Below are 115343 nucleotides of genomic sequence, written 5' to 3'. Positions count from 1 at the left end.
CGAGAACGCCACCAACGACACCGCCAACGCCGCGCACCAGCAGGCCGAGGCCATGGAGAAGCTCGGCAAGGTCTTCCTCGGCGTCGGCGCGGCCGCGGCCGGGTTCGTCGTCCTCGCCGTGAAGTCGTTCGCCGACTTCGACGCGCAGATGTCGCAGGTGAAGTCCCTCTCCCACGCGACCGCGTACGAGATGGACCAGCTCCGCAACGCCGCCCTCACCATGGGGCAGGGCATCGGCTTCTCGGCCACCGAGGTCGCGGAGGCTGAGACCGAGCTCGTCAAGGCCGGCGTCAGCGTCAAGGACATCCTCGGCGGTGGCCTCAAGGGTGCGCTCAACCTCGCCGCCGCCGGCCAGCTCGACGTCGCGAAGGCAACCGAGATCGCCGCGATCGCGATGACCCAGTTCGGCCTCAAGGGCTCCGAGGTGCCGCACATCGCCGACCTCCTCGCCGCCGGCGCGGACAAGGCGCTCGGTTCCGTCGAAGACCTCGGCATGGCCCTGAACCAGTCCGGCCTCGTCGCCGCGCAGTTCGGCCTCTCGGTCGACGACACCGTCGGCACCCTGTCCGCCTTCGCGCAGGCAGGTCTCCTCGGCTCCGACGCCGGTACCTCGTTCAAGACGATGCTCACCCAGCTCGCGAACCCCTCCCAGCAGTCCGCCGAGCTCATGCAGAAGCTCGGCATCGTCACGAACGACGCGAACGGCCAGTTCATCGGCATCACGAAGCTCGCCGGCGTCCTGCACGACCAGCTCGGGTCCCTCACCCAGGCGCAGCGGAACCAGGCGCTCGCGCAGATCTTCGGCAACGACGCGATCCGCGCCGCCAACGTCCTGTACCAGAACGGCGCGTCCGGGATCCAGGGGTGGATCACCAGCGTCGACGACACCGGCTTCGCCGCCGTGCAGGCGTCCGGCAAGATGGACAACCTCAACGGCGACGTCAAGAAGCTCGGGTCCGCCTTCGAGGCCGGCCTGATCAAGTCGGGCTCCGCGGCCAACGTGCAGCTCCGCGGCATGGTGCAGGGCCTCTCCGACCTGATCAACGCGTTCGTGAACGCGCCCGGCTGGGTGCAGGCGACCGTCCTCGCCATCGCGGCGCTCACCGCCGGGATCGGCCTCCTTGGCGGCGGCATCCTCACCATCGTCCCGAAGGTCGCCGCCGCTCGAGCGGCCATGGCCGCGATGCAGCTCTCCGCGGGCAACCTAGCGCTCACCATCGGCAAGGGTGGCGCGGTCCTCATCGGGATCGCCGCGATCGTCAGCGGCCTCACGAACCTCGGCAGCCAGACCGACCTGACCGTCGACCAGCTCGCGAGCCTGAACGCCGCCCTCAAGACGAGCTCGCCGGCCGCCATCGACAAGGAGTTCACCGGCGGCGGCGGTGCGTTCGACGCGATCGGCGTGAAGGCCAACGGGCTCAAGGACGCCCTCGCCGCGCTGAACGGCGGCGCGAACCAGACCAGCATCGGCATGGGGAAGTTCCTCGACGGGGCGACATTCGGTCTCGCTCACGTGTCCGACACCGCGAAGCGATTCGAGGCGTCCTTCCGCGCGATCGGCCAGGGCCTCGCGCAGATGGCGGACTCCGACCTCAAGGGGGCCACGGCCCAGTTCCGTGAGTTCGTGAAGGAAGCTGGCGGCGGGAAGGACGCCGTCGAGCAGCTGCTCGAGCAGATGCCCGACTACAAGGCGAAGCTCATCGACCTCGCCGGCGCGCAGGGGAAGAACCTCTCCGACCAGGAGCTCTACAACCTCGCCCAGGGCAAGGGCGCGCTCGCGACGAAGCTGATGTCCGAAGCAACCGACGAGCAGCAGAAGAAGCTCGCCGAGCTCTCCGGCAAGGCGCAGCAGGGCACGCAGGACATCGGCTCCCTCGCCGACGCGATCCGCAACTTCGGCAAGGGGCAGCTCGACGTCAACGACGCCGAGCGGCAGTTCCAGCAGGCGATCGACGACGCGACTGCCTCCGTGAAGGAGAACACGGGCGCGGTCGACGCGGCGAGGACCAGCTTCGACCTCGGCTCCGAGGCCGGCCGCAACGCGTCCGGAGCGATCGACGGCATCGCCTCCGCCGCGAAGACCTCCGCCGCGGCCCTCTTCGAGCAGTCCGGCTCGCAGGACGTCGCGACCGCCAAGCTCGCCGAGGGGCGTCAGGCTCTGATCAACGCGCTCGGCGCGTACGGCATCACCGGGCAGGCAGCCGAGGACTACGCGAACAAGGTGATGGGCACCCCGCAGCAGTGGGCGACCAACTTCACCAACTCCGCGCCGCAGGCGGGCCAGAAGGTCACCGAGTACCAGGCGAAGCTCAACGCGCTCCCGGCCGACAGGCAGACCCAGGTCAACGCAGCCACCGACGTCGCTCGCCGCGGTGTGCAGTCGGTCCTCGACACCCTGAACGCGATCCCGAACGAGAAGCGGATCACGATCACCACGAACCGGGTGAACGTCGGAGACGGCACGCCCGGCAACGGCCTCGGCGTCATGAAGGCTGCCGGCGGCGCGATCCACGGTCCCGGCACCGGCACGTCGGACTCGATCCCGGCGTGGCTGTCGAACGGCGAGCACGTCCTCACCGCGAGCGACGTGCAGAAGCTCGGCGGCCAGGCGGCGGTCTACGGCCTCCGTGCGGCGATCCAGCGCGGGCAGGCTCCCCGCTACGCCGTCGGCGGGGCCGTCTCGTACGCACCGCAGGTGCAGCGGTTCGCCGCGCCCCCGCAGGCCACGGAGGTGGGGCCCCGCATCGGGACCGTGCAGAACAACATCGTCAGCCCTGACCCCACCGCCGCGGCCATGTCCGTCGTGCGCCGCCTCAACGCACTAGGAGCGTGACCATGCCGATCCTTCCCGATCAGGTGACCGCGAGTCTCAACGGCATCGTGTTCGGCGGGGTCGACCAGTTCGGGGTCGACTGGTCGCTGCAGGAGCTCGACGGGTGGTCGGCGACGTCGTCGACCACCCGGGCGACCCAGCGAGCCCGCCGGTCGGGCTCGCTGCTCGGGACCCCGTTCGCGACCGGGCGCTCGGTGTCGCTGTCCGGCCGCATCTTCGCTCCCACGGCGGATCTCCTCTCCGACGCGATCGACCGCCTGAACGCCGCGGTGACGCTCTCCGACTCGAAGCTGTTCGTCACCGAGGCGAGCCGCACCCGGTACGCGTGGATGCGACAGAGCGACGACGTCATCGTCAAGCACCTGATGCCGACGATCGCGACGTACTCGATCCAGCTGATCAGCGCGGACTGGCGAAAGTTCGGGGCCGACGTCTCGGACCGGACTCGGCTCCCGTCGACGTCCGGCGGTCTCCTAATCAACACGACGAACTACGCGTGGACGGGGGCACCGAACGCCTCACCGTCGACGATGTCGTTCGGCGGAGTGGTTCAGCGCACGAACCTCGCCAGCGACCCGCGCGCCACCTCCCTCGCCATTCCCTCCGGTCGCCTGGGTTGGGCGTCGCGTTGGTTCGGCAATGGCAGCACCGGCACGAACAGCACCGTGCAGAATGCAGCCGACGGGCCGTTCGGCGTCACCTCCTACGCACGCAAGACGTGGACGGGCATGTCCAACGCGCAGGACGTCGGGTGGCAGCACACGGTCAACGGCACGAACGCCTACCCCGTCACCGCCGGGCTGCAGTACTCGGTCTCGTGCTGGATCCGAGGATCGAAGACCCAGCCGAGCCGAGACGGCAACAACGGCATGGTCGTCCAGTGGTACGACGCGTCCGGAACCATGATCGGCACCGGGGCGTTCGGAGCGTCAGACAAGGCGATCACCGCGGGCGAGTGGGTCCGCTACTCCGTGACTGCTACTGCCCCGGCAGGGGCGGCGTTCATGGCCCCCTACAACCAGGTCTACCTCTCGGCATCCGCGTGGGCAGTGGGAGACACGCTCGACGGCACCGCCCTCCTGGTGGAGCAGTCGAGCACTGTCGGCAGCTACTTCGACGGCTTCTTCGCGAGCTTCGGCGGCCTCACCGTCGCTGCTGTCGGCGGGCTCGTAATCAACGCGGTCACCGTCACCGGCCAGGTGTCGCTCACCAACCCGGGCAACGACACCGGCCCGCTCCGGCTCCGGATCGACGGGCCCTGCACCGGGCCCGTCGTCACGCACGTCGGTACCGGCGATCGGCTCGTGTTCTCGAGCTCGCTCGTGCTGGCCGCCGGCGAGTGGCTCGACATCGACATGGAGAAGCGGCAGGTCTACGCCAACGGCCAGTCCTCCCGTGCCGGCTACATCACCTCCCGCGGATGGTTCGGCTTCGACCCCGGGCCCAACACCTTCGCCTTCACCGCCGCGCAGTACGACGCGGCGTCCCAACTGACCGTCGCCGGCACTCCGGCGTGGAGATAGGAGCGCCTCGTGGCGATCACCATCTGGCCCGCGAACGCGACCAACGGCGTCCCGGCGGTCGCGGGTCGTGGGCTCCGGCAGACGAGCGTCGGCGTGCCCCTCGGCGGCGCGACAGCCGCACGCCCGCTCGGGCTGTACTCCGGCGTCCGCCCCGGCACCCCGGCCGCGACGGTGACCGTCGCGAACAACACGGTCACCGTCGCCCCGCACGCGGGCGCGATCGACGCGCAGACGGCCGCCGAGGCCGGCGGGTACGAGTACTCGTCCGACTCGGCCGTCGCGGTGAAGACCAGCCTCACCCAGGACCAGTCGAACCCGCGCGTCGACCTGGTCTCGGTGCAGGTATCTGACCCCTCCGAGAGCGACGGCTCCGCGGTGCCGCAGGTGCAGTTCGTCTACACCCAGGGCAGCCCGGCGGCGACCCCGCTCGCCCCCGGCGACAGCGGGTCCTCCGTCGCCGCCCCGGGGCGCTCGTTCCCCCTCGCGCGCGTCAACGTCCCGAAGTCCGGCGGTGGCAACCCGACCGTGACGTGGGTCGCCCCGTACTGCCTGGCCGCCGGCGGCACGCTCCTCGTGAACCAGGTCGCCGAGCTGACCGACGCTCTCGCCGCGCTGTTCCCGCCGAGGCAGCGCGCCGTCGCCCTCGCGACCGAGCAGACCTTCGAGGTGCGCACCGTGTCAGGGACGAAGAAGTGGGTCGCCGGCGCTGGTGAGTCCCGAGCCGCGACCTACACGACGCTCGCCGCCGGTGTCCCGGACGGTGGACCCTTCGGCATCGGCACGATCACCCCCGTCGCTGCGCAGACGGTGAACAACGACTTCGCGACCGTCTCGGGGTCGACGTTCACCCTCACCAGTGGCACCTACGTCGTCTCCGCATCGGGCGGCCACTCGCCGACGTCGACGCCGGGGTCCGGTCGTGACTCGTTCATCCAGCTGAACCTCACGCTCTCCGGCGCGGGCGGTGTCAGCATCGGCCGGAACTCGTTCGGCCCGGGGGAGGACTCCGGCAACACCGCGGCGACGTTCAACGTTCCCCCGGGCGCGACCGCGACGCTCGCGCCCGTGTTCTTCAAGCAGGGCGGCGGCATCCCGGACTTCAAGGGTCTCATCACGATCACGAAGACCGGCGTCTGATGGCGTACACGTGGGTCGCCTGCGAGGCGCGCACGGGCCTCGTCATCGCGGACCTGCCGGACCTGAGCTGCGGGAAGGTGTCCGCGTCGATCGGCGCGTTCACCACCACCTCCGCGGTCCTGCCGTACCCGGGCCCGGACAACGCGACGCCGGAGAACTGGGAGCGGGCCACCCAGGGCGGCGCGTCCTACCTCGTGCTCCTCGACGACGTCACCGACCAGCCCGTGCAGGGGTACCTCATCGGCAAGCGCGTCGCCGACGAGACGCCGATGCTCTCCCTGCAGAACCTCGTCTCCCTCGAGGCGTACTTCGACCGACGGTTCATCGGCGACAAGAGCTTCACCCAGACCGGGCAGAACGCGATCGTCGCCGCGATCGTCGCCGCGTACGTCGCCGCTGGCAGCAACGGCGGGATCCCATTCCGGGTGCTGAACCTCGACGGGGGCCCCGGTGCGCTGCGCGACCGGACCTACACCGACATCAGCGACAAGACGGTCTACTCGGTCCTGACCGAGCTCATGGGCGTCATCGGCGGTCCGGAGTGGACGGTGACCTGGGAGTCGAAGTACGTCGGCGGCCAGCGGTTCATCACGCCCGTCCTGCAGGTCGGTGCCCGGATCGGCGTCGACCCGCTCGCCGGGCTCGCCCCGGCCGCCACGTTCGACATGCCGGGCAACCTCACCGAGTTCACCTACTCGGAGGACTGGACCTCCCAGGGTGGCGCGACCGACATCCTCGCCACCTCCACCGCCAGCGCGGACAGCCGACCCCAGTCGACGCACGTCGTCGTCGCGGACTCGTCCCGGCCGACGCTCGAGTGGCGGTTCACGCCCTCCACGTCGATCACCGACGTCGCGACGCTGCAGCAGCACGCGGCCAGCGAGGCGGCGATCATCGGCGGCGGCGTGAACGCGCTGACCCTCACCGCCGACGTCGAGGACGCCCCCCGGCTCGGCGTCGACTGGTCGATCGGCGACACGATCGGGTGGGACATCACCACCCCCCGGTTCCCGAACGGCTTCCGCGGCACCGCCCGCGCCGTCGGCTGGGAGCTCACCCTCGCCGACGTCGACCTCATCGCGCCGATCATCGCGCAGTAAGGAGCCCGCATGCCGTTCCGGTCCCCGCAGTCCGACGAGCAGAACCTCGGGAACACGCTCAATGCCCCGCTGCGCGCCGCGATCCGCGAGTTCGTCGCCAGCATCGTCCCGACCGTCATCCCGATCGTGCAAGGCTCCGCGGACCGCATCAAGGCGCTCCTCGACTCGTACCTGCTCAAGGCTGACGCGACGAAGACGTACTCGACCCTCGGGCACCAGCACGCCGGCGGCGACGTGTCGTCCGGCACGCTCGGCATCCCGGTCAACACCACCGGAGCAGTGCAGGGCGGCACGGTGAGCTCGACGAGCACCGTGTCCGCCGGCACGGACCTCCGCGGGGCGAACCTCTACGCCACGGCCGCGCCGAACTACAACATCTCGAACACCCGCGTCGCAGCGTGGCTCGAGTCCTCGACCGGCCGCCTCGGCACTGCGTCGTCGTCCGAGCGGTACAAGCAGGACATCATCCCCGCGGACATCGACACGGACGCGATCCTCGCGATGCAGGTCGTGCACTTCCACTACCGGGCCGAGATCGCCAAGCGCGACGACCCGTCCAGCCCGGACTACGTCGGCCCCGACTACAAGGTCAGCACCGAGGTCGGTCTCATCGCCGAACGACTCCACGAGCTCGGCCTCTGGCAGTTCGTCGTCTACCAGCGCGAGAACTACACCGAGGTTCGGACCCGACCAGTGACGCGCACGCGCGCGCTGGTGAACGCGGACACGAACGAGCCGATCCTCGACGACGCTGGCCAGCCGGTGATGCAGGCGTTCGAGGACGAGGAGGAGTACACGCTCTACCTCGACCGGCTGCGCCTCGACGAGCACGGCAACCCCATCCCCGACGGCGTGCACTACGAGCTGCTCTCGCTGGCGCTCCTACCCGTCATCCAGGCCCAAGAAGCGCGCCTGTCCACCATCGAGCAGCACCTCGGCCTGCCGGGGAAGGAGCAGCCATGAGCGCCAACGGTCAACTGACCAGCGCCGAGCTCGTCGTCGTCCCGAACACGACGGACATCACCACGATCGGGGTGCAGCGCGTCGCGGTCGCGGTGCTGCCGTACCTGCTCGCCGCGGCGGCGGAGTTCCGGCAGGAGACCGGGCAGAAGCTCGTCCTCGCCGAGGGCTACCGGCCGCTCGCGACGCAGATCGACTACTTCAACGCCCGCTACCACGTCGTCGCATCCGGCGGCGTCCGGTGGAACGGCAAGCGGTGGGCGAAGAACGCCGGAGCCGCGACGGCTGCGGTGCCGTCGACGAGCCCGCACGGGAACGGCGGCGCGGTCGACCTGTGGTCCGGCGTCGACACGTCGTTCACCTCGAGCAACCACGAGGTGTGGGTCCGCGTGTCCGCCAAGTACGGGTGGACGAACACCGGCACCGGCTTCGGAGAGCCCTGGCACCAGGAGTGGTCCGCCACCCGCGTCACGAAGCGCGTCACCCTCACCGCGGCGCTCGTGCGCCCGGCCGCCTCGTCCGGGGCGATCACGAACACCATCACCGGCCGCCCGGCGGCCTCGAGCGTCCAGGAGGACGACATGCCCAGCATCGAGCTCGTCAAGCAGGACGGGGACACGTCCGGCACCGTGTGGATGTCCCGCGACCGGATGGAGCGCCGCCCCCTGACGGCGGCCGACTTCGCGGACGTCGCCTACTGGGTCGGGAAGCAGTTCGGCGAGGACGCGGCGAAGGTGCAGGTCGTTCGCAGCCTCACCGCGTTCGGCGTCGACATCTCAGCCCGCCCCGACACCTACGAGCTCGTCAAGGACGCGCACGGCGACGGCACCGTCTACCTCTCGTTCAACCGGGTGCTCCTCGTCCCTCTGACGGCCGAGTCGCTGCCGGCGCAGGTGTGGAAGCTCGGCAAGCGCGGCTACGACACCACCGTCTCCCTCACCGACAACCTGGCCGCGTTCGGCGCGGCCCTGCACGCCTAGGAGGCCTGCCATGTTCCAGCGCTACACCACCGCCCTGCTCCCGCTCGGCATCGCGATCCTCGGCGTACTCGACGCCGCCCGCGCCTCCGGAGCCGCCCTGCTCGGCTGGCAGACCATCCTGCAGCTCGTCATCCTCATCGCGACGACCGGGGCAGCGTTCTGGCTGCCGCTCGTCCCCGGCCGGTGGGCGGGCCGGTGGAAGACCGGAGCCGCGATCGTCGGCGCGATCGCCTCCGCGCTGATCGCGACGATCCCCGACGGGCGCTTCACCACGGCGACGCTGATCCTGTTCCTCACCGCCGCGCTCAAGGCCGTCGCGACGGAGGTCGGCGTGCAGATCCGTGTCGACGCCGCGAAGACCATCGACGCTGACTCGACGGCCGGACCGCGCGTCGTGGCGAACGTCTTCGTGTCGGATCCGCAGAAGGTCTCCGACGGCGACCCCGCGATCGTCGGCTCGGAGATCGCGCCGACCCCGGCATCCTGATCGGCTCGACCCCCACCCTCGGAAGGAAACAGCATGCCGCCTGACGACAACGAGGTGTGGGGCCCCGGGGAGATGACCCGGGCGCTCAAGCGCATCGAGACGAAGGTCGACGAGGGCAACCGCACCGCCATCACCCGTGAGCTCTACGAGCGCGATCGGGAGAACGACGGCGAGCGGTTCGACCGGATCGAGGCCACCCAGACCGCGGACCGCGCCGACGTCGCCCGCCGCTTCACCGAGCTCACGGAACGCTCCCGCTGGTCGACGGGCAACTGGCTCGCGATCGGGCTCGCCGTGTTCTCCGGCGCGATCGCGCTCTACACCGCCTTCGGGCATGGAGGTGGCTGATGCGGCACCGTGCACACCTCGCGACGCGCGTCATCGTCGCGACGCTCCGCGCCCGAGCGGTCCCGATCCTCACCGGCGGGCTGTTCCTCGCCGCCGCGCTCGTCGTAGCGCTCATCCTGTTCCAGAACCAGGCCAGCATCGACACGCTCCGCGGCCGGACCGGACAGCTCACCCAGCAGAACCGGGACCTCACCGAGCAGCTCGGTCAGGCGTCAGGGCGCTACGACCGGCTCTTCGACGAGTACCGGGCGCTCTTCGACGAGTCCACACAGCAGGGCGTCACCCCATCGACCGTCGACCCGTCCGACGTCCCATCGAAGGCTGTCGCTGGGTCGCCCGGAGCCGCAGGCGCGACCGGCGCTTCTGGCACGGACGGCGACGACGGCCGGGACGGGCGCGACGGGAAGGACGGCGAGCAGGGCGCTACCGGCCCCACAGGAGCGACGGGAGCAACCGGCGCGTCCGGAGAGACCGGAGCAACGGGAACGGCTGGCACAGACGGCGCGACAGGGCCGCAGGGACCCGCCGGACCAGCAGGCGCGAACGGCGCGGACGGGAAGGACGGCCGCGGCGTCGCCTCGATCGACTGCATCGCGACCAACGCCGGCACCGCGTTCCGGTTCACCTACACCGACGGCACCACCACCGACGTCCCAGGCAGCTGCACCCCAGCCCCCACCGAAAGCTCGACCGGCTGACCGCGGCGAGCGCCGCCACAATGCACGAAGCCCCCTCCCATCACATGGGCGGGGGCTTCGTCGGCGTCTTGGCTATGCGATGCGCAGCACGTCTGCGTACCGGTCACCGGCGCTGCCATCGAAGTAGTTGGCATGGGTGATCTTGACCGTGTCGATTGAGTCCGAGCCGATGAGGACGATGTCCATGCTCGGGTCGTCTCGGTACTGTTCCTCGATCTCGGCGTACCGAGAGACGGCGGCAGCACCGTGCTGTCCGAACGAGATCTGGTCGAGTAGGCGGCCTTCGTGTCGGTCGAAGACGAGGATGAAGTGCTGGATAGCGCTCATCGATTGCTCTCTCTCAAGTGCTTGGAAGCTTCGAGTCTACGCTCGGAGTGGAGCTGGACCATATCATCCGGCACTGGTTCACCGTACTCCTGCATCGCCATGATGTCCGACGCTGTACGCAGGAACAGTTGGACCGGATGGTCTCCGTCCTGCTTGAGGTTCTCGCCAACGAAGGCCGAGTAATACTCAGTCGCGAGTGCCCAGTTGTGCATGACCTTCGTACGGAGCTGCACCTCGACTGCGCGTTCTTCGTAGCTGACGACGACATGCACACCCCGGTAGCCTGACTCGCGCGGTGACTGAACGTAGTCCGAGTAGCGAATCACCGGGAGCCTGCCGTTCCGGATGCGATCCTCGAGTCGCCGTAGGTCATCGATCGTGGGTACCACGGCCCGGCATCCACCGATGTCCTGCATCCTGGACAGGTCCAGGTTGGGCTCGCGGCCGAGCTTGTCGAGGATGGTCTGCCGACGCTTCAGCCGCTGCGATACCTCCGCCTCGACACCGATCGTCCTCGCCCGTGATCGCAGGCCGTTGTTCGCTGAGACCAGAGGTGTGTAGTGCGCCGCGCGCCATCGTTCCATCGTCTCGACGGCGTCGTAGAAGTGACCAGGATCGGGATCGTCTCCACGCAAGAACTTGCGGATACGGCTGCCCGCCTTCTTCACCTGGCTCGTACTCGGAACATCGTGCGCCACGGTTCGAACCTTACCTTCCAGCCAAACGAGGAGACCCCCTTGAGCATCTGTGCTCGAGGGGGTCTTTCGTCGTTCGCAGCTACTGGCGGAGAGCGGATGCGACTGCGGCGGCGTCAGCTTCGCGGGAGCGCCGCCGGTCGGCACGCTCGACCGTGGTAACGCCGTCGACGATGAAGTAGCCGGCGGCGACGATAAGGAGCAGCCCGACGGCGAGGACCGCATTGGTGTTCGCGAAGCCTGCCCAGACGGTGAGGCCGATGGCGGCGAGGAGCACGAACACGGCGGCGGCGAGCTGCAGCAGCGCCGGAATCTTCCAGCGAGTACGAATCATCCACGTCATGAGGGAGACTGTACCCCGGGGGGCGCAGGGTGAACAGCCCTCTTCATCGGCTCAGTACCGCGGATGACCGCTGCCGGAGCCTGCGGTTAGAGGAGACCGCCGCGGATGTCCCTGACTTCGTCGGTGAGCGTGCGGATGGCGTCCCGGATGAGCTTTAGCGCCTCGTCGCTCGCGGTGCCGGTTCCGATCATCCCGTCAAGCTCGTCGAGCCCGATGAGGACGCGGTCGAGGCGGTCGCCGCGATCGTTCCCACTGACGCCAAAACCTTGCACAATCTCGCCTGCCATGCGTTGAACGCTAGCCGACGGAAGCTCTCGGTGTCGAGAGAGATTCAGCAGTCGGCAGAGGCCGCACAACGTCGCGCCGGACCCACGCGCGCTGCAGACGGCCCTGCCAGAGCCCTGTCAGTGGCCGGCGAGATCCGACCGTGCGCCGGCGAGCGCCTTCACGCCGAGCGCCTGCTGTGATCTCAGGTGAGCGCTGAGACGTCTCGCTTCTGCCCAGCGGCAGTGCGCAGGATGTTCGCGTGCCTCACTCCCCCAACTACCTGAATGACCGACAGCTGCAGGTTCTCACCTGGGCCGTAGCCGGATCTGCCGACGGATCTTTCGCACTGGGCGACTACGCCCACCGCATCACGGCGCGCGCGCTCGAGAGTCGCGGCCTACTGAAAGTCACCGGTCGTGGCACTACTTGGTCGGCTGTGGCGACAGAAAGCGGCGTGGCCCGACTGGCTGCAGAGCAATCGGTCGATCGAGTTCAAGAGCAGGCGCTGACCGCAGGAGCGCAGTTGATCGCGGACGTCATCTCGGCAGGCGGTTCTCTGGACGTCACTGGAACGGGGGACCTGCGGACCGACTGGGATGCCCTGGTGCGCAACGCCAACCAGTCAAAGGCGCGCCCCCCTGGACAGCATCTTACGCGAGCGGCCCGCGCCGGCTCTGGACGCACCGTCTTGCGTTTCAAGCCGAACTACTGGGAACTGACGGACAAGCCAGACGTCCCAGTGCCCTCGCGCCTGCGAACGATGCACGCGGCGGTTCAGAAGTATGCCGATGATGCCGACTGGCAGTACGTCTCGAGGGCGCATGCCTCGCGCGCGGCTCGCGTTCTGGAAGCGCTGGCTCGTGCGAGCGAACAGCTTGGCATGGAGGTTCACGCAGGCAAGCCGTGGTGGAACCCCCCGAGGACATGGCAGCAGAGCAGGCAGGACGCATCACATCTCGTTGTCTTGCGAGAGCCGCACTCCTTCCGGATCACAGTTCGTGAGTTGAAGGGCGAGGGGTCCGAGCGTCGCGACCACACTCGCCCCTCGAGCTCGCGCCTCCCGCGGTGGCAAGAGATGCAGCACTACACGTTCGTTTCGACGGGGCGGCTCGAGGTGGAGACCAGTGGACCAGGCCTGTCTTCTTTCATGGTCCGTGACACCAGATCTCAGACGCTTGAATCGCAGCTAGGACGCGTCTTGCAGGCAATCGAGGTCGGATCGCTCGAAGCGCGCGACCTTGCGGACCTGGTTGCAGAACGCGAGAGGCTTGCCCGCGAGCAATGGGAGTCCGCGATGACTCAGGCGCAGGCGGAGTGGGAACTTGAGCAGCGGGTGGAGCTATTGAATCGACGCGCGGAAGAGTGGGAGCGACGCGATCGCGTCGCCCGGTACGTCGCAGCCCTCGAAGTCATACCTGACCTTCAAGCCGAGGACGTTCGGTGGCTTGTCTGGGCTCGGGACTGGCTCGCATCGACCCCCACGCCTCTGCCGGCTCGGACCTTCGAGCTTCCAGCGCCTCGACGCGAAGAACTCCAACGATACCTCCACGGGTGGAGCGCATACGGCCGGAAGGCGGCACCACCGCGGACCGGGTTCCCGGAGCAAAGCGGTGAATAAACGGTGAATCGGCCCCGCTCGCGCTGGGCCAACCCCCGTCATTGCGTACCCCCGGTGAGATTCGAACTCACAACTCGGCGATTTTAAGTCGCATGCCTCTGCCAGTTGGGCCACGGGGGCGGGCCGCAACAGCCTACCGACGCCGCAGGGCGGCCACCCCGTCCGGGGTGACCGCCCTGCGTGTCGAGCTGGTGCTACTTGGCGTCGGCCGTGGCCTCGACGGGCGCGGCGTCCTTCGAGACGTCCTCGGCCGGGGTGGCGTACGCCGGGCCAGCGGCGTCGGCGGGCTTGCCCTCCTCCGGAGCCGGCGCGGCGGCGGGCGCCTCGACGGCGGCCTTCGGACGCGACGCGAACGTCTCGAACGCGGTGCGCGGGGTCTCGCGGTCGTCGAGCGACGCGATGTCGCGGCCGAGGAAGAAGCCACCCACCCAGTCGCCGATGACGCGCCACTTGCGCTCCCACGACGGCATCGCCAGGCCGTGGTAGCCGCGGTGGGCGCCCCAGGCGAGGAAGCCCTTCATCGCGAACTTGCCGGACTGGAACACGCCGGTCCCGAGGCCGAGGCCCGCGACCGCACCGAGGTTCGCGTGCTTGTAGTCGACCGTCGCCTCGCCGCGGATGACCGCGACCAGGTTCTTGGCCAGCTGCTTCGCCTGACGGACCGCGTGCTGGGCGTTCGGGACGCAGAAGCCGCCCACGCCGCCGCCAGTGAGGTCCGGCACGGCCGCGACGTCGCCGCAGGCCCACGCGTCGGCGACCACACCGTTGTCGTCCACGACCCGGAGGTCCGGCTGGACGCGGATGCGACCACGCTGCTCGAGCGGGAAGTCGGTGCCCTTGACCATCGGGTTCGCCATGACGCCCGCGGTCCAGATGATGAGGTCGGACTCGATGGTCTCGATCGAGTCGTCCTTGGCCTTGAGCTGGCAGACGCCGCCCTCGGCCGAGGCGAGCTGCGTGTCGAGGTGCACGACGGCACCGCGCGACGCGAGGTTCTCGAGCACCCAGTGCGACGTCTCGAGCGAGACCTCGGGCATGATGCGGCCCATCGCCTCGACGAGGTGGAAGTGCGTGTCGTCGAAGGACAGCTCGGGGTAGCTCTTCAGCAGGTCCGAGGCGAACGAGCGGAGCTCGGCGAACACCTCGATGCCGGCGAAGCCACCGCCGACGACGACGACCGTGAGCAGACGGTCGCGCTCGGGACCGGCCGGCAGGGTCGCTGCCTTGTGGAAGTTCGTGAGGATCTTGTCGCGGATGGCCGCGGCCTCCTCGATGGTCTTCAGACCGATGGCCTCGTCCGCGACGCCCGGGATCGGGAAGGTGCGCGAGACGGCACCGGCGGTCATGACGATCTGGTCGTACGACTCCTGCCACGGCTCACCGACGGCGGGCGTGATGGTCGCGGTCTTGGTGGCGTGGTCGACCGCGGTGACCTTCGCCGTGACGACGCGGGTCTTCTTGAGGTGACGGCGGTGCGAGACGATCGCGTGGCGCGGCTCGATGGAACCGGCGGCGACCTCGGGCAGGAACGGCTGGTACGTCATGTACGGCAGCGGGTCCACCATGACGACCTCGGCTTCGCCCTGGCGAAGGTGCTTCTCGAGCTTCCAGGCGGTGTAGAAACCGGCGTAACCGCCGCCGACGACGAGGATCTTGGGCACGGGGGATGATCTCCTTGGATGGGGGTTTGCCGAGAGTCAGGTCAGACTTCGCCGCCACCCGCCCCGACTCCAGCGTCTGCCAGGCCATCATACGCCCGGCACTCACACCGGGAGGGCGACCAGGCGACTCGTTCGAGTGCGCGGTCGCCGATGGGGTTGACGCCGGGTCCGGCGGCGAGTGCGTGTCCGACGAGCGCGTGCAGGCACTTCACGCGGGTGGGCATGCCACCTGCGCTGATGCCGTCGATCTCGTCGACGTGCTCGATGGACTCACGGTCGGCCAGGTAGGACTCGTGCGCGGCCCGGTACTGCGCCGCCACGGTCTCGTCCTCGAGCAGGGCAGCCAGTTCGGGCATCACCTGGTTCGCCTCGAGGGTGCTGACCGCGGCGGTGGCCGCGGGGTGGCACAGGTAGTACAGGGTCGGGAACGGGGTGCCGTTGCCGAGCCGGGGCTTCGTCGACACGACGGTCGGGTTGCCGCAGACGCAGCGTGCCGCGATGCCGATGACGTCACGCGCCGGTCGTCCTAGCTGCGCCGAGACGACCTGGATGTCGCGTTCGGAGGGCGGGTCGAAGGGAGGTGTCGTCACGGGCACGTGAGCCTAGCGGAGTCCCGGCCGGGGGCCTACTCGGTGACGGCGCACCCCTTCCGGCGGTCGAGCCCGGTTCCCTGCTCGGGTCGGGCCCGGCTCACTTCCCGGTGGAGGACCCCGTCGGCTCGCCGGTCCCCGAGACGTCGGGCGCCACGAGCTGCTCGGTGGTCTTCTTGGTCAGGCCGGACTCGAGCACCGACGACAGCATCGCCTGCACCCAGTCGACCTTCGGCGTCTGCACCTTCGTGCTCACCGGGCTGCCGGAGTCGGTGGTCGTCCGGTCGTCACCGCGACCCTGGTCGGCGCCCATGACGAGGTAGCTCTCCTCGCCCGGGTAGACGTAGAGCAGCCGGTCGCGCGCCTGCGCCTCGATGTACGCGGGGTCGTCCCACCGCGCGACGTCCTGCTTCTTCTGCGCGACGTCGGCCTTCTGCGCGGCGACCTCGCGCTGCTGCTGGGCGATCTGCTCCTGCTGCTGCACGAGCGTCCGCAGCGAGGGCGCGAGCACCACAACGAACAGCACGATGATCGCGAGCATGAGCAGGCTGAACCCGGAGAACCGGATCGAGCGGTACCAGGGCTGCTCGCCCGTGCCGGTCGCCGGCATGGCCACGGGGACGCGGCGGACGCGGGGCTTCTGACTGGGCACGGTCCGACGATAACCCGGGCCGGGCGGTCCCGTGGCCCGGCACGCGGACCGTCGTGCGTCGCTCGGCACCCTCCCAGCGGCCGGGAGGCGCGGCCCACCTCCGCCGCGAGGGGCGCGTCACCACACGGCTGGCCGGGCCCCCCGAGCGGGCAGGACGTACCGCTCACGTCCGCCGCGCGGGCCGGATCGGTCGGGCGGCGGCGCCCGTCGTGACGGATCGGGCCCGCTCGGCGACGGTGACGGGCGCGCCGCCGAGCGGGCCGGACGTGCCGGGAACGGCGAGACGCCGCCCTCCCGGAGGAGGACGGCGTCCGACGTGTGACGGTGTGCCGACTACAGGGCAGCGGCGCGCGGGAACGCGGTGCGGCCGGCGTAGACCGCGGCGTCGCCGAGCTCCTCCTCGATGCGGAGCAGCTGGTTGTACTTCGCGACGCGGTCCGAGCGGGCCGGGGCACCGGTCTTGATCTGGCCGCCGTCGACCGCCACCGCGATGTCGGCGATGGTGGTGTCCTCGGTCTCACCGGAGCGGTGCGACAGGATCGCGGTCATGCCGTGGCGCTGCGCGAGGGAGACGGCGTCGAGGGTCTCGGTCAGGGTGCCGATCTGGTTCACCTTGACGAGGATCGAGTTGCCGGCCTGCTCGTCGATGCCCCGCTGCAGACGCTTCGGGTTCGTGACGTACAGGTCGTCGCCGACGAGCTGGAGCTTCGAGCCGAGCTCGGAGGTGAGGTGCTTCCAGCCCTCCCAGTCGTCCTCGGCGAGGGCGTCCTCGATGGTGACGAGCGGATAGTTCGCGACGAGGTCCGAGAAGTACCCGGTGAACTCCTCGCTCGAGAGCTGCTTGCCCTCGAACGTGTACTTGCCGTCGTGGAAGAACTCGGTGGCGGCGACGTCGAGGCCGAGCGCGATGTCCTTGCCGGGCGTGAAGCCGGCCTTCTCGATCGCGGCGAGCAGGAAGTCGAGCGCGGCGCGGTTCGACGCGAGCTCCGGCGCGAAGCCGCCCTCGTCGCCGAGGCCGGTCGCCAGGCCCTGCTTCTTCAGCTCGCCCTTGAGGGCGTGGTACGTCTCGACACCCCAGCGGAGCGCCTCGGAGAAGCTCTCGGCGCCGTAGGGCACGAGGAAGAACTCCTGGATGTCGACGTTGGTGTCGGCGTGCGCGCCACCGTTGACGACGTTCATCAGCGGGACGGGCAGCGTGTGCGCGTTCGGGCCACCGAGGTAGCGGAACAGCGGCAGGTCGGCCGAGTCGGCGGCGGCGCGGGCCACGGCGAGCGAGGCGCCGAGGATCGCGTTCGCACCGAGGCGCGACTTGTTCTCGGTGCCGTCGAGCTCGATGAGCGCGGCGTCGACGAGGCGCTGGTCGGTGGCATCGAAGCCCTCGAGCGCCGGGCCGATCTCGTCGAGGACGGCGTCGACGGCCTTCAGGACGCCCTTGCCGCCGTAGCGGTTCGCGTCGCCGTCGCGGAGCTCGTACGCCTCGAAGGCGCCGGTGGATGCACCGGACGGCACGAGTGCGCGCGAGACCACGCCGTCGTCGAGGAGGACCTCGACCTCGACCGTCGGGTTGCCTCGGGAATCGAGGACTTCGCGTGCTCCTACGGCATCGATCACGGCCACGGGGTACTCCCTACACGTTCGGTTGGTGATTGCGGGGTCGATCCTAGCGACGCCGGGTGGACGGCAGTCGCCCGTGACGTCCCGCGGACGGACTCAGGCGAGCGGTCGGAACTCCACGCCCTCGAGCGTCTCCGTGTCGGCGCGCACGCTCGCGAAGGCGTCGAACCCCTGCTCGGCCAGTCCCGCGAGCAGGTTCTTCGTGTTCTTCGTCCGTCGCTCGAGTCGGACGCGTCGGTGTGTCGCGAGCGCCTCGGACTTCAGCGCCGCGAGCCGGACCGGGTCGACGTCCTTGTCGTACACGAGCACGACGGCGTCGGACTCGGCCGACTCGGGCAGCGTCACGAGGTCGACGAGCCGCTCGAACCCGAGCGAGAAGCCGACGGCCGGGACGTCCTGGCCGAGGAACCGCCCGATCATGCCGTCGTAGCGTCCGCCCCCACCCAGGCTGTAGCCGAAGTCGGGGTGCGCGACCTCGAAGATCGTCCCCGTGTAGTAGCCCATGCCGCGCACGAGCGTGGGGTCGAAGCGCAGGTCGACACCGGGCAGCGCCGAGCGCAGACGCTCCAGGTCGGCGAACGCCTCGGCGTCGAGCCAGTCGGCACCGCGGGCGGTGTCCCAGTCGGCGGCCTCGAGCGCGCGGATGGTGTCCTCGAGCCCGGGCAGGTCCGCGCCGATGACGTCACGGAGCTCGGCGGCCACGCCGTCCGCGCCGATCTTGTCGAGCTTGTCGACGGTGATGAGCGCGCGGTCCGCCGTCGCCGGCTCGGCGATGCCCCACGAGGCGAGCAGGGCCAGCAGGATGCGGCGGTCGTTGATGCGGATCGTCGTGCCGGCGATGCCGAGGGCGTCGAGCGCCGCGGTCGTCGCGCGGATGAGCTCGATCTCCGCCAGCTGGCCGGGCTCGCCGAGCACGTCGATGTCGCACTGCACGAACTGGCGGTAGCGCCCCTTCTGCGGGCGCTCCGCACGCCACACGGGAGCGATCTGCACCGATCGGAACACCGACGGCAGCTCTGCCCGGTGCGAGGCGTAGAAGCGGGCCAGCGGGACGGTGAGGTCGAACCGGAGCCCGAGGTCGGCGAGGTCGAGCGGCGCCTCGGCCCGCTGCAGGTCTTCGACGCCCAGCCCGCGCTTCATCACGGCGAACGCGAGCTTCTCGTTGTCGCCGCCCAGGCCGGAGTGCAGGCGGGCGGCGTCCTCGACCACGGGGGTCTCGATCTCGTCGAACCCGTGGCGGGCGTACACGTCGCGGACGACGCCGAGCACGTGCTCGCGCCGGGCCTTGTCCGCGGGGAGGAAGTCACGCATGCCACGGGGTGCCGTCACGGTCGTCGCCATGCCTCGATCCTGCCAGAACGGGTACCGCCGGTTGCGCACCCGACTGGCCGGTGATACGCTACATCCAGAACCTCGGTTCGGTGACTGCCTGATCCGGTCACCGGGCCGTTCGCGGGGACGAAGTGCTGCAACGTCGCCCCGCGGTTCGAGCGGGTGTCCCTGGCGATGCGTTCCCTGGCGCGTCGCGACCCGCTCGCGGGCGTCCTCCTTTTTCGGGTTGGGAGGGCGCCCGCTTCTCGTTGTCCGGCGGTCGGCCACACCGGTCAGCCGCATCGGTCGGCCACACCGGCGGTGCACGCCGGCCAGCCCCACCGGCCAGCCGCAGCGGTCGGCCTCGCAGGTCGCCCTCGCCGGTCGGCCACGCCGACCAGCCCCGCCGGTCAGCCGCGTCCCACCTCCGCCTCGTCTGCGTCACGCCCCCGGGCCTCGAGCATCCCGACCGCCGCCCGGAGCCCGGCGACCGGGTCGATCCCGGCCGCCCGTGCCGCGGCCACCTGCTCGAGCACGGCGATCCCCCACCGGGCGTCCGCACCGGGGTCGCTCGACCCGTCGGCCTGCGACTCGTCCGCACGCCCCGCACCTGCCGACGCCACTCCGTGTCCCGCGCCGGACGCACCGGCACCGGCACCGGGTGCGGCAGCGGTACCGGCACCGGCACCGGGTGCGGCAGCAGTGCCGGATCCGGCACCGGTCACCGCCGCCAGCACCGCGTCCGCGTCGCCCCGCTCCTCGAGCCGCTCGAGCAGCTTCACGGCTCGCTCCAGCGGCGGCATCGCCCGCGGCACCCCGTCGAACACGCTCCGCCGCCCGGCCTTCTCCGCCGCCTTCGCCGCGCGCCACACGCGGACGACCTCGTCCTCGGTGTCGGCGCGCTCGTCACCGAACACGTGCGGGTGCCGGCGGACCATCTTGTCCCGGACGCCGGCGGCGACGTCCTCGAGGTCGAACCCACCCGCGGCCGCGGAGACCCCCGCGTGCAGCACCACCTGGTAGAGCACGTCGCCGAGTTCCTCACGGAGGTCGTCGTCGTCCCCCTCGTCGATCGCGTCGACGAGTTCGTACGCCTCCTCGACCGCGTAGTGCGCGAGCGAGGCGTGGGTCTGCGCACGGTTCCAGACGCACCCGCCCTCGGGAGCGAGCAGGCGGTCGACGACGGCGACGAGGTCCGGGACGGCGGTCATGCGGCCACGCTCGCACGCGGGGCCCGGTACGATGGGCCCAGGTGTGTCGGGAAGTCTGGTCGACGGTCCGTTGCCCGACCCCACACCCCGGAGGACCATGTCGGCACTCGTCCGCTCCCCCCGCTTCAGCGCGATCGCGCTCCTCACCGCCGCCGTCCTCGGACTCGTCGTGGCGAACTCGCCGCTCGGCCCCGGGCTCGAACGCGCGCTCGACGCGCACTCGCCGTGGGGTGCGGTCGGCCTCGACCTGTCGGTGTCGCACTGGATCAGCGACGGGCTGCTCGCGGTGTTCTTCCTGCTCGTCGCGATCGAGCTCAAGCAGGAGCTCGTCGACGGGGAGCTGTCGAACCCGAAGACCGCGGTGGTCCCCGCCATCGCAGCGGTCGGCGGCGTGGTCGTCCCCGCGGGCATCTACCTCGCCGTCACCGCGGGCACGGCGTACCAGCACGGCTGGCCGATCCCGACCGCGACGGACATCGCCTTCGCGCTCGGCGTCCTCGCGGTGTTCGGCCGCGGACTGCCCTCGACCCTGCGCGTGTTCCTGCTCGCACTCGCGGTGCTCGACGACCTCATCGCGATCGTCATCATCGCGGTGGTGTTCGCGCGCGGGACGGACTTCCTCGCCCTCGGCGGTGCCGTCGTCGCGCTGCTCGTCTTCGCGGTGCTCGGTCGACTGCTCCGTCCCGGTCGCAGCGCGCAGACGTGGATCGTCGTCGCGATGGTCCTCGTCGGGCTCGTGACCTGGTGGCTCGTGTACCACTCGGGGGTCCACGCCACGATCGCGGGCGTCGCGCTCGGGCTCGTGCTCCCGCGCCGGCCCGCACACACGCTGCACGAGCACGTCGAGCCGTGGTCGAACGCGGTCGTGCTGCCGGTGTTCGCCTTCGCCTCGGCTGCGGTCGTCGTCCCCGCCGTGGGCATCGGGGACCTCTCCCCGACGTTCTGGGCGGTGGTGCTCGCGCTCCCCGTCGGCAAGGTGCTCGGCATCACGCTGTTCGGCGTCGTCGCGACGAGGGTGTTCCGCGCCCCGGGCCGGTCGCGCCTGTCCTTCGGCTCGATCGTCACCGTCGGCGTGCTCGGGGGCATCGGCTTCACGGTGTCCCTGCTCATGAACGAGCTCGCGTTCGCCCGGAACGAGGAGATCCTCGACGAGGGCGTCCTCGCCGTCCTCGTCGGATCCGGCATCGCGATCGTCGCCTCGGCGGTCGTGGTCAGCGCGAAGGCGCGGCACCACCGCGCCCGCCGGGCGCTGTCCGAGGCCGAGGTGACCGAGTAGGTCGACGCGCTGCGGCAACACCGCCGTCGGACGACAACGGCGACGTCGCGCCGAGGCCGCATCCGCGACGGGGCGCGACGAGCGGTCTGCCGCGACCCCGGGGCGGACGGGAGGCGCGGTACCAGCCCGCCACGTGCCTCCCGTCGGACCACGGGACGGAGGGGAGGCGCGGTACCGGCCCGCCACGTGCCTCCCGTCCGACGACGGGACGGGCCGGAGGCGCGCTGCCGGCCGGCCACGCGCCTCCGGTCCGAGAGGACGACCCGACGGGCCGAGCCGGTCAGGCGACGCGCGTCAGGCGGCGGTCGACTCCGCGGGTGTCTTCGACGCCCCGTAGACCGCCGTCAGGATGCCCTCCACCCAGTCGATGAGCGCGTCGTCGGGCAGGGTCTCGCCGTGCGGCTTCGGCAGCGGGATGCTCGACGCGTCCTGCTGCGGGAACCAGCGCGCCCCCGGGTACATCCGCGCGAGCCGGACCTGCGCCGAGTCGGGCAGCTCCTTGCCGGCGACCCGCAGGTTGGAGCCCATCACGACGACGTCGGACAGGCCGACCTGCTGCGCCATCCGCCGGAGTCGGGAGACCTCGACGAGCGTGCGCACCGCCTGCGGGGGCTGGCCGTAGCGGTCGGTGAGCTCGTCGAGCACCATGTCGATCGCCTCGGGCTGCGCCGCCGGGGCCGACGCCGCCGAGAGCTTCTGGTACGCCTCGAGGCGCAGGCGCTCCGACTCGACGTAGTCCTCGGGGATGTGCGCGTCGACCGGGATCTCGAGCCGGAGCTCGGTCTGCCCCTCGGCGACGTCACCGCGGAACTGCGACACCGCCTCGCCGATCATCCGGAGGTACAGGTCGAAGCCGACCCCGGCGATGTGGCCGGACTGCTCGCCGCCGAGCAGGTTGCCCGCACCGCGGATCTCGAGGTCCTTCATGGCGACCTGCATGCCCGCGCCGAGCTCGTTGTTCGCCGCGATGGTCTCGAGGCGGTCCTGCGCGGTCTCGGACAGCGGCTTGTCCGGGTCGTACAGGAAGTACGCGTAGCCGCGCTCCCGGCCACGGCCGACGCGACCGCGCAACTGGTGCAGCTGCGAGAGTCCGTACTTGTCGGCCTTGTCGATGATGAGCGTGTTCGCGTTCGCGATGTCGAGGCCGGTCTCGATGATGGTCGTCGAGACGAGCACGTCGAACTTCCGCTCCCAGAAGTCGACCATGACCTGCTCGAGGGCGCCCTCGGACATCTGGCCGTGCGCGACCTGGATCCGGGCGTCGGGGACGATCTCGGCGAGGTGCGATGCGACCGACTGGATGTCCTTGACGCGGTTGTGCACGTAGAAAACCTGGCCCTCGCGGAGCAGCTCGCGCCGGATCGCCGCGGCAACCTGCAGGTCGGACTGCGGTCCGACGAACGTGAGGATCGGGTGGCGGTCCTCGGGCGGGGTGGCGAGCGTCGACATCTCGCGGATGCCGGTGACCGCCATCTCGAGCGACCGCGGGATCGGGGTCGCCGACATCGCGAGCACGTCGACGTTGGTCTTGAGCTTCTTGAGCTGGTCCTTGTGCTCGACGCCGAACCGCTGCTCCTCGTCGATGATGACGAGTCCGACGTCCTTGAACTGGATGTTCTGCGACAGGATCCGGTGCGTGCCGATGACGATGTCGACGGTGCCGTCCGCGAGGCCCGCGATCGTCTCCTTCGACTCCTTCTCGGACTGGAAGCGGCTCAACGCGCGCAGGTGCACCGGGAAGCCGGCGAACCGCTCCTGGAACGTCTCCATGTGCTGGCGGACGAGCAGCGTGGTGGGCACGAGGACCGCGACCTGCTTGCCGTCCTGCACGGCCTTGAACGCGGCACGGATCGCGACCTCGGTCTTGCCGTAGCCGACGTCACCGGACAGCAGCCGGTCCATCGGTATCGGGCTCTCCATGTCGCGCTTGATCTCGTCGATCGTGGTGAGCTGGTCGGCGGTCTCGGCGAACGGGAAGGCTTCCTCGAGCTCTCGCTGCCACGGGGTGTCCGGGCCGAACGCGTGGCCCTTCGACGCCATGCGCGCCGAGTAGAGCTTCACGAGGTCGACCGCGATGTCACGGACCGCCTTGCGCGCCTTCGACTTGGCGGCCGACCAGTCCGAGCCGCCCATCTTCGACAGCGTCGGGTTCTCGCCGCCGACGTAGCGGGACAGCTGGTCGAGCTGGTCGGTCGGGACGAAGAGCTTGTCACCGGGGTAGTTCCGCTTCGACGGTGCGTACTCGAGCACGAGGTACTCGCGCTGCGTCTTCACGGCGTTCCGGCCGCCGGAGCTCACCTCGCGCGAGACGAGCTCGACGAACCGGGCGATGCCGTGCGTCGCGTGCACGACGACGTCGCCCGGCTTGAGCTGCAGCGGGTCGACGACGTTCTTGCGACGACCCGCGAGCTTCTTGACGGTCCGGGCGCCCTGCTGGACGCTGCGGCCGTAGAACTCGGCCTCGCTCAGGACGGCGATGCGCGGATCGGGGGTGGCGAAGCCCGCCTCGACCGACGCGGTGGTCACGACCGCGACGCCGGGCTCTGGCGGTGCGGTGAGGTCGCCGGCGCGGGCGGCGACACCGGCGTCGGCGAGCACCTGGACGGCGCGCTCGACGAGGCCCTTGCCCTGCGCCGTCACGACGACCGCCCACCCGTCGTCGACGAGCTGCTTGACGTGCCCGACGGCACCGTCCGCGCTGCCGGCGAAGCTCGGGATCGACTCGGCCCGCACGCGGATGTACTCGCCGGCCTCGCTCGCGGCCTCGGCGTCGGTGAGCACGCGGTCGCGGTCGCCCTCGTCGAGCCCGGAGTCGAACGGCGTCACGGTCCACCAGGTGCGCTGCCCACGGCCGTTCTTGAGCTGCTGCACGGTCAGGAAGTTGCCGGCGTCGAGGTCGATCGGTGCCTGCGCACCGGCGACGGCGGCGCTCCACGCGGCCTGCAGGAACTCGGTGTTCGTCTCGGCCAGGCTGTGCGCACGGCCGCTCACCCGCTCCGGGGACAGCACGGCGATCGTCGCGGCCTCGGGCAGGTACGAGGTGATCGGCACGAGGTCCTGCACGAGCGCGGGGGCGAGGGACTCCATGCCCTCGACCGGGATGCCCTCGGCGATCTTGGCGAGCATCTGCGACAGGTTCGGGAACTCGTGCAGCATCTCGCGCGCCCGCTGCCGGACGTCGTCGCTCAGCAGCAGTTCACGCGAGGCGGTGAGCTCGACCACGCCGAGGTCGTCCTCGGTGGTGCGCTGGTCGGCGACCGAGAACGCCTTGATGGCCTCGATCTCGTCGCCGAAGAAGTCGACGCGCACCGGGTGGTCGGCGCCCGGCGGGAAGACGTCGAGGATGCCACCGCGGACGGCGAACTCACCACGACGCGTGACGAGGTCGACGCGGGCGTACGCGAGGTCGACCAGCTGCGCCGCGATCCCCGCGAGGTCGTTGCCGCGCGAGTCGGTGCGGAGGACGACCGGCGCGAGCGAGGTCAGGTTGCCCGCGATCGGCTGCAGCGCCGCACGGACGCTCGCCACGACGACGACGGGACGGCGATCGGCCGGGTCGGCGTCATGCCACGCGGCGAGCGTGCGGAGCGTCGCGATGCGGGTGCCGACCGTCTGCGCGCTCGGGCTCAGGCGCTCGTGCGGCAGGGTCTCCCACGCGGGGAACTCGAGGACCTCGGCATCGGGCACCGTGCACGTGAAGGCGCTGCGGACCGCCTCGGCCTCGCGCCCGGTGGCGGTCACCACGAAGAGGCACTGCGGGCCGGAGCGCTCGGCCAGGAGGGCGGCGAGCAACGGCACGCGCAGGCCGTCGACGACGGAGAAGTCAGCGTCACGCCCGGCGGCGCGGAGGACGCGATCGAACGCGGAGGCGCGCGAGAGCGCAGGAATGATGCCCGAGATCGTCACTCAGGAGATGGTACCGGCGCCCTCCGACAGCGGGCGCGGCGTGCGCGACGGGCGAACACACCGCCCCGTGCTGCTCCGGTGTCAGGCCCGACGTCGTCGGGCGACGCTCCCCGCCGTCCCGAGCAGCACGAGGGACCCGGCGAGCACGAGGACGGGGACGACCGGCCCGCTGCCGGTCCAGGCGAGGTCGCGCGCGTGGTGCGGACCGTCGGCCGGTCCCGACGCCACCGGGCCACGGCCGGGAGGCACGGTGCCGGTCGTGCCGCTCGCTGCGGTCGGCAGGGCGGTCGCCGGGGCGGTCGAATCGGCGGCGCGGGTCGCCGACGGGCCCGGCGACGCCGCGGCGGTCGGGGCGGGCGTCGGGTCGGCGCTGGGCGTTGCGGACGGGACCGGCACCGGCCGCCCGGAGGACGTCGCCGTGACGATGCGCTGCCGGTTGTAGTCCGCGACCACGAGGGAGCGGTCCGCGCCGACGGACACGCCCGTGGGGTTCACCAGCGCCGTCCCGTCGGGCGCGGTGGAGAACGCCACCGACCAGGAACCGCCCGTCCGCGCCCAGACCCGGCCCGCGCCGTTGTCCACGACGAAGACGTCGCCGCCGTCGACGGCCACGCCCCGCAGCACGCTGCCCGCGTGCCGGGGGAACCCGAGGGACACGACCGCCCCCGTCGCGCGGTCGAGCCGCCAGACGTCGTCCGTCCGGGCATCGGTGACCGTGAGGACGGTGCCGTCGGCGGAGCGTGCGACGCCGGCCGGGTCCTGCCAGGGGCCGGCGACCGTCGTCCAGGTGTCGGAGCCGAGCTGCGCCGTCCAGAGGCGTCCGCTGCCCGGCACCGCGGCGAACACGGTCGTGCCGTCCACGGCGAGTCCGGCGACCTGACCCTGCACCGGCGGGGCGGCCTGCCGCGTCACGGCCCCCGATCCCGGGTCGACCGTCGCGAGGGCCGGGCGACCGGCCTCGGCGACCAGGACCCGGCCGTCCGGAGTGGTGGTCACGGCGGACGGGTTCCACATGTCCCGCTGTCCGGTGCCGAACGGGGCGACGACGCTCCACACCCCGGTGGTGGCCCGCCGGAGGACGCCGTTCCCGGCGAGGTCGGCGACGAGCACCGACCCGTCGGCGTCGACGTGGACGTCGTTCGGCGCCGTGAAGGACGAGGCGACGGGCGGAGCGGACACGTCCGCACGCGTCGGCGTCCACGTCTCGCTCGTCGAGGAACCGGCCCCGTCGGCCAGCGCGGCACCCGCGCCGGCCAGGACGACCGCGAGCACCGCTGCGCCGGCGACCAGGACGGTGCGGGACACCGCCCGCCCGACGCTCGGACCGCTCCGGCCCGGTGTCGTCGGTCGTCCGGTCGCGACGTGTCGCGGCGTCCGGGTGCTTCGCCCCATGGTGGTCCCCCTCGTGGAGGACGCTCCTCCGCCGCAGACCGTACTGACGGGCGGGGGACGACGTGGTCCCCCAGTTCGGGGACCGTGGACGCGTCCTCCGGTCTGCCGGGCACCCGCGCCGTGTCCCCTGCGGTGCCGGTGGAGCGCCGGACCGCAGCCGACGGGACGGACACCGGGCGCGCCTCGGCACCGGCCACCACTGCCGGACCGCAGCCGACGGGACGGACGCGGGGTGCGCCTCCCGGCCGGTCCGACGCGCGTGCGGAGCCCGGTCCGCCGACGCCGATCAGGAGGGGGCGTGGACGCGCTGCTGCGCGGCGAGGAGCCCGAGCTCCGCGATCGCCTCGACCGCGTCCGCCCCGTCGGCGAGGAGGTTCGGCAGCGTCTTCTTCTCGGTCGGCGAGAAGTCGCGGAGGACGTAGTCGGCGGGGTCCTGTCGACCCGGGGGACGGCCGATGCCGATCCGCACCCGGGAGAACTCGTTCGTGCCGGTCGCCTTGATGATGTCGCGCAGGCCGTTGTGCCCGCCGTGACCGCCGCTGCCCTTGAGACGGACGGTGTCGAACGGCAGGTCGAGCTCGTCGTGCACGACCACGAGCTCGGCGGGGGTGGCGCTGTAGAACCCGAGGACGCTCGAGACGGGTCCGCCGGAGGTGTTCATGAACGACCCCGGCTTCGCGAGGACGATCCTGGTGCCGCCGGGGACCAGACGCCCCTCGGCGACCTGGTTCGGCGTCTTGTGCTTCTTGAACGTCGCACCCATGCGGGCGGCGAGTTCGTCGAGGACCATCTGGCCGACGTTGTGGCGGTTGCCCGCGTAGCCGGGCCCGGGGTTCCCGAGCCCGACCACGACGAGCGTGTCCACTGCCATCAGCGTCGGCCAGACGTCCGCGAGGGTGTGCTTACTCGGAGTCGACCGGGGCGGAGCCGCCCTCGGCACCCGCCTCGGCGCCGGCCTCGGCAGCTGCCTCGTCGGCGGCGTCGTCGTCGGCGGTGCCACGCGGGGTGACGATCTGGACGACGAGCGCCTCGCCGTCGGTCTCGAGCTCGGCGCCGGCGGGCAGCTCGAGCTGCGACGCCAGGACCTGCGTGCCGTCCTCGAGGCCCTCGACGTCGACCGTCACGTGCTCGGGGATGTTGGTCGCCTCGACCAGGAGCGAGACCGAGGAGAGGTCCTGCACGTGGATGGTGCCGGAGAAGGACTCACCGGTCACGACGACGGGCACGTCGACCGTGACCTTCTCGCCACGACGCACGACGACGAGGTCGATGTGCTCGATGATCTGGCGCACCGGGTCACGCTGGACGTCCTTGACGAGGGCGAGCTGCGAGGTGCCCTCGATGTCGAGGTCCACGACCGCGTTCGCGGTGCGGACGAGGAGCATCGTCTCGTGGCCCGGCAGCGACACGTGCTGCGGCTCGGTGCCGTGGCCGTAGATGACGGCGGGGATCTTGTCGGCGGCGCGGAGCTTGCGGGCCGCACCCTTGCCGAACTTGGTGCGGATCTCGACTGCGAGCGTGGTGTAGTCGGCCATGGTGCCTCCTGGTCTCGTGGGCGACACCGGGGTGCCGGCATCGTGGGGTCTGTGGTGTTGCAACTCGAACGCGTGCACGCGTGAGGAACGTTCCCAGAGCTTGCCGGGCATCCGCCGCGTCGATCACGGCCGCGCGAACGCGACCCTCGCCGAAGTCGTGCGCCACTCTACCAGTACCGTCCCGGGCGTGTCGTACCGCGGGGGCGGTGGTGCTGGTGCTGGTGCTGGTGCTGGTGCTGGTGCTGGTGCTGGTGCTGGTGCTGCGTGGTACTCCGTCAGCGTCCGACGTCGCGTCGGTGGTGCTGGGCGGCGCGCAGGAGGTCGCGGGCGCGGTCGCTCGCCTCGGCCGCGGCGTCCCGGGCCCGCTCGGCGCGCTCGACCGCGGTGGCCGCGTCGGCGAGCCGGCGTTCGAGGTCGGCCCGGCGTTCCTCCGCCCGCTCGAGGTCGGACTCCGCGGCGTCGAGGGCGGCGTCGGCGGTGCGGGACTCGGCGCGGGCGGTGGCCTCGGCCTCGCGGGCGGCGTGCTCCTGCTGTGCCCGCTCGTGCTCCTGCTGCTCGCGCTCGCGCTCGCGCTGGTGGTGCTGTTGCCGGCGCTCGTCCTGGTGGTGCTGCGGCTGCTGGTGCGTCGTGGTGGCGGCGCGACCCGCTTGCCGGGACCGGCGCGCGCTCTCGATCGGGATGGGTTCCGCGTCCGAGCCGGACCACGCCTCCGGCACGGCGTCGGGGTCGGCGAGCGCACCGTCGAGGTCGACCGCATCGAACCCGGCGCTCTCCAGGGCACGGACGAGCAGCCCCGAGCGGACGGCGGCACCGGCGTGCGGGTCGACCATCGCGGCCTCGACGGTCGCGCGGACCTGGTCGAGGACCGCCGGGGTCACCGGGTGCCCGGCGTCGGCCGCGCGGTCGGCCCCGGCGCGCACGACGGCGTCGACGACCACGGACCGCTGCCGTCGGAGCTGCCGGATGGCGTCCGGGTCGGCGTCCGCCTGGGCCTGCCGGATCGACGGCCCGAGACCCACGGCCTCGTCGAGCGCGCCGTCGTGCGCGAGCAGGTCGACGACCCAGGCCGCGGGTGCGGGTTTCCGGAGCCCGCCGATCCGGGTCGCGAGGGGACGGTCGTCCGCGCGGACGGCCCGCTGCCGGGCGGTGCGCTCACGGACGAAGTCGGCGGGCGCGACGAGGAGCAGTTCCCTCGCCACGTCCGCGAACTCCATCGCCCCAGCATGCCCCGGGTGCCACGGTGCGCTACCAGTCGTGGACGGTGCCGTCGGCCAGGCGGTTGAACGGCAGGTACGCCTGCTCGTAGGGGTACTTCCCCGCCTCGTCGACGTCGAGGGACACCCCCAGGCCGGGCTCGTCGCCGGGGTGCAGGTAGCCGTCGGTGAAGGTGGACGTCTGCCGGAACACCTGGTTCGTGCGCGGCCCGTGCTGCATGTACTCCTGGATGCCGAAGTTGTGGATCGCGAGCCCGAGGTGCATCTGCGCCGCGAGCCCTACCGGTGAGATGTCGGTCGGGCCGTGGAACCCGGACTTCACCTGGTACAACGCCGCGTAGTCCATCGTCTTGCGGAGCGGCGTCACCCCGCCCATGTGCGTCACGGCACCGCGGACGTAGTCGATGAGCTGGTCGCGGATGACGTCCTTGAAGTCCCAGATCGTGTTGAACACCTCGCCGATCGCGAGCGGCGTCGTGGTGTGCTGCCGGACGAGCTTGAGTGCCTCCTGGTTCTCGGCCGGAGTGCAGTCCTCGAGCCAGAACAGGTCGTACGGCTCGAGGGACTTGCCGAGCTTCGCGGCCTGCAACGGGGTCATCCGGTGGTGACCGTCGTGCAGCAGGGGCAGTTCGGGGCCGAACTCGTTGCGGACCGCCTCGAACACGGTCGGCACGTGCCGGAGGTAGGCGCGGGTGTCCCAGTCCTCCATCGCCGGGTACGCCCCGCGCTGCGCCGGCTCGAAGTCGTACCGGACACCCGCGTTGCCCTCGGTCGTGCGGTTCGACGCGATGCCGTAGATGCTCTCGAGCCCGGGGACGCCGGTCTGGACGCGGATGGACCGGTAGCCCTCCGCCTGGTGCTCCCGGATCGAGTCGAACAGCTCCGGGAGCTCCTTGCCCGAGGCGTGCCCGTACGCCATGAGGCCGGTCCGCGACGCCCCGCCGAGCAGCTGGTACAGCGGCATCCCCGCGACCTTGGCCTTGACGTCCCAGAGCGCCATGTCGACGGCGGCGATCGCGGCCATCGTGACCGGGCCGCGGCGCCAGTACGACGAGCGGTACAGGAACTGCCAGGCGTCCTCGATCCGGCTGGCGTCGCGCCCGACGAGCAGGGGGACGACGTGCTCGGCCAGGTAGGCCGCCACGGCGAGCTCGCGACCGTTCAGCGTCGCGTCACCGAGTCCGGTGACGCCGTCGACGGTGGTGATCTTCAGCGTCACGAAGTTGCGGTCGGGGCTCGTGACGACGACCTCGGCGCGGTCGATGAGCTGCCCGCGGTCGGTCGACGCCCAGGTGTCGGGCCGCCCGGCCGTCGGGTCGGTCGCGGCACCGCCGTCGGTCGCGCCGGGGACCGGTGCTGCGGGGTTCGTGGTGCCGGTCGTGCTCGCGTCGGTCATGCGTGGACTCCTTCGTCGGTGCGTGGGCTGCCGGCGGCGCTGCCGGTGTCGTGCGCCGCGGCTCGGATGCGGTCGGCGGCCGCCGTCACGGCGGCGACCACGGGCGTGGTGTCGAGGTCGGGTGCGATCACGGCGAGCACGGCGTGCAGGTCCGAGTCTGGCCCGGGCGCACCGGGGTCGGTCACGAGCGCGGGCTGCTCGGTGCAGTGCAGCCACCAGGCGGCGATCGCGGTCGCGGCACCCGGGCCGATGCCGGCGTCCGGGTCGCGGTCGCGTCGTCGGCGCACGACGTCGACGACCCGGACGGGCAGCTTCTCGGAACCCCCGGCGGCGATCTGGCGGAGGGTGTGCCGGATGCGCGGGTTCGCGAACCGTCCGAGGAGCGCTGCCCGGGCCGCGGTGGTCTCGTCGGCCGGCAGCGTGAGCTCCGCCGAGGCCTCGTCCCACAGCTGGTCGACGGCGGCACGGCAGCGCGGATCGCCCACCGCCTCGGCCACCGTCTCGTGCCCGAGGAGCATCCCGAGGTACGCGAGCACCGAGTGCGCGCCGTTGAGCAGCCAGAGCTTGCGCTGCTCGAAGGGCGTGACGTCGCCGACGAGTCGGACCCCGGCGGTCTCCCACGCCGGTCGGTCGACCCCGGTGAAGGCGTCCTCGAGCACCCACTCGGCGAACGGCTCGGTGACCACGGGCACCCGGTCGCCGGGCAGCGCCCCCGGCAGGTCGGCGAGGCCCGCGACGTCCGCGTCGGTCGTCGCCGGGGTGATCCGGTCGACCATCGACGACGGGAACGCCACGTGCTCGTCGATCCAGGTGCGCAGCGCCGCGTCGTCGACCGCCGATGCCACCGCCCGCCGGAGCACCTCGCCGTTGTGCGTCAGGTTGTCGAGGCTGACGAGCGCGATCCGCCCACCGCCGGCGTCCCGTCGCGCCGCGAGCCCGTCGACCAGGCGGGCCGGGACGTCGGAGTCCGCGCGGTAGCCGGCCTCGGTGACCGTCAGCGTCACGATGCTCGTGTCGGCGGACGCGACCGCGCGCCTCCAGGCCTCGTCGTCGCTGCCGGGGTGCGCGGCGACGATCGCGTCGACGACCTCGGCGGTGTCCCCGGCCGCGGCCCGGGTGACGAGCGTGTACCGGCAGTCCTGCGCGGTGAGCGCCTCGGCCGCGTGCGCCGAACGACCGGTGAACGCGGTGATGCCCCACGGCGCGCCCGCCGCCCGCTGCGTGTACCAGACGAGGTGCGCGCGGGCGAAGGCACCCACGCCGAGGTGCACGATGCCCGGCCGTCGGGTGGTCACGCCGTCACCGGGACCAGGGACCGGAGGTACGCGAGGTTGTCCGCGGTGCGCTCGGCGAGCGGCAGGGCAGTGGAGAAGTCCTCGACCGTGACCCAGCCGTCGTAGCCCACCTGGCGGAGTGCGTCGAGGTACTCCCCCACCGACGCCTGGCCGTCGCGCAGCGGTGCCCACTCGTGCTGCCAGACGCGACTGCCGTCGGCACGGGTGTCGCCGGTGTCCACCCACCGGGCGTTCTTGACGTGGGCGTGGGCGAGGTACGGACCGAGGAGCTCGAAGGCCGCCAGGTGGTCCTCCTGCCCCTCGATGACGAGGTTGCCGAGGTCGTGGACGACGCCGACGTGCGAGGGATCGAGGCCGTCGAGGAGCCGCAGGGCCGCGGAGGCCGAGGGGGTGATCGTCGTGTGGTGCAGCTCGACGAGGGCCTTCACCCCGAGGTCCGCCGCGCGACCCGCCGCCCACTCGAGGTCGGCCCGCGTGCGGTCGAACAGTTCCCCGTAGGTCGCGCCCGTCCGCTCGCGCTCACGCCGGTACATCGGCATGGTGACCCGGACCTGGCGGGCACCGAGCTCGGCCGTCACGCGGAGCATCGTCTCGACGCCCTCGTGGTCGGCGACCGGCTGGTAGCCGCCGATGCCCGAGTACCCGAGCCCGGCGGCGTCGGTGGTGCGCGCGATCTCGCCGACCTGGTCGACGATGCCGGTGAACTGCCACGTCGACCGGTTGCCGACCCAGAACGCACGGTCCGCCGGCACCTGCTGCCCGTCGGCCGGACGGTCGTCGACGACGCGCCACTCGATGCCGTCCCAGCCCTGCTCGGCGAGGGTCTCGGCAGCCTGCGACGGCGTCCAGTCGGGGGTGGAGGCGGTGAACACGGAGAACTTCATCGGGTTGCTCCTTCGCGGGTGGTGACCGGGACGGTCGGGACGACGTCGTCGTACTTCCCGTGGATGACGTCGTCGATGCGCACGGGCTGCCCGAGCGTCGCGCTGACGTAGAGCCCGCGGACGGTCGCGAGCGAGACGAGGGCGGCCTCGACGGTGACGCCCGGATCGCGGCCCTCGCGGATCGCCGCCACGACGTCGGTGTACTGGCGTGCGTGCCCGGCGGCGAAGTGGTCCGGTTCGCCCGGCCCGCCGACGACGTGCTCGGGCGGGACGACGGCGTCCTTCTGGTCGGCGGCGTCCGCGACCGCCGTGGTGTTCGCGGTGGTCGACGCCGACTCGAGGGTGGCTGCGTCCGGGGCGACGTGGAAGTACGCGAGCCGGTCGTCGTCGACGATCGCGGAACCGTGCGTGCCGTACACGGCGTAGCGCGCCGAGAGGCCAGGGTAGGCGGCGGTCGTGCAGTGGATGACGCCGAGCGCACCACCTCGGAACCGGACGGTCGCGACCGCGGTGTCCTCGACCTCGATCCGGTCGTGCGCGAGGAGCCCGACCTGGGCGGAGATCTCCTCCGGACGACCGAGCGCCCAGACGAGCAGGTCGACCGTGTGGACGCCCTGGTTCATGACCGCGCCGCCACCGTCGAGCGCCCAGGTGCCGCGCCAGTCACCCGAGTCGTAGTAGCCCTGCGACCGGTACCACGCGACGCTCGCGACGCCGGAGGTCACGGTCCCGAAGGCGCCGCTGTGCGCCGCACCGGCGACGGCGACCGATGCCGGGTCGAACCGGTGCTGGCTGATGACGCTCGTGACGAGCCCGCGCGTGCGGGCCTCGGCTGCCAGCCGGGCGATCTCGCGTGCCCGCGGCATCGTCGTGTCGAGGGGCTTCTCGATGACGACGTGCTTGCCCGCGGCGAGCGCTGCCTCGGCCAGCTGCACGTGCATGCCGGACGGCGAGCAGATCGCGACGACGTCGATGTCGGTCGCGGCGATGGCCTGCTCGATGGTCGCGGTCGTGACGGGGCGGGGCACGCCGAGGGCCTGGAGTTCGTCGGCGGCGCTCGTGGCCGCCGCAGGGACGGCGTCGACGAGCGCGACGACCTGCAGGTCGGGGTGCTGGACGGCGACGCGGGCGTGGTGGCGGCCGATGACGCCGGCGCCGACGACTGCCAACTTGAGTGGTGAGGTCATCGCAGGGTGACTCCGATCTGGTCGGTGAGGGCGCGGAAGGCACGACCGGCGCGACCGAAGGCCGCGGGGCCGGAGAACCCGCCGAGATGGGTGAAGTCGCTGAGGTGCGGTTCGAGCGAGGCGTACCCGGAGTACCCGGCGTCACGCAGCGCGGTGAGGGTGTCGAGCAGTTCACCGTCGCCCTCGCCCGCGGGGACGACGGACGAGTCCGCCGCGAGGGCGTCCTTGACCTGCAGGTAGTCGACGTACGGGGCGAGCTGCGCCCATCCGTCGGTGAACGGGCGGACCCCGCACTGGACGTAGTTCGCGTTGTCCCAGGCGAGTCGGAGCGCGGGCGACCCGACGCTCTCGACGATGTCGAGCACGCGGTCGGGGACGTCGCCGTAGATGTCCTTCTCGTTCTCGTGCAGCAGGGTGACCCCCGCGCGCTCCGCACGGTCGGCGAGCGCCCGCATCCGGACGAGGACGTCGTCGCGGACGTCCTCGGCGCTCCGGCCCGGGAAGAAGAACGAGAAGATCCGGATGTTCGTGGTGCCGAGCGCGCGCGCCGCGGCGATCGCCCGGCCGAGCCGCCCCACCTCGTGCTCGACGGGCTCGTCGACGGGCACCTTGCCGATCGGCGACGCGATCGCGGACACGGTCTGGCCGCGTTCCCGGAGGACACGGTGCAGGCCGGCGAGCTGGTCGTCGTCGAGGTCGACGACGTTCACCCCCCAGGCGCTCCGCACCTCGATCGCGGAGGCGCCGAGCGCCTGCAGCACGGCGACCTGGACCGCCGGATCGGCGTCGATCTCGTCGCCGAAACCGGAGAGTTCCCAACTGGGCTGGGTCATGACGTTCCCTTCGTGGTGACCGGGGTACCAGCCTGGAGGCGCGGGGCGGGCCCGCACCGCGCCTCCAGGCTGTCCGTGGAGGAGTGCACGCTGTGCACAGCGGCCTACTTGACGGAGCCGGCCGTGAGGCCGCCGACCAGGTAGCGCTGGAAGACCAGGTAGAGCGCGACCACCGGGACGGCGCACACGATCGAGGCGGCCATCATCTGGCCGTAGATCGGGACGGCGCCGCCCTCCTGGGCGGTGCCGAGCACCTGCAGGACGACCGCGACGGTGCGGGTGTTCGGGGTCGTCATGATCGTGCTGAACAGCACGTCGTTCCAGCCCAGCAGGAAGGCGAAGATCGCCGACACGACGATGCCGGGCCAGGACAGCGGCAGGACGACGCTCCGCAGGATGCGCCCGCTCGAGGCGCCGTCGATGCGTGCGGCCTCCTCGAGTTCCTTCGGCAGACCGCGCAGGTACGTGACCATGACCCACGTGGAGAACGGCAGGGCGAAGGTCAGGTAGGTGACGAAGAGGCCCCACCGGGTACCGATCACCTGCACGCCCGTCGCACTCGCGATGTTCGCGAACACCACGAAGACCGGCAGGAGCAGGAGCGTCCCGGGGACGGACTGCAGGGCGAGGAGCCCCCGCAGCATCGTGAGGCGGCCGAGGAAGCGGAACCGGACGAGGACGTAGGCGGTGGACACGGCGAGCGTGGCGCTCGCGACCGCGACGGCCCCGGCGGTGAGGAGCGAGTTCACCAGCCCCTGGCCGAGGGCGACGGTGTCCCAGATCGCGACGTAGTTCGCGAGCGTGAACTCGGACGGGAAGTACTCGCCCCGGGCGACCGCGACGTCGGAGTTGACCGAGCCGAACAGGATGTAGAGCACCGGGGCCGCGATGAAGGCGGTGATCACCGCGATCACGAGGACGAGCAGCCACCGCGGCAGGAGCCGGGTGACGTCGGTGTCGTACGGGCGTCTGCCGGGTCGTCGTCCCGGCGCGGTGATGCTCTCGGTGAGCGTCGCGGTCGGACGGGTCCGGGTGGTCCCGGCGAACGGCGTGCCGTGGGCGCTCATGCGCGGGCTCCCTCGATGTCGGCCGCCGCGGGGGCGGCGAGCGTCGCGAGGTCGGCGCGGCGCTGCTTCCGGGTGGGTCCGGCGTCGTCGCCGGTGTCGAGCTTGACGGCCCGCAGGTACACGAACAGCGGGATCGCGACGATCACGAGCGAGCAGATCGCCATCGCCGCGGACAGCCCGAAGCGGAACGACTGGAAGCTCGCGATGTACGTCAGGACGGGCATGACCTCGACGCTCGAGGGCAGTGGGATGCCGAACAGGACGAACGGCAGCGTGAAGTTGTTGATGTTGTGCAGGATCGAGATGATCACCGCGAGGCTCAGCGGGCCCCGGAGGTACGGGAAGACGATGTACCGGAGCTTCGCCCACCAGGTGACGCCGTCGAGAGCCGCGGCCTCGTGCACCTCGCCGTCGACGGCCTGCAGCCCGGCGAGCGAGAGCAGGTAGACGAACGGCCAGCTCGTCCAGACCATGACGCCGGCGAGCGCCCAGTACGACGCCGAGCCGTTCAGCCAGAGGACGTCCGTGCCGAACACCGTGTTCACCACGCCCTGCGGCTGGAGCATCGTCCGGAAGAACGTGCCGACGACGAAGGCCGGGAGCACGTACGGGATGAGGTAGACCGAGCGGACGAGTCCGCGCCCGGGGAACCGGTTCTGCGTCGAGATCGCCGCGGCGACACCGATCGGCACGGACGCGGCGGTGACGAGCACCGACAGCGACACCGAGATCCACACCGAGTGCAGGAGCGGTGAGTCGGTGAACGCCTCGACGAAGTTGGCGAGTCCGACGAACGGGGCGCTGAACCACTGGCGGAGCGTGTACTGGTCGAGGTCGAGCATCGCGATGTACACGCCCACCAGGAGCGGCACGACGATGACGACGAGCATGAGCACGCCACCGGGCAGGAGCATCCACAGCGGACGTTCGCGCCGGTACAGCGGTGTCCGGCCGTGCGGACGGACACCGCGCGGCGGGCGCTCGGCGTCGCGTGGTGCCCGGGTCTGGACCTGCGTCATCACAGGCCTCCGTTCTTCTGTCGGTCCAGGGTCGCCTGGGCGTCGCGTTGGGCGGCGGCGAGCCGCTTCCGGAGCTGGTCGTCCGTCACCTCGCCGCTCTTCAGCGAGGGGATGGACTGCACGACGACGTCGACGAGCGAGAGCTGGATGTCGGACCACGCACCGGTGAAGGCGGTCGGCTTGGAGAGCTTGCCGGCCTGGACGATCGGGGCGAGGTCCGGGTTCTCCCGCGCGATCGTCTGCGCGGCCTCGGTGTTCGTCGGCAGCTGCCCGAAGAGCTCGAAGTAGCGCTCCTGGGCCGCGGGCGACGAGACCTGCTGCACGAAGTCGAACGACAGGTCCTGCTTGGTGCCGTAGTCGGCGACGACGAGGTTGTCGCCGGACAGGATGCTCGCCGCCTCGATGCCGTCGGCGGGACGCTCGGTCGCCCCCGGGGGCACGGTCGGCAGCAGCGCGTACTGGTACTTCCCGTCGACCGCCGACCCCTTCAGCGTGTTGAGCGAGGTCGTCGTCGTCATCGGGAAGAACGCGGCCTTGCCGTCGGCGAACTGTGCGAGCGCCTGGGCGTTGTTCCACCCGATCGCCGCCGGGTCGACGACGCCGTCCTTCGTCACCCAGTCGAAGTAGGTGCGGTAGGCGTTCTCGACGGCGTCGGCGGAGATCTCGGCCTTCGAGCCGTCGACGATGGTGTTGCCGGCGTTCTCGGCCATGCCCCAGACGAACTTCCACGGGTCGAAGCCGTCGGCGTAGGCGACCGCCATGCCGAAGTGACCGTCACGCGTCGTCGCCTCCGCGTCCGCGGTGAGCGCGTCCCAGGTCGTCGGCAGCTCGGTGATCCCGGCCTGGGCGAGGAGTTCCGTGTTCACCGCCATCACGAACGGGCGGCTGGCGAACGGGATCCCGATCTGCTTCGACGCGCTCGGCCCGGAGATGCCGAGCGACGCGGCGTCGAACTGGTCCTTCCCGCCGACGGCGCGCCACTGGTCGCTGCCCATCTCGACGAAGGCCCCGGTGGCGTAGGCGGTGGGGGTGAACGTCGTCCCGATCGCGTAGACGTCCGGCCCCTGCCCGGAGATGACGCTCGTCTGGATGGCGGTCAGCTCCTCCTGGGGCGAGGAGTACGTCTCCCACTGGATGTCCGCGCCCGTGGTGCGCTTGAACTCGGCAGCCGTCTCCTGCTGCCACTGCTTGCGTTCCTTCGGGTAGGTCGTGTCCGCGGCCATCATCACACGGAGGGTGTCCGGGTCGTCACCGCTGCCGTCCACGACTGCGCAGCCCTGGAGCGTGAGGGCGGCGACCGCGACGACGGCGGCACCGACGAGTGCGCGGGTCCTGCGTCTTCCTGTGCTCATGCGGGGGTTTCCTCCTCGAGACCTCCACCGGGCGGCGCTGCCCGGTCCCCGGCGGCGCTGCCGGTTGCGCACCACTGTCCCGCCGCTGGCAACAACCGGCAACCGGTTGCCAGTTGTTGCCAGCCCGTCCTACCGTCGGTCCACCGGCGCGACGAGGCGGCGGTGCCGACCCGTCGTCGCGACGGTGCGGATCCGCTCTCGCGACGGTGCGAGGCAGGACCTCGCGACGGTGCGAGGCAGGACGGAGGAGCGGTGCGCGAGACCGACACCACCCGGCGGGTGACCATCCGGGACATCGCCGACGCGACCGGCGTCGCCCCCTCGACCGTCTCGCGGGCGCTCGCACTGCCGGACCGCGTGAACCGGGTCACGCAGCAGCGCATCCAGGAGGCAGCGCGGTCACTCGGCTACGTGCCGAACCAGCAGGCGCGCGCCCTGACGTCGGGACGCACCCGGGCGGTCGCGGTGCTCGTGTCCGACATCACCAACCCGTTCTACTTCGACGTCATCCGCGGCACGCAGCACCAGCTGGCCGCCGCCGGGTGGACGCAGCTGCTCGTCGACACCGAGGAGTCCGCCGAGGCCGAGCTCGCCGCCCTCGGCGCGATCGCGACCAAGGCGGACGGCGCGGTGCTCACCGCCTCGCGACTGTCCGACGCGCAGATCGCACGGTTCGCCGAACGGACGCCGCTCGTGGTCGTGAACCGCCGGCCCGCGGGCGTCCCGTCGGTGCTCATCGACACGCCGGGCGGGGTCGAGCAGGCCGTGCAGCACCTCGTCTCCCTCGGCCACCGGGACGTCCTCTACGTCGCCGGACCGGACAGCTCGTGGTCGAACGAACGTCGGTGGCGGGCACTCGTGCGGGTCGCGAGGCGTCTGGGTGTGCGGGTCGCCCGCATCGGCCCGCACGCACCGTTCGTCGACTCGGGCGCAGCAGCCGCCGACGCCGCGGTGCACGCCGGGGCGACCGCGTGCATCGCCTTCAACGACCTCATCGCGATCGGCATGCTCGGGCGGTTCCGGGAACGCGGCGTCCGCGTACCCGAGGACGTGTCCGTGGTCGGCTGCGACGACATCTTCGGAGCGGACTTCTGCAACCCGCCCCTCACGACGATGACGTCACCCATCGAGCGTGCCGGGCAGGTCGCGATCCGGATGCTGCTCGGTCGACTCGGGGCACCCCCGGCGGACGGCGCGGGCGACGAGCACACGGCCTCGGCCGTCGCGCTCCCGACCCACCTGACCGTGCGGGAGTCGACCGGCCCCGCACCGGGTGGCGGACCCTGACCGGTCCCCCGACCGCCCCGTCCCGTCCGCTCGCCCCGCCACCCGCACCGAAGGAGCCGTCGATGCCCCGCACGACCACCGCCACCCCCCTCGCACCGCACCCGGACCGGCTGTTCCCCGCGGACCCCGGTGCCCGCGCCGTCGCCCGCACCGTGTACGAAGCGGTCCGCGACGCGCCGATCATCTCGCCCCACGGACACGTCGACGCCGCGCTGCTCGCGGACGACCAGCCGTTCCCCGACCCCGCCGCGTTGCTGGTCACGCCCGACCACTACGTCCTGCGGCTCCTGCACGCGAACGGTGTCGGACTGGAGGCGCTGGGACGCGAGGACCGTTCCGGGACGCACGCCGTGCCTCCCGGCCGCGCGATCTGGCGGACGCTGGCCGCACACTGGGAGGACTTCACCGCCACCCCCGTGCGCCACTGGTTCGAGACGGAGCTGCACGACGTGTTCGGGCTGACCGAGCAGCCGTCGGCCGCGAACGCGGACGACCAGTACGACCGGATGGCCGCGCTGCTCGCCGAGCCGCGCATGCGGCCGCGCGCCCTGTTCGACGCCTTCCGCATCGAGGTGCTCGCCACCACGGACGGTCCCGCCGACGACCTCGCCGCGCACGCGCGGCTCGCAGCGGACCCCACGTTCACCGGTCGCGTCCTCCCCACGTTCCGCGCGGACGCGGTCTTCGACCCCTCCGGGCCGGACTGGAGGCGCGTGGTCGCGTCGGTCGGGGAGGCCGCCGGCATCGACACGGGCACCCACGACGGCCTGCTGGCCGCGCTGCGCGCGCGGCGCCGGTACTTCCTCGAGCACGGCGCGACCGCGACCGACACGGGGGTCCTCGACGCCGGCTCCGCCCCGCTGTCCGCCGTCGAGCGCGCCCGCATCCACGCCGCCGCGGTGCAGGGGCCGGACCGCGTGACCGCCGCCGAGGCCGTCGCGTACCGCCACGACATGCTGTACCGCTGGGCCGAGATGAGCGTCGAGGACGGCCTCGTCATGCAGCTGCACCCCGGGGTGCTCCGCAACCACCACCGCCCGACCCTCGAACGCTTCGGCCCCGACACCGGACACGACCTGCCCACCGTCGGGGCGTTCACCGAGCCGCTCCGGCCGCTGCTCGAGGCCTTCGGCACCGAGCCCGGCTTCCACCTCGTGCTGTTCACCGTCGACGAGACCGTGTTCTCGCGCGAGATCGGGCCGCTCGCCGGCTTCTACCCCGCCGTGTACGCCGGTGCGCCGTGGTGGTTCATCGACACCCCCGCGGCGATCGGGCGCTACCGGGCAGCGGTCACCGACTCGGCGTCGTTCACGAAGACCTCGGGCTTCATCGACGACACCCGCGCGTACTGCTCCATCCCCGCACGGCACGACATGGCGCGACGTGCGGACGCGGCGTACCTGGCGTCGCTCGTCGTCACGCACCAGATCAGCGAGGAGGACGCGATGGTGACCGCGCGGCGGATCGTGTCGGACATCCCGCGGGCGACGTTCAAGCTCTGAGGCCTGCGGGGGTTCTCGTGCGCTGAGGCCTGCGGGGTTCTCGTGCGCTGCGGTTCTCGTGCGCTGAGGCCCGGCGAGCGGTTCTCGTGCGCTGCGGCCGGGAGCAGTGTGGGCGAGCGGACACCGACCGGGCGTCGCGGTCGGTACGGTCGTCGGGTGGACGACCGGTTGGACGAGCGGGTGCGGCAGGCCTACGACCGGCGGGCGGAGGAGTACGCGGCGGCGCTCGGATCGATGGCGGCCGTGCACCCGTCGGACCGCGCCCGGGTCGAGTCGTGGGCGGCCGCATGTGACGGTCTGCTCGTCGACGCCGGGTGCGGGCCGGGACACTGGACCGCACACCTTGCCGGACTCGGGCACCGGGTCGTCGGGCTCGACGTCGTGCCGCGGTTCGTCGACATCGCCCGACGGTCCGCGCCGGACGTGTCGTTCCGCGTCGCGACCCTCGAGGCGACCGGCCTCGGAGCCGGGAGTGCGGGTGGCGTGCTGTCCTGGTACTCGCTCGTCCACCACGACCCGGAGGCCGTGCCGGACGCCCTCGCGGAGTTCCGCCGCGTCACGGCCGACCACGGCGGGCTGCTCGTCGGGGCGTTCTCCGGCGCTGCCCTCGAGCCGTTCGACCACGCCGTGACCACGGCCTGGCGGTGGCCCGCCGATCGGCTCGCGGCGGTCATCGAGGAGGCCGGGTTCGCGGTCGTCGACGTCGAGGAGCGGGCCGACGCCGGTGTGCGGCCGCACCTGGCGATCAGCGCGGTGCGGGTGCGGTGACCTCGTCGCTCACCCTCCGACGACACGAGGGCCGAGCCCCGCGGCGCTCTCGGGGAGGTCTGCGAGGGCGGCGCGTGACGCGGACCTCGGGCGTGCTCGCCGATGTCGCTGCGGTTCGCACCTCCGCGGTCACGGCTGCCAGCCGGGTGTCGCCAGGCCCGTCTCGTAGGCGAAGACCACGAGCTGCGCCCGGTCGCGGGCACCGAGCTTGATCATCGCGCGGGACACGTGGGTCTTCGTGGTCATCGGGCTGACGAACAGGCGCTCGGCGATCTCGGCGTTCGTCAGGCCGAGCGCGACGAGCTGCATCACCTGTCGTTCCCGCTCGGTCAGCACGTCGAGCGCCGGCGCGAGGGCGGACGGCTTCGCGTGCGTCGCGTAGGCGGCGACGAGGGACCGTGTCGCCCCCGGGGACAGCAGCGACTCCCCCGCGTACACCGTCCGGATCGCCCGGAGGAGCTCGGCGGGCTCGGTGTCCTTCACGAGGAACCCCGCCGCCCCGCCGCGGATCGCCTCGAACACGTACGCGTCCTCCTCGAAGGTCGTCAGGATCACCACGTGCACCGCACCGAGGTCCGGGTCGGTTCCGATGCGTCGCGTGGCGTCGAGCCCGTCCGACCCCGGCATCCGGATGTCCATGAGCACCACGTCCGGGCGCTCCCGGCCAACGAGGTCGACCGCGGTGTCGCCGTCGCCCGCTTCGCCGACCACGGTCATCCCGGGTTCGGCGTCGACGAGTGCGCGGAGGCCGGCGCGGATCAGCACCTGGTCGTCGACGAGCACGACACGGATCGGTGCGGTGGCGGTCGCGTCGCTCATGCTCGGTCCTCGGGTCTCGGGGCGGGGCGGTCGGAAGGAACAGGGCGGTCGGAAGGCGCAGCGTGATCGGTCGGCGCGGGTCGGTCCGCCAGCCCAGCGCGGTCGGCCGGCGCAGCGCGGTCGGCCGGCGCAGCGCGGTCGGCCGGCGCAGCGCGGTCGGCCGGCGCAGCGCGGTCGGCCGGCGCAGCGCGGTCGGCCGGGCGGGGCAGGCGTGCCGCGACCCGCCAGCCACCGCCGGGCAGCGGTCCTGCCGTCATCGTCCCGCCGACCGCGTCGGCCCGCTCGCGCATGCCGATGAGCCCGTTGCCGGCGTCGCCGAGCCGGACCGAGGGCTGCGCAGCCGGATCGGCGCGCTGAGGAGCGTCCGGTCGCGGGCGGTCCTCGACCACGAGCTCGACCACGTCCGGGCCGACACGGACCTCGACCGTCGCGCGGTGGCCTGGCGCGTGCTTCATCACGTTGGTGACGGACTCCTGCACGATCCGGAAGGCGTTGCGGTCGACGATGCCGCCGATCGCCGTCGGGTCCCCGTCGACACGGACCGACACGTCGACCCCGGCCGCTCGCGCACGGGCGACGAGGTCGGGGACACGGTCCAGCCCGGGGACGGGGTTCCGTTCGGGAACGCGGTCCGGTCCCCCGGCCGCCGCAGCCCTGGCCCGCGCCGGTGTTCCCGTCCCCGCGACCGCCGCGGTCCCCGACGCCGTACCCGTCCCCGTCCCCGCAGCCGTACCCTCAGCCGTCCCGGTCCCCATCCCTGTTCCGGTCCGTGCCAGGCTCGTCCCGTCGGCCGAGCGCAGCACGCCGAGGATGGCCCGCAGCTCGACGAGCGCGTCGCGGCTGGTGTCCTTGATGCTCGTGAGTGACTCCTTCGTCGCCTCGGGGAGCCCGGCGCCGAGGTGCAGTGCCACCCCGGCCTGCAGGTTGATGAGCGACATGCTGTGGGCGACCGAGTCGTGCAGTTCCCGCGCGATCTGGACGCGCTCGTCGCGGGCGCGCTGCTGCTCGGCCGCTACCCGGGCGCGCCGCCGCTCGGCGACGCGCTCGGTCCGGTCGCGGGCGAGCTCCGACACGACGATGGTCACGGTGACCCAGGCCAGGGCGAGGAAGACGCCGTCGAGATCCGCGCCGGACGACCGTCCGACCAGGTCGTCGGCGGTCGGCAGCAGCGCGACCGCGACAGCCGCGGACACCAGGACGGCGCTCCGGTGGCCACGGAACCAGGCGTTCGCCATCGCCATCGTGAGCGCAGCGACGAACGGTCCGCGCGCGGGGACGAGGACGGCGTACCCGACGGTCGTGCAGAGGGTGACCACGAGGACCGTCCGCGGGAAGGACCACCGCCAGGGCAGGGCGACGACGCCGGCCACGAGCAGCACGACCGCGAGCGGCACGACGTCGACGGGCGGGCTCGGTGGACCACCGATGACCCAGTGTGGTCTCGCCCCGGGGCCGGGACCGCCCGGCCCGCCCACGACACCCGAGGCGAGCAGGGTGCCGGCGATCTGCACGACGGCGATCGGGAGCACCCGCCCGATCCGACCGAAGCGCGACCCACCGAGGACCCGGCGGGTACCGGGCGGCGGAGCAGGGGCGTCGGTGGTCACGGGGCGAGCCTAGGTCCGTCGCTCCCGCGCGACGACCCGTCAGCGCCGCATCTGTGGACTACTCCCCCGGGCGTACCCGGCTGTGGAGGAGGACCGCGGGACCCACCGCGGGAGCAGACGGAAGTGGGCCTCCCCGGCGGACGCGTGACGTGCCTCCAGGCCGGACGATCGTCCTGTCGCACCAGCGACGACCACCGGACCACAGGAGGACCCCGTGCACACCGCTCTCACCACCCTCGCCGCCGTCGGCCCCCACTGGCACGCCGGCCCGCCGTTCCCGGCGTTCCCCCTGCTCCTCGTCCTCGTGCTCGTCGTCGGGGCCGTGTTGTTCGGTGTCCTGCGCCGCGGATCGTGGCGGGCGCGCTCGGACGCCCGGTCGGTCCTCGCCGACCGGTTCGCCCGCGGCGAGATCGACGCCGAGGAGTACCGCGGACGCCAGTCCGAGCTCAGCCGGAAGTGACTGCGAGTGCCGACGTGATCGTCGCCACCGTGTCGTCGACGGGACCGTCGATCGACACGAGGACGGCGGTCTCGTCGGCCTGCGGGCGCTCGAGGGTCGCGAACTGCGAGTCGAGCAGCGACGTCGGCATGTACTCGTGGTGGCGGTGCGACTGGCGCTCCGCGACGAGGTCGTGGGAGCCGTCGAGGAAGGCGATCACCAGGTCGGGCGCGGCCGCACGCAGCCGGTCCCGGTAGGAGCGCTTGAGCGCGGAGTTCGCCATGACGCACCGGTGCCCCGAGGCCTGGACCTCGGCGATGCGCGTCGCGCAGGCGTCGAGCCACGGCCAACGGTCCTCGTCGGTGAGCGGCACGCCCTGCCGCATCTTCTCCTTGTTCGCGGCCGGGTGCAGGTCGTCCGCGTCGACGAAGGCGCTCGGCTGGCCCTGCTCGGCGAACGCGTCGGACAGCGCCTGGCCGATGGTCGACTTGCCGGAGCCGGAGACCCCCATCACGAGCACGGGCGGGAGGACGTCGCTGTCGGTCATCCCTCCACAGTATGGGTCTGGTGAACGCTCGTCCCCAGTTGCCACAGCATCCGTGCGGACCGGGGCGACGGCTCGTAGGTTGGGGCCAACGTCAGGACGAAGGAGACCCACGTGGCAGAGAACGACGGACAGGCGAACATCGGGGTCATCGGCCTCGCCGTGATGGGGTCGAACCTCGCACGGAACCTCGCATCACGCGAGGGGAACACGGTCGCGGTCTACAACCGCACCTTCGCGCGCACCGAGGAGTTGATGCGTGAGCACGGCGATGCCGGGTTCATCGCGTCCGAGGACATCGACGGGTTCGTCGCGTCGCTGTCCAAGCCACGGACCGCGATCATCATGGCGCAGGCCGGCAAGGGCACCGACGCCGTCATCGAACAGCTCGCCGAGCGGTTCGAGGAGGGCGACATCATCGTCGACGGCGGCAACGCGAACTTCCACGACACCATCCGTCGCGAGCACGACCTCAAGGAGAAGGGGCTGAACTTCGTCGGGACCGGCATCTCCGGTGGCGAGGAAGGTGCCCTGCACGGTCCGTCGATCATGCCGGGCGGCTCGGACGAGGCCTGGGAGACGCTCGGGCCCATCCTGAAGTCGATCGCCGCGGTCGCCGAGGGCGAGCCCTGCGTGACCCACATCGGGACCGACGGTGCCGGCCACTTCGTGAAGATGGTGCACAACGGCATCGAGTACGCGGACATGCAGCTCATCGCGGAGTCGTACGACCTGCTCCGTCGCGCCGGGGGCCACAGCGTCGAGGAACTCGTCGAGATCTACGGCAAGTGGAACGAGGGAGACCTGGAGTCCTACCTGATCGAGATCACCGGCGAGGTGCTCAAGCAGCAGGACGCCGACACCGGCAAGCCGCTCGTCGACGTCATCCGTGACGAGGCCGGCTCGAAGGGCACCGGTGTCTGGACCGTGCAGAACGCGGTCGGCCTGGGCATCCCGGTGTCCGGCATCGGCGAGGCGGTGTTCGCGCGCGCCGTGTCGTCCAAGCCGTCGCAGCGTGCCGCCGTGCAGCAGTCCGTGCAGCGGCGACCGGACGTCGTCGAGGTCCCCGACACGTTCGAGGACGACGTGCGCGCCGCGCTCTACGCGTCGAAGGTCGTCGCGTACGCGCAGGGCTTCGACGTCATCATCGCCGGCGCGAAGGAGTACGGCTGGGACATCGACCTCGGCAACGTGGCGAAGATCTGGCGGGGTGGCTGCATCATCCGGGCGCAGTTCCTCAACCGCATCGTCGAGGCGTACGACGAGAACCCGGGACTCGAGTCGCTCCTCGTCGACCCGTACTTCGCGAACGCCGTCGCCGAGGGCGAGGCCGCCTGGCGCCGGATCGTCGGCATCGCGGTGGCGTCGGGCATCCCCGCACCGGGCTTCTCGTCGGCACTGGCGTACTACGACTCGCTCGCGTCCGACCGTCTCCCCGCGTCCCTCATCCAGGGCCAGCGGGACTTCTTCGGCGCGCACACCTACCAGCGCATCGACAAGGACGGCACCTTCCACACCCTGTGGTCGGAGGACGACCGCCGCGAGGTCGAGCAGGAGCCGTCGACGCACTGACGTCGGCAGGAGCACCGACATCGGCGGGTGCACCGCGAGGGTCGCTCTGGGAGGAGCGGCCCTCGTGTGCGTCAGGCGACGATCCGCTCCCGGGCGAGGTCGGCGACCAGCCGGTCCAGGCGCGGGCCGCGGCCGAGCAGGCGCTTCGACCCGGGTGCCGAGCGCACGAAGAAGGTCGCGACGGCCGTCGAGTCGTCGGGACGCACGTAGTGCAGGGCGACCGCGCTCGCGCGCCGCTCCCCGTCGACGTCCTCGATGCCGACGTGCACCACCCGGCTCCAGCGGATGACCAACAGCCGGGTCGCCCGACGCTCCTCGAGTTCCCAGAGCGAGGCCTCGGTCGCGCCGAACGCCCACGTGACCCGCTGTCCGAGGTCGGCGTCCGGCCGCGCCCGGCGCACCGCGTCCCGCAGCTCCGGTGTCGGGGCCGCGGGCACGAGCCAGACCGTCGGGTCGATGCGGCGGATCGCCAGGGCCAGGGCCTCGTCCGCGCGACGACGACGGACCGCCTGCGCGCGGACGACCGCGGCACCGACGAGGAGGACCCCCGCGGTGATCGCGAGCAGCTCGACGACGCCGAGGAGCGTCAGGTCGGTCTGCGTCGCCGCCGTCACGACGGCGACGCGGGTGCCGAGCAGGACGGCCCAGACGGCGAGGACCACCCAGCGCAGGACGGTGATGCGGCGCGCGGTCGACATCCGACGCCGCGGCACACCGGCACGCGGCGACCGCTCGACACGGCGCCGGCCGGTGGCACGTCCGCGACCACGTCGGGGGACGCGGTCGGGGGGCTTCGGCACGGTCCGATCCTCGCACGGGTGGCGGGCAGCGCGCTGTGGCGGTCGGTGAACGGTCCGGGAACCCGGTGGGCGGCGGCGACTCCCTCCTCCACAGGCCCCGCCGGCAGTCGCGCCGTCCACAGTCCCCCGACTGTCAGCGCATCCGGGGTCCCGCCGACCTACGCTGCTCGGGTGACCACCGCAGACCGTTCGCCGGCACCCAGCACGACACCGGCACACAGCACGACACCGGGAGACGACGCTCCGCAGCCCCCGGTGGGCCGCCCGGTCCTGTTCGCCGCTGCCTGCGGGGTCGTCGCGGTCGCCGTCTTCCTCGGCGTCGCGGAGCTCGTCGCGCTCCTGCTCGGTGGGGCGGGCAGTCCGCTCGTGGCGGTGGGGTCTGCGGTGATCGACCTCGCACCGCCGGCCGCGAAGGACCTGATGGTCGGGCTGTTCGGCACCGGTGACAAGGCCGCGCTGTTCGTGCTGATGGCCGTCGTCACCGCCGCGGTGAGCGCCGGCGCCGGCGTCCTGGAACGTGCACGGCCGCCGTTCGGTGCCCTCGTGTTCGCGCTCGGCGGCGTCCTCTCCCTCCTGTCCGTGACCACCCGCACCGGGAGCGGGACGTGGGACGGCGCCCCGACCGTGCTCGGCGTCGCCGCGGCGGTGGTCGTGCTCCGCGTGCTCCTGCAGCGGCTCCGACGGTGGGAGGCGGCTGCCGCGGTGCCGTCCGCCGCACCCCGGCCCGCCGGGACGGAACGCCGCGCCTTCCTCGTGTGGGGTGCCGCGACCGCGGTGACGGCGGTCGTCGTCGGCAGCGCCTCCCGGATCGGGACCTCCGCGCTGCAGGCGGCCGCGGCCGCGCGTCGTGCGATCCGCCTCCCGGCGCCCGCGACGGCCGCCCCCGCCGTGCCGGCCGGTGCCTCGCTCGACGTGTCCGGCATCAGCCCGTACGTGACGCCGAACACCGACTTCTACCGGATCGACACCGCGCTCCGCGTACCGTCGATCGACCCGGCACAGTGGCGGCTCCGCATCCACGGCGCGGTCGACCGCGAGGTCGAGCTGACCTGGGACGAACTGCTCGCGCTCCCGCTCGAGGAACACATTGCCACGCTGAGCTGCGTGTCGAACGAGGTCGGTGGCGACCTGATCGGCAACGCGATGTGGCTCGGCTACCCCATCCGCGAACTCCTGGCCCGGGCGGGTGTGCACGACGGCGCCGACATGGTGCTGTCGCGGAGCAGCGACGGTTTCTCGGCCGGGACCCCGCTCGACGTCCTGCAGGACGAGGGGACGGCGGCGTTGCTGGCCGTCGGGATGAACGGTGAGCCGTTGCCGCCGGAGCACGGGTTCCCGGTCCGCATGGTGGTGCCCGGCCTGTACGGCTACGTCTCGGCCACGAAGTGGGTCACCGAGCTCGAGGTCACCCGGTTCGCCGACGCACAGGGCTACTGGACGCCCCGCGGGTGGTCGGAGCGGGGGCCGGTGAAGCTCGAGTCACGGATCGACACCCCGCGCGACGGCAGCACCGTGGACGCCGGAGCAACGGTCGCGGTCGCGGGCGTCGCGTGGCAGCCCCACACGGGCGTCAAGGGCGTCCAGGTGCAGGTCGACGACGGTCCGTGGCAGGACGCGACGCTCGCGGACTCTGCCTCGGCGGACACCTGGCGCCAGTGGGTCTGGCGGTGGCAGCCCACCGCGGGGTCGCACCGCCTGCAGGTGCGGGCGATCAGTGCCGACGGGCAGGTGCAGACGAGCGTCGAACGGCCGCCGGCGCCGAACGGTGCCTCCGGGTGGCACAGCGTCCAGGTCAGCGCGGGCTGACCCGACCGGTGCGGGCTCACCCGACCGGTGCGGGCTGAACCGCCGAGTGCGGGCTGACCCGACCGGTGCGGGCTGAACAGCCGAGTGCGGACGGCGCCCGACCACCCCGGGCCGAGCCGGCCGCCACGGACTGCGCCGGGTCAGCGCGGTGGACCGCCGGTCAGCTCGGACGGACCGCCACCACGCAGGTCCCGTCGACCGCGTCGTCGTGCACGACCTCGACGGCGAAGCCCGCGGCTGCGAACGCCGCCGCGGAGGTCGCTGCCTGCTCCGCCGACACCTCGATGACGACCGCACCGCCCGGCCGGAGCCACTCCCCCGCGCCCGCAGCGATCCGGCGGTGCAGGTCGAGCCCGTCCGGGCCGCCGTCGAGGGCGACCGTGCGCTCGTGCTCCCGGGCCTCCACGGGCATCAGCGCGATCTCCGCCGTCGGCACGTAGGGGGCGTTCACGGCGACGACGTCGACCGCCCCGCGGAACCGGTCCGGGAGCGGCGCGAACAGGTCGCCCGTCACGACGATCCCGCGGTCGCCGACGTTCTCCGCGGCGACGTCCGCTGCGTCCGGGTCGACGTCGGCCGCCACGAGGTCGAGCGCACCGACCCGGCCGAGCAACGCGACCGAGATCGCGCCGACCCCGCAGCACAGGTCGACCACACGGTCGTACCGCCGGAGCCGCCGGGCTGCCTGCTCGACCACGACGGTCGTGCGGGTGCGCGGGACGAACACGCCCGCGGCGACACGGACCCGGTGCCCGTCGAAGGCCGCCCAGCCGAGGACGACCTCGAGCGGCTCCCCGGCGAGCCGACGCTGCACGAGCGTCCGGAGGCGGACGGGGTCGCCGTCACCGGCCTCGAGCAGGAGGTCGGCCTCGTCCTCGGCGAAGACGCTGCCCGCCGCCCGGAGTCGGGCGGCGAGCGCGTTCCGCGCGGGGTGGACCGGGGCGGTCACGATCGCGCGACCGGACCGCGACGGCGCATCCGCCGGGCCGGAGCGGTCACGATCGACCGACCCGACCGCTCCGGACCCGTGCGCTACGCCGCACCGTCGAACATCGAGGTGACCGAGCCGTCGTCGAAGACCTCGTGGATGGCCCGGGCGATGAGCGGCGCGATCGGCAGCACCTCGAGGCGCTCCCACCGCTTCTCCATCGGCAGCGGCAGCGTGTCGGTGACGACGACGCGATCGATGAACTTGCTCTGGAGCAGCTCGGTCGCGGGGTCGGAGAAGACGGCGTGGGTCGCGGCGACGACGACACCGGTGGCGCCGGCGTTCTTCAGGGCCTCGGCGGCCTTCGCGATCGTGCGGCCCGTGTCGATGAGGTCGTCGACGAGCAGGCAGACGCGACCGGACACGTCGCCGACGATCTCGTGCACCGAGACCTGGTTCGGGATGAGCGGGTCGCGACGCTTGTGGATGATCGCGAGGGGCGCGCCGAGCTTCTCGGACCAGATGTCGGCCACGCGCACGCGCCCCATGTCGGGCGACACGACGGTGAGCGTCTCGGGGTCGAGGATCTGCTTGAAGCGCTCGAGCAGCACCGGCATCGCGAACAGGTGGTCCACGGGGCCGTCGAAGAAGCCCTGGATCTGCGCGGCGTGCAGGTCGACGCTCATGATGCGGTGCGCGCCGGCCGCCTTGAACAGGTCGGCCACGAGGCGGGCCGAGATCGGCTCGCGGCCGCGGCCCTTCTTGTCCTGACGGGCGTACGGGTAGAACGGCGCGACGACCGTGATGCGCTTCGCCGAGGCACGCTTGAGCGCGTCGACCATGATGAGCTGCTCCATGAGCCACTCGTTGATCGGCGCGGTGTGCGACTGGATGACGAACGCGTCGCAGCCGCGGACCGACTCGTCGAAGCGGGCGTAGAGCTCACCGTTCGCGAAGGTGCGCGCGTCGGTCGGGACCAGGTCGACGCCGAGCTCGGCGGCGATCTGCTCCGAGAGCTCCGGGTGTGCTCGTCCCGAGACGAGGACGAGTCGTTTCTGGCCGGTGGTCTTGATTCCGGACAAGTGCGGTGCTCACTCCCTGACCCCGTGGGGTCGATGCCGACGGCCGGGTCAGGCTGTCGTGTTCTGTTCGCCGTGCGCGCGCCGAGCCGCCTCGGCCGCCGGCGAACCGGGCCGGTGTTCCTCGACCCATCCGTCGGTGTTGCGCTGCGGGGCGTAGCTGATGGCCAGCGACCCGGCCGGTACGTCCTTGCGGACGGTCGTACCCGCGCCGGTGTACGCCCCGTCGCCAATCCTAACGGGGGCGACGAAGACGTTGTGCGATCCGGTCCGCACGTTCGACCCGACCTCGGTGCGGTGCTTGTGCACGCCGTCGTAGTTCGCGGTGATGGTGTTCGCCCCGATGTTCGAGTCCTCACCGACCTCGGCGTCGCCGATGTACGACAGGTGCGGCACCTTGCTGCCGCGGCCGATCACGGCGTTCTTCGTCTCGACGAAGGTGCCGATCTTGCCCTGGTCGCCGAGGATCGTGCCCGGTCGGAGGTAGGCGAAGGGGCCGACCGACGCACCGGCACCGACGACGGCGAGGGTGGCGTCGACGCGGTTCACCGTGGCGCCGGCCCCGACCTCGGTGTCGCGGAGCGTCGTGTCCGGCCCGACGACGGCACCGGCGGCGATGGCGGTCGCGCCGAGGAGCTGCGTGCCCGGCAGGACCTCGGCGTCGGGCTCGATCGTCACGTCGAGGTCGATCCAGGTCGTGGCGGGGTCCTGCACGGTCACGCCGGCGAGCTGGTGCCGGCGGACGATGCGTGCGTTGAGCTCGCGTGCCGCGTCGGACAGCTGCGCGCGGTCGTTGATCCCGGCGACCAGCCACGGGTCGGTCAGCGTGACGACGTCCACCACGCCGCCGCGCGCCGCGACGAGGGCGGGGACGTCCGTGACGTACTTCTCGCCCTGCGCGTTCGCGGTGGTGAGCTCGGGCAGGACGGCGCGCAGGTGCGTGACGTCGAAGGCGTAGATGCCGGCGTTGGCCTCGGTGATGGTGCGCTGCTCGTCGGTGGCGTCCTTGTGCTCGACGACCCCGACGAACGCCCCGGAGGCGTCGCGCACGATCCGACCGAGACCGGTCGGGTCCGGGGCGATCGCGCTGACGAGCGTCACGGCGTTGCCGACGTGGGCGTCCGCGAGCCGCCGCAGCGATGCGGCGTCGAGCAACGGCACGTCGCCCGAGAGCACGACGACCGCTCCGTCGAAGTCGGCGGGCAGCGCCTGCACGGCGACCTCGACGGCACGACCGGTACCGGGGACGTCGTCCTGGTCGACGACGATCGCGCCCGGGGCACGCTCGGCGACCTCGGCCGCGACGCGCTCCCGTTCGTGCCGGACGACGACGACGACGTGCTCGGGCTCGATGGTCGAGGCGGTCCGGAGCACGTGCGCGACGAGCGGCAGGCCCGCGAGGCGGTGCAGCACCTTCGGGGTGGACGACTTCATGCGGGTGCCCTGGCCGGCGGCGAGGACGACGACGGCGATGCGCTGGTCGGTCATGCCTCCATCCTGGCGCACGCCGGCCGGACGGGTGTCACCCCGCCGGCCCCGGCCCCGCGCACGACGCCCGCCCGCCCCCGTCAGCGCACCGCCTCCGCCGGCTCCCGCCGCACGAAGGCCATCAGCACGAGCCCCGCGACGAGCACCACGACGATGCCGAGGATCCCGAAGCGCGTCGACCCGGTCACGCTCACCGCGACGCCGAACAGCGCCGGCGCCAGGAACGACGCCGCCCGCCCGGTGGTCGCGTACAGGCCGAACAACTCCCCCTCGCGCCCCGGCGTCGCGAGCCGCGCCAGGTACGCCCGGGACGACGACTGCACCGGTCCGACGAACACGCACAGCGCCAGGCCGAGCACCCAGAACGCGTTCTGCGCCGACCCCGCGAACAGCACCGCGGTGCCGCACACGACGAGGCCGACGAGCGACACGGAGATGATCGCCCGCGACCCGAACCGGTCGTCGAGCCGCCCGGACACGAAGGTCGCGATGCCGGCCACGACGTTGGCGACGATGGCGAACAGGATCACCTCGGACGCGCTGAACCCGAAGACCTGCGCGGCGATGATGCCGCCGAACGTGAAGACCGCGCCGACGCCGTCACGGAACACGGCACTCGCGACCAGGAACGCGAGCACGTTGCGCCGCTCGCGCCAGAGCCGGGCGACGTGCCGGCCCAGGTCCCGGTAGGCGGACAGCAGCCCGCCGCTGGTGGTCTGGTCGCGCGCGGCCTCGGGCACCGTGACGAACAGCGGCACGGAGCTGACCGCGAGCCACACAGCCGCGATGCCGATCGCGACGCGCACGTCCCACTGCCCGGTCGCGACGGTCGCGGGCAGCTGCAGGAGTCCGGCCACCCCGGGCGTGCCGAAGTCCTGGATGCACAGGACGAGCAGCACCATGAGCAGCACGATCCCGCCGAAGTACCCCGCGGCCCAGCCGATCGCCGACACCCGGCCGGTCTTCGCCCCGGCCGCGACCTGGCCGAGCATGGCGTTGTAGCCGACGGTCGCGATCTCGTAGGCGACGGTCCCGATGCCGAGCAGCGCCGCACCGAGCACGAGGTACGGCTGGCTCGGCGCGACGAAGACCATCGCCCCGATGGACAGCGCGATGCCGATGGTCGCGATGAGCACCGACCGGCGCCGGTGTCCGGAGGAGTCGGCGAGCCGTCCCACCGCGGGTGCGACGAGCGCGACGACGATGCCCGCGAGCGTCAGGGCGGTCGAGACGGTCGCCGCGTTGTGCGCGAGCTCCCGCTCGACGGCCCGGGTCGCGGCGGCGGACCCGTCCTCGGCGGCGACGAGTCGCGGGTCGACGAAGGCGCGGCTCGCCAGGTACGTGCTGAACACGAAGGTCGTGACGACGGCGTTGAACGCCGCGGACCCCCAGTCCCAGAGCGCCCAGGACACGAGGGCACGTCGGTCGGTGCGCTGCGGCACTGCCGCCGCCGGTGTCGCGGTCATGCGCGAACCGTAGCGCGTCGCGGTGTCGCTCCGGTGCCCCCGGTCCGGGTGCGGCGGCAGGTGCGGTCGCCGGGCGCGACCGCGGGACGGACGGGAGGCGCGGGTCGGGCCCGCGCCGCGCCTCCCGTCCGTCCCGTGGTGGCGGACGGGAGGCGCAGTTCGGGCCCGCCACGGGCCTCCCGTCCGCCACGGGTGACGACGCGACGGCCGCGGGTCGCGTCGCGGACGCGGGTCACGAGGCGGTGGGGACGCCGTTCGGGTAGACGACCGACTTGAGCGATGCCGGGTCGGTGTCGCTCTCGAGGGCCTCGCGGACGTCGTCGAGGCCGAAGCGTCCCGTGACGAGCGCCTCGAGGTCGACCTGCCCCGAGGCGACCAGGTCGATCGCCACCGGCCACGTGTTCGTGTACCGGAAGATCCCGGTGACCGTGACCTCGAGGTTCTGGATGTGCTCGACGGGCAGCACCATCTCGGAGTTGCCGAGCCCGACCAGGACCGCCGCTCCCGCCGGGCCGACCGCCTTGATGCCGTCGGACACCGCGCGCGGCGCACCGCTGGCGTCGATGAAGGCGTCGACCGGCACGATGTCCGCCGTGACGTCCACCGCGACGGGGTCGACGACCTCGGTCGCGCCGAAGGACAGCGCGCGCTCGCGGCGCTCGGGCACGAGGTCGCTGACGACGACCCGGGTGGCGCCGAACGCGCGGGCGACCTGCGCGCAGATGATGCCGATCGGACCGGCTCCGGCGATGAGGACGCTCGAACGGGGGACGATGCCGGCCTTGCGCGCTGCGGCGATGCCGACGGACAGCGGCTCGAGGAGCGCGCCGGCCTCGAAGGACACGGCGTCGGGCAGCGTGTGGGCGAACTCGGCCTCGATCGTGACGAACTCGGCGAAGGCGCCGTCGACCGGCGGCGTCGCGTAGAAGCGCATGTGCGGGCAGAGGTTGTAGCGGCCGGCCAGGCACTGCGCGCAGCGGTGGCAGGGACGCTGGGGTTCGATCGCGACACGCTCCCCGACGCGGGCGGGGTCGACGCCCTCGCCGACGGCGGCGATCGTGCCGGACAGCTCGTGCCCGAGGACGAGGGGCTCCTCGACGACGAAGTCGCCGATGCGGCCGTGCCGGTAGTAGTGCACGTCGGAGCCGCAGACGCCGACCGCGGCGACGCGGACGAGCACGTCGCCCGGGTCGACCGCGGGGACCGGGCGGTCCTCGACGGTGAGGTCCTGCGTGCCGAGCAGCACGCTGACGCGCTGGTGGGTCTGGTCGGGGGTGGTCATGCGGATCTCGCTTCCTCGACCGCGTCGTCGCGGTCGGACGTGGTGGTGGGTGTGGTCGGCGGGGCGGCGGGCGGGGCCGTCGTCGTGGCCGTGGTCGGTGCGGTCTCAGCCGGTGCGGCGGCCTGGCCGTCCCGGAGCAGGTCGGCGAAGCCGAGCTCGGCGGCGCCGCGCACCAGGACGTCCCGCCCGAGGGCCGACGGCACCACCCGGAGCCGGTCGGTCATCGCCGCCATGGTCTGCGCGCGGACCTCGTGCTCGACGCGGTCGCCGACGTGCCCGAGCAGGTCGCCGAGGAACCCGCCGAGCACGACGACCTCGGGGTCGACCGTGTGCACGGCGTTCCGGATCGCGGTCGCGAGGGCGGTCACCTGCCGGTCGACGACCTGCTCGACCTCGGGCCGCCCCTCGGCGAGCGCCGTGGCGAGGGCGTCGAGGTCGTCGGGCGCCGTCCCGGTGACGGCGGTGAGGGCGTCGCGGGACGCCTCGGTCTCCAGGCAGCCCACCGCGCCGCAGTGGCACCGGATGCCGTTCGCGGCGACGAAGGTGTGCCCGAGCTCGCCCGCGTACCCGTCGGCCCCGCTGAACGGTCGGCCGGCGCTGACGATCCCGCCGCCGATGCCGCTCGCCCCGCCGTTCAGGTACACGAGGTCGTCGACGCCGCGCGCGCTGCCGTACAGCCGTTCGGCCCAGGCGCCGAGGTTCGCGTCGTTCGCGGCGCGGACCGGCAGCCCGAGGCGCTCCCCGAGCACCCCGGCGAAGGGTTCGTCCCGCCAGCCGAGGTGCGGCGCGTCGCGGACGACCCCGTCCTCGACGCGGACGATCCCCGGCACGGCGACACCGACCCCGACGACCCGGAGGCCCGGAGCTGCCCGGGCGGTCAGCACGCCGAGCACGCGCGCCACCGCGTCGACGGCGTCCGCAGCCCCGGGCACGGCGGCCTGGGGTTCGACGAGCCGGTCCCGCACGGTGCCGTCGAGCGCGACGAGGGCGACCCCGACGGCGTCGATCTCGACCGTGACGGCCGCCGCGACCACGTCCGCCGACGCCCGCACGATCGGGCTGGGTCGGCCGACGCCGGCGCTCGGGCGGTCCGCGCCGGGGCCGCCCGGGACGGGGAACTCCTCGTGCACGAGTCCCTGGTCGACGAGCTCCCCGACGATCGCGAGCACGGTCGAGCGGTTCAGGCCCGTGCGCCGGGTCAGCTCGGCGCGCGAGACGGGGCCGCCCTCGTGCACGATGCGGAGGACGCGCGCCGCGTTGCCGGGCGTGGTCGTGGCCGGTCGGGCCATGGGTCCTCCTGGGGTCGGGGTGGCGGTGGGTACGAAGTTTCCCAGAACGCCTGCGATGGGTGGCGGGAACGGGCGTCCCCGGTCGTCCCGGCGGACCGGGTACGCCCGGTTCGACCCGGCACGTCCGGTTCGACCCGGCACGCCCGAGCCGAGCCGGCACGCCCGGTTCGACCCGGCGCGCCCGCCCCCGGGCTCAGCGCGAGCGCGAGAACGCGGCGTCGAACGCGGCGTCCGGCGGCGCGATCGTCCCGAGCCGCCGCACGAACGCGAGCGCCTCCGGTCCGCCGACGAGCCGGTCCATGCCGGCGTCCTCCCACTCGACGCTCGTCGGCCCGTCGTACCCGATGTGGTTCAGCACGCGGAACACCCGCTCCCACGGCACGTCCCCGTGCCCGGCGCTGACGAAGTCCCAGCCGCGCCGGGGGTCGCCCCACGGCAGGTGGGACGCGAGCCGCCCGTTGCGCCCGTCGAGCTGCTTCACCGACTCCTTGCAGTGCACGTGGTACACCCGCTCGGCGAAGTCCATGAGGAACACCGCCGGGTCGAGGTCCTGCCACACGAAGTGCGACGGGTCGAAGTTGAACCCGAACGACGGCCGGTCCGCGAACACCTCGAGCGCCCGCTTGGCCGTCCAGTAGTCGTAGGCGATCTCGGACGGGTGCACCTCGAGTGCGAAGCGCACCCCGACCTCCTCGAACACGTCGAGGATCGGCGACCAGCGGTCGTGGAAGTCCTGGTACCCGGCGTCGATCATGCCCGGGGGCACGGGCGGGAACCCGGCGACGGTCTTCCAGATCGACGATCCGGTGAACCCGGTGACGGTCGAGACGCCGAGTGCCGCGGCCGCCCGGGCGGTCCACTGCAGCTCCTCGGCGGCGCGCTGCCGGACGCCCTCGGGGTCGCCGTCGCCCCACACGTGCGGCGCGAGGATGTCCTCGTGCCGCTGGTCGATCGGGTCGTCGCACACGGCCTGGCCGGTCAGGTGGTTCGCGATGGTCCAGACCTGCAGCCCGTTGCGCTCGAGGACCGCCTTCCGGTCCGCCACGTACGCCGGGTCCGTCGCGGCGCGCCGGACGTCCAGGTGGTCGCCCCAGCAGGCGATCTCCAGGCCGTCGTAGCCCCACTCCCCCGCCAGGCGGGCGACCTCCTCGAAGGGCAGGTCCGCCCACTGGCCGGTGAACAGCGTGACCGGTCGCGTGGACCGGGCACCACCCTCCGGCCGGGAGGCGCTGCTCGCGCCCGTCTCGCCGGTTCCGTCCGTCGTCGTCATCGTCGTCGTCCTTCCTCGCGTGTGCGTCGGGTCACCAGGACCCCGGGGTGGCCCCGCCGGGCACGGTGTCGGGTCGGTCGACGCGCGACCGCACGTCGACCACGGTGTGCTCGCGGGCCGCGGTGGCCACCGCCTCCATCACCTCGAGCACGTGGAACGCGAGGTCGCCGGACGCCCGGTGCGGACGGTCGGTGGCGATCGCGTGCGCCATGTCGGCGAGGCCGTAGCCGCGACCGGCGTCGGCGTACCCGGCGCTCGTCGGCAGCTCGCGCCACTCGCGGGTGGCCGCGTCGGCGATCGACACCGCATCGGAGAACCGGTTCGGGTCGGGGATGCCGAGGGTGCCCGCGGTGCCGTACACCTCGAACAGCGGCGCCCGGGTGGCCCACACCTCGAACGACACCGTCAGCGTCGAGACCACGCCGTCGGCGTGCTCCAGGACCGCGACCACGTGCGTGTCGACGTCCACCCGGAGCGGTGTGCCCGCGGCGGGGCCGGTGCCGATGGTGCGCTCCCGGTCCGACCGCGTCGAGGCACCGCTCACCCGGACGACCGGCCCGAAGAACGACACCAGGCTCGTCAGGTAGTACGGCCCCATGTCGAGCAGCGGGCCGCCGCCGGGCTGGTAGTAGAACGCGGGCGCCGGGTGCCACAGCTCGTGTCCGGGCGCCGACCACGACACCGCGGCCCCGACCGGGGTGCCGATCGCACCGCTGTCGAGCGCGTGCCGGGCGGTCTGGATCCCGGTGCCGAGCACGGTGTCCGGCGCGCTGCCGACCCGCAGGCCGGAGCGTCGCGCCAGGTCGAGCACGGGCTGCGCCTCGGCCGTCGACGTCGCGAGCGGCTTCTCGCCGTACACGTGCTTGCCGGCCTCGAGCGCCCGCGTCGCGACCTCGGCGTGCGCGGCCGGGATCGTCAGGTTGAGCACGACGTCGACGTCGTCCGCGGCGATGAGCTCGTCGACGCTCGTGCCGCGCACGCCCTGGGCGGCCCCCACCGACCGTGCCCGGTCGACGTCGATGTCGGCGACCGCGGTCAGCTCGAGGCCGGGCAGCGCCGGGAAGTGCTCGAAGTACTGCTGGCTGATGACGCCGACCCCGACGACCCCGACCTTCATCGGCTCGCCCACAGGAGTCCCCTCTCGATGATCGTGCGGAGCGGCTGCGACTCGACGACCTCGAGCCGGTGGCCGGGTGCCGAGACGAACACACGTCCCTGCCCCCACTGCCGGGTCCAGATCGCCGGCGCGGTCACCGGGCGGTTCCAGGCGTCGAAGTCCCGGGCCTCCTGCGTGGTGGTCGCCAGCACGTCGTTGTACTCGTCGGAGAGCACCCAGTACTGCTCGGTCACGAGGTCGAAGTCCTCGATGCCCTGCGTGATCGGGTGCTCGTGCCCGGCCTCGGTGATGTGCACCGTGTACGGGATGTAGTTGTCGGACTGCTCGCCGGTGCGCTCGGACGGGTGCTTGCCCGCGTGGTGGGCGAACTGCCCGCCGACCATGTGCAGGTAGTCGGCGGTGTTGCGGAAGGCGTCCGCGATCCCGCCGTGCCACCCGGCGAGCCCGGCACCGCCGAGCACCGCCCGCTGCAGCCCGGCGAACTCGTCGTCGGCGATGGTCGACATCGTGACGACCTGGACGATCAGGTCGACGTCCGCCATGACCGACTCGTCCGCGTACACCGCGGTCGAGTCCGACACCCGGACGTCGAACCCGTGGTCGCGCAGGAACGGGACGAACAGGTCGGTGGTCTCGACCGGCATGTGCCCGTCCCAGCCGCCCCGGACGACCAGGGCCCGACGCTGCTGCGTCTCGGCGGCGCTCATCGGATGGCCGTCCAGCTGCTGCCGTCGGCGGCGCTGCGCTCGACCGCGTCGAGGACGCGCTGCACGTGCAGTCCGTCCGCGAACGAGGGCGAGGGGTCGGTGCCGTCGACGATCGCGCGCACGAAGTCCGCGACCTGGTGGCTGAAGGTGTGCTCGTAGCCGATGAGGTGCCCGGTCGGCCACCACGCGGCCATGTACTCGTGCTCCGGCTCGGTGACGAGGATGCGGCGGAAGCCCTGCTCCCCCGCGGGCGCCGACGACTCGTACAGCCGCAGTTCGTTCATCGACTCGAGGTCGAACTGGATCGCGCCCTCGGAGCCGCTGACCTCGAGCGTCAGGCCGTTCTTCCGACCGGTCGCGTAGCGCGTGGCCTCGAACGAACCGATCGCGCCGTCGGCAGCGCCGCCGACGAGCCGACCGAGGAAGAACGCTGCGTCGTCGACCGTGACCTGCCCGCGCTCGCTCGACGCGGTGCCGGACAGCCCGACGCCCTCGGCCATGAGCGGGCGCTCGTGCACGAAGGTCTCGAGCGTGCCGGACACGGTCGACAGCTGTGCGCCCGTGACGTGCTCGACGAGGTCGATCGCGTGCGCGCCGATGTCGCCGAGCGAGCCGGAACCGGCGAGCGCCTTGTCGAGGCGCCACGTCATCGGGCCCTCGGCGTCGGCCAGCCAGTCCTGCAGGTAGAGCGCGCGGACCTGGCGGACGGTGCCGAGCCTCCCGTCCTGCACCAGCTGGCGTGCCAGCGCGATCGCGGGCACGCGACGGTAGCTGCACCCGACCATCGCGCGGACGCCGCGCGCGGCAGCGGCCGTGGCCGCGGCGGTCATCGCCTCGGCCTCCTCGACGGTGTTGGCGAGGGGCTTCTCGCAGAGCACGTGCTTGCCGGCCTCGAGCGCGGCGATCGCGACCTCGACGTGGGACGAGCCCGGCGACACGACGTCGACGACGTCGATCGCCGGGTCGGCGACCACCTGCCGCCAGTCGGTCGAGGCGGCCTGCCATCCGTACTTCGCGCGGGCGGCCTCGGCACGCTCGGCGTCGCGGCCGACGACCACGGCCATCTCGGGTTCGACCCCGAGGTCGAAGAACCTGGGCGCGGTCCGCCAGGCCTGGGAGTGCGCCGCCCCCATGAAGCCGTGTCCGACCATGGCGACCCGCAGTCGACCCGGTCCGTGTCCGTCCTGTGCCATCCACTCGCTCCTTTGCGATCCGGTGCTTGCCAGAGTCAACACTACCGCTTATGTTGGGCGCGGCAACATTTTGTTTCGACGACGAACGGTGATCCACCATGGCAACGACGCCCACCCGTGACGACAAGTTCTCCTTCGGTCTCTGGACCATCGGCTACAACGGCTCCGACCCGTTCGGCGGCCCCACCCGTCCCGCGCTGGACGTGGTCGAGGCGGTCGAGAAGCTCGACGAGCTCGGTGCCTACGGCCTGACCTTCCACGACGACGACCTGTTCGCGTTCGGCTCGACCGACGCCGAGCGCCAGACGCAGATCGACCGCCTCAAGGGCGCGCTCGACGCGACCGGGGTCATCGTCCCGATGGTCACCACCAACCTGTTCTCGGCGCCGGTCTTCAAGGACGGCGGGTTCACCTCGAACGACCGTCAGGTCCGCCGGTTCGCGCTCCGCAAGGTGCTCCGCAACCTCGACCTCGCCGCCGAGCTCGGCGCGAAGACCTTCGTCATGTGGGGCGGCCGCGAGGGCTCGGAGTACGACTCCGCCAAGGACGTGCAGGCCGCACTCGAGCGATACCGCGAGGCCGTCAACCTGCTCGCCCAGTACGTCACCGACAAGGGCTACGACATCCGCTTCGCCATCGAGCCGAAGCCGAACGAGCCCCGCGGCGACATCCTCCTGCCGACCCTCGGCCACGCGATCGCGTTCACCGAGACGCTCGAGCGTCCGGAGCTGTTCGGCATCAACCCCGAGGTCGGCCACGAGCAGATGGCGGGCCTGAACTTCACCGCCGGCATCGCCCAGGCGCTGTACCAGGGCAAGCTCTTCCACATCGACCTCAACGGCCAGCGCGGCATCAAGTACGACCAGGACCTGGTGTTCGGCCACGGCGACCTGCAGAACGCGTTCTCGCTCGTCGACCTGCTCGAGCACGGCTCCCCCCAGGGCGGCCCGGCGTACGACGGCCCGCGCCACTTCGACTACAAGCCCTCGCGCACCGAGGACATCACGGGCGTGTGGGACTCGGCGAAGGCGAACATGCGCATGTACCTGCTCCTCAAGGAGCGCGCGCAGGCGTTCCGCGCCGACCCCGAGGTGCAGGCAGCCCTGTCGGCCGCGAAGGTCGACGAGCTGAGCACCCCGACGCTGAACAGCGGCGAGTCGTACGACGACTTCCTGGCCGACCGCTCCGCCTACGAGGAGTTCGACGCCGACGCGTACTTCGGCGGCAAGGGCTTCGGCTTCGTGCGCCTGCAGCAGCTCGCCATGGAGCACCTCATGGGCGCGCGGAATTGAGTGCAGACGCGCCACCGGCTGCATTCCGCGCGCTGAGGCGGCCTGCCGCCGAAGGGTTGAGCCAGCAGCTGGTCGCAGGGGTCGACTCGTCGACCCAGTCCTGCAAGGTCACGATCCGTGACGCGGCGACCGGCGCGGTGGTACGGGAGGGGCGCGCGTCCCACCCGGACGGCACGTCCGTCGACCCCCGCCACTGGTGGGACGCGCTCGGCGCCGCGATCGCGGACGCCGGCGGCTTCGACGACGTCGCGGCGGTCGCGGTCGCCGGGCAGCAGCACGGCATGGTCGCGCTGGACGCGGAGGGGCACGTCGTCCGCGACGCACTGCTCTGGAACGACGTCCGCAGCGCCGACGCGGCCGCGCAGATGGTCGAGGAGCTCGGCCGTGAGGCATGGGTCGCCCGCACGGGTCTGGTCCCGGTGGCCTCGTTCACCGGCACGAAGCTGCGCTGGCTCCGCGACGCCGAACCGGAGAACGCCGGCCGCGTCGCGGCCGTCGCGCTCCCCCACGACTGGCTGTCGTGGCGGCTGCGCGGGTACGGCCCGGCGGACGAGAGCCCGCTCGGTCCGGACCTCGACGCCCTCGCGACCGACGGCTCGGACGCCAGCGGCACCGGCTACTGGGACCCCGTGCGGCGGGAGTACGACGGCGAGCTGTTCGAGGCCGCGCTCGGCCGTGGCCTGCGGGTCGCGTCCGGCGAGGACGGCTCGGACGGTGCGGGCAGCCCGGCCGACGCGGTCGTGGTGCCGCGGGTCGTGGCGCCCGACGAGGCGATGGGCGCGCTGGCGTCCGACGTCACGCTGCCGGGCGGCGCCGTCGCCCGTGCCGGACTCCTCGTCGGCCCGGGACTCGGCGACAACGCCGGGGCAGCGCTCGGCCTCGGACTGGGCCCGGGTGACGTCGCGGTGTCCCTCGGCACGAGCGGCACCGTCTTCGGGGTCACCGACACCGAGGTGACGGACCCGAGCGGGACCGTGGCGGGCTTCGCCGACGGGACCGGGTCGCGCCTCCCGATCGTCACGACGCTCAACGCAGCCCGCGTGATCGAGGTGGTGGGCGGCCTGCTCGGCGTCGACCACGGCGAGCTCGGCGAGCTGGCGCTGCAGGCGCCGGCGGGCGCGGACGGGCTCGTGCTCGTGCCGTACTTCGTCGGTGAGCGCACGCCGAACCGTCCGGACGCGACCGCCTCGCTGCTCGGGATGACCCCGGCGACCACGGACCGGGCGCACCTCGCCCGTGCCGCCGTCGAGGGCATGCTGTGCGCGCTCGCGGACGGCCTGGCGGCGGTCGAGGACACCGGTGTCACGGTGTCGCGCCTGCTGCTCATCGGTGGGGCCGCGCGGAACGAGGCCGTCCGGGCCGTCGCCGCGCAGGTGTTCGGACGCGACGTGTCGGTCCCGGAACCGGGCGAGTACGTCGCCGCCGGTGCCGCCCGGCAGGCCGCCTGGGTGCTCACGGGTGCCCTGCCGTCCTGGGAGGTCTCGGCGACCGTGGTCCCCGCGGACCCCCGCCCCGAGGTCCTCGAGCAGTACCGGACCCACGCGCTGCGCTGACGCGCGCCCGGCGCGCCCCGCGCGCCCCGCGCGCTGCGCGCGCACCTGATGGAATCGGGCGTACCCGGTCGGACGGATCGACCGGGTACGCCCGATCCGTGCCGGTACGCCAGATCCGTGCCGGTCCCACCCGATCCCCCGGAGGAACCCCGTGCCGCTCACCGACCTGCCCCTCGACCAGCTCCGCACCCACCGCCCCGCGGTGCGTCGTCCCGCGGACCTCGACGCCTTCTGGGCGGACACGATCGCCGAGGCCCGGGCAGCAGGAGCCGGCACCGCGCCCGTGACGACCCCGGCCGCGACGCCGGTGACCGCCCTCGACGTGCAGGACCTGACGTTCCCGGGCTTCGGCGGCGACCCCGTCCGCGCGTGGGTCTCGCGGCCCGCGGGCACCGCCGACCAGGACCTGCCCGTCGTGGTCGAGTTCCTCGGGTACGGCGGCGGCCGCGGCCTGCCCGGCGAACGGGTGTCCTGGGCGCTCGCGGGCTTCGTGCACGTCGTGATGGACACGCGCGGGCAGGGCAGCGGCTGGGGCTCCGGCGGCGACACCCCCGACCCGCACGGCTCCGTGCCGCACGTCGGCGGGTGGATGGCGAGCGGGGTCGACGCCCCGGCGAACCACTACTACCGCCGGGTCTTCACCGACGCGGTACGGCTCGTCGAGGCGGTCCGCACGCTCCCCGGCGTCGACGCCGACCGGGTCGCGCTCACCGGCGGCAGCCAGGGTGGCGGGATCACCCTCGCCGCCGCGGCCCTGGTGGAGGCGCACGTCGGCCCCCTCGTCGCGGTGCTGCCCGACGTCGCGTTCCTGTGCGACTGGGAGCACGGCACCGACGTCGCGGTCGGCGGCCCCTACCTCGAGCTCGCCACGTACCTGTCCGTCCACCGCGACGACGCCGACCGGGTCTGGGACACGGTCGCGTACTTCGACGGCGTGCACTTCGCCGAGCGCATCACCGCGCCCGCACTGTTCTCGGTGGCGCTCATGGACGACGTCGTGCCGCCGCGGACGACCTTCGCGGCGTACAACGCGCTCGGCTCGACCGACCACGAGATCGCCGTGTACCCGTACAACGGCCACGAGGGCGGCGGCTTCCGCCACTGGGAGCGCCAGGTGGCGTTCCTGCGCGAGCGGCTCTAGCCGGCCGACCGGCCCGGGGGCGGCCGGACGCCGGGCCCAGGGCGCCGGCTCAGCGCCCGAGCAGCTGCCCGACCGCGTCGACGACGACCTGCCGGCGCCGCGCAGCCACCACGGCCGACACCGTGCCCGTCGCCTCGGGCGGCAGCGTCGCCCAGACCCCGGCGAGCTGCAGCACGAGCGCGAACAGCACCGCCGGCCGGAACGACCGCGGCAGCACCCCGGCACGCTGCGCACGCTCGACCTCGGCGACCGCGGCCTCGTGGCGCTCGACGAGCGCGGGCACCACGGCGTCCGCGCGCTCGAGCCGCTGCCAGGTCGCGAGGCGTGCGACCCACGGCCGCTCGACGAGCGCGTCGTGGAGCCGTCCCGCCCACGCGGGCAGGTCGTCGGTGTCGAGCGGCACGGCGTCGTGCAGGCCGCCGAGCTCCTGCACGAGGAGCGCGTCGAACAGCCCCTCCTTGCCGCCGAAGTAGTGGAAGACCTGCGCCTTGTTGCTGTCCGCCGCGGCCGCGAGCCGCTCGACGCGTGCCCCCGTCAGGCCGAGGGCGGCGAACTCGTCGCGGGCGGCCTCCAGGATGCGTGCGCGCATCGCGTCGGCGGCAGGGGGCGTGAAGCGGGCCATGCCACCACGGTACCGACCCGACGGACGTCGCCGTCGCAACGTGGTGACCGGACGACGAACGGGAGGCCCGTGGCGGCGTGGCCACGGGCCTCCCGTTCCGTCGTGTGGTCGCGTCCGCTACTCGGCGGCGTCGTCCTCTTCGGGGTTGAAGTGCGACTCGTCGCCGGCGAAGCCGGCTGCGACGCCCTCCGGGTGGTCGGGGATAGTCCCGTCCTCGCCGAGGCCGTCGGGCTTCTTCGAGCCGTCGGGGTCGTTGGTCGGTTCGCGGGTGACGTCGGCGTCGGACATGGCGTGCTCCTTCAGCTGAGGGATCTCGCACGCTACTCACGCTCCCCGTGACGGGCGGTGGAGGTGCGCGGAGCGGCCTGCGCGTGCCGTCAGACGCGCTCCCAGGTGACCACCCGCCGGTCGGCGAGGGACACCTCGCGGACCGGACCGGTCACCCGCACGACCGCACGGTCCGTCGCCGATCCGGGGACCTCGTACCGGACCGGCCCGTCGCCGGACGCGACGATCCCACCCGTCGGCACCGGGCCTCCCGGCCGGGACGCCGCCGCGTCGGACGCGACCCAGACCTGCACGTCGCCCGGTTCGACCACCTTGCGCATCGCGCGGTCGGTGAAGCCGAACCGCTGCACCGGCACGTCGAAGCGGACCCGGGCGGACGCCCCCGCGGCGAGTGCGACGCGTGCGTAGCCGAGCAGCTGCACGACCGGACGCGTGACCGACGCCTGGACGTCGTGCCCGTAGAGCTGCACGACCTCCGCGCCGTCGCGTGTCCCCGTGTTCCGGACCGTGACCGTCGCCGCGAACGCCCCGTCCGTGGTGACCGTGTCGTCGACCACCAGGTCCTCGTACGCGAAGGACGTGTACGTCAGGCCGAAGCCGAACGGTCGGACCGGCGTCGAGTCGGTCGCGGTGACGTCCGACGGACCGCCGAGCCGCGGGTGCAGGTACGAGTACGGCTGCGCCCCGGCCGAGCGCGGCAGCGACACGGGCAGGCGCCCGGACGGTTCCGCGCGACCGGTGAGCAGGTCGGCGATCGCGAGGCCGCCGCCCTCCCCGGGGAAGAACGCCTGGACGACCGCGGCCGGCTTCGGCTGGTCCCCGTCGAGGGCCCAGCCGATCGCGTACGGGCGCCCGGTGAGCAGCACGACGACCGTGGGGGTGCCGGTGGCGACGACGGCCTCGACGAGCTCGCGCTGCACGCCGGGCAGGTCGAGCGACTCGGAGTCGTTGCCCTCCCCCACCGTGCCGCGTCCGAACAGGCCGGCCTGGTCGCCCACGACGACGACCGCGACGGCGGCGTCCTGTGCGGCGGCCACGGCGTCGGCGAACCCGGAGCGGTCGTCGCCCTCGACCTCGGCGCCCGGTGCGTACCGGACGGCGTCGTCGCCGAGGACGTCCCGCAGGGCCTCGAGGACGGTCGGGATCGCGAAGCCGAGCGGCAGGCCGGGGTGCGTCGCGAGCACGTGGTTCGCGAAGGAGTAGCAGCCCTGCAGGGCCTCCGCGCGGTGGGCGTTCGGGCCGATCACCGCGACGGGGCCCCGCGGGGCGGCAGCGGTGTCGGTGGCGTTGCTGGTACCGGTGGTGGTGTCGGCCCCGCGACCGGCGTCGCCGTCGCCGCCGCCGCCGACGGCGACGGCGGGACGGAGCGGCAGCACGCCGTCGTTCGACAGCAGCACGAGCGACTCCGCCGCGAGCCGACGGGCCAGCGCCTGGTGCTCCGGCGAGTCGAGGTCGATCCCCGTGGGGGGCTCCCCCGCGAACGCGTCCGGTTCGAGCAGGCCGAGCCGCTCCTTCTGCCGGAGCACGCGCAGCACGGCACGGTCCACGAGTGCCTCGTCGACCTCGCCGCTCCGCACCCGCTCGACGAGGGGGGCGAGGTACGCGTCGCCGGTCGGCAGCTCGACGTCGATCCCGGCCGTGAGGGCCATCGCCGCCGCCTCGCCGCGGTCCCGGGCCACGCCGTGCATGACCTCGAGGAACGCGACCGAGAAGTAGTCCGCGACGACCGTGCCGTCGAAGCCGAGCCGACCACGCAGCAGGTCGGTGAGCAGCGCGGGGTCCGCGGCGACGGGCACGCCGTCCACCTCGGCGTAGGAGTTCATCACGCTGCGGGCGCCGCCGTCGAGCAGCGCCATCTCGAACGGCGGCAGGAACACGTCCGCCACCTCGCGCGGTCCGGCGTGCACGGGTGCGTGGTTCCGACCGGCACGTGAGGCCGAGTAGCCGAGGAAGTGCTTGAGGGTCGCGTCGACCCCGGCGCTCTGCACCCCGCGCACGTAGGCGGTGCCGACCGTCCCGACGAGGTACGGGTCCTCGCCGATGCACTCGTCGACCCGTCCCCAGCGGGGGTCGCGGACGACGTCGAGCACGGGCGCGAGGCCCTGGTGCACGCCGAGCTCGCGCATCGACCGGCCGATCACCGCGCCGACCTGCTCGACGAGCTCCGGGTCGAAGGACGCGCCCCAGGCCAGCGGCGTCGGGAACGTCGCGGCCTGCCACGCGGCGAGCCCGGTGAGGCACTCCTCGTGCACGAGCGCGGGGATCCCGAGCCGGGTCTCGCGCTGCAGGCGGCGCTGTTCCGCCCACAGCCACGCGGCCCGCTCGTCCGGTTCGACCGGCCGGGTGCCGTACACGCGGGTGTACTGCCCGAGGCCGTGACGCGTGGTCTCGGCGAGGGTCTGCCCGTCCTGCGCGGCCGCCATCTCGCCCTGCATGGGGGCGACGACGCCGTTCTGGTCGAGCCAGTAGCCGACGAGCTGCGCCGTCTTCTCCTCGAGGGTCATCGCGGCCAGCAGCGCGGTCGCGCGGTCGGGGGCCGTCGCGTCGTCGACGCGGGTGGCGTCGGACGGGAGGCCCGTGGCGGCGCCGCCACGGGCCTCCTGTCCGTCGGTCGGGTGCGTGGTCGAGTCGAGCGTCGTCACCCCTTCACCGCCCCGGTCAGGCCGCCCACGATGCGGCGCTGGAACACCGCGAAGAAGACGAGCGCGGGGATCATCGACAGCGACGTGAACGCGAGCACGCGGGCGGTGTCGACCGAGTACTGGGACGAGAACGCCTGCACGCCGAGGGGCAGCGTGTACGCCGACGAGTCGTTGAGGATGAACAGCGGCAGCAGGTAGCTGTTCCAGCTCCCGATGAAGGCCAGGATGCCGACCGTGACGACACCGGGCAGCGACAGCGGGACGACCATGCGGAAGAAGAACCCGAGCCGGCTGGCACCGTCGATGGCGGCCGCCTCCTCGAGCTCGTCGGGGATCGCCTTGAGGAACGGCACGAGGATGATCACCGTCGTCGGCAGCGCGAACGCGATCTGCGGCAGGATCACCCCGGCCAGGTTGTTCGTCAGACCGAGGTCCTTGACGAGCAGGTACAGCGGCGTGATCGCGACCGTGATCGGGAACATGAGTCCCGCGGCGAAGAGCGCGTAGAGCGCTCCGCTGCCCCGGAAGCGGTAGCGGGCGAGGACGAAGCTCACCATGAGCCCGAGCACGACGACGCCGACGGTCGTCGTGACGCCCGCCACCACCGAGTTGCCGAGCTGCTGCCAGAAGACGCCGCTCGACAGGACGTCGAGGTAGTTGCCGACGTTCCACGGCGCGGGCAGACCGGCCGGGCTCGCCGTGATCTGCGCGTTGGTCCGGAACCCACCGAGCACGATGTACGCGACCGGGCCGATGCACACCGCGATGAACAGCAGCGCGATGAAGTACGTGCCGAGGTTGCGCTCGCGCCCGACGGGCCCGGAGTCGCGCGGACGGCGGCGCGGTGCGACGAGGGAGGCGGTGGCGGTCATCGGGTGGCCTTCTCGGTGAGGGCGCCGGCGGTGTCGCGGCGCAGGACGAACCGCTGGTAGACGAGGGCCACGACCAGCGAGATGAGGAAGATCACCACGGCGACGGCGTTGCCGTACCCGTAGTTGCCGGAGAGCCGGCCGTTCGCGACCATGTACGTCGCCATCGTCGAGGTCCCCGCGGTCGAGGCGATGTACTGCCCCCAGATGATGTAGACGAGGTCGAACAGCTGGAGCGACCCGATGATGGACAGGAACGCCCAGATGCGGATGGTCGGGCCGAGCAGCGGCAGCGTGATGCGGCGCTGGATCTGCCAGTAGCCGGCGCCGTCGAGCTGGGCGGCCTCGAACAGCTCCTCCGGGATGCTCTGCAGGCCGGCGAGGAACAGGATCACCGCGAAGCCGATGTACTTCCACGAGATGATCGCCAGCAGCGTCCAGAGCGCGATGTCCGGGTTCGACAACCAGTCGGCGCGCAACCCCCCGAGGCCGACGGACTGGAGCAGGTCGTTCACGGCGCCGCTCGACTGGAGCATCAGGCTCCACCCGGTGCCGACGATCACCTCGGAGATGACGTACGGCACGAAGATGAGCACGCGGATCAGGCCCCGGCCGCGGATCCGCTGGTTGAGCAGGAGCGCCAGGATGATCGCGATCGGCCCCTGCACGACGAGCGAGCCGATGACGATGAACAGGTTGTGCCACAGCACGCCCCGGAAGTCCGGGTCGGTGAAGATCACCGTGTAGTTCTGCAGGCCGACGAAGTCGGTGGGGGTGCCGTAGCCCTGCCACTTGTAGAAGCCGTAGTACGCGGCGAGCACCACGGGCAGGATGACGAACCCGACGAACATGATCGTCGCGGGTCCGGCGAGCAGGGCGATCTCGACCCGCTTGCGGACGTCGGCGGCCGGCTTCGCGCGGCCCCGGCCGGCCGGGGCCGACGGCGTACCGTCGACCCCGGTCAGGTCCTTCCCCGTGTCCGTCCGCGCACCGGGGCGGGACGGACGGGGGGCGACTGAAGTGGCCATCGGTCGGGTCAGCCCTTCGCCGCGGCCTGGTTGACGGTCTTGACGATGTCCGCCACGTCACCCTTGCCGGCGAGCAGGTTCACGACGCTCGTGTTCAGCGCGTTGCCGACGTTCTGGCCGTAGAGCGTGTCGAGGTAGTTCGACACGTACGGGGCCTTGTTGTAGGCGGCGAGGACGCTCTTCAGGTAGGGCTCGGTGACGACGGACTGCGCCGACTCGTTCGCCGGGATCGCGTTGAACGCCTTGTAGTAGGCCTCCTGCACGGGCTTCTCGGTCATGTAGTTGAGGAACTCGGTGCACTCCTTCTTCGGCGCCTCGGCCGAGCACGAGTACCCGTCGACCGCACCCATCATCGATCCCGGTGCGCCCTTGCCGCCGGAGACCTCCGGGAACGGGAAGAAGCCGAGGTCGGCGAGCGGCTTGCCGTCCGGGGTGAGCGAGGAGATCACACCCGGGTCCCACGCACCCATGAGCTCCATCGCGGCCTTGTGGTTCGCGACGAGGCCGGCCGAGCTGCCGGCGCCCTGCTGGGCGGCCGTGGTGAGGAAGCCGTCGTTGAACGGCTTCGTGTCGAAGAACGCCTTCGTGTCCTCGCCGGCCGCCTTCCAGCAGCTGTCGGTGAACTTCAGGTCCTTGGCGGTGTCGTTCAGCGTCGAAGCGCTGCAGGCGCGGAGCGCGAAGTTGTAGTACCAGTGCGCGGCCGGCCAGGCGTCCTTCGCGCCGACGGCGACCGGCTGGATGCCCGCGGCCTTGAGCTTGGCGATGTCGGCGTTCAGCTCGTCCATCGTGGTGGGGGTGCCCTCGATGCCGGCCTGCTTGAAGAGGTCCTGGCTGTACCAGATGCCCTCGGGGTTGACGTCGACGGGCATCGCGTAGGTCTTGCCGTCGAGCTCGTAGCCCTTGAACGCACCGGCGCTGATCTCGGTCTTGGCGTTCTTCCCGATCGAGCCGGAGATGTCCATGAGCTGCCCGGCCTTGGCCATCGCGGCCATCTTGCCGCCGCCGCGCTGCAGGAACACGTCCGGGGCGGACCCGGAGTTCAGCGCCGTCTGCAGCTTGCCGTCCAGGTCCTCGTTCTGGATCGCCTGGATCTTGATCGTCACGTTCGGGTGGGACTTCTCGAACGCCGCGACGGTGTCCTGCCAGAAGGCCTTGCCCGGTCCCGTGGTCGAGTTGTGCCAGAAGGTCATCGTGACCTTCCCGTTGCTGTCTGCCGCGTTGCCGCCCGCGGAACAGCCCGCTGCGGTGAGTGCGGTGGCCCCGATCAGCGCGATGGCTGCGGCGGCCCGGATCTTCCTCGTCATCGTGGAACTCCTGGTGTGTCGTCGTCGTTGACAGGCGCGACATCGAATGCCGCTGCGGAGAGCGTGCCAGGTGCTCGCGGTCCTTGTCAATCGTTATCGATAACGTTTTCTATCCGTGGTGCGGACCCCGTCACCGGCCCTCTGCGGCGGTACGGTGAGCACATGCAGACCGTCCTCGACACCCCGCCCGGGCCGGGCCGGGTCACGATCGCGGACGTCGCGCGCGCCGCCGGGGTCTCGATCCCGACGGTCTCGAAGGTGATCAACAACCGCGACGGTGTGGCCCAGGCGACGATCGTCCGCGTGCAGGAGGTCGTCGAGCGCCTGGGCTACGAGACGTCCCTGGTCGCCCGGAGCCTGCGCAGCTCCCGGACGAACGTGATCGGCATCCTCGTGACCGAGTTCGAGCCGTTCTCCACCGAGCTCCTCCGCGGGGTCTCGGCAGCGACGACCGGCACCGGGTACGAGCTGCTCGCCTACGCCGGTCTGCTCACCGGGTCGAGCCGACCGGGGTGGGAGCGGCGTTCGCTCTCGCGTCTGTCCGGCACCCTGATCGACGGTGCGATCGTGGTCACGCCGTCCGTCGCACTCTCCGGGGCGTCGATCCCCGTCGTCGCCATCGACCCGCACACCGGGCCGGAGGGACACGCCACCGTCGACACCGACAACGCGGCGGGCGCCCGGCAGGCCGTCGACCACCTGCTCGGCCTCGGCCACACCCGGATCGCCCACCTGCGGGGTCGCGGCGACCTCGCATCGTCGCAGCTGCGCGAGGCGGGGTACCGGTCGGCCCTGGCGGCGGCCGGGATCCCCGTCGACGAGCAGCTCGTCCGAGCCGGCGACTACCAGGAGGAGCGCTCGGCCGCGGTCGCGCACGACCTGCTCACCCTGGCCGACCGTCCGACCGCGGTGTTCGCGGCGAACGACTCCTCGGCGATCGGCGTCATGCACGCCGCCGAGGCGCTCGGGCTCCGCGTCCCCGAGGACCTGTCGGTCGTGGGGTTCGACGACGTCCCGCAGGCCTCCACGACCACGCCGCCGCTGACCACGGTCGCGCAGCCGCTGGTCGACCTCGGCGCGAGTGCCGTGTCGATGCTGCTCGGCATGCTCCGCGGCGAGCCCACGAGCGACCACGTCCGCCTGCCCACGACCCTGCGCGTGCGGAGCACCACGGCGCCCGTCCCGCGCTGAGGCGCGGCCGGCACCGGCGCCGGCCGGCGCCGCGCGGGCCGACGCCGCGCGGCCGGCACCGGCCGGCCTGCCGCTCCGCACAACGGAAAGCAGTTCGCACCACGAGAACCCGCGGCGCGACGTGCCTTCCGTGGTGCGCGAGCACGGCGCGCCACGGCGCGCGCCACAGATGGGCAGGGCGCGGCGCGCCATGGCGCGCGCCACAGATGGGCAGGGCGCGGCGCGCGAGCCATCCCGGCGACGCGCAGAGCGCGCGTCGTCCGCACAGCAGCAAGCACGTCGAACCACGCAATCACGTGGTGCGACGTGCTTTCCCTGGTGCGCGAGCACGTCGCGCCACGGCGCGGCGCTCGCGCCGCGCGCCACAGACAGGCAGGGCGCGGAGCGCCAGCCATCCCGGCGACGCGCAGAGCGCGCGCCCTCCGCACAACAGCAAGCACCTCGCACCACGCAATCACGTGGTGCGACGTGCCTTCCGTGGTGCGCGAGCACGTCGCGCCACGGCGCGGCGCGCACCGGCGCGCACCGGCGCGGCGCGGCGCCGCCGGCGCGCACCGGCGCGAGCACGTCGCGCCACGGCGCGGCGCGCGCCGGCGCGCACCGGCGCGGCGCGGCGCGGCGCGGCGCCACCAGCGCCCGCGAGCGCGTCAGCGCCGCAGCGTCTGCTTCGGGTACTCGCCGAACCGCTCCGCGTACGACGCCGAGAACCGACCGAGGTGCGCGAAACCCCACCGCCGCGCCACGTCCCCCACGGCACCGGTCTGCGGCCCCGCCTCGAGCAGCTCCTCGTGCACGCGGTCGAGCCGGACGTGGCGCAGGTACGTCAGCGGCGACACGTCGAACACGCGCCGGAACGACTCCTGCACGGACCGGACACTGAGCCCGGCCACGGCGGACAGGTCGGTGATCGAGACGTCCTCGGCGGCGTGCGCGTGGATGTACTCCACCGCGGCGCGCAGTCGGGCGTTCCGGGGCTCGGCGAGCACGTCGGGCAGCGCGTCGACCTGCGGCGGGAACATGTCGAGGAACACCTCGGCGGCCGCGACCTTGGCGTCCTGCCAGGCGTCCGACTCCGACCCCCCGACGCGCAGACCACGGGACAGCGCCGTGAGCGCACCCTGCCACCGCTGCCCGATCGTGGCGTCGGGCTGCCGGACCCCGTCGAAGCGCAGCTCGTGGTCGCCGACCTCGGTCCGGGTCGCTGCGACTCGCCGGATGAACTCGCGGTCGAAGTGCACGAGGCGCTGGTCGTAGTCGGCGGTGACGAACCAGAACTCCTCGTCCGGCGGGAACAGCACCGGGACGTCCTGCTCCATCGGCCACCGCTCCCCGCGGATCTCGACCTCGCCGGTCCCCGCGCTGATCCACGTGACGACGTAGTCGCCGCCCGCCGGGACGACGCCGCGGATCTCGCCGTGCATCTGCGAGCGACGGATGGTGACCTCGCTGTCTCCGATGGCCGTGTAGCGGTAGTCGAAGCGACCGTCGGTCGGCCCCGCGGACCAACGATCGGCCCGGTAGATGCCACCGAGGTCGCGGATGGCGGTCTCGGGACGGGTGCCGGCGACCTCGAAGCGCACGGGAGCGATGGTCGCCTCGGCGCCGAAGGCCTCGATGAGGGGGTCAGCCACGGGACACTCCGTCCGGGTGCGATGTCCGCATGGCGCAGTCCATCTCGTTATCTGGATACGCTTCTGGGGTACGGGCGGCGTAACGTCGCCGAGGACCGACGCGCACCGAGGGGGCGACCACGTGAGTGAGATCGACCTGACCGCCGCGCTGACCCGACTCGAGGCGGCGATGGGGGCGCTCCGCGGGCGCCTGCGCGAGCGGCTGTCGGTGTCCGGCACCGACCTGACCGTGCTGCAGTTCGTCGCACGTGCCGCGGCTGCCGAACGCCAGGTCCGCGTGAAGGACCTCGTCTCGCACCTCGGCCTGACGAGTCCGGCGGTCACCGGCACGGTCGACCGCCTGGAGCGGGCCGGGCACCTGTGCCGCGTCCCGAACCCGGACGACGGGCGCAGCCGGTTCATCGAGCTCACCCCGGAGACCCAGCGCGCCTACGCCGCCGCGATGGACAGCACGAACGAGCATCTGCACGAGCTGTTGTCCTCCTTCTCGGAACGCGAACGGGTCAAGTACGTGCGGGTCATCGACCGCGTGGTCGAGGCGCTCGAGTACGGCGCTCCGACCCCCTGACGCAGAGTACGGGCGGGCGAGGACACCACTCGAACGTTTGTCCAACAAGCGCAACTAGGTAACTTCCCGACCTATCTTGCCGGACGTGGCCCGCCCTGGTCCGTACCGTCGCCCGTGGGTGCCCCGTTCGGGGGCGATTCAGGGAACCAGGGAGAGAACCATGGGCGCGTACCAGTCCCAGCCGGGCATCGACCCGGTACGCATCGAGACGTTCCGTCGGATGCGCAAGCGTTGGAAGTACGGCGAACTGCAGGACGGTGCCGGTCTGTACGCCGACTTCTTCACCGACACCGCACGGGACCCGCGCCGCAGCTGACGGCGTGTGACCGACGGTCGCCACGGCGACCGCACGACGGACGGGAGGCCCGTGGCGGGATCGCCACGGGCCTCCCGTCCGTCTGCCGGTCACCAGCGCAGCCGCCGCCCGCCGACACGACGCAGGTCTCGTCGACGAGTGCGCGGCCACCCTCAGCCCTTCACCGCCCCGGAGGTCAGGCCGGACACGATCGACCGGCGGAACACGAGCACGAGCACGACGATCGGGACCGTCGCCGCCACGCTCGCCGCGAAGATCTGCGCGAACGGCACCGTGAACTGGGTGCCGAACAACGCGATGCCGACCGGGATGGTGCGGAACGAGTTCTCGCTGTTGAACGTCAGGGCCATCAGGAACTCGCTCCACGAGGCCGTGAACGTGAACACCCCGACCGTGAACAGCCCCGGCTTCGCCATCGGCAGGATCACCGACAGGACCGTCCGCCACGCGCCGGCGCCGTCGATCTCGGAGGCCTCCTCGATCGTGGAGGGGATCCCCTGCAGGTAGTTCCGCATGATCCAGATGGCGAACGGCAGGTTGAACGCCACGTACGGCACGATCAGCCCCGGGTACGAGTTGAGCAGGCCGAGGTTGCGCTCGAGCAGGTACAGCGGCGTCAGCACCGCGATCGCCGGGAACACCGACAGCATGAGCAGCGACGTCATCACCGCCGTGCGGCCCCGGATCCAGCGCCCGGCGAGCGCGTAGCCGGCCAGGAACGCCAGGCCGAGGACGATCACCGTCGTCGAGACCGACACGATGACGCTGTTCACCATGTACTGGCCGAGGGCGTTGTCCCGGAACGCGACGACGAAGTTGTCGAACGTCAGCGCCCGCGGGAACGCGGTCGGCGGCGACTGGGCGATCTCCGACGAGGGCTTGAGCGCCGTCGTCACGAGCCAGTAGAGCGGCAGGGCGGTGAGCACGGCGATGACGACACCGCTGACGTTCACGGTGTTCACCCACCGGCGCCACCCCTTGCGGACACGCTGTCGGGGCATCAGTCGTCCCCTCCCTTCGCCTGGTTCCGGAAGGCCCGGAGGAACAGCAGACAGCCGACCGCGACGATGAGCGCGGTGCTCGTGGCGATCGCGGCGCCCGGGCCGATGTTGATGTCCTGGAACAGGACCTTGTAGCCCATGATCGCGAGCGACTGCGTCGTCGTGCCCGGTCCGCCGTTCGTCAGGACGAAGGGCAGGTCGAACACCCCGAACGCCTGCAGCACGCGGAACAGCACCGCGATGGTGAGCGTCGGCACGAGCTGCGGCACGACGACCCGCCAGAACGTCTGCCACCCGTTCGCGCCGTCGAGCTCGGCCGCCTCGTAGTGGTCCTCGGAGATCTGGACGAGGCCGGCGAGCAGGATGATCGCGACGAACGGCGTCGTCTTCCAGATGTCGGCGACCATGAGCCCGGTGATCGCGGGCACCGGTTCGCCGAGGATCACCGGCGCGTCCCCGAACAGCCCGAAGAACCACGTCGCGACGCCGTAGGTCGAGTCGTAGACGTACTTCCAGAGCTGGGCGTTGACGATCGTGACGAGCGACCACGGCACGAGCATGAGCGCGAGCATCCAGCCGCGCGTGGCCCCGAGTCGCTCGAGCACGAGGGCGACGAGCATGCCGAGGACGAGCTCGACCGAGACCGTCACGACCGTGTACAGCACCGTGAAGCCGAGCGCCCGGTACCAGTCGGCGCTCTGCAGCAGGGCCGCGTAGTTGCCGAGCCCGAAGCCCTGGATGCTGAACCCGTCGTAGCCGATCTCGACGTCGGCGAAGCTCAGGACGATCGAGTACACGACGGGGAAGATCGTGACCGCCGCCACGACCAGGAGCGCCGGGGCCGCGAAGCCCCACGCACCCCGCGCACGCACGCGCTCCATCCGCGACCGCGCGCTCGTCGGGCGGTACCCGTCCTGGCGACCCGCGCCTCCCGGCCGGTGCCCCGCACCCGACCGGACCGACGCGCGTGACGTGCGCGTCCCGGTGTCGGCGCTCACAGCGCCGCGCCCTGCAGGGCGAGCTGGATGGCGGAGGCCATCGCGCTCGTGCCGCCGTCGACCGACGTCTGTCCGCCGAGGATGCTGTTGCCGTTCTGGTAGACGCCCTGCGAGACCTTCGGGTAGTACGCCGTCGAGGTCGGGCGGGGCACGAGCGTGATGCCCGCGGCCGTGTCGTACGTCGGCCGCTGCTGGCGCTTCGCGTCCTGGCTGACGAGGCTCGCGCTGCGGGCCGGCAGGACTCCGCCCTCGCGGGTGAGGAGTTGCTGCGCGGTCTCGCTCGACATCCAGCTCGCGAACGTCAACGCCGCCGCGGGCTGCTGCGTGTGCGGGTTGATGTAGTTCCCCCAGCCCCCGATCGTCGAGTGGTGCTCGTCCATGCCGTCGAACGTCGGCCGGGCGGCGAGCCCGACCTTGCCCGCGACCGCGGAGTCCGGCCCGTTCGCGATCCCCCACGCGTACGACCAGTTGCGGAGGAACGCCGCGCGACCGCCCGAGAACGCGTCGTTCGTGTCCTGCTCCTGGTAGGTCAGGGTCGCACGGGGAGCGGCGCCGTCGGTGATGAGCGAGCGCATGAACTCGAACGCGCGCTTCGTCTCCGAGCTCGTCGTCTCGGGCCGGGTCAGGTCGTCGTTGAGGAGCGAACCGCCCGCGTCCGCGACGAACTCGGTCACGTTGCAGGTGAGTCCCTCGTAGACGTCGCCCTGGAACGCGAGGCCGTAGTCGACGTCGCCCGTGTCCACGAGCTTCGCGGCGGTGGACTTGACCTCCTCCCACGAGCGCGGGACCTGGAAGCCGTGCTTGTCGAGCAGGTCCTGCCGGTACAGGAAGAACGACTCGTCGATGTAGAGCGGGAACATGTAGTACGTCCCGTCGACGCTCGCCGCCTGCCGGAGGCCCTCGGGGAACTGCTCGAAGAAGTCCGCCCCGACGAGCTGGTCCACCGGCGTCGCGAGCTTGTTCTTCGCGAACTGCCCCGGCCAGGCCACGTCGCCGAGGTACACGTCCGGGGTCGGGCTCCCGGCGGCGATCTGCGTCGTGAGGCTGGTCCGGTTCGTGTCGGTGTCGCTCGGGGCGCTGACGATGCGCACGCTGATGTTCGGGTGTTCCTCCTGGAACGCCGCGATGAGGCGGCGACGGAGGTCCCCGCCGTCCTTCGAGGCGACCTGCCCGGCCCACCAGCTGATCGTGACGTCACCCTCGGGTGGGTCCGTCGGCCAGTCCTCGACGGTGGTGCGCTCGGGACGGGTGGAGCAGCCCGCGAGCAGCAGTACCCCCGCTCCCCCGAGCAGGAACAGTCTCCGGTCGATTGCCATCCGTCCTCCTCGACGTGTGGTGCTGCGAACCTGTGAGACCACACAACCAACGGTCCCTGGGAGTGGGTGCAGGGGTGGGTCTGCGGGCGGGATGGGTGTGCGGGCGGGTGGGTGGGCCCGTCGCGAAAGCGACAGATCGGTGCGGACAGTCGGCGGGGAACTGTCGCTTCCGCGACCACGTCGGGCGCGGCAGCGCGCGATCTGTCGCTTCCGCGGGGTGGACCGGCCGCGAGGCGGACGGGAGGCGCGGTGCCGGGCCGCCACGCGCCTCCCGGCCGGTGGGTGGGTGGGCCGGTGCAGCGACCTCACGGGCTCAGCGACACCTCACGCCGCCGACGGGCCGTGGGGTGTCGCTGGGCGCGTGGGGTCTGTCGCGAGCCCGGCGGGTCGGGTGGGGCCCGCCGCGAAAGCGACAGATCGGCGCGAACAGTCGGCGGGGAACTGTCGCTTTCACGACCACGTCGGGCGGGGCCGCGCGCGATCTGTCGCTTCCGCGGGGCGGACGGGCCGCGGGGCGGACGGGAGGCGCGGTGCCGGGCCGCCACGCGACTCCCGGCCGGTGGGTGGGCACGTCAGCGCCGTCACGCCCTGGTCGGCACCTCACGCGGGCGGCAGGCCGGGCGGTGTCGCTGGGTCCGTGGGGTCAGGCGCGCGGGGCCGGAGCGGGTGCGGTCGACTCGGCGGTGCGGAGCACGCACGGCAGCAGGAAGTGCGGGAGCTCGGTCGAGGTGCCGTCGAGCTGGTCGATGAGGGCGTCGGCCGCGCGGACGCCGAGCTCGTGACCGGGGGCGATCATCACCGCGAGCCGCGGGTGGTGCTGGTCCCCCGCCGCGGCCGAGGACGCGATGCTCAGCACCGACACGTCGTCCGGGACCCGACGACCGGCGGACCAGAGCCCGACGAGCAGCCCCGCCGACGAGTCGTCCTTCATCACGAGCACCGCGGTGACGTCGGGGTCCGCCGCGAGCAGTTCCCGGGCTGCGGCACGGCCACCCTCGCTCCCGGACGCCGCGTACACGATCGTCCCGGCGCCACCGCGCTCGGCGACGGACGCGCGGAAGGTGTCCTCGACGCGGAGGTGGGGGGCGTACCCGGCCATCGGCGTGCCCTCGAGGTTCTCGAGCACGAGGCCGAAACGCCGGTGCCCGAGGCCCTGCAGGTGGTCGAGGCTGTCCTCGATCGTGGTCTCGAAGTCGATGTCGACGAACGGCAGCGCGCTGCTGTCCCGGGTGCGACCGATCAGGGTGAACGGGACGCCGAGCTCGGTGAGCTTCGCCACGCGCGGGTCGTCCATGCGCACCTCCATGAGGACGACGCCGTCGACGAGACCGCCGGACACGAGGTCGTCGAGGTCCTCACCGGCGGGGTCCACCGGCCAGAGCACGAGGTGGTGGCCGCGCTCCGACGCCCGCTCGGCAGCGCTCATGAAGAACTCCGACGTCGTCGGGCTGAAGCGGTTGCCCGTGGTCGGGAACAGCAGGGCGATGATCCGGGTGCGCCGGCTCGCGAGGGCGCGCGCGACGACGTTGCCGCGGAACTTCAGCTCGCGCATCGCCGCGGTCACCTTCGCGGTCGTCGCCGGCGTGACGTACTTCGTGCCGTTCACGACGAACGAGACCGTCGCGATGGACACCCCGGCACGGTCGGCGACCTGTTGCATCGTGGCCACGGCACCTCCTGCGGGCGGACGGACACGCCGCCGTGGTCGCGGCGGCTCACACCGCCGTGGTCCCGGCGGCTCGCACCACCGGGTCACCGGTGGCCACCGCCGTGGGTCCGGCGGTCGTCACGAGCATAGTCCTCGGTCGTCACCAGAAAAGCGCTTTACAGGTGAAGCGCTTTTCTGTTAGCTTCTCGCCCCAGGACCACCGCGACGACGACGTCAGTGGAGTCGCCGCACCGCGTCCTTCCCCGCATCCGCGAAGAGAAGAGCAGTCGATGAAGCCTGGTTCCCCCTCCCCGTCCCGCAGGACGCGCGCCCTCGTCGGCGCCGTCGCCGCGATCGCGACGATCCCGCTCGTCCTCACCGGCTGCTCCGGCGCCGGGTCCGCCTCGTCCGGCGGCGGCAAGACCCTCACGATCGAGGACTACTACGCCGCGAACTACGACCCGATCTACCAGCAGTGCGCGAAGGAGGTCGGTGCCGAGCTGAAGATCAACCACGTCGCCGGCGCCGGTCTGATCTCGAAGGTGCTGCAGCAGGCGTCGTCGCGGACCCTGCCGGACGTGCTCATGCTCGACAACCCCGACGTGCAGCAGATCGCCGCCTCCGGTGCGCTGTCGGACCTGGCGGACTACGGGCTCGACGCGGACGACGACGTCCCGGGGGTCAAGGGCGCGAACACGTACAAGGGCAAGCTCTACGGTCTGCAGCCGGTCACGAACTCGATCGCGCTCTACTACAACAAGAAGATGCTCGCCGACGCGGGCATCCAGCCCCCGAAGACGTGGGACGAGCTCAAGGAAGCCGCGAAGAAGCTCACCAGCGGATCGACCTACGGCTTCGCGATGAGCAACATCAACACGTACGAGGGCACCTGGCAGTTCCTGCCCTTCTTCTGGTCGAACGGCGGCGACGAGAAGGACATCGCGACGCCCGAGGCCACCCAGGCGCTCCAGCTCGTCGAGGACCTGCAGAACGACGGCTCGATGTCGAAGAGCTCGATCAACTGGGCCCAGGCCGACGTGAACAACCAGTTCATCGCGGGCAAGGCAGCGATGATGATCAACGGTCCGTGGCAGCTGCCGGCGCTCAAGAAGGCGAAGGACCTGGAGTTCGACAGCGTCCCGATCCCGACGCGCACCGGTTCGGAGACCGTCGCCCCGCTCGGTGGCGAGGCCTTCACGGTCCCGCAGACCGGCGACAAGGCCAAGATGCAGCTCGCCGGCAAGTTCGTCGGGTGCCTCAACAGCGACAAGATGCAGAAGGTCTTCGCCGGCACCACCGGCAACGTGCCGACCAACATCGAGGTCGGCACCGCCTGGGCGAAGGACCACCAGGACGTGGCCTCGTTCGTGACGACCGTGCAGACCGCCCGTGCCCGCACCGGTGAGCTCGGTCCCGACTGGCCCAAGGCCGCGACGAAGATCTACACCGCCGTCCAGCTCGCCCTCACCGGCAAGGCCGACCCCGAGCAGGCGCTCGAGCAGGCGCAGTCGCAGAACCAGTAGTGGGAGACGGGGAGCCGACCACGCGGTCGGCTCCCCGCACCCCGGACGGAAGGACCTGACATGAGCGCCTCGACACAGATCCGGCCCCGGACGACGACGTCCCCGGCCCCAGCACGACCCGGACAGCGCCGCGCGCGCATCCGGTCCGCCACCACCCGGTGGTTGTTCGTCATCCCGGCCGCCGTCTTCGTGGCCGTCTTCTTCGGCTACCCGGTCGTCAAGAACGTCCTGATGTCGTTCCAGGACTACACGACGAAGACCTTCTTCACCGGCGAGGCACCCTGGGTGGGCCTCGGCAACTACGTCTCGGTCTTCTCGAGCAGCGTCTTCACGACGAGCGTGGTGAACACGGCCCTGTTCACCGCGGGGTCGATCGTCCTGCAGTTCGTCCTGGGCCTCGGCCTCGCGCTGTTCTTCCGGCGGCACTTCCCGCTGTCGGGCTTCCTGCGCGGACTGCTCCTGCTGCCGTGGCTGCTGCCCCTGATCGCGTCGAGCGCGGTCTGGAAGTGGCTGCTCGACCAGGACAGCGGCGCCCTGAACCAGCTGCTCGGCGTCGTCGGCATCGGTCCGGTCCCCTGGCTCGTCAGCCCCAGCCTGGCGCTCATCGCGGTCATCGGGGTGAACGTCTGGCTCGGCATCCCGTTCAACACCACGATCCTCTACAGCGGGCTGCAGTCGGTCCCGCCGGAGCTGTACGAAGCCGGTGCCCTCGACGGTGCCACGGGCTTCAAGGCCTTCTGGTACATCACCTGGCCGAGCATCCGGTCGGTGGTGAGCGTGGTGATCGTGCTCGGGGTCGTCTACACGCTGAAGGTCGTCGACATCATCCTCGGCCTGACCGGCGGCGGACCGGCGAACTCGACGCAGACCCTGGCCACCAACGCGTACCACCAGTCCTTCATCAACTTCCAGTTCGGCATCGGAGCCGCGGTGAGCAACGTCCTCATCGTCGTCTCGTTCGTCTTCGCGATGGTCTACATCGCGATCTCCAGGAAGGCGGTCGACGAATGAGCGTCGGACTCGCGAACCAGACCGTCACCGTCACCCGGGCGATCACGACCGAGCGGACCGCGCGGGACCGGCGTCCCCGCCGCTCGGCCAAGGGGCTCCCCTTCACGATCCTCGGCATCGTGTTCCTGGCGATCATGGTGTTCCCCGTCTACTGGATGGTGAACACGAGCCTGCAGGCCACCTCGGGCGCCGCGACCGCGACCTGGTTCCCGTGGAACCCGACGTTCGCCGGGTACCAGGCGGCGTTCGCCCAGCAGGGCCAGAACTTCGTGTCGAGCATGATCATCGGCCTCGGCACCGTCGTCCTGACCCTCGCGATCGCCACCCCCGCCGCCTACGGCCTGGCCCGGTTCCGGATGCGGGGCACGCGGACGTTCCTGCTCGTGCTGCTCATCACGCAGATGATCCCGGGCATCGTCATCGCGAACGCGCTCTACACGCTGTTCAACAACGTCGGACTGCTCAACAGCTACGTCGGGCTCATCCTCGCCGACAGCGCCGTGCAGGTCCCGTTCGCGATCCTGCTCATGCGCGCGTTCATGGAGTCGATCCCGCCGAGCCTGGTCGAGGCCGCCCTGGTCGACGGCGCGACCGACCTGCGCGCGTTCGTGTCGATCGTCCTGCCGATCAGCCGCAACGCGATCGTCACGGCCGCGCTGTTCACGTTCCTCGGTGCGTGGGGTGACTTCCTCATCGCGCTCACCCTGACCTCGACCGACGCGGTCCGCCCGATCACGCTCGGCATCTACAACTACATCGGCTCGAACGTGACCGACTGGGGACCCGTCATGGCGACGTCCGTCCTCGCGTCGCTCCCGGCAGCCGTGCTCCTCATCGTCGCCCAGCGCTACATCTCCGCCGGCGCGCTCGGCGGTGCGGTCAAGTGACGACCGGCCCCGCCGGCCACCGCCACACCGCGACCGGCCCCGCCCGCCACCGCCACACCGCGACCGGCCCCGCCCGCCACCGCCACACCCCGACCGGCCCCGCCCGCCACCGCCACACCCCGACCGGCCCCGCCCGCCACCGCCAGACCGCGACCAGCCCGCCCGGCACCCGCCGGACCGCGACGGGCACGACCGGCCCGCCCGGCCCCTGCCGCACCGCGACCGCACACTCCGACGCACCCGCGTCCCCTCAGTCAGGAAGGCCCACACCATGACCACCACCCCGCTGCGCATCACCGTCTGGGGCGAGAACGTCCACGAGCAGGTCGAGCAGCACGTCGCCGAGCGGTACCCGGACGGCATGCACGGCGCGATCGCCGACGGCATCCGCGAGCACCTGCCCGAGGCCGTCGTCCGCACCGCGACCATGCAGGAGCCCGAGCACGGCCTGACCGACGCCGTCCTCGCCGAGACCGACGTCCTGACCTGGTGGGGGCACGCCGCGCACGCCGACGTCGACGACGCCGTGGTCGACCGCGTCCACAAGCACGTCCTGTCCGGCATGGGTCTCGTGGTGCTGCACTCCGGCCACTGGTCGAAGATCTTCGGCAAGCTCATGGGGACGACCTGCACGCTCCGGTGGCGCAGCGAGCACGACCAGGAACTCGTCTGGACCGTGAACCCGCAGCACCCGATCACGCGCGGCGTCCCGAACCCGATCGTCATCCCCGAGCAGGAGATGTACGGCGAGTACTTCGACGTCCCCACGCCCGACGAGCTCGTCTTCATTTCGGGCTTCACCGGCGGCGAGGTGTTCCGGAGCGGCATGACCTACCGCCGCGGCTTCGGGAAGATCTTCTACTTCTCCCCCGGCGACCAGGACTTCCCCGTGTACCACCACCCGGACGTCCGCCGTGTCATCGCGAACGCCGCCGAGTGGGCCCGGCCCGAGCGCGAGCGGGAGCTGCCGACGCTCCGCCGGTACGACCTCGGCGAGTACTTCGACGGCCAGCACTACCGCGGCCCGTTCGACGACGCCCCGGAGGACGAAGCCCCGGCGGACAGCGCCCCCACAGACTCCCCGGCGGACAGCGCACCCACAGCTGCCCAGGCGGACACCGCCCAGCACGAAGCCGGGGCCCGCGCATGACCGACCACGCCCCGCTGCGGGTCGTCCAGGTCGGCGCCGGCGGCATGGGGCGCGCCTGGCTCGGGACGGTCGCCGCGGACCCCGACGTCGAACTCGTCGGGGTCGTCGACCTCGACCTCGACGCCGCCCGCGCCGGGGCCGAGCTCGCCGGGGCGCCGAGCATCCCGGTCGGCAGGGACCTGACGGCCCTGCTCGCCGAGACCGGCGCCGAGGCGGTCCTCGACATCACGGTGCCGGTCGCGCACCACCCGGTCACGATGGACGCCCTGCACGCGGGGCTGCCGGTGCTCGGCGAGAAGCCGGCCGCGCAGACCGTCGCCGAGGCGCTCTCCCTCGCGGCCGCCGCCGAGGTCACCGGGCAGCTGTTCATGGTGTCGCAGTCGCGTCGGTACAACGACCAGCTCGTCGCCTTCCGGCAGCACGTCCGCGCGCTCGGCGGCGTCGGGAGCCTGAACACCCGGTTCGCGAAAGCGCCGCACTTCGGCGGCTTCCGCGAGGAGATGGACGACGTCCTGCTCCTCGACATGGCGATCCACGCGTTCGACTCGGCCCGGTACGTGCTCGAGCGGGAGCCGGTGTCGGTGACGTGCGACTCGTGGAACCCGTCGTGGTCCTGGTACCGCGGGCACGCGAACGCCGCGGCCGTCTTCACGTTCGAGGACGACGCCCGCTACGTGTACGACGGCTCGTGGTGCGCGCCGGGCGACGAGACCTCGTGGAACGGCGACTGGCGTGCCACGGGCGCGACCGGCTCGGCGGCCTGGGACGGCGACCACGACCCGTCGAGCGTGGTCGACGGCGCTCCGGGCACGCCCGAGCCCGCACCGGGCGTCGGGACCGAGATCGCCGGCGCGCTCGCGTCCTTCGTCCGCGCGGTGCGCACCGGCAGCCGGCCCGACGGCGAAGTGCACGGCAACGTCATGAGCCTGGTCATGGTCGACGCGGCGATCGCGTCGGCGCGGTCCGGGCAGCGGGTCGTGATCGACGAGGTCCTGGAGCGGGCGCACGCCACCGCGATCGAGGACGAGCGGGACGAGGCGGTCCGCGAGCGGCTCGCCGCGTGGGGACCGGTCCGGCAGGCCCTCGCGACCGACAGCGGCGCGCTCGCCTGACGCGGTCCACGCGACCACCCCACGGACGGGAGGCGCGGTGCCAGCCGGCACCGCGCCTCCCGTCCGTCTCCGCGCCCGTCCGGCGACCGCGCCCACCGGACGCACCACCCACCGGACGCACCGCACACCGCGGCACGGCGCACACCGCGGCGCGGCGCTGACCGGGACCCGGCGCCGACCGTCGCTCAGCGCGGGATGATCGAGAACAGGAACTTCTTCCGGATCATGTACCAGACCAGCAGGATCAGCACCGTGTGGGCCGCGAACCCGATCCAGCCGTTGAACCAGTCCACGCCCGGTATCGACGCGATCGCCAGCGCGAAGAACACCTGCCACACGAACACGTAGAGGCTCGCCTGCCCGATCGGGATCCACAGCCAGCCGATCACCGCGGCGATCGGCTTCCAGAACACCGTGAGGATCGCGTACGACACGATCGCGAAGAACGCGATGTCGACGAGTCGGCCCCACTGCAGGTCGACGCGCTGGTAGGCCGTGTTGTAGAGCCGGTCGTACATCGTCGCGGGGAACGGTGCGGGGGTGAAGCCGAACTGGTTCCCGGCCCAGACGTAGACCAGGAACAGCGCGTACCCGGTGATCCCGACGCCGATGAGCACCTTGCCGAGCCGGCCGGTCAGCGCGCCGATCACCTGCCGGCGGTAGTAGCCGAGCACCAGGCCGTGCGTGAACACGACCTGCCAGGTGAGGAGCGGGAAGACGGCCTCGAACTGCGAGTTGAGGGGGCGGAACTCGGGGTTGAGCGACTGGAAGACGTAGACACCCCAGCTGACGAGGAGGAGCGCCCACCAGAAGCCGCGCCGGATCACCCACATGAACACCGGGATGAACAGGCTCAGCACCACGAACAGACCCATGATGTTGAACGGCCACGGCCCCATCTCGAGCAGCAGGAACTGCTTGATCGCGAACCAGGGCGGCGGGTACGCCAACAGCTGCATGGCGTTCGGGTACAGGTCGTACACGCGCCCCTCGGCCCCGACGCCCCCGGTGCCGGTCCCCCGGTCGGTGAAGGTCGTGATCGCGTCGGTGTTCAGGAACGGCACGAAGCTCATCGCGAAGACGACCAGGATCACACCGAGCGTGACGAGGTACTGCTTGCGGGCACGCTTCCACGCGCCGACCGCTGCGACCCACTCGCCGAACTTCTTGATCGCGAACGGGTAGGTCATGCCGAGGACCATGCCGGACAGGAACACGAACATCTCGGCGCCGGTGATCGCACCCGTGGCGTGCAGCGTGATGTACGAGTACGGTCCGCCGATCTCGATGTGCGTGATCACCACGGCGAGGATGATGAAGCCGCGGAACAGGTCGAGCCGCAGGTCGCGTCCGGGCTTGCCGTCGTCGGGGTAGCGCCAACTCGGCAGCAGTCGGCCGACGAGCCCGCTGAGCAGGAACACCGCGGCCAGACCGGCCGCCAGCCAGACGATCCACGCCATCTGGTCGCCGCCGGTCTCGTACTCCTGGCTGATCGCGGCCGCGCCGTCCTGCGGCGTGACCCGGTCGGTGACGGGGCCGCCCTCGAAGCGGTCGGTCGCCTGCAGGTCGGTGCGGAACGACCCGGCGACGCCCGGCACCGCGGTGTCACGCCAGTCGGCGACCCGGTTGCCGGCCTCGGGTTCGCGACGGTTCGTCTCGAGGAACGTGACGCCGCGCACATCCGGGCGGTCCTGCACGGCGGCGAACACCTGCCGCCACCAGGTCTGCTTGACCTCGAGCTGGCTGGCGCCCTTCAGCGAGTGGTCGTACAGCGCCCCGGTGTCGAGCAGCATCGGGCGGTCCTCGCCCGTGGCGAAGCGCTCGGTGAAGGTGCCCTCGGTCTGCGGCTGCTGGTAGCCCCAGGTCTCGTCGAAGCGGGCCTCGACCTCGCCGGCGGTCGGCGCCTCGTTCGTGGTGAGCGGGACGTCGCGTCCGGCGGCCTCGGTGGACTTGCCCTTGCCGAAGAAGAACATCGACAGCCCGACCCAGTCGACGCTCCCCGCGCCGGGCCAGTAGGGGCCGTACGGGTCGTCCGCGGCGTCGAGCTTGCCGTCGCCGTTCGTGTCGGCCTTGGCCACGTCGACGGCCGAGAGGTCCTCGAGCCGACCGGCGGACTCGCCGAACGGGTAGCCCGCCCCGTACGAGGGCGACCACACCATGGCCGCGTCGGAGTCGCCCCGGTGGACGACCCCGGCGAGCGTCCGGAAGGCGCTGACGTACGCGGTCGGCTGCTGGCCCCAGCGGACCCACGTGCCGTTCATCTGCGGGGCGAAGCGGACGAGCACCTGGGTGTCGTACTGCTCGTGCGACTGCGCGAACAGCTTCTCGGCCGCACGGGCGTCGTCGCGGGTCAGGGAGGCGAGCGACTGCGTCGGCGTCAGGGTCACGACGAGCACGGCGCCCTGGGCCGCGGCGGCACGGCTGGCGCGGTCGTACTGCTCGCGGGCGGTGCGGTCGAACGGGTAGTCGAGCTCGACGCCGTACATCGACGGGGTCGCGCCGAGGCGGCCGGCGTAGCCGTCCGGCGCGTCGGCCCCCCAGTCCAGGTCGGGTCCGTACCAGGCCCGGCCGTCGGCGGGCAGCAGGCCGGCACCCGTCCGGGAGGCGCTGGTCGCCGTCCCGGGTGCGGTCGCGCCCGACGTCGGTGCGGTCGAGGACGTCGGTGCCGGGGACGACGTCGCGTCCGGGGACGAGGTCGCCGCGGTCGCGCCGGCGGCGGTCGTGGTCGGAGGCACGCCGGCGGCGGTCGCGGCCGCGGGCACGCCGGCGGCGGTCGTGGTCGCGGGCACGCCGGCGGCGGTCGCGGCCGTCGCGGGCACGCCGACGCCGAGCAGGAGCGTGCCGCTGACGACGAGGAGCGCGACGGCCTTGGCCAGGACGCCCCTCACCGGTTGCACGCGAGCGTCCAGATGTTGTGCCCGCCCGCGTGCTCGTGGTCGAGCCGGTCGAGGGCTGCGATCGCCAGGGCGAGCCCGCGTCCGCTCTCCGCGTCGACCTCGGCCATCGTCACGGCGGACAGGTCGATGTCGACCGGCAGTCCGTTGTCGGACAGTACGGCGATCAGCTCGCGGTCGGTCGCGCGGAGCTCGACGCTGTACCGCCGACCGGCCTCGCGGTCGGCGCGGCGGGTGTGCTCGACGATGTTCGCGGCGACCTCGGCGAGCGCGGTCTCGAGTGAGAAGCGCAGTCGGGCGTCGTCGACGTCGAGCGTCTCCCACCACGCGGCGAATCGGTCCTGCACCTCGTCGAGGGACGCGGCGACGGCCGGCACCTCGAACGTCACGTGCTGCTCGGTCACAGCGGGCCTCCTGCGGTCGAGGACTCGTGTTCGGACTGGGGCGTGCCCGGACCCGGACCGCGGTAGCGCACGGCCCGGATCACGATGCTGAAGATGAACAGGTCGAAGAGGACCCATGCGGTGTTCACGAGCGGGGCGATGCCCTCCGCCTGACCGGTCAGGTACCGGATGCCGATGAGCACGAGCGCGGCGACGAGCGCCCCCATCGCGTACAGCTGCGGCTTGACGAGGTCCCACCGCGGCTTCTGCTCGGACTCGTCGCGGACCTTCGGCGTGACGCGGAACCCGAGCGGGCGACCGCGGAACACGTTGTCGAAGGCGCTCGTGACCGACTCGATCCACACCGGGAACAGCGCGAGCGAGTACTGCTGCCCGCGCCAGGTCGGTCTGCCGGCGGCCACCACCCAGAACAGCAGCTGGTTGAGCACGAGGAAGGGGATGAGCCGGACGAAGAAGTCGACGCTGTACGCCTGGACCGGGACGACCCCGAACGACAGGCAGAGCACCGGCGCCGCGATGTAGACCACTGCGGCGAACCCGGACAGGTAGCTCCACATCGTCGAGAAGTACATGAGCCGCTGCCCCCACGACAGGCCCTTCTGCACGAGGGGGTTCTCGCGGAAGAACACCTGCATGGTGCCCTGCGCCCAGCGGAGCCGCTGCACGAGCATGGTCGGCAGGTCCTCGGGCGCGAGGCCCTTGGCGAGGATCTCGTCGTGGTACGCCGAGCGCCACCCGAGGCCGTGCAGGCGCATCGCGGTCGCCATGTCCTCGGTCACCGAGATCGTCGCCAGCGGCATGATCGGCTGCGCCTCGTCGTCGCGGTTGACGTCGAGCGCGCGGGCGAGCACGGCGATGGACTCGATCGCGGCGACCGGCGACGCGTCGCGACGGCCGAGCACGTCGAGCGCCGCGTCGTCGAGCCCCGCGAACGTGTCCGCCTCGGTCGACATCGCGGCGAGCTCCTGCAGGTCGCGGCGCACGGACTCGAGGTCGGCGGCGGTGAAGCGGAAGGCGATCGCGTCGATGCCGCGCTGGAAGTCGTACGTGACGTCACCGAGCGGCACGCCCCGGTCGACCTGGTCGCGGGCGCGCTCGACGACCTGCTCGGCACCGTCGAGGGCGTCGAGCACGCGCGGGTCGGTCTCGGTCTCGCGCGCACGGGCCAGGAGCGTCCGCGAGGTGCGGATGGTGCGCTCGACCGACTCCTGGACCTCGCGGACGTACCGCGTCACGCCGAGCTGCATGAGTGCCTCGCGCCGGAGGATCGCGTTCGAGCCGCAGAAGAACGCGGCGTTCCAGCCGTCCTTCGACTGCTGGATCGGACCGTAGAACAACGGGGCCTGGCTGCCGAGCAGGTCGGCGTCGGGGACGTTCTCGAACCACTGCGGCGTCTGCACGAGCGCCATCCGCTCGTCCTTGAAGTAGCCGAGGGTGCGGTCGAGGATCTCCGGCTCGGGCACCTGGTCGGCGTCGAGGATGAGGAGGAACTCGCCCTGGGTCGCGAGCAGGGCGTTGTTGAGGTTGCCGGCCTTGGCGTGCCGGGGGCGGTCCACCCAGTCCGCACCACGGGTGATCACGCCGATGCCGAGCGACTCCGCCGCCGCGCGCATCTCGGGGCGGTTGCCGTCGTCGAGGATCCACGTCTCGTGCGGGTGCGTGATCGCCTTCGCCGCGCGGGCGGTGCGCACGACGAGCTCGACCGGCTCGTTGTAGGTCGTGATGAAGACGTCGACCGTGACGTCCCCGTCGGGCTTCGTCGGCGGTTCCCCGCGCTCCCGGAGCCGCCAGGCGCCGAAGGCGAACAGGAGCGAGTCGATCACGCTGTACGTCTCGGCGAGGATCAGCGGCACGGCGATCCACCAGGAGTGCCAGTTCACCGACGCCGCCCAGCGCCACACGATGTAGTTCAGCCCGGCGATCGACGCGAGCAGGGCGACCGTGCGGACCGCGGCGAGCCGCCGGGGCGGGGTGCCGGACGTCAGACGTCGACGGTCCTGACGACTGACGTCGATCGCGGTCATCGGCATCCTCCCCTGATGTGCCGGACGACGCTGGTGAGTGCGTCGGTACAGGCCTGTCTACCGTAGGTGCACCACACCTGTCAGCCGACGCCCCGTTCAGGGGACGGGATGCGGCGAGGCGAGGCCCAGGTCGTGCGCGAGGCGGACGACGACCTCGTCGAAGTACGCGGCGTGGTCGGACACCGAGCCGACGGCGTGCCCGAAGAGCTCGAACGACAGCATCCCGTACACGGTGGTCCAGGCCATCAGCGTGCGGAGCACGACCTCGGGTGCGGGGTCGGCGTGGAAGCCGTGGGTCGCGGCGTACCGGACCGCGTCGGCGACGGACGCGGCGGTCCCGGGGCGCGAGTCGACCGACGGGCCCGCACCGAGCCTCCAGTCCGGGGGCAGGGCCGACCCGGGGACCGCGGCCCACGCGTCGGTGACCACCCGCAGGAGCACGTGCGTCGTGCGCGACGCGGGCGCGACGGTGTCCTGCGGCGCGACGTAGCCGGGGACCGGCGAGCCGTAGAGCAGCGCGAAGTCGCCGGGGTGCGCGACCGCCCACCCGCGGATCGCGCGGCACGCGGCGACCCAGCGACCGACGTGGTCCGCGCGGTCGACGGGCGACTCGGCGGCCTCGACGGCGGCACCGAGCTCGTCGTAGTCGAGCACGAGCAGCGCCGTGAGCAGGTCGTCGCGGCTCGGGAAGTACCGGTACACGGCAGACGAGACCATGCCGACGTCGCGGGCGACGGCGCGGAGGCTCAGCTGCGCCGGCCCCTCCTCGGTCAGCCGGGCCCGTGCCGCGTCGAGGATCGCGGTGCGGACGGTCTCGCGGGCGAGCGCACGCGCGGTCGGGGCCTTGTCCACCATGCCGTCCAGCCTGCCACTCGAGAGCAGTGCACGCGAACGAGAGCACTGCTCTTGCAATCTGCGCCGCCGTCCTCCACACTCAGTTCCGAGAGCACTGCTCTCCCAGACCTGCCAGGAGGCACCATGTCCCGTCACCACGTCGTCGTCGGCGCCGGCCCCGTCGGCCGCCACGTCGCCGCCCACCTCGCCGGGCGCGGCGACGAGGTCGTCGTCGTCACCCGCTCCGGACGGGACAGCGGGGTCGCCGGCGCCCGGCACGTCGCCCTCGACGCGTCCGACGCCGCGGCCCTCACCCGGGTCACCGAGGGCGCCGCTGCCCTGTACAACTGCGCGAACCCGGGCGACTACACCCAGTGGGAGCGCGTGTGGCCGCCGCTCGCCACCGCGCTGCTCGAGACCGCCGAGCGGACCGGCGCGGTCTACGGGATCACGGGCAACCTGTACCCGTACGGCCCGGTGACCGGACCGATGCACGCCGACCTGCCCGACGCGGCGACCGACCACAAGGGCATCCTCCGGGCCCGGATGTGGGCGGACGCCCGCGCCGCGCACGAGGCCGGCCGGCTCCGCGCCGTCGAGGTCCGCGGCGCCGACTACGTCGGACCGGGCGTGGGAGCGAACGGGCACGTCACGCGGGTCCTCCCCGGGGCGCTGCGCGGGAGGGCGGCCACGGTGATCGGCCGGACCGACCAGCCGCACTCCTACACCGACGTCGGGGACGTCGCCCGCACGCTCGTCGCCGCGACCGACGACCCGACCGCGCACGGGCGGACGTGGATCGTGCCGACGAACGCGCCGCGCACGCAGGAGCAGGCGCTCACCGACGTGCTGCGGTCGGTCGGCAAGCCCGCCGTGCGGGTCCGGTCGCTGCCGATCGGGGTGTTCCGCGCACTCGGGACCGTCGTGCCGTTCATGCGCGAGGTCGCCCAGCTCGGCTACCAGTGGACCGGGCCGTACGTCGTCGACGACCGCGCGACCCGGGCGCACCTCGGGCTCGAGCCGACGCCGTGGGACGAGGTCTGCCGGCGGACCGCCGAGGGCACGACCGCGTGACGGATCCACCGACGGACGGGAGGCACGGTCCGGGTCCGGACCGTGCCTCCCGTCCTCGGGGTGGTCGCCGTCGGCCGACGCACCCACCGACCGCGGACGCTCGCTCCGGGCGGTCCCCCGTCAGGCGCCGGTGACCGGGACGTCCCAGTAGGACGGCTGCTCGTACTGCTCGGACCAGCCGCGGCGCAGGCGGGTCGCCGCACGGTCGAACGCGTCGACGAGGTCGGTGTCCGCGGTGAGGAGCGCCTGCAGCCGGAGGCCGTCGTGCAGGGCGAGGAGCTGCTGTGCACCGCGGACCGGGTCCATCGTCGCGGGCTCCCGACCCTCGCGGACGTCCGCGGCCAGGCCGTCCCGGATCGTCTGCCGGAAGCGCCGGTACGTCGAGCGGTGGTAGTCGGCACCGTCCACGGTCGGGTCGGCCGCAGACGCCAGGCTCGCGGCCAGGAGCTCGACCAGCGCCGGTTCCTCGGACTGCGCGAGGAGGAGGGCGTGCAGGAACGCGACCGTGCCCTTCTCGGCGATGAGCGGCGTCAGCGGACCCGAGACCGTCCGCGTCCACCGCTCGACCGTGGCCGCGAGCAGCGACCCCTCGGTCGGGAAGACCTGCCGCAGGTCCTCGACGGGCATGCCCGCGTGCGCCGCTGCGACGTCGAGCCCGAACCGCGAGACACCGCCGTCGCGCAGCGCGATGATGGCGCCGATGATGGCCAGGGAACGGGGCGCCTCGTCCTCCTCCGCGGTCCGGCTCGTCAGCGGCGCGAGCGGGTGCTTCCGGAACCACTCGAGCAGCCCGCGTGCCCGGGCCGACCCGAACGCCGGGTCGGCGGGTTGCCCGGGGGCGAACAGGTCACTGAAGCCCGGGACCTGCTGCATCAGCGGATCGAGTGGCTGGAACGCCATCGACCAGTCCGGGAACGACCGCTGCTGGATGGGTTCGTCGAGCAGCACCCGCACGTTGGTGTGGCGGGGGTCGAGGCGGACCTGCTCGAAGCGGGCGCCCACGACCTCGTCGTCCCCCTCGAGGATGCCGATGCAGTTGTCCCCCTTGTGCGCGAGGATGCCCGTCACGCCCATGCTCGTGTTCTTCTCACGGCCGACGGCCAGGATCTGGGCGAGCTCCGCGTCCGTGATCGGACGGGTCTGCGTGCTGGTGTAGACGATCGAACGCATGGGTGGGTGCCTCCTGACGGCCGGACACGGTGCCCTCGTCCGAGTGAACCGCTCTGTCCACCGTGCCGCAACCCCCCGACCGGCCGGTGGACGACGACGGGCGTGCCCGGACCTCGGGAGGTCCGGGCACGCCCGTCGGGACCGGGGACGCCGCAGCGCGCCCGGTCAGCGCATCAGTACCGCGGTCGGCGCGCACCGCGGTCGTCGCCGCCGCGGTCGTCACGGTCGCCACCACGGGAGTCGCGGTCGTAGCCGCCCCGGCCACCGCCGCGCGAGTCGCGGTCGTACCCGCCGCGCGAGCCGCGGTCGTCGCGACGGGCACCGCCGCCGCGGGAGTCCGGGCGGATCTCGATGAGCTTGCCGCTGATCCGGGTGTCCGACAGGCGGTCGAGCACGCCCGGGTCCATGTCCTGGGGCAGCTCGACGATCGAGAAGTCCGGGCGGATCTGGATCGACCCGAAGTCGTCGCGGCGGAGCCCGCCCTCGTTCGCGAGCGCGCCGACGATCTGGCGCGGCTCGACACGGTGCCGGCGGCCGACCTCGATGCGGTACGCGGCCATCGGCTGCGAGCGACGGGGACCGCGCTCGGCACGGTCACCGCGGTCACCACGGTCGGCGCGGTCGTCGCCACGACGGCCGTCACGGTCGACCTGGTTGCGGAGCGCGTCCGAGTTCGGGTCGAGCAGCAGCGGGTCGTCACCCTGGGCGACGACGGCGAGGGCCGCGGAGACGTCCTCGGCGGGGACGTCGTGGTTGCGGACGTAGTGCGCGATGACCTCGCGGAACTTCTCGATGCGGTCCTGCTGCTCGAGCGCCGCGGTGATCGCGTCGTCGAAGCGGGTCAGGCGCGTCTCGTTGACGTCGTCGATCGTCGGCAGCTGCATCTGCGTGAGCGGCTGCTTGGTGTGGCGCTCGATCGCCGAGAGCAGGCGACGCTCGCGCGGCGTGACGAAGCTGATCGAGTCGCCCTTGCGGCCGGCACGACCGGTGCGGCCGATGCGGTGCACGTAGGACTCGATGTCGACGGGGATGTCGAAGTTCACCACGTGGGTGATGCGGTCGACGTCGAGACCACGGGCCGCGACGTCGGTCGCCACGAGGATGTCGAGCTTGCCCGACTTGAGCTGGTTCACGGTGCGCTCGCGCTGCGCCTGGGCGACGTCACCGCTGATGGCCGCCGCCGCGTAGCCGCGGGCCCGGAGCTTCTCGGCCAGGGTCTCGGTCTCGCTCTTGGTGCGGACGAAGACGATCATGCCCTCGAAGTCCTCGACCTCGAGGATGCGGGTCAGGGCGTCGACCTTCTGCGGGTAGGACACGATGAGGTACCGCTGCGTGATGTTCGCGGCCGTCTTCGTCTTGGTCTTGACCGTGATCTCGGACGGGTCGTTGAGGTACTGCTGCGAGATGCGGCGGATCTGCGCGGGCATCGTCGCCGAGAACAGCGCGACCTGCTTGTCGTCCGGGGTCTCGGCGAGGATCGTCTCGACGTCCTCGGCGAAGCCCATCTTGAGCATCTCGTCGGCCTCGTCGAGCACGAGGTACTTCAGCTCGGACAGGTCGAGCGTGCCCTTCGCGATGTGGTCCATGATGCGGCCCGGGGTGCCGACCACGACGTCGACGCCGCGACGCAGGGCCGACAGCTGCACGCCGTACGCCTGACCGCCGTAGACCGGCAGCACGTGGACGTGCTTCATGTGCGACGCGAACTGCTCGAAGGCCTCGCACACCTGCAGCGCGAGCTCGCGGGTCGGTGACAGCACGAGCGCCTGCGGCACCTTGCTGCCCGACTCCATGCGGGACAGGATCGGCAGCGCGAACGCCGCGGTCTTGCCGGTTCCGGTCTGCGCGAGGCCGACGACGTCGCGGCCCGCGAGCAGCGTCGGGATCGTCGCTTCCTGGATGGCGGAGGGGGTCTCGTAGCCGATGTCCTTGACGGCCTTGAGCACCGGGTCGCTCAGGCCGAGGTCGGCGAAGGTCACCACGGGCCCCTCGTCGGCGGTCTCGGTGGTGGTGGCGGTGTCCGTGCTCATGCGGAAACGGTACCGCGGACGTGGCCCCCACGGCGACCCGGCCCGCCTGCGGGCGGCCCGGACCGGGGCCGGACGGGAGGCTCGTGGCGGCGCCGCACCGCGCCTCCCGTCCGTCAGTGGGTCGCGACCGGAGGGTGCGTGGCGGGCCCGCACCGCGCCTCCCGTCCGTCAGTGGGTCGGGTGGGCAGGGTGCGTGGCGGGCCCGCACCGCGCCTCCCGACCGTCGCCCGACCGCGTCGCGGACGCGGGCCGCACGCTCAGGCCGGGCGGTCGCCGTCCGGCGCGCCGATGCCGAGCACCGTGTCCGCGCGGTCGTTCAGCCGTGCCAGCAGTCCCGCGAGCGTCTGGAGCTCCTCGGTCGCGAACGCCTGCGTGAGCTCGTCGGCGACCTCGGCCCCCGCGCCCGCCAGCGTGTCCAGGAGCTCCCGGCCGACCGGCGCGACCGACACGAGCGCGGCGCGACCGTCGGCGGGGTCGGGGGCGGTGTCGAGGTGCCCGGACTCCACGAGCGAGGCGACCCGGCGGCTGACGACCGGGCGGGACAGCCCCGTGGCGTCGGCGATGGCCATCGAGCGCACCGCGCCGGACCGGTCGACGGCGCGGAGGATCACGCGGGCCGTCGGGTCGAGGCCGCCCTGGGACTCGATCAGCGACGCCCGCAGGGTCTGTCGGACCCAGAGTCGGTCGAGCTGGGCACGGAGCAGTCGTTCGGCGTCGGCTCGGGCGTCGGTCACGGGCTCAGGCTACCGGTGACCCATTTAGTTGCTTCGTGGAAGCAATGGAGGTATCGTTGCGCGGTCTGCAAAGTTACACAGCCCGAAAAAGGAGTTCGATGACCGCCACCGCACCCGTCCCGGTGCAGCACGGCCGCCACGCCGCCGTGCCCGACGCCGCCCCCGGCGCGACCGGCGCACCCGCGTCCGGCGCCCCCGGGCAGCCGCTCATGACGCACCGCCAGATCCTCCTCGTGATCTACGGCCTGATGGCGGGCATGTTCCTGTCGTCCCTCGGCCAGACGGTGTTCGGCACGGCCATCCGCACCATCGGCGACGACCTGCACGGGCTCGACCAGCAGGCCTGGGTCACGACCGCCTACCTGATCACGTCGACGATCGCGACGCCGATCTACGGCAAGCTCTCCGACATCTTCGGCCGCCGGCCCCTCTACATCTTCGGCATCGTCGTGTTCATCCTCGGCGCCGTGCTGTCCTCGATGTCCACCTCGATGCTCATGCTCGCGGCCTTCCGCGCCGTGCAGGGCATCGGCGCCGGCGCGCTCATGTCGCTGCCGCTGGCGATCATGGGCGACATCCTCGCCCCGCGGGAGCGCGCGAAGTACCAGGGCTACTTCCTGGCCGTCTTCGGCATCTCCTCGGTGATCGGCCCGCTCATCGGCGGGCTGCTCGCCGGCTCCTCCGAGATCCTCTGGATCACCGGCTGGCGCTGGGTCCTCCTCATCAACGTGCCGATCGGCATCGCCGCGCTCGTCATGGTGATCGTCTTCCTGCACCTGCCGAAGGTGCACGGCAAGGGCGACAAGCCGAAGGTCGACTGGTGGGGCGCCACCGCGGTCATCGTCACGCTCGTGCCGCTGCTGCTCGTGGCGGAGCAGGGCCGCACCTGGGGCTGGGGCTCCCCCGCCGCGATCGCCAGCTACGTGATCGGCGTCCTCGGCCTCGTCGCGCTCCTGCTCGTCGAGTCGAAGATGGGCGACGCGGCGATCATCCCGCTCAAGCTGTTCCGCTCGGGCACGTTCTCGATGGCGACCGTCATCGGGTTCCTCGTCGGCTTCGCGATGTTCGGCGCGATGCTGACCATCCCGCTGTACCTGCAGATCGTCGTCGGGCTCACCCCGACCGAGTCCGGCTTCGCCACGCTGCCGCTCGTGGGTGGACTGATGATCGCGTCGATCACGAGCGGTCAGATCGTCGCCCGGGTCGGCCGCTACCGGATCTTCCCGGTCATCGGCACGTTCCTGGTCTCCGCCGGCTACGTCGTCCTGACCTTCATGACGATCGACAAGCCGCTCTGGTTCCTCATGATCGGCATGTTCCTCATCGGGCTCGGGCTCGGCTCGGTCATGCAGTCGCTGACCCTCGCCTCGCAGGGGTCCGTCGAGGCCCGGGACATGGGCGTCGCCACGTCGTCGGCCACGTTCTTCCGCCAGATCGGCGGCACGCTCGGCACCGCCGTGCTCCTGTCGATCCTGTTCTCGGTCATGCCGAGCAACATCCTGTCGGCGACCGCGAACCAGGCCGACCTCAAGCCGGCGCTGTCCGCCGCGCTCGACCCGGCCGTCGCGGGCAAGGCCGCGAACCAGGGCGCGATCGACAAGATCTGGGCCCCGATCACCACGCCGCTGCAGCAGACCGTGCAGTCGAAGCTCGACGACGCATCGGTCGAGGCGAAGGCCGCCGCCGACGCCCAGGTCACGGCGAAGGTGACCGCCGCCGTGCAGGCACAGGTGGCCGCGGGCGCCCTGCCCCAGGCCGCCGCGCAGACCGTCACCGACCAGCAGGTCGCCGACGCCACCCCGGCCGCCGAGGCCGCAGCACTGCAGGCCGTCGCGGAGCAGGCCCACGCCAGCGTCCAGGACGGCACCGTCTCGGTCGACTGGTCGGACGCCGCGCAACGCTCCTACTGGGTCGACCAGCTGACGCCGGAGCTCGCGAAGAAGATCGAGGACGGCAGCGGCTCGAGCAGCAACGCCACGAGCACGAACGACACCTCGTTCCTCACCGGCGCCGACAGCCGCCTCACCCGGCCGTTCATGGCGGGCTTCAACGCCTCGTCCGTGACGATCTACTGGGTCGGCCTCGGCGTGATCCTGTTGGCGTTCGTCCTCACCTGGTTCTTCCGCGTGCCGCCGCTGCGGCAGCGCTCGGCGCTCCAGGAGCAGCACGACGACGCGAACGGCGGCTCCGAGCAGCCCGACCGCTCCGACCGCTCCGACCGCTCCGGTCGGTCGGCGGAGGACGACCTCGAGGTCCAGGCCGGGCTCGCCGCGGCCGAGGCCGGCAGCTTCACCGGCCCGATGACCGGCTCCACGCCGACCCAGCGCCGATGACCCCCGGGCCGGTCCCGCCACCGCGGCGGGGCCGGCCCGTCGGTCTCGCCACCGTGGCGGGACCGTCCCCTCGGCCGACCGGCCCGACCAGCGACCTCCCCCGAACCAGCACAGGAGTGCACGTGACCACGACAGCAGCACCGGAGCCGGCCACCGCGCCGTGCACGCTGCGCGAACGGAAGAAGCAGCAGACCCGGCAGGCGCTCCACGACGCCGCGCTCACGCTCGTGTCCGAGCACGGTCTCGACGGCGTCACCGTCGAGCAGATCTGCGGCGACGCCGACGTCTCGCCCCGCACGTTCTTCAACTACTTCACGTCGAAGGCGCACGCCGCCCTCGGGCTCGACACCGTCGAGGTCCCGGAGTGGGCCGCGACCCGGTTCACCGAGGCGGACGGCCGGATGGTCGACGACCTGTGCACGCTCGTCGCCTCGACGGTGCCGCTGTCGCAGGACCGCCGCCGGATGAAGGAGCTGCTCGTGCTCCGGCCCGAGATGGCTCCGATGGTCATGCAGTGGATGGCGGAGTCGCGGCAGTCGCTGCTCGCGACCGTGTCCACCCGCACCGACGAGCAGACCGCCCGCACCGCCGTCGGGCTCGTGCTGTCCGCACTGTCCGAGGTGGCGCACCGCGACACCGTCGGGGACAGCGAGGAGCTCGCCGCCCGACTGCGGGCCGTCGTGGCCGAGATGGGTGCGCTGGCCGCGGGCTGACCCCGTCGGACGGGAGGCGCGGGTCGCCTCCGACGTAGTGGTCGCCGACACCGTTGGTCGCCGACACCGGTGGTGACCGCCGCTGGCGGTCTGCGTCGGCGACGCCGAGCGTCGCGCGCGGCTCCGTCAGAGTGACCGGGCGAGCGTGACGAGGGCCTCGGCCGCTCCCCGCGCTCGTCGGATGTCCGCGTCACTGACCGACCGAGCGTTGTACTCGGCCTTCGTCTTCACCGCGAGGAGCACCTCGAGGTCCCGGGCGACCTGGATCCCTGCGGCGGCCCGCAGCACCGGCACGGCTTCGTCGTGCGCGCCGGACCGGGAGTACCGACCCGTCCGCGCCACGCAGATGGCGTCCGCCGCAGCGATGCCGCTCAGCACGCACTGCGCGACGTAGGCGTCCGAGAACGTCGACGACGAGGTGAGCACTCCGCCCACGCCACCGATCTCCCGGAGGACCTCCGCCGCCTCGAAGAAGGCCGCAGCCTTCCTCGTTCGTCCGCGGCGGAACGCGTCGTCACCGACCGCTGTGGTCCCGGTCCTCGGAGTCATCCGGCCAGCGTACGGAGCCTCCGACGCAGCCAACGACCATCACCCGCGATGAGAACGCCGTCCTGCTCGACCGACCGGAGCAACGGGTCGAGTGGGTCGATGTCGTCCTCGTCGAACAGCACGGGGTGGACAGCGTTGCCCGTCCACCGCGATGCCGCTGCGCACAGGTCGTGCACCCCAGCCTCGGCTGCCGGACGGTCAGGCCCGGTCGTGACGAAGCAGATGTCGATGTCACTGTCGCTGTCAGCCCGCATGGTTCCCCGCGCGGCCGAACCGAACACGGCGGCGAAGCGGAGCGGGATGGTCGCGCACCCGGCTCGGAGACGGCGGAGGAACTCCTCCCGCTGCCCGGCGAGCACCTCGACCGCACCCGCCGCGAGGTGCTCCCGGTTGAGCGCGAACGTCTTGGTCCGGCCGACCCGGGACTCGGTGACGACCCCCTGCGCCACGAGGCGCGCCGCACTGTTCCGGACACCTGCGTAGGACCGCCCCGGGACGCGTTGCAGGATCTCGGCGAGGGTCATCGATCCCGACGTCGACGCCAAGGACGTGAGGACGTCGCCGTCGACCGTCGGTGTGACGGTGGCGAACGGGTGCTGGAGCTGCACGGTACCTCCTGGTAGAAAACTACCACCATCGGTAGTTTTCTACTTCTCACCGAGGGGACCAGCGGGCCGCGGTGGGGGTACGGTCCGGGCATGGACACGAGCGGACCGGCGCCGTACTTCCTGCTCCCGGGCACGGCGCGCGCAGCACTGGAACGGTGGCAGCGCCTCTTCGGGGGCGAGCTCCGGATCGCGACATACGGCGACTTCTCCCGCGAGGACGGCCCTGCGGACGCGGTCGCGCACGGCGAACTCGTCGGCGACGTGCACGTGTTCGCCGCGGACGCGGGCGGCGACGACCGGCCCTTCACCGCGACCGGGCTGCTCTTCTCGCTCCTCGGCGCCGCGGACCCCGAGGTCCTGCGTCGGTGGTTCGCCGCCCTGGCCGACGGTGGCGCGGTGGTCGACGACCTGCAGGAGCGGCCGTGGGGCGACTGGGACGGCACCGTCCGCGACGCGTTCGGCGTCACGTGGTTGATCGGGTTCGAGGCATCCGCGCTGCGGTGAACGCCCGGGTGGACGCCGGTCGGGGCGCGTGTCGGCGTCGCGGATCGCGGCGTCCGGGGCCGGGCGGGAGCTAGGCCGCGTCGAACGGCAGCAGCGGGGCCCAGAACGCGTCCGGGCCGTCGGCGACCACGGCCTCGCGCTCGAACCGGAAGCCGTACTCCCGCACGAAGTCGAGGGCGGCGGCCTGCTCGTCCTCGGCGTCGTCGTGGTCGGCCTGGAACAGGTAGACGCCGTGCCCCATCGCGACGCCGGAGTCGCTGATGACGGACAGGTCCCACCGGCCCTCCTCCGCGCGCTCGATCCGGACGACGGCGGCCTGTGCGGCGGTGAAGTCAGCCATGCCGCGAGCATACGGACCAGCCGCTGCGTCCGTTCAGGGCCGGGCCGCCCCGTAGCCTGACCGGATGGACGCTCCGCAGCCGTCCGGCACGACGAAGCGCCGGGTCACGCTCACCATCGCCCGACCCCGCTGGACGTGGGGCGCCCGCCCGACGGTCGTGGTCGACGGCGTCGGGCACCCCGCGCAGTGGGGCACCGGGACGTGGGCGGTCGCCGACGACGGGTCGACCGACCTCGGCGTGTACCTGTACAACCGGGCCTGGCGGTGGGGAGCGGCACACGCGACGGTGTCGTCCGGTGCGCCCGCCACGCTGACGTACCGCGCGCCCGTCCTGCCCCTCGGTGCCGGTTCGGTCACGGTGCCCGCCGCGGGAGGGCCGTCAGCAGCCCACCGGTAGGGTGAGCGGCATGTCTGTCGGGTTGCTCGCCGTCGTGGACGACATCCTGTCCGCCGCCCTCAAGGCCAGCGCGAAGACCGCCGGCGTGGTCATCGACGACGCGGCCGTCACGCCGCAGTACGTCCAGGGGCTGCAGCCGGCGCGCGAGCTGCCCGTGGTCGGCCGGATCGCCCTCGGGAGCCTGTTCAACAAGTTCGTCATCATCATCCCGCTGGCGCTCCTGCTCTCGGCGTTCGCGCCGTGGGTGCTGCCGTGGCTGCTCGTGCTCGGCGGCACGTACCTGTGCTTCGAGGGCGCCGAGAAGGTCACCGAGTGGTTCGGCGTGCACCACGACGCCGGGCACGCCGAGGAGCAGCCGACCTCGGAGCCGAAGCTCGTGTTCGGGGCGATCCGCACCGACCTGATCCTCAGCACCGAGATCATGCTCATCGCGCTCGCCAGCCTCGACACCGACATGGCGTTCTGGCCGAAGGTCGGGGCGCTCGCGCTCATCGGAGCCGGCATGACCGCGCTCGTCTACGGTGCGGTGGCGCTGCTCGTGAAGGTCGACGACGTCGGGCTGTCGATGATGAAGCACCCGGTCCGCCGCACCCGGCGGGCCGGCGCCCGCATCGTCCGCGCCATGCCGGGCGTCTTCCGGTTCATCAGCATCGTCGGCACCGTCGCGATGCTCTGGGTCGGCGGGCACCTGGTGATCGCGAACCTCGCCGAGACGCTCTGGTCCGGTCCGTACGACCTGCTCCACGTGGTCGAGCACGCCGTCGAGGCGGCCGGTCCGGTCGTGACGTGGATCGTCGACACCGCGGTGTCCGCCGTGTTCGGGCTCGTGCTCGGCATGGTCGTCGTCGGGATCGTGCTCGGCATCGGCCGTCTCCGCGGACGCGGGCAGCACTGAGCCGAGCGGTCGGGACCGCCCGGATGGTCGGGGCCGGTCCGAGCGGTCAGGACGACGCCGAGGGGTCGGCACCGGCTCGAGCGGTCAGGCGTCGGCCTGGTCCGACCGCCACTGGCACCACGCGCCGAACTGCGCCTGCGCACTGCCGAGCGTCGTGTGGGACCCGCGGACGCCACCGTCGGCGGAGACCAGCTCGTACTGCCGCCCGTAGGTGATCGTGGCGACCACCGTGCCGTCGACGGAGGCGGTCCACCTCGTCGCGGACTCCTGTTGCCAGGCGGTTGGTGCGTACGACATGGGTGGCTTCCGCTCGGTGCCGCAGGCGCCCGGGTGGCGGAACGACCACTCGGACGCTACGCCGTCCGCCTGGACGGTCCGGCAGCCAGGTCGACGCACCGACGGCCGCGAGCACGCGGTCCCCGACCGGCCGCCCGGGCCTCAGAGCTCGACGTCGCTCCCCATCGTCACCGTGCGCTGCGCCGGCAGGCCGAAGCGGGCGGCCGGGTCGGCGGCGTTGTGCGCGAGCCCGACGAACAGCTTCTTCCGCCAGCGCGCCATCCCCCGGTTGCCGGGCTGCGGCCGGAGCGCACCGCGCGAGATGAAGTACGACGCGTGCTGCATCGCGTCCGGCTCGATGTCGAGCACCTCGGCCAGGCACGCGGCGTGCAGGGCGCGGGGCAGGTCCTGGTCGTCCGAGAAGCCGAACTTCACGGTGATGTGGTCGATGCCGTCGTCCTCGTAGCCGAGGTCGTCGCGCGTGAAGGCCTTGGCGTGCGGGACGTGCGGCACGTTGGCGGTCAGCACGGACACGATGAGCACGGTGCGGTGCATGACGTGGTTGTGCTCGACGTTGGCCCGGAGCGCGAGCGGGGTCGTCTCCTTGTTCGGGTGCGGGAAGATCGCGATCCCCTCGACCCGCGGGATGTGCTTCGTGTTCACCCGCTCGATGAACTCGGCGAGGGACCCCTCACGCTCCTTGCGCTCGTCCTGCACGAGCTGCCGACCGCGGCGCCACGTCGTCATCAGCGTGATGACGGCCAGCGCGATGAGGAGCGGCACCCATCCGCCGTGCACGATCTTCGACAGGTTGCCGGCGAGGAAGGTCAGCTCGAGTCCACCGAACACGACGGCGGCCGTCACGAGCTTCCAGGTCTTCCACTGCCAGAGCGGCTTCACCACGAGCAGCAGCAGGAGCGTGTCGACGACGAGCGCGCCGGTGACGGACACCCCGTACGCGGTGGCCAGGCTCGCCGAGGACCGGAACGCGAGCATGATCGCCATGACGCCGATGAACAGCAGCAGGTTGACCGCCGGCAGGTAGATCTGACCGCCCTCCTGCCGCGAGGTCTGCCGGATCGTCAGCGGCGGCAGCAGCCCGAGCTGCACGGCCTGGCGGGTGAGCGAGAACGCCCCGGAGATGACGGCCTGGCTGGCGATCACGGTGGCGGCGGTCGCGAGCACCACGACCGGGAGCCGCAGTCCGTCCGGGAACAGCAGGAAGAACGGGTCCTTCGCGGTGGACGGGTCCTCGAGCACGAGCGACGCCTGGCCGAGGTAGTTCAGCACGAGCGCCGGGAACACGACGAAGAACCAGGCCCGCAGGATCGGGGTGCGGCCGAAGTGCCCCATGTCGGCGTACAGCGCCTCGGCACCCGTGATGACGAGCACCACGGCCCCCATCGCGACGAACGTGATGTACGGGTGCGCGATGAGGAACGCGATCGCCCAGGTCGGCGAGAGCCCCTGCAGGACGCCCGGGTGGGCGATGATGTGCGGCACCCCGGCGATCGCGATCACGGCGAACCACAGGAGCATCACGGGGCCGAACAGGTTGCCGACCTTGCCCGTGCCGAACCGCTGCACCACGAACAACAGGACGAGGATCACCGCGGCGATCGGGACGATGAGGTGCTCCACCGACGGGGCCGCGGTGGACAGGCCCTCGACCGCGGACAGCACCGAGACGGCCGGCGTGATGACGGAGTCGCCGTAGAACAGCGAGACGCCGATGATCCCGATGACCAGGAAGATCGTCGCGCCCCCTCGGCGCTTCGCGTAGAGGCGGCGGGCCAGGGCGGCGAGCGCCATCACGCCACCCTCGCCGTTGTTGTCGGCGCGCATGAGGACGAGCACGTACTTGATCGACACGACGACCGTGACGCTCCAGAACATGATCGAGATGACGCCGTAGACGTCCTCCTGCGTGGCCTTGACGATGCCGCCGTCGATGGTGAACACGGTGCGCAGCGCGTACAGCGGGCTCGTGCCGATGTCGCCGAAGACGACACCGAGGGCGGCGAGCGCGAGCGCCGCGACGCTCTTCGAGGGTCCGTGCGTGCCGTCGTCCACGGTGGCCGTGGCGTGCGACTGTGAGCGTGTCTCGGTCACGCGGATCTCTTCCGTCGGGGTCGTCCGGGCGACGGCCGCGGATCATCATCGCACCGGAGGGGGTGTTCCGCTCGCAGCGTCCACCGAGGTGCGTCCGCCGGTGCGGAGACCGGACCGGCGGTGCCGTACCCCGGTCCCTCGACGCGTACAGGAACCGGGTCCTACCGTCGGCGACGTCGACAGCGCGGGCACCCCGCGCGGAAGGAGCACCTGATGAACCTGGACGGCTTCGAGCCCGTGCAACTGATCGTCTTCGTCGTGGCCGTCGTGCTGGTGTTCGGCGGGCTGATCTCGAGCCGCCGGCGCCGCTGAGCGGCGGGCACGCGGCGGCCACGCGGCGGGCGGCGGGACGCACGTGCGGCGTCGCGCCCCGCGCGTCGCGTGACCACGGACCGGACGGGAGGCGCGGTACCGACGGGTGCCGCGCCTCCCGTCCGTCACGTGGCCGGGTCGGGCCGGGGCGGCCCCGCCAGGTGGCGTCCGGCTGACGACCGACCGGCGGACGGCGGAACCCGGTCGCCCGGTCGGGTCCGACGAGGTCCGGTCAGGCCGCCAGGCCGGTGAGCACGTCGTGCGCGACGCGCGCCGAGCGCGCCGCCGCGTCGTCCAGGTGCTCCTTGAACTCGTCGCCGTCGGGGGCGCAGAGGTCGCTGATCCCGCGGATCGAGACGAACGGCATGTCGTGTACGTGCGCGAACTGCGCGATCGCGGCGGACTCCATGTCGACGGCGGCGACGTCGGGGAAGGCGTCCCGGAGCAGGCGGGCGCGGCCCTCGGTCACGAAGACCTCGCTCGACCCGATGGTCGCCGGTCGGATCCGGTAGTCGGCGTCCGAGCCGGTCGCGAGCGCGACCATGCGTGCGTCGGGCGCGTACCGCGGCGGCATGCCGGGCACCTGGCCGAGCGCGTAGCCGAACGCCGTGGCGTCCGCGTTCACGTTGACGTAGTGGTCGCCGACCACGACGTCCCCGATCGCGATGCCACGCATGAGGCCGCCCGCGGTGCCCACGCTGAGCACGGGGACGGCGCCGAAGTCGTGGTAGCAGTGCGCGACGGCGGCGGTCGCGTTCGTGAAGCCGATGCCGCTGCGGCGCAGGGCGACCACGCGGCCGCCCACGTCGAGCAGGTGGTGCCGGTCGTGGCCGCCGACGGGCCCGTCGTCGATCACGACACCGCCGAGCAGGGTGGCGACGGCCGCGAGCTCCTCGCTCATGGCGGCGATCACGACGGCGACGGGTCCCTGCTCCTGGTGCACCGGACGATCCTCGCACGCGCCGCGGACACCGCCGGACCGATCGTCCGTGCTGCCGGACCGGTCGCCGCGGGACGCCGTCCCGGTCCCGCACTGCGGCGCGCGGGGCCGCCGGGTGACAGCATGGCCGCATGCGGAATCGTGTCGGCCGTGACGAGCGTGCGGGACTCCGGGCATTCCGGAACCAGTTCGCCGTGGTCGCCGGGATCATGCCCGTCATCGCGTTCGTCCTCGTGGTCGACCGCGACGAGGTCGGCGTGCTGGCGACCGTCGGGACCGCGCTCCCCCTCGTCGCCCTCGCCGTGACGGCCGCCGCGCCGCCGAGGGTCGACCCGCGGTGGTTCGCCGCCGTGCTCGCCGCCGACGTCGCCGGGATCGCGCTCATCCGCGGTGACGTCCCGACGATCGGCGTGAGTGCGCTGTTCGTCCTGCCGGCGATCTGGTCGGGCTACGCCTTCGGGTTCCGCGGTGCCTCGCTCACGGCGGTCGTCGCGATCGGCCTGCTCTGGGTCGGTGCCCCCGGTGAGTGGGCCGTGGTCGACGCCGAGGACACCGCCCGGCTGGTCTCCCTGCCGCTCGTGATCGCGGCGGTCAGCGGGACGTCGTCCGTCCTCGCCCGACGGGGCAAGGCGCGGCAGCAGCTCCTGCTCGGGCAGGCCGCGCTGCTGCACACCCGGCTCGCCGAGGTGACCGCCCGCGAGGAGGCCGTCCGTGCCGTGCTCGACTCGGTCGACTTCGACGTGCTCGCGTTCGACCCCGAGGGGCGCACCACCGTCGACAACGCCGGTCGCGGCGGAGCGGCCCTGCTCGACCTCGCCGCGCGCGGCGGGAGCACCGACCTCGACGCCCTCGTGCAGCGCACGGTCGACGGCACCGAGCTCGACGGCGAGCTCGTGTCGGTCCGCCGCGAGGACGGCTCCGTACGGACCTACACCGTGAGCACGCGCCTGCTCCCCGACGCGGCCGGGGCCGAGGGCGGCGCGGGCGGGGTGCTCGTCGCGCGGGACGTCACCGCCGAACGTGCGGCGTTGCAGGCCCGCGAGGACCTGGTCGCGTCGGTCTCCCACGAACTCCGGACCCCGACGACCGCGGTCCTCGGCTCGGTCGAGCTCGCCCGCGAGGTCGAGGGCCTGCCACCCGCCGCCGAACGCATGCTCGACGTGGCGTCGCGGAACGCCGAACGCCTGGTCGAGCTCGTCGGGGGCATCCTGCAGGCCGCGCGCGAGGACCGGGTGGACCTGGTGCCCGCGCCGTTCGACCTGCTCGACGTCGTCGGCGCAGCCGTCGAGGCCGCCGAGCCCGCGGCGCGCGTGGCCGGGGTCGAACTCCGGACCACGCCGACCGAGGCGCCCGTCCGGGTCGTCGCCGACGCGTTCCGGATCCGGCAGGTCGTCGACAACCTCGTGAGCAACGCGGTGAAGTACAACCGGGACGGCGGGTGGGTCGAGATCGGCGCGCACGCCGTCGGCGACAGGGTGTGGCTGATCGTGCGGGACGACGGGATCGGCATCGCGGACGGCGACCAGGACCACCTGTTCGAACGGTTCTTCCGCGCCGAGAGCGTCCGCCGCACCGGGGTCCACGGCACCGGGCTCGGGCTCGCCATCAGCCGGCAGATCGCCCGACGGCACGGCGGCGACCTCGTGGTGACGAGCGCACTCGGCGAGGGCACCACCGCGATCATGACGATCCCGGCGGCACCGCCGGCGACCACGACGACGGGAGCCCGCGCGTGAACCCCCTGCTGCTCTGGGCGACGATCGGGAGCGGGCTGCTGCTGCTCGTGACGGTCCTCGCCGGCCGACGCTGGCGCCGACGCCGGACCGACGTGCCGCGGTCGGCCCTCGACGCCGCGGTCGCCTCGGTCGGTGCGTTCCTCGTGCTCGTCGCCGCGTCGTTGTTCGCGAGCGACCAGACCCGCGTGCTGATCGTCTGGCTCGTCGTGCTGCTCGCGGTCGCCCTGTTCTGCATCGTGTTCCGCAGCCGTCCCGAGGTGCTCGCCGAGGACGACGCGTCGGTACCGCAGCGCGCCGAGGTGCTCCCCGCCGTCGTCCGGACCCTGGAGCGGGCGGACTACCACCAGGTGTCGCTCGTGCGGGTCGCCGTCACCCTCGAGGACGCCGCCCTGCTCACGACCGCGTTCGGGGTGGGCGTGACCGGGGGCGCCCGGGCGATGCTCGCGCGCGCGGTGGTCGCGGTCGTGCCGCCGGACGCGACCGTGTGGACCGAGGACGCCGACCGGGTGGTGGCCCTCGTGCGCCAGGAGGAGTGCGACCTCGGCGCGTGGCGGAGCCAGGTCGAGGCCGCCGTGGCGTCGTCGGCACCCGGGCAGGTGCCGACCGTGCCGTCGTCGTCATGGCGGACCACCTCGACCGACGACCACGGCTACGCGCTGGCCGACCTCGAGGCCGAGGAGCAGGGCTGAGCGCTGCCGGGCCGCGCGCCGCCCGGCCACGCGTCGCCGGGCCGCGCACCGCCGGGCCGCGGATCGCTGGGCCGCGCACCGGGCCACAGGCCGGGCCGCGCGCCGGGCCGCGCGGGACGGTCCAGAGCGGATCTTGAGCATCCGCTGCGCCGGACCCGCGCCGCACCAGAGGCCGTCGTCGGAGACTCGTTGCAACCGCATCGAGACCCGAACGATCAGGAGCCCCACGTTGTCCACGACGCAGACCGCCGGCACCGCAGCCTCCACCCCCGTCCGCACCTCGCCCTCCGCCGAGGAGCGACTCCGGTACACCCGCCGCCACGACCCCGAGCTGGCCGCGTCGGTCATGGACGACCTCGACGCCCTCCCCGAGTACCGCCCGTCGATCGGCTGCGTCATCCCCGCGTACAACGAGGAGGAGACCATCGGCGCGGTCCTCCGCTCCCTGCTCGAGCAGACCCGCCTGCCCGACGTCGTGCACGTCGTCATCAACAACACGACCGACCGCTCCTTCGACGTCGCCGCCGAGTTCGCCGGCCCGCACCGCGTCGAGCGCGACGGGGTCGAGCAGCGCACCGAGGTCTACGTGCACGACATCGGCGAGAACGCGGACAAGAAGGTCGGCGCGCTCAACTACGGCTTCAGCCTCATCGAGGGCTGCGACTACATGCTCGGCGTCGACGGCGACACCACGGCCGACCCCGAAGCCGTCGAGTGGCTCGCGCAGGAGATCGTCTCGGACGCGCGCATCGGGGGCATCTCCGCGATCTACTCGATCGACGACCGTCCCTTCCGCGGCGTCGTCCCCCGCTTCCTCATCGCCGGACAGCGCGCCCAGTTCGCCGCGTTCAACATGCAGAACATGCTCAAGGGCCGGAACATGGCGGTGCTCGGCGGGCAGTTCTCGATCTTCTCGATGCGCGCCCTGCACGAGGTCATGGAGGCGAACCACCAGGGCTCCCCGTGGGTGAAGGACAGCGAGGTCGAGGACTCGCTCCTGTCGCTCCAGGTGAAGAGCGCCGGCTACCTCACGAAGATCAGCGCCCGTGCCCGCGCCGACGTCGGCGGCATGCACACCCTCCGCGGCCTCGACGCCCAGCAGGTCAAGTGGAACTTCGGTGCCATCGAGCTCATGTGGCCCGGGCAGCGCGGCGACACGAAGGGGCAGCCGTTCCACCCGAACCTGCGGCTGCGGTGGCTCGAGCACGCGTCGATGGCGATGAACTTCCTCACCCGGGTGCTGTTCGTCCTGCTGCTCGTGGCGTCCCTGTCGATCCACGCCTTCGTCTTCAGCCCCCTCTGGCTCGTCCCGCCGGTCGTCGCGGTCGCGCTGAACCTGCGCGTCGTCGCGTCCATGAAGCACCGCACCTGGCGGGACGTCCTGTTCGCCCTGCTGCTCGTGCCCGCCGAGGTCTACATGTGGATCCGGCTCGGCCACTTCCTGCGCGCGTGGACCCGCTTCGGCAGCAAGAAGCAGACCGACAACTGGGCCGAGCAGGCCAAGGCCGAGCGCGGTTCGGGCAACGCCCACCTCGCCCCGGTCGTGATCGTCCTGCTCGTGATGGCCACGGCCGTGTTCGGCTGGCTGCAGCTCGACGTCGTGACGCAGGCGCGCATCCTGGGCTCCGGCTGGCCCGTCCTCGCCGTCATCACGGCCCTGCAGACCCTCGGGATGGTCGGCAAGCTGCTCCGCCGCCAGTTCGGGTACAAGGTCTGACGGGTTGCCGCCCTGCGCCCTACTCCGCGACGTACCCCGGGTCCCCGGGGCCCGTCAGGCGGTACCCGACGCCCCGGACCGTCACGACGAAGCGTGGCGCGTTCGGGTCGTCGGCGAGCTTGCGGCGCAGGTTGGCCATGTGCACCTCGACCGCACGGCGGTCGGCGTCGCCGATGTAGTGCGTGGTGACGTACGCGTCGTTCCGGATCGCGAGCGCCAGGTCCGCCTTCGACCGCACGCGACGACGGGAGTCGACGAGCGTGGCGATCAGGTCGAACTCGGTCTTGGTCAGCTCGACGGGCGTGCCGTCCACCTGGACGAGCCGCGCCTCGGGGTCGATCGCGAGGCCGTTGTGCCGGACCCACGTGCCCTCGTCCTGCGCCGGGGTGACCGCCGCCGGGACGGTCGGCACGACGGCCCCCGCGGCCTCGGCACCCCGGTCCGGTACCCGCTCGGCAGGAGCGGCCTCGACGGCGGGCGCGGCGGCGGGGACCCACTCGGGTGCGACCGGGGCGGACCCGACCGGCGACACCGGGGTCGCCGCACCGACGCCCGCGGCGAGCGCCCCGGCCGTCGGTGTCGCGGCACCGACCGCGCGGACCGCAGGCGCGGAGCCGTCGGTCTCGACGACCGTGCGCGGTCGGCGGAGCATCGCCCCGAGCCGCGCGCGGAGCTCGCGCGGCCGGAACGGCTTGACGATGTAGTCGTCGGCGCCGGCCTCCAGGCCCTGCAGCACGTCGATCTCGTCGCCCATCGCCGAGATCATCACGATGTAGGTGCTGCTCGACGCCCGGATGCGTCGGGCCACCTCGAAGCCGTCGATCCCCGGCAGCGACACGTCCAGGGTCGTCACGACCGGCTCGTGCGCGAGGACCGCGCGGACGCCGTCCTCGCCGTTCCCGGTGCTGACGGTGGAGTAGCCGGCCTGCGTGAGCACCTGCTCGAGCAGGTAGCGGATGTCGAGGTCGTCCTCGATCACCACCGCGACCCGTCGGTCCTGGTCGGTGTCGGTCATGCTGGTCCCCTCCCCCGACACGGGGGAACCCCGTGAGCGGCACGCTGGTGGTCGTGGACGCGCACCCGGTCGGCGACCGCTACGAGTGGCTCGTCCCATCGGAGTATGGCAGCCGGCTCCTGCACGCGGTGAGCTGGGGTGCCGCGCTGCGGGAGTTCTCACCGCCGCCGCACGTGCTCCTGCTGGCGGACCCGGGGGTGGTCGACGCGGCCGCGGTCGGTTCGGTGGTGCGGATCTGCCGGGCACTCGGGGTCCGGGTGGTCTGCGACGCCTCGCGGCTCGGCCCCGACGCGGTCGGTGCCGCGCGGTCCTGCGGTGCGGTCGTCTGGGACGGCTCGCCGGTCACCGCGGGCGACGCGTTCGGCGCGGACGCGGCGGGCTGACGCCGTCGCGACGACGGACGGGAGGCACGGTGCGGGGCCGCCACGCGCCTCCCGTCCGGCACGTGGGGACGACGGGAGGCGCGCACCGGGGCCGCCACGGGCCTCCCGTCCGCCTCGACGCGGTGCCGACCGCGGGGTCAGCGCACCTCGAGCGCGTACAGCGAGTACCCGTACGGCGTGCCCCGTTCGACGCCCTGCAGCCGCAGCGTCCGCCACGAGCCGTGCAGCGCGACCCGGTCGGTGCCGCCGTCGCCGTCGGTCACCGTCGCGACCGTCGTCCACGCGCCCGTCGTGCCGTCACGGCCCTCGATCCGGTACGAGCGGCCGTACGCGGCCTCCCACCGGATCGTCGCCTCGTGCACCGTGTGCACCGCACCGAGGTCGACGTCGAGGTGGGCGTCGTCGACGTGCTCGCTCGCCCACCGCGTCCCCGGGTCGCCGTCGACGGCGAGGCGGGCCGGGGTGCCGGCCGACTCGTCGCCCGATGACCGCACGGTCGCGCGGCGGGCGAGGTCGGGTGTCGGCGCGCCCTCGGTGGAGAACACCCGGAAGGACCACACTGAGACGCCGTACCGCGTGTTCCTGGTGTCGGCGACGAGCCGCACGTACCGACCGCGCACCCCGTCGAGGGCGTGCCGCTCGGTCCCGCCGCTCCCCGCGGTCGTGGTCGCGACCGTGCGCCACGGATCGGTGTCGCGGTCGCGGACCTGGACCCGGTCGGACGCCGCCGAGGCCGCTTCCCACGCGACCTCGACCCGGTCGAGCGGCAGCACCGCGCCGAGGTCGACCGCGAGCCACTCGCCGTCGTGGGCGGCACTCGACCAGCGGGTCGTGTCGTCGTCGTCCACGGCCGCGTCGCCGGCCAGGTCGCCGCGCTCGTCCGACGAGGTCGTCACGGGCTTGCCGACCGCGACGTCCCGGGCCGCTGCGGGGGTGGCCGGGGCGTCGAGCGTGCGGACCACGGCGGTGCCGGCGGCCTCCCCCCGGGTCGCCCGGACGGTGATCGTCGCGGCGGGGGTACGGGGTGCGGTGACGACCCCGGCGTCGCTGACGGTCGCCCCGTCGCCCGGGTCCGTGGCGGTCCCGCTGCCGTCCGCCGCGTCGACGGTCCACGTCGGGCGCGCCGGTCCCTCGAGCAGCCCGCCGGCGCCGTCCGCGTCGAAGCCGTACGCGGCGAGCCGGACGGTGTCGCCGGACCGGACGGTGGCGCTGCGCGGGGCCACGAGCAGGTCCCGCACGGTGACGGCCGACGCCGCGGGGGTCCCGGTGACCCGGACCTCCCACACCGAGTAGCCGTACTGCGTCAGCCGGTCGGTCAGGTGCAGCCGGACGTACCGGGCGGTCGCCCCGACGGGCACGGTGTCGGCGGCGGCGTCGGTCTTCTCGACCGTGCGGACGTCGCGCCAGGGACCGTCCGCCGCGTCGGCCACCTGGACGACGTAGCGCGCGGCTGCCGCGGCCTCCCAGTCCACCTGCACGGTGTCGACGTCGCGGGCACCGCCGAGGTCGAGCACCAGGTCGACGTCGTCGACACCGTGGCGGCTCTCCCAGCGGGTGGAGCGGTCACCGTCGACGGCCCTCGCGGCCGTGCTCCCGCCGTCGGTCGAGGTCGCGGTGGCCCGGACGCCGGGGACGACGGGGACCGTGACGACCGAGGACACGACCGCGGTCCCCTCGACCGTGGCCGGTCCGGCACCGACGGTGGCGACCAGGTAGCCGGCGCCCGGTCCCGTGGTGGTCAGGGTGCCGTCGGCGGTGACCGAACCCGGCGCGGTCGTGCTCCACACCGGCGGGGCGGGCAGCGCGGCGGGGTCGCCGTACTGGTCGTGCCCCTCGGCGCGGAAGGTCACCGGGGTGCCGACGACGAGCCGCTCGACGCCGGGGGTCACCGTGAG

Annotated in this window: 101 protein-coding genes and 1 tRNA gene (2 of these 102 running past the window's edge); 38 read left to right on the top strand and 64 right to left on the bottom strand. The window is 72.4% G+C overall.

The genetic code is table 11. The annotated features are described in order from the left end of the window. The 9 genes in view from QOL16_RS04285 to QOL16_RS04245 are tightly spaced (at most 33 nt apart) and all read left to right on the top strand, a layout consistent with a single transcriptional unit that may run on beyond the window. On the top strand, positions 1-2833 hold the 3' portion of the coding sequence (locus tag QOL16_RS04285) for a phage tail tape measure protein (protein WP_071284883.1). It extends 71 nt beyond the left edge of the window; 2833 of the gene's 2904 nt are visible here — the last part of the coding sequence; the start codon falls outside the window, past its left edge; its stop codon occupies positions 2831-2833. Between the two features lie 2 nt (positions 2834-2835). Further along, positions 2836-4356: a phage tail family protein gene (locus QOL16_RS04280; RefSeq protein ID WP_139266298.1), complete on the top strand. Its 1521-nt coding sequence runs from the start codon at positions 2836-2838 to the stop codon at positions 4354-4356. Positions 4357-4365: 9 nt separating this feature from the next. Beyond that, entirely contained in the window at positions 4366-5493 is a 1128-nt protein-coding gene (locus tag QOL16_RS04275) for a hypothetical protein (protein WP_071282585.1), read from the top strand. Next, positions 5493-6593: a hypothetical protein gene (locus tag QOL16_RS04270; protein ID WP_071282583.1), complete on the top strand. Its 1101-nt coding sequence runs from the start codon at positions 5493-5495 to the stop codon at positions 6591-6593. The genes QOL16_RS04275 and QOL16_RS04270 overlap by 1 nt, the downstream gene beginning before the upstream one ends. Before the next feature lie 9 nt (positions 6594-6602). Then, positions 6603-7556: a tail fiber domain-containing protein gene (locus QOL16_RS04265; protein ID WP_071282581.1), complete on the top strand. Its 954-nt coding sequence runs from the start codon at positions 6603-6605 to the stop codon at positions 7554-7556. Continuing rightward, entirely contained in the window at positions 7553-8533 is a 981-nt protein-coding gene (locus QOL16_RS04260) for a M15 family metallopeptidase (protein WP_071282579.1), read from the top strand. The genes QOL16_RS04265 and QOL16_RS04260 overlap by 4 nt, the downstream gene beginning before the upstream one ends. A gap of 10 nt (positions 8534-8543) precedes the next feature. After that, positions 8544-9020, top strand: a complete 477-nt coding sequence (locus QOL16_RS04255) for a hypothetical protein (RefSeq protein ID WP_071282577.1) — start codon at positions 8544-8546, stop codon at positions 9018-9020. 33 nt (positions 9021-9053) lie between these two features. Further along, the gene (locus tag QOL16_RS04250) at positions 9054-9368 is read left to right on the top strand and encodes a hypothetical protein (RefSeq protein WP_071282574.1); all 315 of its coding nucleotides are present in this window, start codon (positions 9054-9056) and stop codon (positions 9366-9368) included. Further along, positions 9368-10066 carry a collagen-like protein gene (locus tag QOL16_RS04245; protein ID WP_071282572.1) on the top strand — a complete coding sequence of 233 codons (699 nt, stop codon included), beginning with the start codon at positions 9368-9370 and terminating at the stop codon, positions 10064-10066. Before QOL16_RS04250 ends, QOL16_RS04245 begins: the two co-directional genes overlap by 1 nt. Positions 10067-10138: 72 nt before the next feature. Here the strand turns inward: QOL16_RS04245 and QOL16_RS04240 are convergent, their stop codons facing one another. From QOL16_RS04240 to QOL16_RS04225, 4 genes are all read right to left on the bottom strand, one after another. Beyond that, positions 10139-10393 (bottom strand): hypothetical protein, encoded by a 255-nt coding sequence (locus tag QOL16_RS04240; protein ID WP_071282570.1) that lies wholly within the window; start codon positions 10391-10393, stop codon positions 10139-10141. Then, the gene (locus QOL16_RS04235) at positions 10390-11091 is read right to left on the bottom strand and encodes a RelA/SpoT domain-containing protein (RefSeq protein WP_071282568.1); all 702 of its coding nucleotides are present in this window, start codon (positions 11089-11091) and stop codon (positions 10390-10392) included. The genes QOL16_RS04240 and QOL16_RS04235 overlap by 4 nt, the downstream gene beginning before the upstream one ends. 79 nt (positions 11092-11170) lie before the next feature. Then, entirely contained in the window at positions 11171-11431 is a 261-nt protein-coding gene (locus QOL16_RS04230; RefSeq protein WP_071282566.1) for a hypothetical protein, read from the bottom strand. Between the two features lie 86 nt (positions 11432-11517). Continuing rightward, on the bottom strand, positions 11518-11718 hold the full coding sequence (locus tag QOL16_RS04225; protein WP_071282564.1) for a hypothetical protein: 201 nt from the start codon (positions 11716-11718) through the stop codon (positions 11518-11520). 239 nt (positions 11719-11957) lie between these two features. Here QOL16_RS04225 and QOL16_RS04220 point away from each other — a divergent pair, with 239 nt between their 5' ends. After that, positions 11958-13316, top strand: a complete 1359-nt coding sequence (locus tag QOL16_RS04220; protein ID WP_139266297.1) for a hypothetical protein — start codon at positions 11958-11960, stop codon at positions 13314-13316. A 46-nt stretch (positions 13317-13362) separates the two neighbouring features. On the opposite strand, the gene QOL16_RS04215 is transcribed toward QOL16_RS04220, so the two are convergent. The 7 genes from QOL16_RS04215 to QOL16_RS04185 all read right to left on the bottom strand — a co-directional run bounded on the left by QOL16_RS04215 (position 13363) and on the right by QOL16_RS04185 (position 20355). Beyond that, positions 13363-13436 (bottom strand) — tRNA-Leu (locus QOL16_RS04215). Positions 13437-13510: 74 nt separating this feature from the next. Then, positions 13511-14977 (bottom strand): NAD(P)/FAD-dependent oxidoreductase, encoded by a 1467-nt coding sequence (locus QOL16_RS04210; RefSeq protein WP_065961794.1) that lies wholly within the window; start codon positions 14975-14977, stop codon positions 13511-13513. 41 nt (positions 14978-15018) lie between these two features. Continuing rightward, entirely contained in the window at positions 15019-15567 is a 549-nt protein-coding gene (locus QOL16_RS04205) for a DUF501 domain-containing protein (protein WP_065961837.1), read from the bottom strand. A gap of 100 nt (positions 15568-15667) precedes the next feature. Further along, positions 15668-16219, bottom strand: a complete 552-nt coding sequence (locus QOL16_RS04200; protein WP_083394898.1) for a septum formation initiator family protein — start codon at positions 16217-16219, stop codon at positions 15668-15670. 333 nt (positions 16220-16552) lie between these two features. Next, the gene (gene eno, locus QOL16_RS04195; protein ID WP_065961793.1) at positions 16553-17836 is read right to left on the bottom strand and encodes a phosphopyruvate hydratase; all 1284 of its coding nucleotides are present in this window, start codon (positions 17834-17836) and stop codon (positions 16553-16555) included. A 93-nt stretch (positions 17837-17929) separates the two neighbouring features. After that, complete coding sequence (gene hisS, locus QOL16_RS04190) at positions 17930-19174, bottom strand: histidine--tRNA ligase (protein WP_071245501.1); 1245 nt, start codon at positions 19172-19174, stop codon at positions 17930-17932. A 380-nt stretch (positions 19175-19554) separates the two neighbouring features. Further along, positions 19555-20355, bottom strand: coding sequence for a MazG family protein (locus QOL16_RS04185; RefSeq protein WP_071282560.1), 801 nt, complete (start codon positions 20353-20355; stop codon positions 19555-19557). A 97-nt stretch (positions 20356-20452) separates the two neighbouring features. On the opposite strand from QOL16_RS04185, the gene nhaA reads away from it, so the two are divergent. Continuing rightward, complete coding sequence (gene nhaA / locus QOL16_RS04180) at positions 20453-21631, top strand: Na+/H+ antiporter NhaA (RefSeq protein WP_071282558.1); 1179 nt, start codon at positions 20453-20455, stop codon at positions 21629-21631. Positions 21632-21925: 294 nt separating this feature from the next. Here nhaA and mfd read toward each other — a convergent pair whose 3' ends face one another. From mfd to QOL16_RS04115, 13 genes are all read right to left on the bottom strand, one after another. Then, positions 21926-25537 (bottom strand): transcription-repair coupling factor, encoded by a 3612-nt coding sequence (gene mfd / locus QOL16_RS04175; RefSeq protein ID WP_071282556.1) that lies wholly within the window; start codon positions 25535-25537, stop codon positions 21926-21928. Positions 25538-25618: 81 nt separating this feature from the next. After that, entirely contained in the window at positions 25619-26842 is a 1224-nt protein-coding gene (locus tag QOL16_RS04170; RefSeq protein ID WP_071282554.1) for a hypothetical protein, read from the bottom strand. A gap of 373 nt (positions 26843-27215) precedes the next feature. Further along, positions 27216-27800 (bottom strand): aminoacyl-tRNA hydrolase, encoded by a 585-nt coding sequence (gene pth / locus QOL16_RS04165; protein WP_071282552.1) that lies wholly within the window; start codon positions 27798-27800, stop codon positions 27216-27218. Between the two features lie 31 nt (positions 27801-27831). After that, positions 27832-28464, bottom strand: a complete 633-nt coding sequence (locus QOL16_RS04160) for a 50S ribosomal protein L25/general stress protein Ctc (RefSeq protein WP_065961779.1) — start codon at positions 28462-28464, stop codon at positions 27832-27834. Positions 28465-28739: 275 nt separating this feature from the next. Further along, the gene (locus QOL16_RS04155; RefSeq protein WP_071245476.1) at positions 28740-29678 is read right to left on the bottom strand and encodes a hypothetical protein; all 939 of its coding nucleotides are present in this window, start codon (positions 29676-29678) and stop codon (positions 28740-28742) included. A 31-nt stretch (positions 29679-29709) separates the two neighbouring features. Next, positions 29710-31074, bottom strand: coding sequence for a D-mannonate dehydratase ManD (gene manD / locus QOL16_RS04150; RefSeq protein WP_253181620.1), 1365 nt, complete (start codon positions 31072-31074; stop codon positions 29710-29712). Further along, the gene (locus QOL16_RS04145; RefSeq protein ID WP_071282550.1) at positions 31071-32369 is read right to left on the bottom strand and encodes a mannitol dehydrogenase family protein; all 1299 of its coding nucleotides are present in this window, start codon (positions 32367-32369) and stop codon (positions 31071-31073) included. The genes manD and QOL16_RS04145 overlap by 4 nt, the downstream gene beginning before the upstream one ends. Beyond that, a complete protein-coding gene (locus tag QOL16_RS04140; protein ID WP_071282548.1) occupies positions 32366-33253 on the bottom strand; it encodes a sugar phosphate isomerase/epimerase in 888 nt (295 codons plus the stop codon). The genes QOL16_RS04145 and QOL16_RS04140 overlap by 4 nt, the downstream gene beginning before the upstream one ends. Further along, positions 33250-34440 (bottom strand): Gfo/Idh/MocA family protein, encoded by a 1191-nt coding sequence (locus tag QOL16_RS04135; RefSeq protein ID WP_071282546.1) that lies wholly within the window; start codon positions 34438-34440, stop codon positions 33250-33252. Before QOL16_RS04135 ends, QOL16_RS04140 begins: the two co-directional genes overlap by 4 nt. After that, positions 34437-35273, bottom strand: coding sequence for a sugar phosphate isomerase/epimerase (locus tag QOL16_RS04130; RefSeq protein ID WP_071245464.1), 837 nt, complete (start codon positions 35271-35273; stop codon positions 34437-34439). Before QOL16_RS04130 ends, QOL16_RS04135 begins: the two co-directional genes overlap by 4 nt. Positions 35274-35377: 104 nt before the next feature. Next, a complete protein-coding gene (locus tag QOL16_RS04125; protein WP_071282544.1) occupies positions 35378-36340 on the bottom strand; it encodes a carbohydrate ABC transporter permease in 963 nt (320 codons plus the stop codon). Next, positions 36337-37359 (bottom strand): carbohydrate ABC transporter permease, encoded by a 1023-nt coding sequence (locus QOL16_RS04120; protein ID WP_071282542.1) that lies wholly within the window; start codon positions 37357-37359, stop codon positions 36337-36339. Before QOL16_RS04120 ends, QOL16_RS04125 begins: the two co-directional genes overlap by 4 nt. Further along, positions 37359-38711 carry an ABC transporter substrate-binding protein gene (locus QOL16_RS04115; RefSeq protein ID WP_083230168.1) on the bottom strand — a complete coding sequence of 451 codons (1353 nt, stop codon included), beginning with the start codon at positions 38709-38711 and terminating at the stop codon, positions 37359-37361. The genes QOL16_RS04120 and QOL16_RS04115 overlap by 1 nt, the downstream gene beginning before the upstream one ends. Positions 38712-38963: 252 nt before the next feature. Here QOL16_RS04115 and QOL16_RS04110 point away from each other — a divergent pair, with 252 nt between their 5' ends. The 3 genes from QOL16_RS04110 (at position 38964) to QOL16_RS04100 (ending at position 42268) form a co-directional block, all read left to right on the top strand. After that, positions 38964-39998, top strand: coding sequence for a LacI family DNA-binding transcriptional regulator (locus QOL16_RS04110; RefSeq protein ID WP_071245456.1), 1035 nt, complete (start codon positions 38964-38966; stop codon positions 39996-39998). 62 nt (positions 39999-40060) lie between these two features. Continuing rightward, positions 40061-41500 carry a glucuronate isomerase gene (gene uxaC / locus QOL16_RS04105; protein WP_071282540.1) on the top strand — a complete coding sequence of 480 codons (1440 nt, stop codon included), beginning with the start codon at positions 40061-40063 and terminating at the stop codon, positions 41498-41500. Positions 41501-41656: 156 nt separating this feature from the next. Continuing rightward, complete coding sequence (locus QOL16_RS04100; RefSeq protein ID WP_254780161.1) at positions 41657-42268, top strand: class I SAM-dependent methyltransferase; 612 nt, start codon at positions 41657-41659, stop codon at positions 42266-42268. A gap of 129 nt (positions 42269-42397) precedes the next feature. On the opposite strand, the gene QOL16_RS04095 is transcribed toward QOL16_RS04100, so the two are convergent. Both QOL16_RS04095 and QOL16_RS04090 read right to left on the bottom strand, forming a co-directional pair. Then, positions 42398-43087, bottom strand: a complete 690-nt coding sequence (locus QOL16_RS04095) for a response regulator transcription factor (protein ID WP_071282537.1) — start codon at positions 43085-43087, stop codon at positions 42398-42400. Next, positions 43084-44694 (bottom strand): sensor histidine kinase, encoded by a 1611-nt coding sequence (locus QOL16_RS04090; protein ID WP_305411386.1) that lies wholly within the window; start codon positions 44692-44694, stop codon positions 43084-43086. The genes QOL16_RS04095 and QOL16_RS04090 overlap by 4 nt, the downstream gene beginning before the upstream one ends. Positions 44695-44908: 214 nt before the next feature. Here QOL16_RS04090 and QOL16_RS04085 point away from each other — a divergent pair, with 214 nt between their 5' ends. Then, complete coding sequence (locus tag QOL16_RS04085) at positions 44909-45154, top strand: hypothetical protein (RefSeq protein ID WP_071282533.1); 246 nt, start codon at positions 44909-44911, stop codon at positions 45152-45154. Here the strand turns inward: QOL16_RS04085 and QOL16_RS04080 are convergent. After that, positions 45141-45680, bottom strand: a complete 540-nt coding sequence (locus QOL16_RS04080) for a gluconokinase (RefSeq protein WP_071282531.1) — start codon at positions 45678-45680, stop codon at positions 45141-45143. The two genes, QOL16_RS04085 and QOL16_RS04080, sit on opposite strands and share 14 nt — an antisense overlap. A 111-nt stretch (positions 45681-45791) precedes the next feature. On the opposite strand from QOL16_RS04080, the gene gndA reads away from it, so the two are divergent. Continuing rightward, positions 45792-47249 (top strand): NADP-dependent phosphogluconate dehydrogenase, encoded by a 1458-nt coding sequence (gene gndA, locus QOL16_RS04075; RefSeq protein WP_083394897.1) that lies wholly within the window; start codon positions 45792-45794, stop codon positions 47247-47249. Positions 47250-47320: 71 nt separating this feature from the next. On the opposite strand, the gene QOL16_RS04070 is transcribed toward gndA, so the two are convergent. Beyond that, the gene (locus QOL16_RS04070) at positions 47321-48049 is read right to left on the bottom strand and encodes a hypothetical protein (RefSeq protein WP_139266295.1); all 729 of its coding nucleotides are present in this window, start codon (positions 48047-48049) and stop codon (positions 47321-47323) included. 171 nt (positions 48050-48220) lie between these two features. Between QOL16_RS04070 and QOL16_RS04065 the strand changes: the two genes are divergently transcribed. Next, positions 48221-49855: a molybdopterin-dependent oxidoreductase gene (locus QOL16_RS04065; protein WP_083394896.1), complete on the top strand. Its 1635-nt coding sequence runs from the start codon at positions 48221-48223 to the stop codon at positions 49853-49855. Positions 49856-50015: 160 nt separating this feature from the next. Here QOL16_RS04065 and QOL16_RS04060 read toward each other — a convergent pair whose 3' ends face one another. The 10 genes from QOL16_RS04060 to QOL16_RS04015 all read right to left on the bottom strand — a co-directional run bounded on the left by QOL16_RS04060 (position 50016) and on the right by QOL16_RS04015 (position 61674). Further along, positions 50016-50804, bottom strand: a complete 789-nt coding sequence (locus tag QOL16_RS04060) for a putative protein N(5)-glutamine methyltransferase (protein WP_071282527.1) — start codon at positions 50802-50804, stop codon at positions 50016-50018. Between the two features lie 83 nt (positions 50805-50887). Continuing rightward, on the bottom strand, positions 50888-51865 hold the full coding sequence (locus tag QOL16_RS04055) for a ribose-phosphate diphosphokinase (protein ID WP_065964720.1): 978 nt from the start codon (positions 51863-51865) through the stop codon (positions 50888-50890). Between the two features lie 48 nt (positions 51866-51913). Further along, on the bottom strand, positions 51914-53350 hold the full coding sequence (gene glmU, locus QOL16_RS04050) for a bifunctional UDP-N-acetylglucosamine diphosphorylase/glucosamine-1-phosphate N-acetyltransferase GlmU (protein ID WP_071282524.1): 1437 nt from the start codon (positions 53348-53350) through the stop codon (positions 51914-51916). A gap of 80 nt (positions 53351-53430) precedes the next feature. Then, positions 53431-54816 carry an MFS transporter gene (locus tag QOL16_RS04045; RefSeq protein WP_071282522.1) on the bottom strand — a complete coding sequence of 462 codons (1386 nt, stop codon included), beginning with the start codon at positions 54814-54816 and terminating at the stop codon, positions 53431-53433. Between the two features lie 232 nt (positions 54817-55048). Beyond that, positions 55049-56098, bottom strand: coding sequence for an NAD(P)-dependent alcohol dehydrogenase (locus QOL16_RS04040; RefSeq protein ID WP_071282519.1), 1050 nt, complete (start codon positions 56096-56098; stop codon positions 55049-55051). Continuing rightward, the gene (locus tag QOL16_RS04035; protein ID WP_071282517.1) at positions 56095-57387 is read right to left on the bottom strand and encodes an ROK family transcriptional regulator; all 1293 of its coding nucleotides are present in this window, start codon (positions 57385-57387) and stop codon (positions 56095-56097) included. The genes QOL16_RS04040 and QOL16_RS04035 overlap by 4 nt, the downstream gene beginning before the upstream one ends. 193 nt (positions 57388-57580) lie before the next feature. Then, positions 57581-58657, bottom strand: coding sequence for a sugar phosphate isomerase/epimerase (locus QOL16_RS04030; RefSeq protein WP_253181687.1), 1077 nt, complete (start codon positions 58655-58657; stop codon positions 57581-57583). Between the two features lie 31 nt (positions 58658-58688). Continuing rightward, positions 58689-59786, bottom strand: coding sequence for a Gfo/Idh/MocA family protein (locus QOL16_RS04025; protein WP_083394895.1), 1098 nt, complete (start codon positions 59784-59786; stop codon positions 58689-58691). Next, positions 59771-60481, bottom strand: coding sequence for a ThuA domain-containing protein (locus tag QOL16_RS04020; RefSeq protein WP_071282515.1), 711 nt, complete (start codon positions 60479-60481; stop codon positions 59771-59773). Before QOL16_RS04020 ends, QOL16_RS04025 begins: the two co-directional genes overlap by 16 nt. Further along, positions 60478-61674 carry a Gfo/Idh/MocA family protein gene (locus QOL16_RS04015; RefSeq protein ID WP_071282513.1) on the bottom strand — a complete coding sequence of 399 codons (1197 nt, stop codon included), beginning with the start codon at positions 61672-61674 and terminating at the stop codon, positions 60478-60480. Before QOL16_RS04015 ends, QOL16_RS04020 begins: the two co-directional genes overlap by 4 nt. Positions 61675-61772: 98 nt before the next feature. On the opposite strand from QOL16_RS04015, the gene xylA reads away from it, so the two are divergent. The 3 genes from xylA to QOL16_RS04000 all read left to right on the top strand — a co-directional run bounded on the left by xylA (position 61773) and on the right by QOL16_RS04000 (position 65660). Then, on the top strand, positions 61773-62966 hold the full coding sequence (xylA, locus tag QOL16_RS04010; RefSeq protein ID WP_065964051.1) for a xylose isomerase: 1194 nt from the start codon (positions 61773-61775) through the stop codon (positions 62964-62966). Between the two features lie 56 nt (positions 62967-63022). Next, complete coding sequence (locus QOL16_RS04005; RefSeq protein WP_083394894.1) at positions 63023-64519, top strand: FGGY family carbohydrate kinase; 1497 nt, start codon at positions 63023-63025, stop codon at positions 64517-64519. 151 nt (positions 64520-64670) lie between these two features. Further along, on the top strand, positions 64671-65660 hold the full coding sequence (locus tag QOL16_RS04000) for an acetylxylan esterase (RefSeq protein ID WP_071282511.1): 990 nt from the start codon (positions 64671-64673) through the stop codon (positions 65658-65660). Positions 65661-65709: 49 nt separating this feature from the next. Here the strand turns inward: QOL16_RS04000 and QOL16_RS03995 are convergent, their stop codons facing one another. The 6 genes from QOL16_RS03995 to QOL16_RS03970 all read right to left on the bottom strand — a co-directional run bounded on the left by QOL16_RS03995 (position 65710) and on the right by QOL16_RS03970 (position 72413). After that, positions 65710-66282, bottom strand: a complete 573-nt coding sequence (locus QOL16_RS03995; RefSeq protein ID WP_071282507.1) for a TetR family transcriptional regulator — start codon at positions 66280-66282, stop codon at positions 65710-65712. Between the two features lie 117 nt (positions 66283-66399). Then, positions 66400-66570 (bottom strand): hypothetical protein, encoded by a 171-nt coding sequence (locus QOL16_RS03990; RefSeq protein WP_175473034.1) that lies wholly within the window; start codon positions 66568-66570, stop codon positions 66400-66402. A gap of 89 nt (positions 66571-66659) precedes the next feature. After that, entirely contained in the window at positions 66660-69074 is a 2415-nt protein-coding gene (locus QOL16_RS03985; protein WP_139266299.1) for a beta-glucosidase, read from the bottom strand. Between the two features lie 134 nt (positions 69075-69208). Beyond that, a complete protein-coding gene (locus QOL16_RS03980) occupies positions 69209-70084 on the bottom strand; it encodes a carbohydrate ABC transporter permease (RefSeq protein ID WP_065964066.1) in 876 nt (291 codons plus the stop codon). Continuing rightward, complete coding sequence (locus tag QOL16_RS03975) at positions 70081-71109, bottom strand: carbohydrate ABC transporter permease (protein ID WP_083394893.1); 1029 nt, start codon at positions 71107-71109, stop codon at positions 70081-70083. Before QOL16_RS03975 ends, QOL16_RS03980 begins: the two co-directional genes overlap by 4 nt. 8 nt (positions 71110-71117) lie before the next feature. Continuing rightward, on the bottom strand, positions 71118-72413 hold the full coding sequence (locus QOL16_RS03970) for an ABC transporter substrate-binding protein (RefSeq protein WP_065964069.1): 1296 nt from the start codon (positions 72411-72413) through the stop codon (positions 71118-71120). 162 nt (positions 72414-72575) lie between these two features. Here QOL16_RS03970 and QOL16_RS03965 point away from each other — a divergent pair, with 162 nt between their 5' ends. Further along, complete coding sequence (locus QOL16_RS03965; RefSeq protein ID WP_071245431.1) at positions 72576-73604, top strand: LacI family DNA-binding transcriptional regulator; 1029 nt, start codon at positions 72576-72578, stop codon at positions 73602-73604. A 647-nt stretch (positions 73605-74251) separates the two neighbouring features. Here the strand turns inward: QOL16_RS03965 and QOL16_RS03960 are convergent. Further along, the gene (locus tag QOL16_RS03960) at positions 74252-75235 is read right to left on the bottom strand and encodes a helix-turn-helix transcriptional regulator (protein WP_071282501.1); all 984 of its coding nucleotides are present in this window, start codon (positions 75233-75235) and stop codon (positions 74252-74254) included. 121 nt (positions 75236-75356) lie between these two features. Between QOL16_RS03960 and QOL16_RS03955 the strand changes: the two genes are divergently transcribed. Both QOL16_RS03955 and QOL16_RS03950 read left to right on the top strand, forming a co-directional pair. After that, a complete protein-coding gene (locus QOL16_RS03955) occupies positions 75357-75803 on the top strand; it encodes a MarR family winged helix-turn-helix transcriptional regulator (protein WP_065964992.1) in 447 nt (148 codons plus the stop codon). A gap of 160 nt (positions 75804-75963) precedes the next feature. After that, on the top strand, positions 75964-76119 hold the full coding sequence (locus tag QOL16_RS03950; RefSeq protein WP_171898845.1) for a hypothetical protein: 156 nt from the start codon (positions 75964-75966) through the stop codon (positions 76117-76119). A 152-nt stretch (positions 76120-76271) separates the two neighbouring features. Here the strand turns inward: QOL16_RS03950 and QOL16_RS03945 are convergent, their stop codons facing one another. The 4 genes from QOL16_RS03945 to QOL16_RS03930 form a co-directional block, all read right to left on the bottom strand. Then, positions 76272-77120 carry a carbohydrate ABC transporter permease gene (locus tag QOL16_RS03945; protein ID WP_065964994.1) on the bottom strand — a complete coding sequence of 283 codons (849 nt, stop codon included), beginning with the start codon at positions 77118-77120 and terminating at the stop codon, positions 76272-76274. Further along, positions 77120-78118, bottom strand: coding sequence for a carbohydrate ABC transporter permease (locus QOL16_RS03940; RefSeq protein WP_305405401.1), 999 nt, complete (start codon positions 78116-78118; stop codon positions 77120-77122). Before QOL16_RS03940 ends, QOL16_RS03945 begins: the two co-directional genes overlap by 1 nt. Next, positions 78115-79434: an ABC transporter substrate-binding protein gene (locus QOL16_RS03935; RefSeq protein ID WP_071282499.1), complete on the bottom strand. Its 1320-nt coding sequence runs from the start codon at positions 79432-79434 to the stop codon at positions 78115-78117. Before QOL16_RS03935 ends, QOL16_RS03940 begins: the two co-directional genes overlap by 4 nt. A gap of 643 nt (positions 79435-80077) precedes the next feature. Beyond that, positions 80078-81094, bottom strand: a complete 1017-nt coding sequence (locus QOL16_RS03930; protein ID WP_065961966.1) for a LacI family DNA-binding transcriptional regulator — start codon at positions 81092-81094, stop codon at positions 80078-80080. 278 nt (positions 81095-81372) lie between these two features. On the opposite strand from QOL16_RS03930, the gene QOL16_RS03925 reads away from it, so the two are divergent. From QOL16_RS03925 to QOL16_RS03905, 5 genes are all read left to right on the top strand, one after another. Then, on the top strand, positions 81373-82605 hold the full coding sequence (locus QOL16_RS03925; RefSeq protein ID WP_065961954.1) for a sugar ABC transporter substrate-binding protein: 1233 nt from the start codon (positions 81373-81375) through the stop codon (positions 82603-82605). A 60-nt stretch (positions 82606-82665) separates the two neighbouring features. Continuing rightward, a complete protein-coding gene (locus QOL16_RS03920; protein WP_071249475.1) occupies positions 82666-83616 on the top strand; it encodes a carbohydrate ABC transporter permease in 951 nt (316 codons plus the stop codon). Then, positions 83613-84503 (top strand): carbohydrate ABC transporter permease, encoded by an 891-nt coding sequence (locus QOL16_RS03915; RefSeq protein ID WP_083230187.1) that lies wholly within the window; start codon positions 83613-83615, stop codon positions 84501-84503. The genes QOL16_RS03920 and QOL16_RS03915 overlap by 4 nt, the downstream gene beginning before the upstream one ends. A 271-nt stretch (positions 84504-84774) precedes the next feature. Next, positions 84775-85653 (top strand): ThuA domain-containing protein, encoded by an 879-nt coding sequence (locus QOL16_RS03910; protein WP_071282497.1) that lies wholly within the window; start codon positions 84775-84777, stop codon positions 85651-85653. Next, positions 85650-86765 carry a Gfo/Idh/MocA family protein gene (locus tag QOL16_RS03905; protein ID WP_071282495.1) on the top strand — a complete coding sequence of 372 codons (1116 nt, stop codon included), beginning with the start codon at positions 85650-85652 and terminating at the stop codon, positions 86763-86765. Before QOL16_RS03910 ends, QOL16_RS03905 begins: the two co-directional genes overlap by 4 nt. Before the next feature lie 185 nt (positions 86766-86950). On the opposite strand, the gene opgC is transcribed toward QOL16_RS03905, so the two are convergent. The 4 genes from opgC to QOL16_RS03885 all read right to left on the bottom strand — a co-directional run bounded on the left by opgC (position 86951) and on the right by QOL16_RS03885 (position 92942). Then, complete coding sequence (gene opgC, locus QOL16_RS03900) at positions 86951-89653, bottom strand: OpgC domain-containing protein (protein WP_083394892.1); 2703 nt, start codon at positions 89651-89653, stop codon at positions 86951-86953. Continuing rightward, positions 89650-90063, bottom strand: a complete 414-nt coding sequence (locus tag QOL16_RS03895) for an ATP-binding protein (RefSeq protein ID WP_071249466.1) — start codon at positions 90061-90063, stop codon at positions 89650-89652. The genes opgC and QOL16_RS03895 overlap by 4 nt, the downstream gene beginning before the upstream one ends. Continuing rightward, a complete protein-coding gene (locus tag QOL16_RS03890) occupies positions 90060-92087 on the bottom strand; it encodes a glycosyltransferase (RefSeq protein WP_083394891.1) in 2028 nt (675 codons plus the stop codon). The genes QOL16_RS03895 and QOL16_RS03890 overlap by 4 nt, the downstream gene beginning before the upstream one ends. Before the next feature lie 96 nt (positions 92088-92183). Next, a complete protein-coding gene (locus tag QOL16_RS03885) occupies positions 92184-92942 on the bottom strand; it encodes a TetR/AcrR family transcriptional regulator (RefSeq protein WP_071249464.1) in 759 nt (252 codons plus the stop codon). A 123-nt stretch (positions 92943-93065) separates the two neighbouring features. Between QOL16_RS03885 and QOL16_RS03880 the strand changes: the two genes are divergently transcribed. Continuing rightward, the gene (locus QOL16_RS03880; RefSeq protein WP_071282493.1) at positions 93066-93995 is read left to right on the top strand and encodes an NAD-dependent epimerase/dehydratase family protein; all 930 of its coding nucleotides are present in this window, start codon (positions 93066-93068) and stop codon (positions 93993-93995) included. A gap of 120 nt (positions 93996-94115) precedes the next feature. On the opposite strand, the gene QOL16_RS03875 is transcribed toward QOL16_RS03880, so the two are convergent. From QOL16_RS03875 to QOL16_RS03865, 3 genes are all read right to left on the bottom strand, one after another. Beyond that, on the bottom strand, positions 94116-95165 hold the full coding sequence (locus QOL16_RS03875) for a BLUF domain-containing protein (protein ID WP_065961938.1): 1050 nt from the start codon (positions 95163-95165) through the stop codon (positions 94116-94118). 173 nt (positions 95166-95338) lie between these two features. Continuing rightward, positions 95339-97195: a DEAD/DEAH box helicase gene (locus QOL16_RS03870; RefSeq protein ID WP_065961937.1), complete on the bottom strand. Its 1857-nt coding sequence runs from the start codon at positions 97193-97195 to the stop codon at positions 95339-95341. Positions 97196-97452: 257 nt separating this feature from the next. Then, positions 97453-97929 (bottom strand): MarR family winged helix-turn-helix transcriptional regulator, encoded by a 477-nt coding sequence (locus QOL16_RS03865; RefSeq protein ID WP_071282491.1) that lies wholly within the window; start codon positions 97927-97929, stop codon positions 97453-97455. Positions 97930-98027: 98 nt separating this feature from the next. Between QOL16_RS03865 and QOL16_RS03860 the strand changes: the two genes are divergently transcribed. Together QOL16_RS03860 and QOL16_RS03855 are read left to right on the top strand one after the other, a co-directional pair. Next, on the top strand, positions 98028-100262 hold the full coding sequence (locus QOL16_RS03860; protein ID WP_139197603.1) for an MDR family MFS transporter: 2235 nt from the start codon (positions 98028-98030) through the stop codon (positions 100260-100262). Between the two features lie 122 nt (positions 100263-100384). Beyond that, positions 100385-100975 (top strand): TetR/AcrR family transcriptional regulator, encoded by a 591-nt coding sequence (locus QOL16_RS03855; protein WP_071282489.1) that lies wholly within the window; start codon positions 100385-100387, stop codon positions 100973-100975. A gap of 126 nt (positions 100976-101101) precedes the next feature. Here QOL16_RS03855 and QOL16_RS03850 read toward each other — a convergent pair whose 3' ends face one another. After that, on the bottom strand, positions 101102-101524 hold the full coding sequence (locus QOL16_RS03850; protein WP_071282487.1) for a hypothetical protein: 423 nt from the start codon (positions 101522-101524) through the stop codon (positions 101102-101104). Beyond that, positions 101521-102132 (bottom strand): nucleotidyltransferase domain-containing protein, encoded by a 612-nt coding sequence (locus tag QOL16_RS03845; RefSeq protein WP_071282485.1) that lies wholly within the window; start codon positions 102130-102132, stop codon positions 101521-101523. The genes QOL16_RS03850 and QOL16_RS03845 overlap by 4 nt, the downstream gene beginning before the upstream one ends. Positions 102133-102222: 90 nt before the next feature. Between QOL16_RS03845 and QOL16_RS03840 the strand changes: the two genes are divergently transcribed. Then, positions 102223-102636 carry a VOC family protein gene (locus QOL16_RS03840; protein ID WP_071282483.1) on the top strand — a complete coding sequence of 138 codons (414 nt, stop codon included), beginning with the start codon at positions 102223-102225 and terminating at the stop codon, positions 102634-102636. Between the two features lie 70 nt (positions 102637-102706). Here QOL16_RS03840 and QOL16_RS03835 read toward each other — a convergent pair whose 3' ends face one another. Then, a complete protein-coding gene (locus QOL16_RS03835; protein WP_071282481.1) occupies positions 102707-102976 on the bottom strand; it encodes a hypothetical protein in 270 nt (89 codons plus the stop codon). 64 nt (positions 102977-103040) lie between these two features. Between QOL16_RS03835 and QOL16_RS03830 the strand changes: the two genes are divergently transcribed. Both QOL16_RS03830 and QOL16_RS03825 read left to right on the top strand, forming a co-directional pair. Then, positions 103041-103373, top strand: a complete 333-nt coding sequence (locus tag QOL16_RS03830) for a hypothetical protein (RefSeq protein ID WP_065961926.1) — start codon at positions 103041-103043, stop codon at positions 103371-103373. A 10-nt stretch (positions 103374-103383) separates the two neighbouring features. Beyond that, positions 103384-104268, top strand: coding sequence for a DUF808 domain-containing protein (locus QOL16_RS03825; RefSeq protein WP_065961958.1), 885 nt, complete (start codon positions 103384-103386; stop codon positions 104266-104268). A gap of 84 nt (positions 104269-104352) precedes the next feature. Here the strand turns inward: QOL16_RS03825 and QOL16_RS03820 are convergent, their stop codons facing one another. The 3 genes from QOL16_RS03820 to mtnN form a co-directional block, all read right to left on the bottom strand. Continuing rightward, positions 104353-104565, bottom strand: a complete 213-nt coding sequence (locus QOL16_RS03820) for a hypothetical protein (RefSeq protein ID WP_065961925.1) — start codon at positions 104563-104565, stop codon at positions 104353-104355. Positions 104566-104706: 141 nt separating this feature from the next. Further along, positions 104707-106656, bottom strand: a complete 1950-nt coding sequence (locus QOL16_RS03815; RefSeq protein WP_065961924.1) for a potassium transporter Kup — start codon at positions 106654-106656, stop codon at positions 104707-104709. A 544-nt stretch (positions 106657-107200) separates the two neighbouring features. Continuing rightward, positions 107201-107911, bottom strand: coding sequence for a 5'-methylthioadenosine/S-adenosylhomocysteine nucleosidase (gene mtnN, locus QOL16_RS03810; RefSeq protein ID WP_083230182.1), 711 nt, complete (start codon positions 107909-107911; stop codon positions 107201-107203). 128 nt (positions 107912-108039) lie between these two features. Here mtnN and QOL16_RS03805 point away from each other — a divergent pair, with 128 nt between their 5' ends. The 3 genes from QOL16_RS03805 to QOL16_RS03795 all read left to right on the top strand — a co-directional run bounded on the left by QOL16_RS03805 (position 108040) and on the right by QOL16_RS03795 (position 112050). Then, the gene (locus QOL16_RS03805; protein ID WP_139266292.1) at positions 108040-109644 is read left to right on the top strand and encodes a cell wall metabolism sensor histidine kinase WalK; all 1605 of its coding nucleotides are present in this window, start codon (positions 108040-108042) and stop codon (positions 109642-109644) included. Next, on the top strand, positions 109641-110333 hold the full coding sequence (locus QOL16_RS03800; protein WP_065961920.1) for a hypothetical protein: 693 nt from the start codon (positions 109641-109643) through the stop codon (positions 110331-110333). The genes QOL16_RS03805 and QOL16_RS03800 overlap by 4 nt, the downstream gene beginning before the upstream one ends. A gap of 229 nt (positions 110334-110562) precedes the next feature. Further along, on the top strand, positions 110563-112050 hold the full coding sequence (locus QOL16_RS03795) for a glycosyltransferase (protein ID WP_370692558.1): 1488 nt from the start codon (positions 110563-110565) through the stop codon (positions 112048-112050). Positions 112051-112069: 19 nt separating this feature from the next. Here the strand turns inward: QOL16_RS03795 and QOL16_RS03790 are convergent, their stop codons facing one another. Then, entirely contained in the window at positions 112070-113065 is a 996-nt protein-coding gene (locus QOL16_RS03790; RefSeq protein WP_071282477.1) for a response regulator transcription factor, read from the bottom strand. A 32-nt stretch (positions 113066-113097) separates the two neighbouring features. Between QOL16_RS03790 and QOL16_RS03785 the strand changes: the two genes are divergently transcribed. Continuing rightward, complete coding sequence (locus tag QOL16_RS03785; protein WP_065961918.1) at positions 113098-113448, top strand: hypothetical protein; 351 nt, start codon at positions 113098-113100, stop codon at positions 113446-113448. A gap of 137 nt (positions 113449-113585) precedes the next feature. On the opposite strand, the gene QOL16_RS03780 is transcribed toward QOL16_RS03785, so the two are convergent. Beyond that, on the bottom strand, positions 113586-115343 hold the 3' portion of the coding sequence (locus QOL16_RS03780) for a discoidin domain-containing protein (protein ID WP_071282474.1). The gene runs 3723 nt beyond the window's last position; the window shows 1758 of its 5481 coding nt (coding positions 3724-5481); its start codon lies off the right edge, out of view; the stop codon is at positions 113586-113588.

The organism is Curtobacterium sp. MCBA15_004, from assembly GCF_001865055.2.
Taxonomy (GTDB): Bacteria; Actinomycetota; Actinomycetes; order Actinomycetales; family Microbacteriaceae; genus Curtobacterium.
The sequence above is the reverse complement of the archived record's forward strand: the minus strand, read 5'-3'. Positions and strand labels throughout refer to the sequence as shown.

Bases quoted from the DNA above. Each gene is read 5' to 3' on its own strand.
- glmU (WP_071282524.1), bottom strand. From the start codon at position 53,350: ATGACCGACCAGCGCATCGCCGTCGTCGTCCTCGCCGCCGGCCAGGGC.
- QOL16_RS04225 (WP_071282564.1), bottom strand. From the start codon at position 11,718: ATGGCAGGCGAGATTGTGCAAGGTTTTGGCGTCAGTGGGAACGATCGC.
- nhaA (WP_071282558.1), top strand. From the start codon at position 20,453: ATGTCGGCACTCGTCCGCTCCCCCCGCTTCAGCGCGATCGCGCTCCTC.
- hisS (WP_071245501.1), bottom strand. From the start codon at position 19,174: ATGGCGACGACCGTGACGGCACCCCGTGGCATGCGTGACTTCCTCCCC.
- QOL16_RS04030 (WP_253181687.1), bottom strand. From the start codon at position 58,657: ATGACGACGACGGACGGAACCGGCGAGACGGGCGCGAGCAGCGCCTCC.
- QOL16_RS04135 (WP_071282546.1), bottom strand. From the start codon at position 34,440: ATGACCTCACCACTCAAGTTGGCAGTCGTCGGCGCCGGCGTCATCGGC.
- QOL16_RS03965 (WP_071245431.1), top strand. From the start codon at position 72,576: ATGCAGACCGTCCTCGACACCCCGCCCGGGCCGGGCCGGGTCACGATC.
- QOL16_RS03975 (WP_083394893.1), bottom strand. From the start codon at position 71,109: ATGGCCACTTCAGTCGCCCCCCGTCCGTCCCGCCCCGGTGCGCGGACG.
- manD (WP_253181620.1), bottom strand. From the start codon at position 31,074: ATGACCGACGCGAGCACGACCGGCACCACGAACCCCGCAGCACCGGTC.
- QOL16_RS04125 (WP_071282544.1), bottom strand. From the start codon at position 36,340: ATGAGCGCCCACGGCACGCCGTTCGCCGGGACCACCCGGACCCGTCCG.
- QOL16_RS03805 (WP_139266292.1), top strand. From the start codon at position 108,040: ATGCGGAATCGTGTCGGCCGTGACGAGCGTGCGGGACTCCGGGCATTC.
- QOL16_RS03870 (WP_065961937.1), bottom strand. From the start codon at position 97,195: ATGAGCACGGACACCGCCACCACCACCGAGACCGCCGACGAGGGGCCC.
- QOL16_RS03910 (WP_071282497.1), top strand. From the start codon at position 84,775: ATGACCACCACCCCGCTGCGCATCACCGTCTGGGGCGAGAACGTCCAC.
- QOL16_RS04260 (WP_071282579.1), top strand. From the start codon at position 7,553: ATGAGCGCCAACGGTCAACTGACCAGCGCCGAGCTCGTCGTCGTCCCG.
- QOL16_RS04130 (WP_071245464.1), bottom strand. From the start codon at position 35,273: ATGACCCAGCCCAGTTGGGAACTCTCCGGTTTCGGCGACGAGATCGAC.
- QOL16_RS03945 (WP_065964994.1), bottom strand. From the start codon at position 77,120: ATGCCCCGACAGCGTGTCCGCAAGGGGTGGCGCCGGTGGGTGAACACC.
- QOL16_RS03860 (WP_139197603.1), top strand. From the start codon at position 98,028: ATGACCGCCACCGCACCCGTCCCGGTGCAGCACGGCCGCCACGCCGCC.
- xylA (WP_065964051.1), top strand. From the start codon at position 61,773: ATGGCAACGACGCCCACCCGTGACGACAAGTTCTCCTTCGGTCTCTGG.
- QOL16_RS04080 (WP_071282531.1), bottom strand. From the start codon at position 45,680: ATGACCGACAGCGACGTCCTCCCGCCCGTGCTCGTGATGGGGGTCTCC.
- QOL16_RS03935 (WP_071282499.1), bottom strand. From the start codon at position 79,434: ATGGCAATCGACCGGAGACTGTTCCTGCTCGGGGGAGCGGGGGTACTG.
- QOL16_RS04280 (WP_139266298.1), top strand. From the start codon at position 2,836: ATGCCGATCCTTCCCGATCAGGTGACCGCGAGTCTCAACGGCATCGTG.
- QOL16_RS04245 (WP_071282572.1), top strand. From the start codon at position 9,368: ATGCGGCACCGTGCACACCTCGCGACGCGCGTCATCGTCGCGACGCTC.
- QOL16_RS03820 (WP_065961925.1), bottom strand. From the start codon at position 104,565: ATGTCGTACGCACCAACCGCCTGGCAACAGGAGTCCGCGACGAGGTGG.
- QOL16_RS03885 (WP_071249464.1), bottom strand. From the start codon at position 92,942: ATGGTGGACAAGGCCCCGACCGCGCGTGCGCTCGCCCGCGAGACCGTC.
- QOL16_RS04160 (WP_065961779.1), bottom strand. From the start codon at position 28,464: ATGGCCGACTACACCACGCTCGCAGTCGAGATCCGCACCAAGTTCGGC.
- pth (WP_071282552.1), bottom strand. From the start codon at position 27,800: ATGGCAGTGGACACGCTCGTCGTGGTCGGGCTCGGGAACCCCGGGCCC.
- QOL16_RS04240 (WP_071282570.1), bottom strand. From the start codon at position 10,393: ATGAGCGCTATCCAGCACTTCATCCTCGTCTTCGACCGACACGAAGGC.
- QOL16_RS04155 (WP_071245476.1), bottom strand. From the start codon at position 29,678: ATGGAGTTCGCGGACGTGGCGAGGGAACTGCTCCTCGTCGCGCCCGCC.
- QOL16_RS04035 (WP_071282517.1), bottom strand. From the start codon at position 57,387: ATGGCCCGACCGGCCACGACCACGCCCGGCAACGCGGCGCGCGTCCTC.
- QOL16_RS04185 (WP_071282560.1), bottom strand. From the start codon at position 20,355: ATGACCGCCGTCCCGGACCTCGTCGCCGTCGTCGACCGCCTGCTCGCT.
- QOL16_RS03790 (WP_071282477.1), bottom strand. From the start codon at position 113,065: ATGACCGACACCGACCAGGACCGACGGGTCGCGGTGGTGATCGAGGAC.
- QOL16_RS03990 (WP_175473034.1), bottom strand. From the start codon at position 66,570: ATGTCCGACGCCGACGTCACCCGCGAACCGACCAACGACCCCGACGGC.
- QOL16_RS04255 (WP_071282577.1), top strand. From the start codon at position 8,544: ATGTTCCAGCGCTACACCACCGCCCTGCTCCCGCTCGGCATCGCGATC.
- QOL16_RS03950 (WP_171898845.1), top strand. From the start codon at position 75,964: ATGGGCGCGTACCAGTCCCAGCCGGGCATCGACCCGGTACGCATCGAG.
- QOL16_RS04120 (WP_071282542.1), bottom strand. From the start codon at position 37,359: ATGACGCAGGTCCAGACCCGGGCACCACGCGACGCCGAGCGCCCGCCG.
- uxaC (WP_071282540.1), top strand. From the start codon at position 40,061: ATGCCCCGCACGACCACCGCCACCCCCCTCGCACCGCACCCGGACCGG.
- QOL16_RS04040 (WP_071282519.1), bottom strand. From the start codon at position 56,098: ATGACCACCCCCGACCAGACCCACCAGCGCGTCAGCGTGCTGCTCGGC.
- QOL16_RS03840 (WP_071282483.1), top strand. From the start codon at position 102,223: ATGGACACGAGCGGACCGGCGCCGTACTTCCTGCTCCCGGGCACGGCG.
- QOL16_RS04020 (WP_071282515.1), bottom strand. From the start codon at position 60,481: ATGAGCGCCGCCGAGACGCAGCAGCGTCGGGCCCTGGTCGTCCGGGGC.
- QOL16_RS04115 (WP_083230168.1), bottom strand. From the start codon at position 38,711: ATGAGCACAGGAAGACGCAGGACCCGCGCACTCGTCGGTGCCGCCGTC.
- QOL16_RS03890 (WP_083394891.1), bottom strand. From the start codon at position 92,087: ATGACCGCGATCGACGTCAGTCGTCAGGACCGTCGACGTCTGACGTCC.
- QOL16_RS03925 (WP_065961954.1), top strand. From the start codon at position 81,373: ATGAAGCCTGGTTCCCCCTCCCCGTCCCGCAGGACGCGCGCCCTCGTC.
- QOL16_RS04265 (WP_071282581.1), top strand. From the start codon at position 6,603: ATGCCGTTCCGGTCCCCGCAGTCCGACGAGCAGAACCTCGGGAACACG.
- QOL16_RS04045 (WP_071282522.1), bottom strand. From the start codon at position 54,816: ATGACCGCGACACCGGCGGCGGCAGTGCCGCAGCGCACCGACCGACGT.
- QOL16_RS03930 (WP_065961966.1), bottom strand. From the start codon at position 81,094: ATGCAACAGGTCGCCGACCGTGCCGGGGTGTCCATCGCGACGGTCTCG.
- QOL16_RS03875 (WP_065961938.1), bottom strand. From the start codon at position 95,165: ATGCGTTCGATCGTCTACACCAGCACGCAGACCCGTCCGATCACGGAC.
- QOL16_RS03850 (WP_071282487.1), bottom strand. From the start codon at position 101,524: ATGACTCCGAGGACCGGGACCACAGCGGTCGGTGACGACGCGTTCCGC.
- QOL16_RS03920 (WP_071249475.1), top strand. From the start codon at position 82,666: ATGAGCGCCTCGACACAGATCCGGCCCCGGACGACGACGTCCCCGGCC.
- QOL16_RS03980 (WP_065964066.1), bottom strand. From the start codon at position 70,084: ATGACCGCCACCGCCTCCCTCGTCGCACCGCGCCGCCGTCCGCGCGAC.
- QOL16_RS03830 (WP_065961926.1), top strand. From the start codon at position 103,041: ATGGACGCTCCGCAGCCGTCCGGCACGACGAAGCGCCGGGTCACGCTC.
- QOL16_RS04095 (WP_071282537.1), bottom strand. From the start codon at position 43,087: ATGAGCGACGCGACCGCCACCGCACCGATCCGTGTCGTGCTCGTCGAC.
- QOL16_RS03905 (WP_071282495.1), top strand. From the start codon at position 85,650: ATGACCGACCACGCCCCGCTGCGGGTCGTCCAGGTCGGCGCCGGCGGC.
- QOL16_RS04250 (WP_071282574.1), top strand. From the start codon at position 9,054: ATGCCGCCTGACGACAACGAGGTGTGGGGCCCCGGGGAGATGACCCGG.
- QOL16_RS03825 (WP_065961958.1), top strand. From the start codon at position 103,384: ATGTCTGTCGGGTTGCTCGCCGTCGTGGACGACATCCTGTCCGCCGCC.
- QOL16_RS04230 (WP_071282566.1), bottom strand. From the start codon at position 11,431: ATGACGTGGATGATTCGTACTCGCTGGAAGATTCCGGCGCTGCTGCAG.
- QOL16_RS03915 (WP_083230187.1), top strand. From the start codon at position 83,613: ATGAGCGTCGGACTCGCGAACCAGACCGTCACCGTCACCCGGGCGATC.
- QOL16_RS04270 (WP_071282583.1), top strand. From the start codon at position 5,493: ATGGCGTACACGTGGGTCGCCTGCGAGGCGCGCACGGGCCTCGTCATC.
- QOL16_RS04015 (WP_071282513.1), bottom strand. From the start codon at position 61,674: ATGGCACAGGACGGACACGGACCGGGTCGACTGCGGGTCGCCATGGTC.
- QOL16_RS03985 (WP_139266299.1), bottom strand. From the start codon at position 69,074: ATGACCCTCGAGGAGAAGACGGCGCAGCTCGTCGGCTACTGGCTCGAC.
- QOL16_RS03835 (WP_071282481.1), bottom strand. From the start codon at position 102,976: ATGGCTGACTTCACCGCCGCACAGGCCGCCGTCGTCCGGATCGAGCGC.
- QOL16_RS03995 (WP_071282507.1), bottom strand. From the start codon at position 66,282: ATGGCCCGCTTCACGCCCCCTGCCGCCGACGCGATGCGCGCACGCATC.
- QOL16_RS03880 (WP_071282493.1), top strand. From the start codon at position 93,066: ATGTCCCGTCACCACGTCGTCGTCGGCGCCGGCCCCGTCGGCCGCCAC.
- QOL16_RS03970 (WP_065964069.1), bottom strand. From the start codon at position 72,413: ATGACGAGGAAGATCCGGGCCGCCGCAGCCATCGCGCTGATCGGGGCC.
- QOL16_RS04140 (WP_071282548.1), bottom strand. From the start codon at position 33,253: ATGAAGTTCTCCGTGTTCACCGCCTCCACCCCCGACTGGACGCCGTCG.